We start from the raw sequence: 109,591 nt of genomic DNA, 5'->3' as shown, positions 1-109,591 counted from the left end.
GGAAGGCGGCGCCAAGGGCGGCGGCAAGGCCGATCCCCTGGTCCGCGAACGCGAGCAGATCGTCTTCACCGCGACCGAGCGCGAGCACTTCAGCCTGAACCGGCCGCACGAGCTCGCGCGGGTCGCCGCCGCGGCGAAGGCCGCGAGCGGCGCGGGCGCTACCGCCCCCTGACCTCGAAGGTCCCGGCCAGCTCGGCCTTCGAGTCGCCGCCGACCCAGACGTCGAACGCCGCCTCGTCCTGCACCCAGCCGCCGGTCACAGCGCTCCAGTAGCGCAGGTCGTCGGGCTTCAGGGTGAAGCGCAGGATGCGGGTTTCGCCGGGCTTCAAGCTGACGCGCTGGAAGCCCTTCAGTTCGCGCACCGGCCGCGCGGAGGTCCCCGACCGCTGGTGGATGTAGAGCTGGGCGACCTCGTCGCCGGCGCGCGCCCCGGCGTTGCTCAGCTCGACCGAGACGCCGACCGCCTCGCCGACTCGGTAGCTGGGCCGTTCGATGCGCAGGTTGGCGTACTTGAAGCTGGTGTAGCTGAGGCCATGGCCGAACGGCCAGGTCGGCGCGCTGGAGCCGGCCCAGTAGCGCTTGTCGGCGTCCTTCGGCGCATGGGAGATCAGCTGCGCGTAGGGGTTCGGGGCGTGCGCCGCGTCGCGGATCCAGGTGAACGGCAGCTTGCCGCCCGGATTGGCCTCGCCGAACAGCAAGTTGGCCGCCGCCTCGCCGCCGGCCGAGCCCGGATACCAGATGTCCAGGATCGCCGCGGCCTGGGTCTCCTTCAGGTTCAGCGGGCGGGCGCTCATCAGCAGCACCACCACCGGCTTGCCGGTGGCCACCACCGCGTCGAGCAGCTCCTGCTGGCGGCCCGGCAGGTCGAGCGAGGCGCGCGAGGCGGCCTCGCCAATCATGTCCTGGCCTTCGCCCAGCACCAGCACGGCGACGTCGGCGGCCTTCGCCAGCCCCACCGCACGCTGGATCTCCGCCGTCTCGTCGAGCGGCGCGCGCTTTTGCGGCGGGTCGAGCAGAGCCATGGGCGACGGGAAGGTCCGCGGCGGCATCCGCACGCCTTCCGAATAGTCCACCCGCACGGCCGGACCGAGCTTGGCCTTGAGGCCCGACAGCACCGAGGCCCCCTGCGGCTTGTTCTGCGGGAACACCCAGGGGCCGAGCGTGTCGCGGGCGGAGTCGGCCAGCGGCCCGATCACGGCGATCGACTTGATCCCCTTGCGGTCGAGCGGCAGCAGGCCGCCCTCGTTCTTCAACAGCACCGCCGAGCGCTCGGCGGCGACCCGCGCCAGCTGCAGGTGCGCCGGATCGTCGAGAACCGCCTCGGCCTTGGCCGGGTCGACGTAGGGGTTCTCGAATAGGCCCATGCGGATCTTGGCCTCGAGCACGCGGCGCACGGCGTCGTCGAGCTGGGCCTGGGTGATCTTCCCCTCGTTCAGCGATTGCACCAGCGTCGGCATCGCCGCCGGGGTCATCGGCGGCGACATCTCCAGGTCGATCCCGGCCTGCAGCGCGCGGACCGCGGCGTCGGCCTTGTCGACCGCCAGGCCCTGGGCGGCCAGCGACTGCACGCCGTTGGCGTCGCTGACGACGAAGCCCTTGAAGCCCCAGGTCTCGCGCAGCACCTTGGTCAGCAGCCAGTGGTTGCCGGCCGCCGGCACCCCGTTCAGCCCCATGTAGGCGGCCATGACGTTGCCGGCGCCGGCGTCCACCGCCGCCTTGAACGGCGGCAGGTAGACGTTCCACAGCTCGTTGTCGGAGAGGTTGACCTCGTCGTAGTCGCGGCCGCCGAGCGAGGCGCCATAGCCGGCGAAGTGCTTCGGCCCGGCGATGATCCGGTTCGGCGCGCCGATGTAGTCGCCCTGGAAGCCCTTCACCTGGGCCACGGCCATCGCCGAGCCGAGATAGGGATCCTCGCCCGGCCCTTCGACGATACGGCCCCAGCGCGGATCGCGGGCGATGTCGAGCATCGGGGCGAAGGCCCAGTGGACACCGACGGCGCGGGCCTCGGCCGCGGCGACCGCCTGACTCTGCTCGACCAGCTGCGGGTCCCAGGAGGCGGCCATGCCGAGCGGCACCGGGAAGATGGTGCGCAGGCCGTGGATCACGTCGAAGCCGAACAGCAGCGGGATCTTCAGCCGGGTCTGCTCGACGGCGATCTTCTGCAGCCGGTTGGCCTCCGCCGGATCGGTGACGAACAGCATTGCGCCCGCCTGTCCCTTGCCGAGCGCCTCGAGCGCCGGCTTGTTCGCCGGCGGCATCGGCTGCAGGTAGAAGAACTGGCTGAGCTGGCCGGCCTTCTCCTCCGGGGTCATCTGCGCGATCAGGGCGTCGGCCCGCGCGCGCACCGCCTCGTCGCTCATCGCCGCCCTCGCTTTCGCCGGCTCGCGCCCGGCCGCCGGCGCGCCCGCCAGGATCGACAGGCAGGAACCGGCCAGCAGCGCCTGAGCCAGCAAACGTTTGAAGCCGCGCATCGTCCCCTCGAATTTCTTCAGATACCGAAACATCCGCTCTCACTTTCCGACGAAGCTGTCCATGGCAGCGGCGGCGGGGACGAGCGAGCGCAGCGCTCGGCCACCTTAAGTTTGCGGCTTGACGAAAGCCGCCGGCGCGTACACCCGGCGGGGGAAGCTCGGAGGGCGGCGCGATGCACGACTATGGCGACGACATCTTCACGGAAACCGAGGACGTCGATCCCGACACCCTCGCCAATCTCGGCCCGCTGCGGCGGCTCGCCGGGATCTGGGAAGGCCGCCGGGGCGTCGATCTGAACCCCAAGGCCGAGGGGCCCGAGCGGCGCGAGTTCATCGAGCGCATCGAGATGCAGCCGATCGACCCGCAGTCGAACGGCCCGCAACTGCTCTACGGCCTGCGGTACCACGTGCACATCGTCGCCTCCGACGAGGAGACTACTTTCCACGACCAGGTCGGCTACTGGCTGTGGGAGCCGACGACCGGGCTGATCATGCAGTCGCTGACGATCCCGCGCGGCCAGACGGCGCTGGCCCGCGGCCAGGGCCGGGCCGACGACACGCAGATCGTCGTGCGCGCCGACCGCGGCGGGCCGGGCTACGGCATCTGCTCGACCGACTTCCTAGAGCTGGCGTTCCGCACGGACGCCTACGAGTTCACGGTGACCTTCAACGACGACGGCAGTTGGAGCTACGTCTCCGACACCATGCTGATGGTCCGCGGCCGCAGCGAGCCGTTCCGCCACCAGGACCGCAACACCCTGAGCAAGGTGGCGGAGCCGACGCCGAACCCGCTGGCGCGGATCGAGCTGCAGAAGGCCACGCTAAAGGAAGCCCACGGCATCGGCCGCGAGGCCTGAGCGAACTGAGCAAGAAAGGCGTCCCCCTCTCCCGCGTCGCGGGAGAGGAAGACGCTCCCGGCCTTCGCCGGGACGAGCGGGTTTTGGGGATTTGATTCCGCTCAGCCCGCGGCGGGGCGGAACTTGTAGAGCGTCCAGTCGGCGGAGGCGTCCTCGAAGACCACCTCCACCGGCATGCCGATGCGCACCGCCGCAGGATCGCAGTCGATCAGGTTGCTGATCACCCGCGGCCCCTCGTCCAGCTCGACGTGGGCGATCACATAGGGCGCGTCGGCCTGGTAGGCCGGCGTCGGGCCGCGGTGGATCACCGTGTAGGTGTAGACCGTCCCCTTGCCGCTGACCTGGGTCCAGCCGCAGCGGTCCGAACTGCAGGCCGGGCAGATCTCCTTCGGCACATGGCGCAGCGCGCCGCAGTCCTCGCAGGCCTGCACCCGGAATTCGTGGCGCTTCAGCGCCTCCCAGAACGGCTTGTGGAACGCCGGCATGTCGTCCGGCGGCAGGAACTTCTCGTTCAGGCTCATGCTCAATCCCTCGCGAGAACGGCGGCGAAGTGGTTCTGGAAGACCCCGCCCATGCCGTGGACGTAGCCCAGCTTGGCGTCGGCCACCTGGCGGGCGCCGGCGGTCCCGCGCAGCTGTTCGACCACCTCGATCAGGGTGAACAGGCCGCAGAGCCCGGCGTGGCTGCAGGACAGGAAGCCGCCGGCGGTGTTGGTCGGCAACCGGCCGTCGAACGCCAGCGCCCCGCCCTCGACGAAGGCGCCGCCCTCGCCCTTCGCGCAGAAGCCCGCGTCCTCCAGGCCGATCAGCACATTGATGGTGAAGTGGTCGGACATGCCCACCACGTCGATCTCGTCGCGGCCGACGCCGGCCCGCGCGAACGCCTGGTCGGCGGCGATCCCGCCGGCGAAGGTCGTCAGGCTCGGGGCCGAGCAGGGGTCGAGATAGCCGTGCGCCTGACCGTAGCCGACCAGCCGCACCCGCGGCCGGCTGCGGTCGAGCCGCTCCTCGGCCGCCACCACCACGCAGCCCGCGCCCTGGTTGACGATGCAGCTGTCCAGCAGCCGCAGCGGCTCGGCGATCAGCTTGGAGTTCAGCACGTCGTCGACGGTGATCTCGCCGCGCTTGCCCATGGCCGACAGCGGCTGCAGCACCGCGCCGCGGCGCTGGGCGACGGCGATCTCGGCCAGCTGGGCCGAGGTGGTGCCGTACTCGTGCATGTGCCGCTGGGCGATGACGGCGTAGTCGGCGACCCGCGTGGTGCCCCACAGCCATTCGTAGGGCGTGCCCAGCTTGGCCATCATGGCGATCGCCGCGTCACGGTCGCCGCCGACGTAGCCCTTGGCCTGGCCGGCGGCGACGGTGGGCACGATGACCACGTCGGCCAGCCCCTGCTCCACCGCCATCACCGCCAGGCCGACGCCCGCCGCGGAGGAGGCCGCGCCGACCGAGGTCACGCTGTGGAACCGCAACGGGCGGCCGACCAGGTCCGCCGTCACGCTGGCCGGCAGGGCGCTGCGCAGGCCGAGCCCCTCAGCCGCGTCGCCGATCAGCCCGTCGATGTCGGAGACCCTGAGCCCGGCGTCGGCGATCGCCGCCTTGACCACGTCCCAGTAGACGCGCTCCGCCGTCCGGTCGCTGAGATCGCCCTGCGGCGTCATCGCCACGCCGGCGATCACCGCGGTGCGGGCGCCAAACTTGCCGCTCATTCGCTCGTCCCGAAGCCTGGGGTCCCGGTCGTCCAGTTGCACCTGGCCGCCGTCGCCTCCTCCCGATTTGTCGGCTTCAGCAAACGAGGCCGCGGGCCGGGGATCAACCGAAATCGGCCGCCCCGGCGCCGGGATCGCCTGGGCGTACTACTGGACCTGCAGCGTCACCGGCCCGAGCAGGCCGGACGGCGTGAGCGGCGCGTCGGCCTTGTAGGTCGGCAGGGTGGTGTAGGTGAGCTTGGTCGCGCCTGGCTGGGCGTCGCCGACCAGCCGGTTGATCCAGCGGTTGGCCACCTTGACCTCCAGCGTGTTCTTGCCCGGCCGCACCGCCTTGGAGACGTCCACCCGATAGGGCGCCTTCCAGGCGTAGCCGACGTCCTGGCCGTTGACCGACACCTGGGCGATGTCGGCCGCCTGGCCGAGGTCGAGCATCAACGGCTGGCCCGGCTTCCAGCCCTTCGGCGCCTGGAAGCTCTGGCGATAGGTCGCCACGCCGGAGAAGTACTTCACCCCCGGGTCGGCGCTGTCGGTCCACGATTGCAGCCGGTCGAACTTCACCGAGGCGGGCGCGCCGCGCCCCGGCTGGAAGTCGACCGTCCACGGGCCGTCGAGCGTCGCCGCCGCGCGCCAGGCCGGCGGGGCGACGCTCGCCGATGGCGCCGCGGCCGGCTGGCGGAACACCACGAAGAAGGCGTCCTGCGGCAGCATCGCCAGCGGCACGACGGTCTCTGCGCCCTCGATGCGGTAGGACACCGGCTCGGCCCGGCCCGTGTCGGCGCGCCAGATCTCCGGCGTCTTGCCGCTGACCCGGAAGCGGGCTTCCAGCGCCTCGGGCCGGTCCTTGCGGTTGTTGAGGAAGTAGAGGTCGCCGTCCGCCAACTCCCGGTGGACGAAGAGCACGTTGGCGTCGGCCGCGCCGCTGAAGGCGAAATCGGGCGCCGCGCCGATCTGCGCCAGCGCCGCCTCGACGTCCTGACCGGCGATCACCTTGCCCTGGCCGACCTGGGTGACCGGCTGGCCGCTCCACAGCTTGCCGACCAGCGCCTGGAACTCGACCTTGTCGTCCTTGAGGCTGGGCGAGGCGGTGGGCGCGGCGCCGACAACGGTCGCCCCGCCCTCGACCAGCGCCGCCAGCCGCTTCAGCGTCGGCAAGGTCATCTTGCTGCTGGAGCCGCCCAGGTAGAGGACGCGGTAGCGCGCGCCGCCGTTCGACACCAGGTCGCCGCCCTCGGTCTTCAGCTGGGTGAGCAGCGCGTCGGATCCGACGAAGTCATAGGCGTAGCGCACCGGCGCGTCGGCCACCGGCTGGTCGCCGTAAAGCCCGGTGATCGGCGCTTCCTCGCCGTAGAAATAGCCGACGTCGGCGACGTTGCGGCCCTGCTGCAACAGGTAGCTGGAGCGGGCCATGTAATCGACCCAGGGCTTGGCCAGCTCGGCCCAGGAGTCGTGACGGTTGAAGTACTGGCCGAAGATGAACAGCGACAGGCCCGGGACCTTGTCGTCCAGCGGCTGGTGCACCGAGGTGTGGATCACCGGGCGGTTGATGCCGCTGGCGAACTCCAGGTCGATCGCCGGCTTCAGGTGCGACGGGGCGAAGGCCCACGGGGCCATGGCCGAGGTCAGCGACTCCGCCGCCGCGAGGTTCTGGCCGTAGATATGGGCGACCGACGAGGCGCCCTTCATGTCGGCGAGATAGGTGGCCCGGGGCCCCGACTTCTCGCTGTACATCCAGAACGCCGCCATCGGCACATCGGCGAACTTCCGCAAGGCCATGTCGTCGCCGAGCACCGGGCGATGATCCTCCAGCGCCTCGCCGTAGACCTTCAGGCCCTTCTCATGGGCGACGGCGGCGACCGTGCCGTAGTGTTCGCTCGCGTGCAGGTCGGCCAGGGTGCGGCGGAAGTCGTAGAGAAAGGCGTCGCTTTCCTTGCGCGACCCGACGACCACCCCGCTCAGCGCCGGCAGCCACGGCCGCGGGTCGTAGCCGCGCAGTTTCTGAAACTGCTCGATCAGCTTCGGAGTCCAGTTGGAGGGGCCGACCTCGGTGCTGTCGGTGAGGATGGCGCGCAGCCCCTTCTGGCCGAACAGCTCCGGCCCGGTCGTGTCGGCGTAGGTGCCGAGATAGGTCTCCATGTACCGGCGCACGGCCGCGCCGTCGTACTTGTCGACCTCCAGGCCGGTGGCCTCGGCGGTCGCCGGATGGTTGATGGTGCCGGTCAGCGAATAGCCGAGCCGCAGCACCATCCAGCGACCGGCGGGTGGGGCCCAGTCGAGCGTCCCGTCGGGGCGCAGCTTACCAGTGAGGTCGACGACCGCGTCCGGCGTCACGCCTTTCACGTCCGGACCGGCGTCCGCATCCAGCGCATAGTAGTCGGGAGCCACGGCGAAGCCGGCTTTCAGCTCCGCGGCGTTGACCCGCGGCTCGCCGCTCAGCCGCACCTCAGCGACCTGCACGGTCGTCGGCGACGGCATCTGCGGGAAGTTCATGGCCACGCCGGGCGGGGCGGCGGACAGTGCGTTCAAAATGGAGGCCTTGGCCGGCGGCTTCATGACCAGCCGGAACTTCGCGGCGGTCGCCGGCGCAAAGCTCACCGTCGTCGGCACGTTGCTCAGGGGCACGTCGGCGACCTTGCGCCAGCCCGCGCCGTCCTGCGCCTCCAGCGTCGCGTCGAGAGCCGGCCCGCCGAAGATCGCCTGCGCCGAGGGGATGTAGACGGTCGCCGACCGTACGGTCTGTTTCGCGCCGTAGTCGAGCACCAGCGCGGCAGGCTGATCGGCCAACTGCCGCTTCACCTGCACCACGGACTTGAGGTCGCCGTCGGAAAGCAATTTGGCGTCCAGCGTCTCGCCCTGCTCCACGCTGATCTGCGGCGCGGGCAGCGCGCGCATGTCCGGCAGGCGGTAGGCCACCACCGCGGCGTCGGCGGAGAACGCCGGCGCAGGCGGCGCCTTGTCCCCCATCATCGCGCCGACGCCCGCCAGCTTCGGCATGTCCTGGAACGGTCCGGTCGTCTGCGGCAACGGCGCGAGCTGGCCGGCGAAGCGGCGGCCGCCCTCGACGACCGTCTCGCTCCACACCAGCTTCTTCATGGCGTCCTGCGGCTTCACCCACGGCCCGCCGGTCTCGCTCCAGCCCGGCGAAGCGGCGATCGCCAGTTCGAGCCCCTTCTGATCGGCCAAGGTCGCGGCGTAGCGGAAAGCATCCTTCCACTCCGGCGTCATGTAGACCAGCCGCTTCTCGACCACCTGCGGCGTCCTCAGCTGGGCGTCGAAGTTCTGCAGGCCGCCGATGCCGACCCGCGACATCCACTCGATGTCCTTGGCGATGCCGTCCTTGGTGACGTTGCCGTTCATCCAGTGCCACCAGACCCGCGGCCGGGCGCTGTTCGGCGGGGTCTGGAAGCCGGCCTCCAGCGAGGACGCCGTCGCCGGCGCGGCCTGGCCGTGCGCGGCGGTCGCCAGCGCGGTGCTCGCCAGAAGCGCTGCAGCGAGCGCGGTCAGTCTGCGGCCGGTCATTCGTCCCTCCCGTTCTTATCGGGACAAGCTAGGCGGCGCTCACCTCCCGCGCAACTTCAATCATTCGCAATCCGAAACAATCGCGCTCACGCAGGGTGGACCAGGCGGCCCGCCACACCTCGGTCACGCCTCAGGTCAGGCGCAGCGTCGCCGCCCCGCTTTTGAGCCCCTCGGCCCGCGCCTCGATCCTGACGCGCCCAGGGCGACCTGCGCCGCGCACGATCAGCAGCGCCCGACCGTCCCAGGTCTTCGCCGCGGCCGACTGGAAGCTGCCGACCGCCAGCGGATTGGCGCTGCCGAACCCGGCGAGTTCGGCCGGTCCGGAGATCGAGAGCTGCACGGCTTGCTCCACGTCGGGGACCCGCCGCCCCTGCGCATCGACCACCTCGACGGCGACATAGGCGACGTCGCCACGGCCCGCGCCGCCGACGCCCTTGCCCTCCGGGACCAGGCGGATCGCCGCTGGCGCGCCTGCCGTGATCAGCCGCCGCCGGGCAAGCTCCCGGCCGCCCTGGAACGCCACCGCCTCCAGAGTTCCGGCCGCATAGGGGACCTTGAACTCGACATGCTTGAGGTCTGCGGCGGTGACCGGCTTGGCCTCCACGAGCTGGCCGTTGAGCCGCAGCTCGACCCGGTCGCCCGCGGTGTAGACCCGAACCGCCAGCGGCTTGCCGTCCTGGCCCGGCCAGCTCCAGCTCTGCCGCTCGTCGGACCAGCCCCACGGCCGCAGAACTTCGACCTTGCCCTCCGGCGGCGGCTTCTGCACGGCGATCTCCAGCGGGCTCAGCCCCCAGACCACGTCGCGCGCCAGCGAAGGCCCCTTGGCGTTGCCGATCAGGTCGAGGTCGCCGCAGCCGGCGACCACCCAGGGCCAGGCCCCGAGCGCCAGCCCCTTGGCGTCGGCGGCGTAGACCCCGCCGCCGAGCCCCGCCTCGCCGAGGTAGTCCATCGCCGTCCAGACGAAATCGCCGAGCAGCCAGGGCGAACGGTCGGTCAGCTCCCAGATGGCGAAGACGTCCTTCGGGAAGCTCTCCGAGCCGTAGATGATCCGGTTCGGGAAGCGCTGGTGGTCGCGCTCGTACTTCGCGAGCTTGTAGTTGTAGCCGACGACGTCGAGGAAGACGGCGCTGGCCTCGTCGGCCACCCCCGCCCGTCCCGGTCGCGCGGAAGTTTCGGACGGGATCACCTGGCGCCCCGGGAAGTCGTTGATCGCCGCGGTGACCGGCCGGGTCGGATCCAGCTTGTGGACCTCGTTGGCCAGCAGCCACTGCGCCTCGACCCCGGCCGGCAGGTTGCGCGCCGGAATCTCGTTGCCGATGCTCCACATGATGACGGAGGGGTGGTTGCGGGCGCTGAGCACCATCGCCGCCAGATCGCCGCGCCAGTGGTCCTCGAACGCCGTCGAATAGTCCTGCGGCAGCTTCGGCGCGCGCCAGGCGTCGAACGCCTCGGAGATCACCATCACCCCCTGCCGGTCGCAGGCCCGCAGGAAGGCCGGCGAGAACGGATTGTGCGAGGCGCGCAGGGCGTTGTAGCCGCGCGCCTTCAGCAGCCGGACCTTGCGTTCCTCCGCCGCGTCGAAGGCGCTCGCGCCCAAGAGGCCGTTGTCGTGGTGGATGCAGCCGCCGCGCAGCTTGGTCAGCGCGCCGTTGACGGTCATCCCGCGGACCGCGTCGAAGGCGATGACCCGCACGCCGAATTCGGTCTCGCTCCGGTCGACCACCGCCGACCCGCGGCGAAGCTCGGTCTCCAGGCGGTAGAGCGCCGGCGTGTCCGGCGACCAGAGCCGCGGGGTGGCCAGGGTGGTGGTCTGGCGGACCTGCGCCGCGGCCGGCGCGGAGCCTTCCCAGACCGTCCGCCCGGACGGGTCCTTGATGCGCGAGGCGAGCGTCAGACCGTCGCCGACGTCCTCCAGCGCGGTGTCGATCTCGATCGCGGCGCCGGCGTCGGTGACGCGACGGGTGACGACGCCGACGCCCCAGCGGGCGATCCGCGCCGGCTCCGCCAGCACGTCCAGCCAGACGCGGCGGTAGATGCCCGAGCCGGAGTACCAGCGGCTGTTCTTGCCGCGGTTCTGCACCCGCACGGCGAGGACATTGTCGCCGTCGGCCGCGAGGTGGGGCGTCAGGTCATAGGCGAAGGGCGTGTAGCCGTTCGGGTGGAAGCCAAGGTGCTGGCCGTTCAGCCAGACGTCGCTGGCCATGTAGACCCCGTCGAACCGCAGTTCGACGCGGCCGCCGGCCGGCGCGGCCAGCCGGAAGCGCTTGCGGTACCAGCCGTCGCCGCCGACCGCGAAGCCGGTCGCCGTCCCGCCCTCGGCCGCCTTGTCGAACGGTCCGACGATGGTCGCGTTGGGCTGCGGCGGCAGGTCCTCGATGCTCCAGTCGTGCGGCAGGTCGACCGTGCGCCAGCCGGCGTCGTCGACGCCGGGCGCCTCGAGACCGGCGCCCGCGCCACGGCGGAACTTCCAGCCGAGGTCGAACGCCTGGTTGCGGCCCAGCGTCAGCTCGGCGGTGTCGGCGGCGCGGGCGGCGAGCGGCGCGGCGATCAGGATCGCGGCGCCGGCGGCGGACGCCAGGATCTGCCGGCGATCGGGACGGAGGTCGAGCACCGGGCTCACAGCACTGGCCAGGCGCTGCGCGGCAGCCGCCGCAGATCCTCGTCGATGGCCTTCAGGGCCGGCGGCTGGACGACGCCATAGGCGACGAAACTCTCCACCGTGAAGTTGGTCAGGTAGGGCTTCGTGTGGGGCGCCTGGACCACCATCTTCATCATCGGCGCGTGCTTCAGCACCACCGCCCAAGCCTCGGGCGCGGTCATCAGCTCGGCCAGGGAAACCGCGTCCACCCTGAGTTCGAACGGCGCCGCGGCCGGCGGCTCGAACGCCGTCGCCGGCGGATAGGTGGGCGTTTCCATCGGTCACCTCGCAACCCGCACGCCCGACGGCGCGCCACTTCGAGATCCGTACTAACTCGCCTTCGCGAGCCAGAATAGTACCCTTCCGTACTTTTCCAGCTACCAGCTCGATCGGCCGTCGAGCAGGCTCCGCACCATGTGCTGCAGCCAGGCTCTGCGCGCGTCCGCGCCGACACTGCGGCCGCCCAGCACCACCGCGCTCGCCCAGCCGTTGAGGGTCATCAGGAACAGCTCCGCCGCCGCCTCGGGGTCGCGACATGGCGCGCCGTTGCGTGCGGCGAAGGCGCGGATCTGGCCGGCGATGTAGTCGGTCCCGCGCCGGACCCGGGCCTCGGCGATCTCGGCCAGCTCGGGAAAGCGCCCGGCTTCGCTGTAGAGCAGGCGATTGAGTTGGATGAACTCCGGCGTCATGGCGGCGCGCATCAGGATGTCGCCGTAGACCAGCAGCACTTCTTCCAGGGTGTCGCAGCCCTCGATCGGCGTGTGATGGACGCCGGTGTCCCAGCTCTCGATCTGCGCGGCGACGATCGCGCGGAACAGCGCGGCCTTGGACGGAAAGCGCGAATAGAGGGTGGTCTTCGAGGCGCGCGCCGCACGGGCGACCTCCGACATGCTGGTCGCGCCGTAGCCGTCGCGGAAGAACAGCTCGCGGCCGACCTGGATCAACCGCGCCTCGAGGCCGGCGAGATCCTCGGCCTTGGGGCGGCCGCGTGGGCGGCGCGGCTGGACGAGATCGCTGGGCGGGGACTTCACGGGCATGGTTCTGAGGCGGCAGCCTATAGTCGAGGCGCTCAGCCGGCGAGCGCGAAGGTCGCCGGCGTCCCGGTCGTCGCGGACGGGGCGATCCAGACCTCGAAGCTGCCGGGCTCGGCGGCGGTCGCCAGGTCGGCGCGGACGAAGGCCAGATCGCGCTCGCTGAGCACGAACTCGACGACCGCGCGCTGGCCGGGCGCCAGGTCGAGATGCTGCACGCCCTTCAGCGCCCGCACCGGCTGGACCAGGCTCGCCGCCTTGTCGTGGATGTAGAGCTGAACGACCTCGTGTTGCGCCCGCGACCCGGTGTTGGCGACGGTCGCGGTGACCTTGAGCGCCCCGCCCCGCGCCAGCTCCGGCGCGCCGACCTCGGTCGGCCCGTAAACCACGGTCGAGTAGCCCAGCCCGTGTCCGAACGGATAGAGCGCGGCGTTCGAGACCTCGCGGTAGCGCGCCTTGAACCTGCCGTCGTCCGGCGGCTCCGGCCGGCCGGTCGAACGGTGATTGTAGTAGAACGGCTGCTGTCCGGAGGCCTGCGGGAAGCTGACCGGCAGCCGGCCCTGGGGCGCATGGTCGCCGAACACCACGTCGGCGATGGCGTGGCCGGACTCCGAGCCGAGGAACCAGGTGCAGAGGATCGCCGGCGCATCCTTCACCGCGCCGGACAGCGCCAGCGCCCGGCCGTGCTTCAGCAACACCACGACCGGTTTGCCGACCGCAGCGACCGCTTCGGCCAGCGCCAGCTGCGGCGCGGGAATGCCGATGTCGACCCGCGAGGCGGCCTCGCCGGACATGTCCGCCGACTCGCCGAGATAGAGCACCACCACGTCGGCCGCCTGGGCCGCGGCGACGGCGGCCTCGATCCCGCCGGGCGTCGCGGCCTCGACCCCACAGCCCGGTACCACCGTCAGCCGCGCCTCCGGCCCCATCGCCGCGCGGAAGCCCTCCTCCAGGGTCACGGCGGCGGCGAAGTCGGGGACCACCATCCACGGCCCCAGCGCATCGAGGCGATCGGCGACGAACGGCCCGATCAGGGCGATCGCCTTGCCGGCTTTCGGCAGCGGCAGCAGGTCGGCGTCATTCTTCAGCAGCACCAGCGACTTGCGGCCGGCCTCGCGGGCCAGGGCGACGAACTCCGGCCGGCGCACGTCGGTGGCCGCGCGCGCCGGGTCCAGCGAGCGGTAGGGGTTGTCGAACAGGCCCAGCGCCTTCTTCACCCGGAACACCCGGCGTACCGCCTCGTCGACGACGCCCTGCGGCAGCCGGCCGGAGCGGGCGAGATCTGGGATGTGCTTGAGGTAGAGGCCGCTCTGCATGGCCATGTCGCAGCCGGCGCTCAGCGCCTTGAGCACCGCGTCCGGCTCGTCGGCGGCGAAGCCGTGGGCGATCAGCTCCTTCTCGGAGGTGAAGTCGGAGACGACCAGCCCCGGGAAGCCCCATTCGTCGCGCAGGATCTCGGTCAGCAGGTGGCGGTTGCCGGTCGCCGGCACGCCGGCCACCTCGTTGAAGGCCGACATGGTGGCGATCGCGCCGGCGTCGAACGCCGCCTTGAACGGCGGCAGGTGCACCTCGCGCAGCGTCGTCTCGGGGATGTCGACGGCGTTGTATTCCATCCCGCCCTGCACCGCGCCGTAGCCGGCGAAGTGCTTCGGGCAGGCGAGCAGGGAATCCTCCGCCCGCAGGTCCGACCCCTGGAAGCCGCGGACCCGCGCCGCGCCGAGCAGGCCGCCGAGCCAGGTGTCCTCGCCAGCGCCCTCCGCCACCCGGCCCCAGCGCTGGTCGCGGGCGACGTCGACCATCGGCGCGAAGGTCCATTGGACGCCCAGGGCGGTGGCCTCGACGGCCGTCGCCCGCGCCGTCCGGCGGCAGAGCTCTGGATCGAAGCTGGCGGCCTCGCCGAGCGGCACGGGATATGCGGTTCGCAGGCCGTGGATCACGTCGCCGGCGAAGATCAGCGGGATGCGGTGCGGCGACCGCTCCACCGCCACCTTCTGCATGGCCCGGCAGGCGTCGAGGTCGAAGACGTTGAAGTAGCCGCTGACCCGGCCGGCGGCGATGTTGCGCCGGACCTGCTCCGGCGTCGCGCCGGGCTCCGCGCCGGGATTGAGCCGCCGGCCGATGCCGAGGCCGGCGGTGAGCGTCAGTTGGCCGGCCTTGTCCGCCAGGCTCATCGCGCCGATCAGCGTCTCGATGAACGGGTCCGCCTGCATCGCCCGGTGCGCGGCCCGCGCCGGCGACGCCGCCGCCAAGGTCGCGACGGCGACAGAGGCTTGCAGGAAGCGCCGCCGGCTGGCGCCGGCGGCCATCGCGAAGGAGCCCGCGCGAAGGTTCATCGTGCGCGCCGTACCACGCCGGCGCGGACCTCTGCTATTCCGAAAGACGAACCAATCTCGCGCGAACCCCGGCGATCGTCAGGAGACCACGCGGCCGCCGTTGACGCCGATCGTCTGGCCGGTGACGTAGCTGCTGGCTTCGGACACCAGGAAGGCGCAGGCGTTGGCGATGTCCTCCGGCTCGCCGGTGTGGCGCACCGGGATCGACTTCACCAGGGCGTCCATCGACATCGGGAACTTCGCCCGGTTGGCCTCGGACATCACCGTGTTCATCACCGTGCCCGGCGGGATGTTGTTGACCGTGATCCCCAGCGGGCCGAGCTCCTGCGCCAGCGTGCGGGTCAGCGTGATCATCGCCCCCTTCGACGCCGAATAGGGGGCCATGCCGATCGCCCCGGTCTGGGCGCTGGAGGAGGAGATGTTGACGATGCGGCCCCACTTGGCCGCCTCCATGTCCGGCAGCACCACCTGGGTGACGATGAAGGTCCCCTTGAGGTTGATCTCGAGGATCCGATCCCACTGCGCGTCGGTGATCTCCTTGAACGGCGTGGTGTCGGTGATCCCGGCGTTGTTCACCAGCACCGTCACCGGACCGAACGCCTCGCGCAGCTTGGCGACCGCGGCGGTCACCTGCGCCCGGTCGGCGATCGAGGCCTGCAGGGCGAGCGCCTTGCCGCCGGCGGAGGCGATCTCGTCGACCACCTTCTGGCAGCCCTCGAGATTGATATCGAGCACGCCGACCGCGATCCCCTCGCTGGCCAGCCGGCGCGCGCACGCCCGCCCGATGCCCGCCGCCGCGCCCGTCACCAACGCAACCTTCGCCATGTTCGCTTCCTCCTGGTGGTGTTCGCCGGATCAGCGCCCGGCTTCTTGGATGATGTCGCCGCTCAGCTGGCCGCTTCCGCCTCCAGCCGCTTCGCCGCCAGCGCCCGCAGGTCGCTGGTCTTCACCTTGGCGCTGCCGGTCAGCTGCAGGTCGCCCTCGGCGAAGAACAGCACTCGGCGCGGGACCTTGTAGGAGGCGAGCTTCTCCTTGGCGAAGTCGCGCACCGCCGCCTCGTCGAGCGCAGCACCGTCCTGCGGCACGATGCAGGTGACCACCAGTTCGCCGAGGGTCTCGTGCGGCACGCCGACGGTCTGGGAGACCTTCACCCCAGCATGCTCCTGGATGACGCTGTCGATCTCCACCGGCGAGACGTTGGCCCCGCCGGTCTTGATGATGTCGTTCAGTCGGCCTTCCCAGAACAGCCGGCCCTGCTCGTCGACGTAGCCGCCGTCGCCGGTGCGGAAGTAGCCCTCGTCGTCCAGCGTCTCGTCGAGCGGCGTGCCGAGGTAGCCGAGCATCAGGGTCGGCCCCTTGATCGCTACCTCGCCGCGCGCGCCGCGCGGCGTGACGACCCCGGTCAGCGGATCGACGATCTTCAGGGTGTTGCCGGGCAAGGGCGGGCCGTGGCTGTCGCCGGCCTCCGCCCGCGAGGTGTTGGCTGGATAGCCGGTGCTGAGGGTGAAGGTCTCGGTGTTGCCGTAGGCGTGGCGCGGCTCGATCCAGGTCGTGCTCACCTCGGGCCGCCGGGCGATCGGGCCGTCGGCGTCGACGTACTTCAGCGCCGAGAGATCGACCTCGGCCCAGTTGCGGGCGTCTTCCAGCTGCGCCCACTGGTGCGGCCAGGCGAACAGGAAGCTGACCCGCTCGGCCGCCATCAGCGCCAGCGCCTCCTCCGGCTGGAAGGTCCGCTGCAACACCAGCGAACCGCCGGCGGCGAGCGTGCCGCCGACCACCATCGAGAAGTTGCCCGACCAGAAGAAGCCGTTCGCCGTCCAGGTGCGGACGCCCTCGCCCAGGCCCTGCTGGCGGCGCATGCGCCACAGCTGGATCGACACCCCGCGGTGGGCGCTGAGGATGCCCTTCGGCTTGTTGGTCGAGCCCGACGAGAAGAACAGCACCCCGGGGTCGGCCGGCGCGACCGTCGCCGCGCGCGCCTCGAGCTGCGTGCTCGACACCTCGGCGCCGCGGCGCAGGAAGTCCGCCCAGGTCTCGATCGCTCCCAGCGGCGCCTCGGCGTCGATCATCGCCAGGTGCTGCAGGAACGGGAACCGGGCCGAGGCGAGCCCGCCCGGCGCCGTCCCGGCGATCGCCGGGTCCAGGTCGCAGAGGATCTGGGCGAAGTCCTTCTTCAGCACCTGCCGCTCCAGCAGCAGCACCGAACAGGCCGAGCTGGCGACCAGATGCTCCAGCTCGTGCGGCGTCGAGAAGGTGCTGAGCGGGGATGCGACGCCGCCGGCCAGGGCCGTGCCGAACACCGAGGCCAGGAACTCCGCCCGGTTGGTCATCAGCACGCCGACCCGCTCGCCCTTGCCGAGGCCGCCGGCGACCAGCGCCTTGGCCACCTCGACCGAGCGGTCCCACAGCTGGGAGTAGGACCAGCGCTCCACCGTCCCGTCCGGACGGCGGTGCACCAGCGCCTCGCGCTCGGCGAAGCGCCCGGTGACCTCGCGCAGGAAGCCGGACAGGGTCAGCGACCCGAGCCCCGGCTCCTCCGACAACGGCGCCCCGCGGACGATCGACACCGCCGGGTCCGGAACGAACTGATGACCGCTCATCGAGGTAATCCTAGTAGGGCAGCTGGACTTCGTTCAGCGAGCTGACGACCGTCTTGCCGTCCTGGGTGGTCATCAGAACCTTGATCTGGACGACCGGGAAGCCCCAGTCGGACTTCTCGATCTTCTGCACGACCTCGCCCTCGATGAAGGTGACGTCGCCCTCGAAGGCCGGGCCGCGGAACTCCGACTTGGCGTGGCGCACCAGGCCGTCATGGCCGGCCCAGAAGGCCAGGTAGTCGGTGTTCCACGCCGCCATGGTCGCGCCGTACCCGTAGGCCCGATGCATGCCGATCTCGCTGGCCCGGCCGTCGTCGATGTGGCCGCGCGAGGGGCCGACGTAGAGGCCGTCGCGCAGGCGCGGGTCGATCATCGCGCCCTCTTCGTCGAAGCTGAAGCCTTCGATCCAGCCCATGTCCTGGTTGACCCAAGGGTTCTCCACGCCCTCCGGCGCGGTCCAGTAGAAGCTGCCCCAGATGTTGAAGATGAAGGCGCGGTATTCGGTGGTGAAGCTGGCGATCGAGTGCGGCCCGATCACCCGGCGCGGCAGCTTGTCGCCGACCTTGACCTCTTCCCAGTGCGGCGACTTGCCCTCGCGGTTGGACATGAACCAGTCGCGGCGGATCTGGTCGATCTCGGCCAGCTCGGCCGGCGTCCACTTTTTCGCCTCGCCGGCGGTCGAGGCGTAGATGCCGCGCTTCTCGGCCTCCTTGGCGAGGTAGCGGATCACCGTCGGGCAGGACTTGGCGATCAGGTCGCCGCGCTGGTTGCGGTGGATGGTGTCGCCGCGCTGGAACAGGGTCGGGCCGGCGAACTTGGTGTCGGAGACCTTGTAGCCGGTGAAGATCCGCTCCTGGAACAGCTGGTCGCCGGGCCGGATGTGGGTGCCGTACCACCACCATTCCTCGCCGCCGAAGATCATGTGCTGACCGTCGATGCGGCCGACGCAGGCCTGGTTGTTGCCGTGCCCGTAGTCGAGCGCCACCGCCATCGACTGCGGGGCGATGATGTCACCGAACTTGGTCTGGCTGGCGAAGCGCTGGTCCCAGTGCAGCGGATTGACGTAGTCGAGCGCCATCACCCAGCGGCGGATGTCGGTCTTGTTGCACGGCTCCCAGAGCTGGCCGCCGCCGACCTTCTGGCCGAGGCGCCATTCGACGTCGCTGAGGTCGAGCTGAGCCGTCGTGTCCGAATTCGCCATGCCGCGTCCTCCCGTCTTTTTTCAGCGACATGACTGGCGCGCCCGGCCCGGCGCCGGCTTGACGGATTTGGACAAACTGCGGCGGGTCACCTCCCCCGCGAAGCGGCGGGAGGGGACCACGGGCCGAGCGCAGCGAAGAGCGCGTGGTGGAGGGGGCAAGCCGGACCCCCGGCGTTTCAACCGCTGCAATTCGAGACGCTGGGAGGCCCTGCCGGCGGCCTGCCCCCTCCACCCCCCGCTCTTCGGCGGGCGGTCCCCCTCACCCCGCTTCGCGGGGGAGGTAGACGCGTCATCAGCCGGCGGGCGCGCGCCGCCGGCGGCCTTGCGACCGCAGCTGGGTCGGCGATGCGGCGAGCCAACGATTGCAGGTCCGGGTCATCACCGACTGCTCGGAAAAGCCGAGCCGCTCGGAGATGTGCGCGAAGTCCAGCTCGGTGTCCTGCAGGTAGTAGAGCATCAGGTCGCGGCGGACCTCGTCCTTGATCCGCTGGAACGAGGCCCCCTCCTCCTTCAGCCGGCGGTGCATGGTCCGGGCGTGCAGGTTGAGCTCGGCGGCGATGCGCTCGTTGCCGCAGTCCTCGGCGCCCAGGAACTGCATGATCACCCCCCGCACCAGGGCGCTCAACGGCGGCCGGCGGCCCTGGAACTCCGCGTCGATGAAGGCCGTGGCCATGGCGTAGACGCGGGAGTCCGGATTGACGATCGGCGCCGCCAGGTCGCGCTCGGAATAGACCACCCCGTCCTCGTTCTGCCCGAAGCAGACCTCGCAGCCGAAATAGCGCCGGTAGGTCTTCAGCGGCGACACCGGCTGGTGGCGGAAGTGCACCCGGCGCACCCGCGCCTGCCCGCCGGTGATCTCCATCGCCGCCAGGTGGCCGAGCAGCAGGATCTGCTCCATCGCCTGGCTCTTGTTCGGCAGGCCGTCGAGCAGGATGTCGTGGCCGGAGAAGACGGCCTTCTCGTGCGGCAGCCGCTTCTGCCAGATCCGCGCCGCCAGGCTGTGGGCCTGGGTGTGCTTGCTGACGTAGTCGAGCGCCTCGCCGAAGGTCTGCGAGTTCTTCATCACCAGCCCCAGCGGGCCGAACATCCGGCCGCTCTGCAGGGTCGCCAGCCGCAGGCCGAAGTCGGGACAATCGAGCTTCGCCGCGGCGAGCTCGATCAGCTGGACCAGCTGCCGGTAGGTGGCCGACGCGCGCCCGCGCGAAAGGTTTTCGGTGTCGATCCCGGCTTGCCGGATCAGCAGCATCGGCTCGCCGCCGAGCTGCTCCACCAGGTCGGGGAAGAACCGCAGGATCCGCGCGTGCACCACGTCGAACACTTCGGCGGTGACAGGCTGCTGATCCATTGGCGCCTTCGGCCTCACCCGGTCCTCCCGCGGCGTCATTTCATCGCGGCGCGGCTCACTGCAGCCGTCGTGTGAAGGAGCCCTTTTGTCCGAATTGGTCAAGCGGCGCGCCGGACCCGGCGCTTAATCTTTGGCCAATCGATCAAGCTGCCCGCCTCAGGCGCTCTGTTCGCATGCCCGCTGCTTCGCGCGCGTCGGACATCGGCTTGATCGGGTGAAAAACCAGACAAGAGGGCGGAAATGGACGCGATCTCGGAGGAACTGAAGAGCCTTCTCGACCGCGAGAAGATCCGCGATTGCATCGCCCGCCTGGCGCGCGGCGAGGACCGCCGCGACGCCGCGGCGATCACCGCCGCCTACTGGCCGGACTCCACCACCGACTACGGCGTGTTCGCCGGCTCGTTCGACGAGTACCTGGCCTGGGTGGTGCCCGGCGCGGACGCCATCAAGGACACCCAGCACGTCCTCGGCCAGAGCGTGATCGAGCTGCAGGGCGACGCCGCGCTGGTCGAGACCCACGTCAACTCCTACCACCGCATCGACATGGGCGCCGGCGACCGCGACACCCTGATCGGCGGCCGCTACCTCGACCGGTTCGAGAAGCGGAACGGCGAGTGGCGGATCGCCCAGCGCACCATGCTCTACGACTGGTACCAGGACTTCGGCGCCGCGATCGACTGGTCGCAGGGCGTAATGGGCCTGCCGTTCAGCGCCGAGCACTTCTCCGGCCGGGCGAACGGCGACTACAGCGAGACCTTCTTCGGCAAGCGCGCGTAAGGAGCCGTCGGCCCTCCCTCGCCTGAGGCAGGTCGACATATTTCCCGACGCCGCGGGGCGCTATAACGCCCCATAATCATGCCGATCGCGCCAAAGGCGGCGCAGCGACGACGAGTTCTTGGAGCGACTATGACGTGCCATCCGACCGACACCCCGCCGCGGGAAGAGATCAACATCGCCGAACTGCGGGCCAAGTACCTCCAGGAGCGTGACAAGCGCCTGACCAAGAAGGGTCAGAACCAGTACGAGCACCTGACCAGCGACCTGGCGGCCGACTACGAGCACGACCCCTACACGCCGATCACCCCGCGCGATCCGATCGCCGAAGACCTCGAGGTCGCCATCCTCGGCGGCGGCTGGACCGGCGTGCTGGCCGGCTACCACCTGACCAAGATGGGGATCACCGACTTCCGGAACATCGACCACGCCGGCGACTTCGGCGGCGTCTGGTACTGGAACCGCTACCCGGGCCTGCAGTGCGACAACGACGCCTACTGCTACCTGCCGCTGCTCGAAGAGACCGGCTTCATGCCGTCGAAGAAGTTCTCCGACGGCTACGAGATCCACGACTACTTCAAGATCATCGCCAACAAGTTCGACCTCTACCGCGGCGCGCTGTTCCACACCCTGGTCACCGGCCTGCGCTGGGACGCCGAGATCCAGCGCTGGCGCGTGTCGACCAACCGCGGCGACGAGCTGCGCGCGCGGCACGTGATCATGGCCGGCGGCGTGATGAACATGCCGAAGCTGCCGGGCATCCCCGGCATCCACAGCTTCAAGGGCGAGATGTTCCACACCGCCCGCTGGGACCACGAGTACACCGGCGGCAGCTGGCGCAATCCGGTGCTCGACAAGCTGGGCGACAAGACGGTGGCCATCGTCGGCACCGGCGCGACCTCGGTGCAGGCGGTCCCCTTCCTCGCCAAGTACGCCAAGCAGGTCTACGTGCTGCAGCGCACGCCGTCGAACATCGACGAGCGCTCCAACCCGCCGACCGATCCGGAATGGGTCGCGTCGCTGAAGCCCGGCTGGCAGGCCGAGCGGATGGCGAACTTCCATCGCGGCGCGCAGGAAGCCTTCCATCCCGGCGATCCCGACCTGGTGTGCGACATCTGGACCGAGATCAGCCGCAACCTCGCCGCCGAACTGGACGAAGAGGGCTGGCCGCAGCTCAGCCCCGAGGAGTTCGTCGCCCGCCGCGAGATGGTCGACTACCAGGTGATGGAGCGGATGCGCCGCCGCGTCGACGCGACGGTGAAGGACAAGGCGACCGCCGAGGCGCTGAAGCCGTGGTTCCGCTTCATGTGCAAGCGACCGCTGTCGAACAACGACTACTACCCGGCCTTCAACCAGCCCAACGTGAAGCTGATCGACGTGTCGGCGACCCAGGGCGTCGAGGCCCTGACCGAGAAGGGCTTCATCGCCGACGGCGTCGAGTACCCGGTCGACTGCATGATCTTCGCCTCGGGCTTCGAGGTGACCAGCGACCTGGAGCGCCGCTGGGGCATTCCGGTGGTCGAAGGCCGTGAGGGCGTCTCGATCTACGATCACTGGCGCAACGGCCCGCTGACCTTCCACGGGGTGACCACCCACGGCTTCCCGAACATGTTCTACACGGGCTACGTCCAGGGCGGGGCCAACTCGACGACCACCGAACAGTTCGGCCGGCAGTGCGAGCACATCGCCTACATCGTCAGCGAAGCCCGCAAGCGCGGCGCGGTCGCGGTCGAGCCCACCCAGGCGGCGATGGACGCCTATGTCGCCCACATGCGCGAGAACGAGTTCGACACCGCCCAATTCCTCGGCGAGTGCACGCCCGGCTACTTCAACAACGACGGCGAAGCGAAGCCGAAGTGGGCGCTGTTCCGCGGCTACCTGCCGGGCTGGAACGGCTTCATGAAAATGCTCAGTGACTGGCGCGCCAAGGGCGACCTCGCCGGCCTGACGCTGACCGAGGCCAAGGCCTCCCACAAAGCGGAGCTGGTGTAGGCGGGATGGCGGGGAAGCTCGAAGGCAAGGTCGCCGTCGTCACCGGCGCGAGCCGCGGCATCGGCAAGGGCATCGCCCTGGCGCTCGGCGCGCAAGGCGCCACGGTCTACGTCACCGGCCGTACGGTCACCCCGGGCAGCTATCCGCTGCCCGGCACCGTCGGCGAGACGGCGGCCGAGATCGATAAGCGCGGCGGCAAGGGCGTCGCCGTGGCCGTCGATCACGCCGACGACGCGCAGGTGGCGGCGCTGTTCGACCAGGTGAAGCGCGAGCGCGGTCGGCTCGACATCCTGGTCAACAACGCCTTCGCGCTTCCCGAAGACCTGACCGAGCCGGGCTCCTTCTGGGAGAAGCCGCTGTCGAACTGGCAGATGGTCGACGTCGGCGTCCGCTCGAACTTCACCGCCGCCTGGCACGCGGCGCAGATCATGGTGCCGCAGAAGTCCGGCCTGATCGTCGCCATCTCCGGCTATGTCGGGGTGACCTACACCTACGGGGTGGTGTTCGGGACCTGCAAGTCGGCGGTCGACCGGATGGCGCGCGACATGGCCATCGAGCTGGAGCCGCACAACATCGCCTCGCTGTCGCTGTGGCAGGGGCTAACCTTCACCGAACGGGCCCACCGCAACCTGGCGCGGAACCCGGAGATGAAGGCCAAGACCGTCACCAACCCGCTGGTCGGCTGCTCGCCCGAGCATCCCGGCCTGGTGATCGCCGCCCTAGCGACCGACCCGGAGGTGATGAAGCGCTCCGGCGGCACCTTCATCACCGCCGAGGTGGCGCAGGACTACGGCATCGTCGACATCGACGGGAAGGTCATCCCGTCGCTGCGCGAACAGCGCGGCGCGCCGATCTGGAAGCCGATCTCGCAGGAGCCGGGCCGTGGACGCTGAGCGCGCCGCCCGCCTCGACGCGCTGCTCGACCGGCAGGACATCGTCGACTGCCTGACGCGGTTTTCCCGCGGCATGGACCGGTTCGACCGCGAGGTCTTCCTGTCGGCCTTCCACGACGACGCGACCATGGCCGCCGGGCCGTTCGTCGGCAGCCCGGCCGACTGCTACGCCTGGGCCTCGGCGATGCACGAGCTGGGCCAGGTCGCGACCCACCACAACCTGCTGAACGTCACCGTCGAGATCGACGGGGACACCGCCCACACCGAGACCTACTACCTGTTCGTCGGCCGCAACCGCGACGAGTCGAACTGGATCGCCGGCGGCCGCTACATCGACCGGCTGGAGAAGCGCGACGGGGCCTGGAAGATCGCGCTCAGGACCAACGCCATCGAGTGGTCGGGCATGGTCCCGACCATGCCGATCCCGTTCGCCGACGTGCCCGACATCTTCGGCAACGGCGCGCCGGCGCGCAGCACGGACGACCCGTCCTACCAGCGGCCGCTGGTCAACCGCCGCGCGCCGCACGACCCGAGCAAGGCCTAAGACCAACCCTTAAGAACAGACGGAGGAGCGCATGGGCGCGCTGACGGGCAAGGTGGCCGTGGTGACGGGCGCCAGCCGCGGCATCGGCCGCGGCATCGCGCTGGCGCTGGCTGACGAAGGCGCTGTCGTCTACGTCACCGGCCGCACGGTGACGCCGGGCGCCTCTCCCCTGCCCGGCACCGTCGGCGAGACCGCCGCCGAGGTCGACAAGCGCGGCGGCAAGGGCGTCGCCGTGCAGGTCGACCACGCCGACGACGCCCAGGTCGCCGCCCTGTTCGAACAGGTGAAGCGCGAGCAGGGCCGGCTCGACCTGCTGGTCAACAACGCCATCGCCATTCCCGCCTCGATGACCGACCGCGTCCCGTTCTGGGAGAAGCCGATCGCCAACTGGGAGATGGTCGACGTCGGCCTGCGCTCGAACTTCACCGCCGCCTGGCACGCCGCGCAGATCATGGTCCCGCAGGGCTCGGGGCTGATGGTCGCCCTCTCCGGCTATGTCGGGGTGACCTACACCTACGACGTGATCTTCGGGACGGTGAAGAGCGCCACCGACCGGATGGCGCGCGACATGGCCATCGAGCTGAAAGCCCACAACATCGCCTCGCTGTCGCTGTGGCAGGGCTTCACCTACACCGAGCGGGCGCAGGAGAACCTGAAGACGGTTCCCGGCATGGCCTCGCAGCTGAACAGCGCGGTGGGCTCGTCGGTCGAGTTCCCCGGCCGGGTGATCGCCGCCCTGGCGCAGGACCCGCAGATCATGCGCCGCAGCGGCGGCACCTTCATCAACGCCGAGCTGGCCCAGGAGTACGGCGTCACCGACGTCGACGGCCGGACCATCCCCTCGCTGCGCGCCGAACGCGGCGCGCCGATCTGGGACCCGGTCTGAGGGTGCTCCGACCTTCCCCACCGCTCACCCCGGCGAAGGCCGGGGCCCAGGTGAAACCCACGACGCGCTCAGGCTGGATCTGGATACCGGCCTTCGCCGGTACGAGCGGAAATGGGGTCCGCCCCCGAAACAACCACAACTGATGAGGAACGCGCCGTGACGGAACGCAGATTCGACGGCCGGGTGGCGGTGATCACCGGGGCCGGCCGCGGCCTGGGGCGTGAGTACGCCCTGTTGCTGGCCGCCAAGGGCGCCAAGGTGGTGGTCAACGATCCCGGTGGCGCGATGAGCGGCGACGGCGGCGACGCGGGCCCCGCCGAGACCGTGGTGGCGGAGATCAAGGCCGCCGGCGGCGAGGCCGTCGCCTGCCTGGAGTCGGTGGCGACGCCCGAGGGCGGCCGGGCGATCGTCCAGGCGGCGATGGACCACTACGGCCGGCTCGACGTGCTGATCCACAATGCCGGCAACGTCCGCTACGGCGCGCTCGACGCGATCCCCGACGAGGACTTCAAGGCGGTCGTCGACGTCCACCTGATGGGCGCCTTCCACGTGGTGCGGCCGGCCTTCCCGATCATGACCCAGGCCGGCTACGGCCGGGTGGTGCTGACCGGCTCGATCGGCGGCCTTTACGGCACCAGCAACGTCGTCAACTACGGTGTGTCGAAGGCCGGGATGATCGGCCTGAACAACGTCATCGCCATCGAGGGCGCGCCGAAGGGGGTGAAGAGCAACATCATCCTACCGGGCGCGGTGACCCGCATGGCCGAGGGCCTGGACATCACCCAGTACCCGCCGATGGGCCCGGACCTGGTCGCCCCGGTGGTCGGCTGGCTGGCCCACGAAAGCTGCTCGATCAGCGGCGAGATGCTGGTCTCGATGGCCGGCCGCGTCGCCCGCGCGCTGATCGCCGAGACCCCCGGCGTGTTCCGCCCGTCCTGGTCGATCGACGACGTCGCCAACGAGATCGACGCCATCCGCGACCCCAAGGACCTGTGGCTGCTACCGCCGATCGACGCCTATTTCGAGCACATGACGCGCAGCTTCGAGATGGCGCGGAAGGGCGGCGCCGGGCGATAAGCCTGGCCGGCGCCGGACGCCGGCGGCAGCGCTGGTTGCGGACCGTCTCGGCCGGCGGGCGCGCGACTACCGCTGCATCTGTATCAGCTGCTCCATCGGCATCATGTTGTGGTTCAGGTGGTTCATGATCCAGATGGATCCGGCGACGATCAGGAACACCACGAGGATTCCGAAGGCGAGCGCCAGCACATTGTTGGTGTTGTCTGGGCCCGTGGTGACGTGAAGGAAGAAGACCAGGTGCACGCCCATCTGGGCGATGGCCAGCACGATCAAGGCCACGGGTATGGCCGGCTCATAGATCAGGTGCGAGCCCGCCAAGAGGAAGGCGGCCACCGTGAGCACGACGGAGAAACCCAGGCCCAGGTTTGAATTGCGAACCCAGTGGCCTGCGCTCTCCTCCGGCTCGTCGCCGGGCGCGTGGTCCTCCCGATGATTGAGCTCGCCGCTGTAGAGGTGCGGGTCATACTCGAGGCCGCTCATGTCAGGCTCCCCATCAGATAGACGATGGTGAAGACGCCGATCCAGACGATGTCCAGCGCATGCCAGAACAGGTTGAAGCAGATCAGCCTGTGTACGATCTCCCGGCGGAAGCCCTTCACCTGGACCTGGGCCATCATCGTCGCGAGCCAGAGCCCGGCCACGGTGACGTGCAGGCCGTGCAGACCGACCAGCCCGAAGAAGGCGCTGAGGAAAGCGCTGCGCTGCGGCGTGGCCCCTCGTTCGGCGAGAGAGATGAACTCCTGGAGCTCCATGGCCACGAAGGCCAGACCGAGCAGGCCCGTGAGGAGCAGGAAGACCTGCGTCCACAGCCGGCTCTTCGCGTTGGTGGCCGCAAAGGAAAGGCCGCAGGTGTAGCTCGACAGCAGAAGCGCGCCGGTCTGCAGCGCCACCCGCGGCATCTCGACGATCTGCGCCGCCGTCGGCCCGCCGGCGGTCGCCTCTTGCAGCACCGCGTAGGCCGCAAAGAAGCAGGCGAACATCACGATGTCGCTGAGCAGGAAGATCCAGAAGCCGTAGCCCACAATGATCCGCTTGCTCGCGGGACCGGTCACGCCATGACCCGCGCCCAGGACCGGACCTTCGGGGCCATGGCCGCGATGGCCCAGCCGATGCGGGTCTTCGCGAACGCGACGGAGCGTTTCGAGGGAGGCGGGGAACTCGCTCACGGCGCCGACGCCTCCTGCTGAGCAAGCCGTACCAGGAAGGCTTCGCGCGCCTCCCGCCGGGCCCGGTCGACGCGCGCCACTTCCTCCACGGGAACATGGAATTCGTGGACGTCACGCCAGGCGAACACGACAAACCCGGCAAAGGCGGCCGCCAGGCCGAGGCCCGCCAGCCACCAGATCTGCCAGATGAGCGCAAAGCCGGTCACACTGGCGAAGAAGGCGGTGTAGAAGCCGACGGGGCTGTTCACCGGCATCTCGATCGGCTCGTATTTCGGCTCCGGCGACAGCTGCTGGGTCTCCATGGCGCGCAGCTTGATCCCCCAGTAGGCCTCCTCGCCCTCGACGTTCGGCATGACGGCGTAGTTGAAGGAGGGCGCCGGCGACGGCGTCGCCCACTCCAGCGAACGCCCGTCCCAGGGGTCACCGGTCACATCGCGCAGTTCGTCGCGCTTGATGATGCTCACGACGAGCATCATGACCTGGCAGATGACGCTCACCACCAGCACCCCGGTGCCGACCAGCGAGAGCTCCAGCATCGGCCGCCACTCCTCGATGTTCACATGCTGGAGCCTGCGGGTCATGCCCTGCATCCCGAGTAGGTAGAGCGGCGTGAAGGTGATCCAGAAGCCGAAGAAGGCGAACCAGAACGCCGCCTTGCCCCAGCCTTCGTGCAGGCGGAAGCCGAAGGCCTTCGGGAACCAGTAATCGAGGCCGGCGAACAGCGCGAACACCACGCCGCCTACGATCACGTTATGGAAGTGCGCGACGAGGAACATGGAGTTGTGGACGATGAAGTCGGCTGGCGGCACGGCGAGCAGCACGCCGGTCATGCCGCCGATGACGAAGGTGAAGATGAAACCCAGCGACCACAGCATGGGCACCGTGAAGCGCACCCGGCCGCCGTACATCGTGAAGATCCAGTTGTAGATCTTCACCCCGGTGCCCACGGCGATGATGCTGGTGGAGATGCCGAAGGCGGTGTTCACGGCCGGCCCCGAGCCCATCGTGAAGAAGTGGTGCAGCCACGTCATCATCGACACGATGCAGATGAAGAGCGTGGCCGCGACCATCGAGCGGTAGCCGAACAGCGGCTTGCCCGAAAAGGTCGAGAAGACCTCGGAGAAAATGCCGAAGGCGGGCAGGACGAGGATATAGACCTCGGGGTGGCCCCAGGCCCAGATCAGGTTCATGAACATCATCGGGTTTCCGCCCGCGGTGTTCGTGAAGAAGTGAAACCCGAAATATCGATCCAGGCTGAGCATGGCCAGCGTCGCCGTCAATATCGGGAAGACCGCGACAATGATGAGACTGGACGACATAACCGTCCAACAGAACATCGGCATGCGCAGATAGCTCATGCCGGGACATCTCATCTTCAACACCGTCGTGACGAAATTTATCCCGGTCATCAGCGTGCCAATTCCGGATATCTGCACGGCCCATAAGTAGTAATCGACGCCGACGCCCGGCGAGTAGGCGGCCTCGCTGAGTGGCGGGTACGGCAGCCAGCCGGTGCGGGCGAACTCTCCGACAAACAATGAGATGTTGACCAGCAGCGCCCCGGAGGCGGTCAGCCAGAAGCTGACCGAGTTGAGCGTCGGAAAGGCCACGTCGCGCACGCCCAACTGGAGCGGCGTCACGAAGTTCATGAAGCCGATCACCAGCGGCATGGCCGCAAAGAAGATCATGATCGTCCCGTGGGCCGAGAAGATCTGATTGAAGTGCTCGACCGGCAGGTAGCCTTCGGCGTTGATGGCGACCGCCTGCTGGCTGCGCATCATGATGGCGTCGGCGAAGCCACGGACCAACATCACGGAGCCCAAGAGGCAGTACATGATGCCGATGCGCTTGTGGTCGACCGAGGTGATCCATTCGCGCCAGAGGTAGGGCCACCAGCCCTTGACCGTCACCAGTCCGAGCACGCCCAGGATGACGAGGATCAGCACCAGAGAGGTGAGCAGCGGAATGGGCTCGTCGAAGGGAATGGCCGACCAGCTGAGCTTGCCGAACATGGGTCAGCGCCTCCCGCCTGAAACCTCGCGCGCCGCATGCGGCGAAGGTTCCGGCTCAGGTCCGGGGCCCGGCGCGATCTTCTGAGCCGCGATCGCGTGGAACAGTTGCGGATCGACGGCGCGATAGGTGAAGGGCGTCACCTTATGGCTCTGCCGAGACAGGCCGGCATAGGCCGCCGAGTCCAGCAGGGGACCAGCGCTTTGCACCGTCTGCGCCCAGGCCGCGAACTCGGCGGGCGCGACGCTTCTGACCTGGAACTGCATGTCCGAGAAGCCGTCGCCGCTGAAATGGGCCGACTGGCCAAACAGCACCGCGGGCCGGTCCGCCTGCAGGTTGAGCTGCGACACCATGCCGGGCATGGCGTAGATCATCGAGCCCAGCCGCGGGACAAAGAAGACGTTGAAGACGCTCGACGAGGTGATCGAGAAGTGCACCGGCACGCCCGCCGGCACGACGAGCTGATTAACGGTGGCGATGCCGTGCTGCGGGTAGATGAACAGCCACTTCCAGTCGAGCGCAACGACCTGCACCTCTAGTGGAGGCGTCTTCGACGGCAGGGGTTTGAATGGATCGAGCCTGTAGGACCCGATCCAGATCACCCCGCCAATGAACATGATGGTCAGGATCGGGATCGACCAGACGATCGCCTCGATCCGCCCGGAATAGGACCAGTACGGCAGGTATTCCGCCTTGGTGTTGGACGCGCGATAGCGCCAGGCCACCCAGAAGGCGAGCAGGATCGTCGGGATGACGATCACCAGCATGATCAGCAGGGCGTCGATGAAGATCTGGCTGTCGTCGGCCCCCACCGGCCCCACGGGATCCAGGATGCTGCCCGCGCAGCCCGAGAGCGCAAGGACAGACAGGCCAGTCCCGATCCCGCGCGCCCCCATCAGGGCCGCCCCTTGCGTCAGCATCTGAGGCATGCGCGCGAGCCCCCGAGGATTGGGCGCTCAACACCTCGGCCGCAAAGAAAGTTCCTCGCGCAGTCTTGCCGACCCGGCTGACGAGCGCGGCGAGACCCGCGCCCATATCCGCTGAACACTCAGCTTGATATGCGCGCGGGCCGCCCTCGCGGTCGCCAGGAGCGACCGCCTCCGCCGGAGGCGGAGCTGCTCAGTGGAATACGCTTAGAGAAATGCTGCAGCGCAACCGGAACGCCGGTCAACTGAGCCGTACTGTCTGAAGTCGCCCTGTCTCGGCGTCGTCACTTCAAGAGTACGTAGCCTGAACTTGCGAGCAGGCCGATCAGGGCGCTCAAGCCGAACAACCATCCGGCTTGGTCAATCAGATTGTAGGCTATGCGGTTCATCATGGACTCCTTTGACATTTGCTCGTCACGGGCGCCGCGTGTTCACGGTCGCCAAGCAAAGCTTCAGCCATTGGGCTGAAGTCAGGAATCCTCCCGCCGCCAATCTATGCTGCAGCGCAGCGGGCGCAATGACGCGCATGCGAAAACCAGCAGCTGTGGCAATCCTGCATCTCGGCGTGGCGCTCCGGCGGCGGTCTTCGCTCGGCGGCCGAGGGAGCTTCGCTGGTGGGCCCGGCAGGACTCGAACCTGCAACCAGACCGTTATGAGCGGCCGGCTCTAACCATTGAGCTACAGGCCCCAGCAGCGAAGAAGCTCGCCGGGTTACCATCTCCTGCAGGCGCCTTAAAGCTCCCGTTCAGCTTGGGTTTGCGAGCTTCCGCGAAACGAGCACGGCTCGAGGGAGACAACTATGAAGATGTGGATGCGCGCGGCCGCGATGGGCCTGGTTCTGGGCGCGGCCGCCGCGCCGATGGCCCTGGCCCAGACGGCGCCGGCCGGCGCGGGCGACGCGGTGTTCCGGGCGACGACGCTCAACGTCGCGGCCTATGGCGAGACCAAGATCGCGCCGGACATGGCGACCATCAATCTCGGCGTGATGACCGAGGCGGCGACCGCGCAGGAGGCGATGGCGGCCAACGCCGCGCGGATGAACCAGGTGATGGCGGCGCTGAAGAAGGGCGGGATCGCCGCGAAGGACATCCAGACCTCGCAGCTGAGCCTCGAGCCGCAATACCACTACGAGCAGAACCAGCCGCCGCGGCTGACCGGCTACCGCGCCACCAACCAGGTCACGGTGACGGTGCGCGATCTGACCAAGCTGGGCCAGGCGGTGGACGCCGTGGTCTCGGCCGGGGCCAACCAGGTGGGCGGCATCAACTTCGGCCTGGTCGACCCGACCGCGGCCGAGAACGCCGCGCGCGAGCAGGCGGTGAAGGCGCTGGCGGCCAAGGCCGACCTCTACGCCCGGGCCACCGGCCACCGGGTCCTGCGGCTGGTCACCCTGAGCGAAGGCGGCTCGTTCAGCCCGCCGCCGCCCGTGCCGATGATGGCGATGTCGGCGCGCTACAAGGAGGCCGACACCGCGGTGTCGCCGGGCGAGGTGAAGGTGCGGGTAGACGTCAGCGGGGTTTACGAGCTGACGCGCTGAAACGTGCGAGGCGGGCGCGGGCGCTAGACCCTGTCCCGCCTGACTTGAGACAAGTCAGGCGGGATAAACAGGGTCGTCGCCTTTGAGTGAGAGCCCTTCTCATCCACTCGCGTTGATTCAACGCGAGTGGGAAGGGCTCTAGAAGCCCGCGTCCTGCAGCGCGCCCTCGACCTTTTCGGCCATGATCCGGCCCGGCAGGGCGCGCTGGCCCTCCATCACCGCGGCGTAGACCAGCTTGTGGCCGGCGATCGGGCCAGCGGCCCAGCCGACGCCGCGCGAGCCGTCGGGGGCGCTGTCGCAACTCAGGGTGCGCGGCTGGCCGTCCTTGGCGGTGGCCTTCAGCAGGTCGCCGACGGTGCGGACGGTCGGCGCGTCGCAAGCCGGCAAGGTCCGCGCGCAGGTGGTGTGGGTGTTGTAGCGCCAGACCACCTCGCCTGAGCCCTGGCGGCCGATCAGCATGCAGGTCTGGGGATCGCCGATCGCGCCGGAGACGTAGCTGTCGAGCTTTTCGGCGTCGACGCCCTTGGGCAGATGCGAGCCGCAGCCGGCCAGCGCTAGCACCACCAGCGCCAGCGCGGCGGGCGCACGGCGCATCAGGCGGCCTTCTTGATCTCGTTGTCGTCGTCTAGCAGGACGACGGTCGGGGCGTAGTTGCGGGCCTCTTCGGCCGGCAGCATGCCGTAGGTGACGACGATCACCTTGTCGCCCTTTTGCACCAGCCGCGCCGCGGCGCCGTTGACGCCGATGACGCGCGAACCGCGCGGGGCTTCGATGGCGTAGGTCGTGAACCGCGCGCCCGTGGTGATGTTCAGAACGTCGACCTGCTCGTGCGGCAGGATGCCGGAGGCGTCGAGCAGCGCGCGGTCAATAGCGATGGAACCTTCGTACTCAAGATCCGCTTGAGTGACCGTCGCACGATGCAACTTGGCCTTCATCAGCGTCACGAACATACGTCAAACGTCCTTTCCTCGCGCGCGGGCGCAGGGCGAGCCGCTAGGCCCCCATACTGGAGCCGGACGGGCATATAGGCATGAAAAGGCGAAGGATCAATGCCGCGGTGCGGCATGATTTGACGCAGGAAACGTGTGCGGGTGCGAACAAATTGTCGCGCAACCAACGCGCCCCCGCCCGGTTTGATCCGTCGTTCCGACGCCCGTACGGCTACGAGGGAGACGCCTGATGAGCCCGCAACATCCCGAACACTCCGGCGAAGCTATCACCATCATGAAGGTGCACCCGGTTCTCGACACCGGGATCGTGGTGACCTGTCGCGCCCAGGAGGTCAGCGGCAAGCTGCCGGACCAGTACTCGGCCTATTACGACAACCTCTCCCCGCCGCTGGCGTGGACCAATGTGCCGGACGTCAAGACCTGGGCGGTGATCGTCGAGGACCCCGACGCGCCGCGCGAGAAGCCGTTCGTCCACTGGATGCTCTGGGACGTGCACGGCGAGGTGACCGCCCTGCCCGAAGGCCTGCCCAACGCCGAGTTCCTGGCCACCCCGCAGGGCGGCATCCAGGGGCGCAACGACATGGGCGGCTACGGCTGGTTCGGCCCGCGGCCGCCGGCCGGGCACGGCCTGCACCGCTACTACTTCCAGGTGTTCGCGCTCGACGACTTCCTGGCGATGGGGCCGGACACGCCGCTGCATGACCTGCTGAACGCGCTGAAGGGACACACCATCGCTCAGGGCGAGATGATGGCCACCTACGAGGCGCCCAGCGCCCACTAGCCCACTAGCCCACTAGCCGGCTAGGCCGTCAGCGCTGGGTCGGCGGCACGCAGAGCGGACGGCCTTCGAAGGTCGCGCCGACCAGGGTGTCCTGGCTGCGCAGCAACTGGTTGCGCGCCTTGGCCACCGCGAGGCTCTCGCCCGGCGGGGCGACGCCTGGCGGGCAGATCGAGGCCGCGACCTGCCGCCCGCCGCCCGAACACAGGCAGATGTCCTCGCGGGTCTCCAGCCGACTGGCCTGGCCGTGGCAGTCGGCTGGACGCAAGGCGCCGTTCACGTCGACGCAGACCTTGGTCTGCGCAGCGCTCTCCGGCTGGGCGTAGGCGGCGCCGGCGCAGAGCGCCAGGACCGCGCCGGCGAGAAGAGATCGCAGCATGTTCCTCACTCCTGGCCCCTCGTCGGGTAGGTTAACCCCGCCCGGCGTTCGGTTCACCACGCTTGCTCGCCTGGGCTTAACCGCGTCCGCCGCATGCTGGATCCGACTTCTGGACGCGAGGGCCGCATGGATCCGCTCAGCACCGCCCACTACGGCATGATGTCGGCCCAAGGCCGCGTGGCGAAATCGGCCGAGCGGGTCGCCGGCTGGCCGGCCGACGCCGACGTCGACCTCGCCGCCGAGACCGTGGCGCTGATCCAGGCCAGGACCGAGTTCGCCGCCAACGCCCGGGTCGCCGCCTTCGCCGACGAGACCTGGCGAGCGCTGCTGGACGTGCAGGCGAAGTAGGAACGCCCCCTCCGTCTCGGCGCGTTCCGCGCCGATCCACCTCCCCCGCTTCGCAGGGGAGGAGCGGGTCTTGAAGGAGGAGCGGACCGCTGCTCCCCCGTCTGCGGGGGAGCTGTCAGCGAAGCTGACTGAGGGGGCGTTTTGACGCGGCGCTTTGACTTCGCCCTCCGCCCCCGTTAGCGGCTTGCGGCCATGGCCCTGCACACCCTGTTCCCCACTCCGATCTACGAGGCGAGCCTGGCGGGCGACCGCGGCTTTGCGGCCTTCCTCGCCGAGCTGGAGGACGGCTGCCGGATGCTGGCGGCCGAGGACCGCGCCGGACGCGCCTGGTGCAAGGCCAACAACTACGGCGGCTACACCTCCTACGCCTCGCTGAACGACCTACCGCAGCGGGTCAGCGTCTTCGAGCAGTTGCGCAAGAAGCTCGACCGCCACGCCGCGGCCTTCGCCGAGGAGCTGCAGTACGAACTGGGCGGCGGCCGGCTGCGGCTCGACAGCCTGTGGGTCAACATCCTCAAGCCCGGCGCGACCCACACCAGCCACATCCACCCGCACAGCGTGCTGTCGGGCACGGTCTATGTGACCATCCCGCCGGGCGCGAGCGCGCTGAAGTTCGAAGATCCGCGGCTGCCGATGATGATGGCCGCCCCGCCGCGGCGCGCCGACGCCGACGAGAGCCGCAAGGCCTTCGTCTACCTCAAGCCCGAGCCCGGCACGGTGCTGCTGTGGGAGAGTTGGCTGCGCCACGAGGTGCCGGTCAACACCGCCAAGGCCGAGCGCATCTCGGTCAGCTTCAACTACGGCTGGCGGTAGGGGACTGCCGCAGCGCCGGCCCTCGGCGTATGCTCCACCGTAATGGCTGAAGACGCCGACCCCGGTTTCGCGCCGCTGACCGCCCGCGCCGTGCTGCTGGGCGAGCGGATCGACACGGCCGGGCTGGAGCGGCGCGACGTCCTGTCGACGACGCCGCTGGCCTTCAAGGTCGGTGGCGCCGGCGGCCTGGCGATCGTGTTCCGATACGGCGTCGTGGTGCTGATCGGGCTCGACACCCTGGCCGAGGACGAGGTGATCCGCGGCGTCGGCCCGCGGGTGATCGATCCGTTTGCGCTGCATGAAGAAGAAGCGGTGCAGCTGGCGCCGCTCGACGGCCGCGACGAGCGCGCCGAGCTCGATGGCACGGTGCACATCGCCGACCTGTCGCTGGAGCGGCTGCTCTGCGTCGCCGACGCCCTGGCCAAGAGCGCGGCCCTGGCGCACGACGAGCGGCAGGTCGCCGAGGTGCTCGACCGCATCGAGCCCTGGGCCCGCACGCTGGCCGAGCGCGGCCGGCAACCGGCCAGCCGGCGCACCACCCTGCAGATGCTCGGCGAAGGGCTGCTGGTCCAGCACCGGGTGGCCGGCCGGGTGGCGGTCAGCGAGAAGCCGGACCTCTTGTGGGACCGGCCCGACCTTGAGCGGCTCTACGCGCGGCTGGAGGACGAGTATGAGTTGCACGAGCGCGCCGAGATCCTCGACCGCAAGCTCAACCTGATCGGCCAGACCGCCCGGCTGATCACCGACCTGATGGACACCGAGCGCGCTCTGCGGCTGGAGGTGATCATCGTGGCGCTGATCGCGTTCGAGATCCTGTTCAGCCTAGGCCAGCTGGCCTGGCGGATCGCTCACTGAGGCACGTCGCCCGGCGTCGGCGCGGTGCGGACGCCGCGAATGAGGTCCTGGTCGCGCTGGCGGCGGTCGTCCAGGTCGCCGCGGCTGGCGCAGACCCGCTTGCTGAAGCGGGTGCCGAGCGGAGTCTGGTCCCAGCAGACCACGTCGTCGCGCGAGGTCTTCTTGCCGGCCGCGCTCGGAGGCTCCTCGGCGGCCTCCGCCTTGGCGGGCGTCGCCGGCGGTCCGGCCTCGGTCGATGGGGTTTCCGGCGAAGCGGTGGCGAGCATCACCGCGGCGATAAGGCTGAGCATCGAAGCGTCCTGCGTCCGAGACCACGCCGCAGCCTGCGTCAGAGAACCAAGTTCGTCCAGACCTAGGAGCCGGCGACGACGATCTTCACCTTGTCGCCCGGCCGCAGCGGATCGCCCGGCTGCAGGCCGTTGATCGCCTGGAACCGCTCGGCGGCATGGTCCTCGACCGCCATGCGCGCGACCAGCGCGGCCTGGGTGTCGCCGGGCCGCACCGTCACCACGCGGATCCGCTTCGGCCGCGCCTCGGCGCGCTCGGCCGCCGACAACCGGCGGAAGGAGTCGATCAGCGGGTCGAAGGCCGGCGCCTGGCCGGCCGGGGCCAGGGTCACGAAGTGGAAGTTCTCGCGGCCGACCGCAAAGACCGCCACGCCGACGTCGACGTGGCCGCTGTTGCTGCGCGCCTGGGCCGGCAGCAGCACCGCGTCGATGCCGTTGATGCGCGTGCGCTGCGCCTGGCCGGCCTGCGCCGGGGCCTGGCCGACCACCTTGCGCAGCACCGCGTAGGCCTCGTCGGTCGGGTCGGCGCTGTCGCTGACCGGGCCGGCGAACTGGGCCGCCAGCCGGTTCGGCCCGCGGATGCTCACCGCGCTCGGGCTGTTGGCCAGCACGAAGCCCTCCGGCGCGGTGAAGGCGATGTTCAGCCCCGGGTGCAGGAACTTGCGGCCGCGCACGAAGCCCTGGGCCGGGTCGTCGCCGTAGATCAGCCCGTCGACCTGGGCGAGGTAGGGGTCGGGCGCGCCCAGCGCCGGCGGCGGTCCGCTGCGCCGCGCCGCGGCCAGCGCCCGGGCGATCCGGTCGCCGGTCAGCGGGTGGGTGCGCGACCATACCGGCGTGGCCTCGGCGCTGGCGTTGCTCGCCTGGGCCTCGACCTGGTCGCTGGCCTGCAACGCGGCCAGCATGTCGACCAGGCCGTAGGGACTGTAGCCGGCGCTGGCGAGATAGCCGGCCGACAGGGTGTCGGACTCGTACTCCTGGTCGCGCGAATAGCTGAGCACGGTCAACTGGCCGACCTGGTTGGCGATCTGGCCGATCGCGCCTGAGCCGGTCACCGCGCCGAGGATCGCCGCACCGATGCCGGTGATCGCCGTGCGGGTCTGGCGGCGGCCGGCGTGGTTGGCCGCGACGTGGCCGACCTCGTGGCCGAGCACCGCGGCGAGTTCGCCCTCGCTGCGGATCAGCGCCAGCAGGCCGCGGGTGATGTAGATGTCGCAGCCGGGCGGCGCGGCGAAGGCGTTCACCACGTCGGTGTCGATCACGCTGAAGGTGCAGCGCCCGCCCTGCCCCGCAGCCCCGGCCATCCGTTCGCCGACCTTGCTGACATAGGCCGCCATCGGGCCGTCGTAGCGGCCGCCGTAGGCCTGCAGGATCTCGGCCCGGCGCTGGGCGGCGCCCTGGTCGGGCTTGCCCTGGGCCGCGGCCCCGCCGGCGGTCGCCAGGGTGACGGCCGCCAGGGCGGCGGCGAGGAGACGGGAGGGTCGGCGGGTCATCACTTCACAAGCTTACGCGTAAGGGCTGAGGAGGTTTCGCCACCCCACGCCGTCATGGCCCGGCTCGTCCGGGCCATCCAGCCCGAGGCGCCTGCCACGGCTGTTGCGAAACGGCCTTGGGATGGGTCGCCCGGACGAGCCGGGCGATGACGAAGGAAAAGGGCGCGCCTCATCCGCCCTCGCGCCAGCGCAGCACCAGGTTGGGACCTTCGAAGTGGAAGGAGTCGAGCCGGCTCAGGAAGCTCATGCCGAGCAGCGAGATGCTCAGCGGGGCCTGGTTCACCGCCAGCTTGAAGTCGATCAGGGCGATCGGCCCGACCTCGAAGCGCTCGGCGACGGCCGGGGCGGCATAGCCCACGCCGTTGGCGGTCTCCGTCGCCCGGACATAGGCGAGTTCGTCCAGCGGCAGGCCGATCCGCCGGGCGTCGTCGGGGCTGAGCACGGTGTCCGAGGCGCCGGTGTCGACCAGGAACCGGACCCGCTGGCCGTTCACCTTGGCCACGACGATGTAGTGCCCGGACTCGTCGCGCGGGATGATCAGTTCGCCGGGCTCGGTCGTCACCGGATCACCGGCGCTGAAGGCCAGCTTCAGCCGGCGCGGCGCCTCGCTCAGCTCCGCGCGATAGGCGAAGCCCAGCGCCAGCAGGCCGACGATCGCCGCCCAGATCGCCGCATAGCGCAGGTGTTCGGGGCGCAGGATCCGGCCGGAGCGGAACAGGCCGGCGGTGACCAGCAGCACCAGCCCTATGGAATAGCCGACCCGGGCCCAGTCGTCCGGCGTGCGCACCGCCTCCGGAAACGCCCGCGCCAGCCCCAGCACCAGGCCGACCAGGCCGAGGATGAGAATCAGCCACAAGCCGAGCCGCGGCGGCGGACCGCGCCGCGGGCGCTGAGCATTCCAAGGACCACCGCCATGCGTCATCCGGCGGGAGGATAGGCGGCGGCGGTGTGCGGGCCAAGGCACCGCGCAACGCCCCCTCCGTCTCGCGCCTGACGGCGCGATCCACCTCCCCCGCTGCGCGGTGGAGGATCTGGGCCGAAGATGCTCCACCTTTTACTTGTCATCCCGGAATGCGCGGAGCGCATGTCCGGGATCCATGAACGCTGCGGCGGACGGCGGAGCGCCGCGATCGCCACGATTTCCTTCCGCCGTGTTCTTGGGTCCCCGTCTTTCGCTTCACGAAAACCGGGATGACAGGGTGGAACCCCAACGAAAAAGCCCCGCCGGTGGGCGGGGCTTCTCCTTAGTCTCAGCTGTCGAGGAAGCTGCGGAGCTTCCGGCTGCGGCTCGGGTGCTTGAGCTTGCGCAGCGCCTTGGCTTCGATCTGGCGGATCCGTTCGCGGGTGACCGAGAACTGCTGGCCGACCTCTTCCAGGGTGTGGTCGGTGTTCATGCCGATGCCGAAGCGCATCCGCAGAACCCGCTCTTCCCGCGGGGTCAGCGAGGCCAGCACGCGGGTGGTGGTCTCGCGCAGGTTCGACTGGATCGCCGCGTCGATCGGCAGCACCGCATTCTTGTCCTCGATGAAGTCGCCGAGGTGGCTGTCCTCTTCGTCGCCGATCGGCGTCTCGAGGCTGATCGGCTCCTTGGCGATCTTCAGCACCTTGCGCACCTTCTCGAGCGGCATGGCGAGCTTTTCGGCCAGTTCTTCCGGCGTCGGCTCGCGGCCGATCTCGTGCAGCATCTGGCGCGAGGTGCGGACGATCTTGTTGATCGTCTCGATCATGTGCACCGGGATGCGGATGGTGCGGGCCTGGTCGGCGATCGAGCGGGTGATCGCCTGCCGGATCCACCAGGTCGCGTAGGTCGAGAACTTGTAGCCACGGCGGTACTCGAACTTATCGACCGCCTTCATCAGGCCGATGTTGCCCTCCTGGATCAGGTCCAGGAACTGCAGGCCGCGGTTGGTGTACTTCTTGGCGATCGAGATCACGAGGCGCAGGTTGGCCTCGACCATTTCCTTCTTCGCCTGCCGGGCCTCGCGCTCGCCCTTCTGGACGGTCTGGACGATGCGGCGGTAGTCGTCGATCGGCACGCCGGTTTCTTGCGCCAGCGCGGCGATCTCAAAGCGAATGTCGCCGATCTGGCCGGCGTCGTTCTCGACGAACTTGGTCCAGCGGATGCCGAGCGGCTTGACCTGATCGCCCCAGTTCGGACGCATCTCCGAACCGAAGTAGGCCTTCAGGAACTCGGTGCGGCTGATGCCGTAGCTGTCGGCCAGGCGCAGCAGCCGGCCTTCCAGGCCCATCAGGCGCTTGTTGATGGCATAGAGCTGCTCGACCAGCGCCTCGATGCGGTTGTTGTTCAGCTTCAGCGTCTTGAGGTGCTGAACGATGGTCTGGGTCGCGGTCTCGTAGGCCTTGCGGTCGGCCGCGGAGAGGTCCTCGCCCTTCAGCTTGGCGCCGACCAGCTTTTCCTGCAGCTGGCGGAAGCTCTCGAACTCGCCGGCGATGGAGTCGAGGGTGGCCATGACGCCTTCGCGCAGCTCGGCTTCCATCGCGCTGATGGTCGGGCCGGCGCCGTCGTCGAAGTCGTCCTCGTTCTCGCCTTCGCCCTCGGCGGCGGGCTCAGCCTCGGCTTCGGCTTCCACCGGCGGGGCCTCGGCCGGAATTTCCGCGCCCTGGTTCTGGCCGCCATAGGTCTGCTCGAGGTCGATCACCTCGCGCAGCAGGATGCGGCCGGAGCCGAGCTCCTCGCGCCAGACCATGATCGCTTCGAAGGTCAGCGCGCTCTCGCACAGCCCGCGAATCATCGTGTCGCGGCCGGCTTCGATGCGCTTGGCGATGGCGATTTCGCCCTCGCGTGACAGCAGCTCCACCGAGCCCATCTCGCGCAGGTACATGCGGACCGGGTCGTCGGTGCGGTCGTAGGCCGGCTCCTTGGTGGTCTCGACCACCGCCGTCTCTTCGCGAACCGCGACCTCGCTCCCTTCGGCGTCCTCTTCCGCCTCGACGACGTTGACGCCCATCTCGGACAGCATCGCGAGCGTGTCTTCGATGGCCTCGGAGGTGACTTCCTCGGAGGGGAGCACCTTGTTAAGTTCGTCCATCGTGACGTAGCCGCGGGCTTTCGCCTGCTTGATGAACTTCTTGACCGCGGCGTCCGTCAGGTCGAGCAGCGGACCATCGCTACCCGTGGTTTCCGGCGTTTCCGCTTCGGCCGTGTTTGTGCTCATCGAATTCTCCGAAATCGGCTCACGCACCCTATGCAAGGCGCGGGCCGAAAAATGGTGCGTCGCAAGCGACTCGCGAGGTCCCGCGACCTTACGACCCGTCTTCCGTCCAAATCGTTCCCGTTCTGATCGCGCGTTTCAGTGAGTCACGTTCCGTCTTGAGACGCTCGAACGTCGCCATCTGCTCCCGCCCGCTCAGGTTGCCCTTTGCGGCGAAGAGGGCGTCATCCAGCGCCGCCGCTCTCGAGAGAGCAGCATAGCCACGCGACCACTGGGATCTCCGCGCATCGAGGGAGACATCATCTTTGAGCATGGGCGCGCCCGAGTTCGCAGCGGCCCGTTCGATGTCTGTCAACAGCGCGCTAAATCCGCACGAGGCCAGATGGCGTCGTAGGGACGCTGTGTCAAGATGGTCAGCTTCCAGTCGAAGCCGAATGATTTCCTTCACCATTTCGCCCAGTGAAGGTTCGCCGAAGCCCTTGGCGGTGAAACTGTCCTCCAAATGGTCGTCCAGCACGGTGGGTTCGGCGACCGCCACCAGGGCCAGCGCCGCCGGCGCCGCGCCCAGGGTCTTCGCGAGGCGTTTTGCCGCAGCCACCCCCTCCGGCGTCGAGCCGAGCGGCGCTTGCGGCGCGCCGCGCCACTTGCCGCCGCCGCCTGAGCGCGCGCCCTCGCGGCCGCGAAAGGCCTCGCCGCCGCCGCGCTGCGGCCGGGCGGCGGCGAACTGGGCGTCCAGGCGCTGCAGCAGGTCGTCGCGATAGGCCTGTTGCAGATCCTTGTCGGCGATCAGCCCGGCGGCGGTGCGCAGGCGCGCCTTCAGCCCGGCCCGCCGCTCGGGCGTGTCGAGCGGCTCCAGGTCCCGCTCGCGGATGAACAGCGCCTCGGCGAAGGGGGTCGTCTGGCCGAGCTGGGACTTCAGCGCCGCGGGCCCCTGCTCGCGCAGCACCTCGTCGGGATCCTTGCCGCCCTCGACGATGGCGAACTTGAAGCTCTTGCCGGGCTTCAGCAGCGGCAGCGCCCGGTCCATCGTCCGGGCCGCGGCCTGGCGGCCGGCGCGGTCGCCGTCGAAGCACAGCGTCGGCTCCGGATGGTGCCGCCAGAGCATCTCCATCTGCTCCTCGGTCAGCGCCGTGCCCATCGGGGCGACCGCCGGCACGCCCGCCCGGTGGCAGGCGATCACGTCCATGTAGCCCTCGACCACCGCCACCGGCGGGTTCTCGCCGGTCGGCGCGGCGGCCAGCATCTTGCGGGTCTCGGCCAGGCCGTAGAGCTGGTGGCCCTTGTGGAAGATCGCCGTCTCCGGGCCGTTCAGATATTTCGCCCGGGCCTGCGGATCCATCGCCCGGCCGCCGAACGAGATCACCCGGCCGCGGCTGTCGGTGATCGGAAAGATGATGCGGTCGCGGAACCGGTCGTAGGGCTGGCCGCCGTCCTCCGGGGCGATCAGCAGTCCAGCGTCGACCAGCGCCGGCGGCCGCGCGCCCTTGGCCACCAGATAGTCCTTAAGCGCCGTGCGCCCGGGCGGCGAGAACCCCAGGTGGAAGCGCGCCCACTCGCTTTCCGGCAGGCCGCGGCGCTCGAGGTAGGCGCGGGCCTCGCGGCCGGCGGGACGGCGCAGCTCGCCCTCGAACCACTGGGCGGCCAGCTCCAGCCAGTCCGTGAGGCCCTGACGCTTCTTCTCCTGCTCGGCGGCGCGCGGGTCGGCGGCCGGCAGCTGCAACCCGGCCTCGCCGGCCAGCCGCTCGACGGCCTCCGAGAAGGACAGCCGCTCGGTTTCCTGCAGGAAGGTGATCAGGTCGCCGGACTTGCCGGAGGAGAAGTCGAAGAACTGCCCCTTGTCGTCGTTGACGTAGAAGGACGGCGTCTTTTCCTTGGTGAAAGGCGACAGGCCGACGTACTCGCGCCCCTGCTTGCGCAGCTTCACCGTCTTGCCGATCACGTCGGAGGGACGCAGGCGCGACTTGATCTCGTCGAGGAACCGTTCGTCAAAACGCACGGTCGATACGCCGCCTCCACCCCGCTCAAGGCCATTCTGCCCGAGCGCCCGATTCGCTCTTAGCGGCCTGTGAGGTCCGCGCCAATCACGCGCAGGGCCGCATGGCCGCAGGTTCGGAGCCTAGCCGGCGGCGACGTGACCTAGCTTCTCGGGGTTGCGGACGATGTAGATCGCCGAGATCCGGCCTTCGTCGTCCAGCTCCAGCGCAATCGTCTGCGGGCCGTCGTCGAGCTCGAGCACCACGCCGGGCAGGCCGTTGATCCGCGCCAGCCGGCAGCCCTTGGTCCGCGCCATGGCAGGTCCGTTCCGCCAGGCGACGCTCTGGAAGAAATGGATGATGTCGTCACTGCCGGCCAGCACGCGCAGCGCCGCGACCCGCTTGCCGCCGCCGTCCGAGACCAACACCGCGTCCTGCGCCAGCATCGCCGACAGCGCGCTGGCGTCGCCGCTCGACGAGGCGGTCAGGAAGGCGATCGCCAGCCGTTCGGCCTGGGCGCGGTCGACCGCAAACCGCGGCCGCCCCTCGCGCACATGGGCCTTGGCCCGGGCGGCGAGCTGGCGCACCGCCGGCTCGCTGCGCCCCAGCGCCTGGGCGATCGCCGCATAGTCCTCGTCGAAGGCCTCGCGCAGCAGGAACACCGCGCGCTCGAGCGGCGAGAGCCGCTCCAGCGCCAGCAGGAAGGCGACCGAGACGTCCTCCGCCCGCTCGACCGGGTCCTCGACCATCGGCTCGATCAGCGGCTCGGGCAGCCAGGGTCCCTTGTAGGCGGCGCGCTCGGCCTTCGCCGCCCGCAGCCGGTCGAGGCAGAGCCGGGTCGTCACCCGCACCAGCCAGGCGGCCGGATCGACGACCTCGGCGCCCGCGCGGGTCCAGCGCAGCCAGGCGTCCTGCACCACGTCTTCCGCCTCGCTGATCGAGCCGAGCATGCGGTAGGCGAGCCGCTGCAGCCGCCCGCGCTCTCGTTCGAACTCCGCTGTGCGCGTCGTGTCCATCGCCCCGACCCTACGCCGCGAGCAGTGGATAGGCGACCGGGGCGGCGACCCCGTCCACCACCACCTTGGAGCAGGTCTGGCCGTAGCCCAGCGCATACTTCAGCGTCGGATACATCCGCGCGGTGGTGATCTGCAGCGCGATGGCGGCCAGCCCCGCCTCGCCCCAGCGCGCGACGATCTGGTCGCGCAGCGGGTCGGCGGCGGCCATGTCGCGCGCCAGGCTGGCCCGGGCGAAGCGCCAGGCCAGCGCCGCGGCCTCGCCCATCCCGGCCTCGTCGCCGGCCAGGATCGCGCGCAGCACCGGCGGCGAGACGCCGGCCGCGGCGGCCATGTCGGCGGAGATCTGCACGCAGGGCCCGCAGTCCTCGGCCAGGGTGCCGACGATCCCGGCCGCGCCCAGCGCCTCGGCCGGCGCGGCCTTGCGGTCGACCACGCCGGCGATCCGCATGAAGTTCAGGTAGCTGCGCGGCGAGGCGCGAACGAGCGCGCGCATGTAGCTGGCGTCGTAGCCCCAGCTTCGCTCGAAACGGTCGATCGTGCGCAGGAGGATAGCTTTCAGCACGGATGGGCTCCTTGGGTTTGACGAGGCGTCAGGGCGGCGGACGCCAGCCCCAGGGTGATCAGCGCGACCAGATGGACGCCGACGAAGTCGCGGACTGTGTCCTGCAGCGGCTGGGCGCCGCAGACGGCGTCGAAGACGTGGATCGCGGCGTGCAGCGTCAGGAAGGCCGCGGCGGCGAACAGCGCCGGACGGGCTTCGCGCGGACGCCAGGCGAAGGCGGCCAGGCCGCCGGCGGCGACCAGGTAGGCCGCGCCGACGTCGCGGACGAAGTGGGCGTTGAACGGCCCCGTGGCGGTCACGCCCGGAACCGAATCGTACCAGGCGAGCGGCGCCAGGAGTAGGAAGAGCGCGTTCGCCCCTAGAAACAGCCCCAGGGCCGCGGCGATTATCCGAACCATCCGGTTCCTCCGATCCATCGAAGCCCAGGACGGATCGGCCCGCAGATTTGTGACATGACGCCGCCCGGCGCCGGCATGCATTGACCCGGCCGACGCCGTTCATTACCTACGCGGCCGTTTGTGCGGCGGGCGGGGGTTCACCTCGACCCGCCTTTTTGCAACCGTCCATCGAAACAGGAGCCCACCTATGAGCCGAGATCTGTTGCCCGGCGTCACCGGCGTGCTCGCCTTGGCCGATGGGACGATCCTCCAGGGGATCGGCGTCGGCGCCGTCGGCGAGGCGGTAGGCGAGGTCTGCTTCAACACCGCGATGACCGGCTACCAGGAGATCCTGACGGACCCCTCCTACATGGCCCAGATCGTGGCCTTCACCTTCCCGCACGTCGGCAACGTCGGGACCAACCTGGAAGACCTCGAGCAGATGTCGGGCGCGGCCGAGACCGCCGCCCGCGGCGCGATCTTCCGTGACGTCCCGACCCAACCGGCCAACTATCGCGCCGATTCCGACCTCGCGACCTGGATGACCCGCCGCGGCGTGGTCGGCCTGGCCGGCGTCGACACCCGGGCGCTGACCCGGCGGATCCGCGAGAAGGGCATGCCGCACGGCGTGATCGCCCATTCGCCGGACGGGACCTTCGACCTGGAAGCCCTGGTCGAGAAGGCGCGGGTCTGGAACGGGCTGGTCGGCCTCGACCTCGCCAAGGACGCCTCCTGCCTGCAGCCGTTCGTCTATGACGAGGGCCTGTGGGAATGGAACGAAGGCTACGCCAAGCCCGCCGAGCAGCCGAAGTACGAGGTCGTGGTTCTCGACTTCGGCGTGAAGCGCAACATCCTGCGGGCGCTGACCTCGGTCGGAGCGCGGGTCACGGTGGTGCCCGGCAAGAGCTCGGCCGAAGAAGTGCTGGCGCGCAAGCCCGACGGGGTGCTGCTGTCCAACGGCCCGGGCGACCCGGCCGCGACCGGCGAGTACGCGGTGCCCGAGATCAAGAAGCTGGTGGAAAGCGGCGTGCCGGTGTTCGGCATCTGCCTCGGCCACCAGATGCTGTCGCTGGCGCTGGGCGCCAAGACCGCCAAGATGGAGCAGGGCCACCACGGGGCGAACCACCCGGTGAAGGACCTGACCACCGGCAAGGTCGAGATCGTCTCGATGAACCACGGCTTCACCGTCGACCGCGACAGTCTGCCTGAGCCGGTGGTCGAGACCCACGTCTCGCTGTTCGACGGCACCAACGCCGGCATCGCCCTGAAGGACCGCCCGGTGTTCTCGGTCCAGCACCACCCGGAAGCCTCGCCGGGCCCGACGGACAGCCTCTACCTGTTCGAACGCTTCGCGGGCTTCATGGACGGCTCGAAGAAGAGCTGAACCACGAAAGACACGAAAGACACGAAAGTTCAGAGCGCGAAGCGCTCAATGTGGACACGCGGCGTTGCGCCAAAATTGACGAGAAGTCCTAGGCGCAACCCGCTCGCCCGCAGATAGTTGATGGTTTGGGCTTTATGCTCAGGCGCTATCGCACGCGCAGCTTTCAGCTCGACGATGATCGTGTCGTAGCAGACAAAATCCGGCGTATATGTTTGCCGGAGCGCACGCCCTTTGCACTGCAATTCAAGCGGCTTGAGCGCGCGGAACGGCACTCCGCGCGCTCCGAACTCCAGCGCTAGACACTCCTGGTAAACAGCCTCCAGGAAGCCTGAGCCCATCGTCCGATACACCTCGAACACGGTGCCTTGGATGAGATACGCTCATCCGCGTACACAAGGCTTTCGTGTCTTTCGTGCTTTTCGTGGTTCACCTTCGGCAAGCTACACCACGGCGCACCCTGGAACAATTCAGGAACACCACCCAGGCGTCACTGCCGCCAGCGGCCGGGAGGTCCGGCCGCTGCGCTTCTTTGCACTGACAGATAGATCGCCTAGGCGGCGTGCTTCTTGGGGCGGCGGGCGGCGCGCTTGGCTTGGGTGGCGGCCATCCGGGCTGCGCGGCGTTCAGCGGCCGCGTCTTCCAGCGGACCGATCAGTTCGCTGGCCTGGGCCTTCTGCTTCTCATCGCCGTCGGTTTCCAGCCGGCGCGCGTTCGCCAGCAGGTTCATCACCTCTTCGTCGCTCAGGTGGGGAATTTTCTCGATCAGACTCACAACGCGCCTCCACACCGCGGCGCACGTGAGGTGCGCGCCGCACTCCGTGAAAATATGGTTGAACGAAGTTTTGGTTGCGGTGAGCCCAAGCTTTTTTTGCCCGCCGAGCGGCCGGCGGGAAATTCAACCACCCCGATCGGCGGTGAATTCGCAGGCCCGCGGCCGACCTTTCCGCGGCCGAGGCGGCGCCGGGCTGCCGGAGGCCGAGTCCCGCCCTATCCACTTGCCGTTGCGGATCTTGCGCCACGCCGTGAATACTTTGCCCGCGACTTCGCGATACACGACGTCGAACATGGTGAATGCGGCGGCGGCCGCCCGCAGCACCAATCCCGACCTGAAAACTTCGGCCCCTGCGGCCCAAAGGCGCCTTGCGCACGAAGGGGCGAGGCTCTAATTCGGCGCCTTAACCTGCATGGCTGAACGTTGACCGGCGCGCGGATCGCGCGGCCGCCCTTGCGCGCGAGAAGAAATGCCCAAACGCACCGACATCTCCTCGATCCTGATCATCGGCGCTGGCCCGATCGTCATCGGTCAGGCGTGCGAGTTCGACTACTCCGGCGTCCAGGCCTGTAAGGCGCTGCGCGCCGAGGGCTACCGGATCGTGCTGGTCAATTCGAACCCGGCGACGATCATGACCGATCCGAACGTCGCCGACGCCACCTACATCGAGCCGATCACTCCGGAGATGGTCGAGAAGATCATCGCCAAGGAGCGGCCCGACGCCCTGCTGCCGACCATGGGCGGCCAGACCGCGCTCAACACCGCGCTCGCGCTCGAGCAGATGGGCGTGCTCGAGAAGTACGGCGTCGAGATGATCGGCGCCCGCGCCGACGTCATCGACAAGGCCGAAGACCGCCAGAAATTCCGTGACGCCATGGACGCCATCGGGCTGGAAAGCCCGAAGTCCAAGGCCGCCCACACGATGGAAGAGGCCCTCGAGGGCCTGGAGCAGGTCGGCCTGCCGGCGATCATCCGCCCGTCGTTCACGCTCGCCGGCACCGGCGGCGGCATCGCCTACAACGTCGAAGAGTTCCGCGAGATCGTCGAGCGCGGCCTCGACCTGTCCCCCACCACCGAGGTCCTCATCGAGGAGAGCGTGCTGGGCTGGAAGGAGTTCGAGATGGAGGTCGTCCGCGACAAGGCGGACAACTGCATCATCATCTGCTCGATCGAGAACATCGATCCGATGGGCGTCCACACCGGCGACTCGATCACCGTCGCCCCGGCGCTGACGCTGACCGACAAGGAATACCAGCGCATGCGCGCGGCCTCGATCGCCGTGCTGCGCGAGATCGGCGTCGAGACCGGCGGCTCCAACGTGCAGTTCGCGGTCAACCCGGCCGACGGGCGCATGGTCGTCATCGAGATGAACCCGCGGGTGTCGCGCTCCTCGGCGCTGGCGTCGAAGGCCACCGGCTTCCCGATCGCCAAGGTCGCCGCGCGCCTGGCGGTCGGCTACACGCTCGACGAGCTGATGAACGACATCACCGGCGCGACGCCGGCCTCGTTCGAGCCGAGCATCGACTACGTCGTCACCAAGATCCCGCGCTTCGCCTTCGAGAAGTACCCGGGCGCGGAGCCGCTGCTGACCACCTCGATGAAGTCGGTGGGCGAGGTCATGGCGATCGGCCGCACCTTCGCCGAGAGCCTGCAGAAGGCGCTGCGCGGCCTGGAGACCGGCCTCGCCGGCCTCGACGAGATCGCCATCGAAGGCGCCGACGATCCGGAAACCGGCCACGCCGCGATCCTGCGCGCGCTGGGCACGCCGACGCCCGACCGGCTGCGGGTGATCGCCCAGGCCTTCCGCGCCGGCCTGACCTGCGACGAGATCCAGGCGGCCTGTTCCTATGAGCCGTGGTTCCTGCGCCAGATCGAGCAGCTGGTGACGGAGGAGGCCGGCATCGTCGCGAACGGCCTGCCGTCCCAGGCCATCGAGTTCCGCCGGCTGAAGGCCCAGGGCTTCTCCGACGCCCGGCTGGCCAAGCTGACCCACACCACCGAGGCCGAGGTGCGCGAGCAGCGCCGGGCGCTCGGCGTGCGGCCGGTGTACAAGCGCATCGACACCTGCGCCGGCGAGTTCCGCGCCGACACGCCGTACATGTACTCGACCTACGAGACCGGCGCGCTGGGCCAGATCCCCGACTGCGAGAGCGAGCCGTCCGACGCCAAGAAGGCGATCATCCTGGGCGGCGGGCCGAACCGGATCGGCCAGGGCATCGAGTTCGACTACTGCTGCTGCCACGCGGCCTTCGCGCTCGACGAGATCGGCGTCGAGTCGATCATGGTGAACTGTAATCCCGAGACGGTTTCGACGGACTACGACACCTCCGACCGCCTGTACTTCGAGCCGCTGACGGCCGAGGACGTGCTGGAGCTGATCGAGGTCGAGCGCTCGCGCGGCACGCTGCACGGCGTCATCGTCCAGTTCGGCGGCCAGACCCCGCTGAAGCTGGCCAAGCCGCTGGAAGACGCCGGCATCCCGATCCTCGGCACCACGCCGGACGCGATCGACCTGGCCGAGGACCGCGAGCGCTTCCAGCAGCTGCTGCACAAGCTGAAGATCGCCCAGCCGATCAACGCCATCGCCCGCTCGCGCGACGAGGCCTTCGAAGGCGCGCACAAGGTCGGCTACCCGGTGGTGATCCGTCCCTCCTACGTGCTGGGCGGCCGCGCCATGGAGATCGTCCGCGACGACGAGCAGCTCGACCGCTACATCCGCACCGCCGTGCAGGTGTCCGGCGACAGCCCCGTCCTGATCGACCAGTACCTGTCGCGCGCCACCGAGGTGGACGTCGACGCGATCTGCGACGGCGACAGCGTCTTCGTCGCCGGCGTCATGGAGCACATCGAGGAGGCCGGCGTGCACTCCGGCGACAGCGCCTGCTCGATGCCGCCCTTCTCGCTGAAGCCCGAGACCATCGCCGAGCTGAAGAAGCAGACCGAGGCCATGGCCCGGGCGCTGAACGTGCGCGGCCTGATGAACGTGCAGTTCGCGATCGAGGAGCCGCACTCCGAGACCCCGCGGATCTTCGTGCTGGAGGTCAATCCGCGCGCCAGCCGCACGGTGCCGTTCGTCGCCAAGACCATCGGCCGGCCGCTGGCCGCGATCGCCGCCAAGGTGATGGCCGGCGAGAAGCTGGCGAGCTTCGACCTGACCGAGACGCCCTACGACCACATCGCGGTCAAGGAAGCGGTCTTCCCGTTCGCCCGCTTCGCCGGCGTCGACACCGTGCTCGGCCCGGAAATGCGCTCGACCGGCGAGGTCATGGGCCTGGACTGGGTGCGCCCGGGCGAAACGCTCGCGCCGGCCTTCGCCCGCGCCTTCGCCAAGAGCCAACTCGGCGGCGGGACGATCCTGCCGCAGGAAGGCTGCGTCTTCGTCTCGGTGCGCGACGCCGACAAGCCGTGGATCCTGGAGCCGGTGCGGCTGCTCGCCGCCCAGGGCTTCCGCATCCTGGCGACCAGCGGCACCGCCAGCTACCTGGCCGGCGAACAGATCCCGGTCGTGACGGTGAAGAAGGTGCTGGAGGGTCGGCCGCACATCGTCGACGCGATCAAGAACGGCGAGGTCCAGCTGGTCTTCAACACCACCGAGGGCAAGCAGTCGCTGGTCGACTCCTTCGAGATCCGCCGCACGGCGCTGATGGCGAAGATCCCCTACTTCACGACCGCCGCCGGCGCGCTCGCCGCCGCCCAGGCGATCGTCGTCACCGCCCAGGCGCCGCTCGAAGTCCGGCCGCTGCAGAGCTACTCCTAAGCGCCGTCAACGGCCCGGGCGCGCCTCCCCAGGAAGCGCGCCCGGGTTGAATCCCGGCCAGTTCGACGCGAGCGTCAAAACTCTACGTTGACCAATGTTATTTCGGGGCGCACGCTCCCCTCATCGTCCGGCCTGCTGCCGGCGTGTGAGGACGCCCCGGCGGCGTTTTTGTGAGTACCGTCGAGACGGTCCAAGCGACGCCTGTCGCAGTCCGGCGAAGGGACTTCGGTCCTTTTGTCAGGGGATTGTGAGGACGTTGTATGTCGACCGAACATGACGTTGAGCATCATCATCACCATCGTAACCGCCATGTGGCGCGGCGGCTCGAAAACGTGATTGGGGTCCTGATGGTCATCGCCATCGCCGTCCTGGCGATCGGCCTGATCTATGGGATCGTGCAGACGGGCTCGGCGCCGCCCGAATATCTGCGCTAACCGCCTTCGGCCAGCAGCCGCGCCAGCACCAGGTCGTCATAGACGCCCTCGCCAACGCGGAACTTGCGGACGCCCGCCTGGGTGAAGCCTTGGCGGGCGTAGAAGGCGATAGCGCGGGTGTTCGCGGAAAAGACGCCGAGCAGCAGCCGGCGCGCGCCTGACGCGCGCGCATCGGCCGCGACCGTCTCCATCAATCGTGCGCCATGCCCTTGGCCGTGCAGACGGCTGAGCAGGTAAAAGCGCTTGAGCTCCAGATCGTCGGCGGCCAGCGCCACCGGCAGGTCGGCGGCGGCCACCACGGCGTAGCCGACCGGCGCGCGGCCGTGCGTGGTTTCGGCGATCCAGACCTGGCTGACGCCGTCGGCGAGCCAGCCGGCGTAGCGCGCCGCGGCGTGCTCGTGCGCGCAGTGGGCCAGGATGTTCTCCCGCTCCAGCTGGCCGGCGTAGGTCTCGAGGAAGGTCGCCTGCCCGACCAGGGCCAGCGCCGCCGCGTCGTCCGGACCGGCGCGACGGATCTCGACGTCCATGGGGCCTCCTCTCACGATAACGCCCCTCCGTCTCGCGCCTTGCGGCGCGATCCACCTCCCCCGCTCCGCGGTGGAGGATCTGGGCCGTAGATGCTCCACCGCTTTAGCGGGGAGCTGTCGGCGAAGCCGACTGAGGGGGCGTTGCTGCGTCTCCCCTACCACGACGTCGCAGTCGACGCCGCCGCCGGTCTGCAGTAACGACCGCGCCATGACCGCCACACTGAACGTGATCTTCGGGCCTTCGGGCGCCGGCAAGACCACCTACGCCAACGCCTTCGCCCGCCGCGAGCGCGCCGTCGCCTTCAACCTCGACGAATGGATGGCCGGCCTGTTCGGCCCCGACATTCCGCAGCAGGTCGAATATCCCTGGCTGGTCGAGCGGGTCGGCCGCTGCGAGGCGCAGATCTGGTCGACCGCCGCGGCGGTGATGGCCAGCGGCACCTCGGTGATCATCGACCTGGGGCTGATGCGCAAGGCCGACCGCGACCGGATCCGCGAGATCGCCGAGGCCGTCGATCTGCCTCTCCAGTGGCATTATGTGACTGCGCCGCAGGCAGTTCGCCGCGCGCGTGTCGCCGAACGCACCCAGGTGCACGGCAAGTCTTTCGCCCTGCAGGTGACCCCGGACATGTTCGAGTTCGTCGAGGGCGTGTTCGAGGCGCCGGACGAAGACGAGCTGAAGGGGGCGGTGGTCAGCGAGAGCGAATAGTGGGAACCTTCCGCAGCATTGGCGCGCTCCACGCGATTACGCCGCGCTGACGTGCGGAGTACCCAAGCTAAGCTACACCCTTGAGTTTTGCGGCGCACAATTCTAATGTCTTCCCCCCTGTCGCCAGCGCCCGCGGCCGGTAGCTGAACTTCTCAACTAGGGCGAACTCGAGTCATCACCTCTATGGAAAAAGTCCCGATGACCGCCGAGGGCTATCAAGCTCTCGACGATGAGCTGAGGCGTTTGAAGACCATCGAGCGACCCGCGGTGATCGCCGCGATCGCCGAGGCGCGTTCGCACGGCGATCTTTCGGAGAACGCCGAATATCACGCGGCGAAGGAGCGCCAGGGCTGGATCGAGGGCCAGATCGCCGATTTCGAAGACAAAATGGCGCGCGCCCAGGTGATCGACGTCTCCAAGCTGTCGGGCAGCCAGGTGAAGTTCGGCGCGACGGTGTCGCTGGTCGACGAGGACACCGAGGAAGAGGCTCGCTACCAGATCGTCGGCGAGCACGAGGCCGACGTGAAGCGCGGCAAGGTCTCGATCACCTCGCCGGTCGCCCGCGCGATCATCGGCAAGGAGAGCGGCGACGTGGTCGAGGTCAACACCCCCGGCGGCGTCAAAGCCTACGAGATTCTCAAGGTCGAATGGATCTGAGCCCGGCCTGAGCGGCGTTCGCGTCGCTCAGCCGACGGCGCCAGCGCGCCGAAATCGATATTGCAGCGATTAGCCGACGGCGCGCCCCGAAGCCGCCGCGATTGCAGTGGATGGGCGGAGCATGTCTGGACCGCGTATCCTGTTCGTCGTCGACGCCGGCCCCCGCGTCGGCGGCGGCCACGTCATGCGCTCGCTGACGCTGGCGGGGGCCCTCGGCGCGCAAGGCGCCACCTGCACCTTCATGGGCCCGCCGGCGGTGAGCAGCCTGCTTGACGCCTTCGCCCCGGGCGCGACGCGGCTCGCCGCGGCCTCGACCGAACCCCGCGACCTGGCCGCCGCGATCGGCGCCGAACAGTTCGACGCGGTGGTCTTCGACCATTACGGCCTGTCGTCGCGCGACCACCGGGCGATGGGCCAGGGCCGGCCGGTGCTGGTCATCGACGACCTCGCCGACCGGCCGCTCGGGGCCGACATCATCGTCGACTCCGGCCCGGCGCGGACGGCCGAGGACTACGACGGCCTGGTGCCGGAGAAGGCGCGCCTGCTGCTGGGGCCCAACTTCGCCCCGGTGCGGCCGGAGTTCGCCGCCCTGCGCGAGACCGCGCTCGCCTGGCGCGGCGAGCCGGTGCAGCGGATCCTGGTCTCCATGGGCCTGACCGACATCGACGGGGTGACCGCGCGGATCGTCGAACGGCTGCGGCTGCGGGTCGGCGAGGCCGGGCTCGACGTCGTCCTCGGCGCCGGCTCGCCGACCCTGGCCGGCCTGACCAAGGTCGCGCGCCGCGACCAGCGCCTGGCCATTCACGTCGACACGCCGCACATGGCCCGGCTGACCGCCGAGGCCGACATCGCCGTTGGCGGGGCCGGCTCCTCGACCTGGGAGCGCTGCACGCTCGGCCTGCCGGCGCTGCAGGTGATCCTGGCCGACAATCAGCGGGCTGCGGCCGAGGCGGTGGCGACGCGCGGCGCGGCGCTGGTGGTCGACCTCAACGCCGCCGACTTCGACGCCCAGTTCGACCGGGCGCTGACCCGGCTGATGGTCGATGCGGAGCTGCGTCGCAGCCTGGCGGCCCGGAGTTCGGAGCTGTGCGACGGCCAGGGCGCGGCGCGGACCGCGACGGCCTTCCTGCAGCTGATCCGCGACGCCGAGTAGGCCGCCTACAGCGGTCCGGCCAGCGAGCCGTTGACGGCGTCGATCCCGGCGCTGCGCGCCTCGCCGCGGGCGATCCGATAAACCAGCGAGATCCGCTCCTGCTCCGCCGCTTCGCCGGGCACGCCGCTCAGCGTGCAGCCGTGCCACAGCGCCGCGGCTCCCGCCTCGCCGGCCAGCGCGCGCTCGGTGACGTACATCTCGCCGTGCGCGCCGTTGCGGTAGCGCCAGCTGTCGGGGCCGGTCCGCTTCAGGTCATGCGGGAATTCCGAGACGCCCAGCCGATGACTGCCCTCCAGCACGTGCGGCGGCGCGTCGGCTTCGCCGGTCGAATGCAGCTGGACGTGCAGCGTGACCACCTCGGCGTCGCCGGCGGGGTCCTGGGCGAACGGCAGGCCGTCGCAATAGCTGAGGTCGCGCAGCTCCGGCCGGATGTAGGCGGCGAGGTCGCCGACCGGCGCTCCGTGCGCGCGGCGGCGGATCCATTCGGGAATGCGGCGGCGCGGCAGCGCGCAGACCAGCCGCCGCTCGAGCACCCGGTAGTCCGGGCCCAGCAGGCTCCACAGCGCCTCGACGACCTGCGGCGCGCGCTCGACGAAGCTCAGCTTGGCGTCCAGCCGCTCGAGCAGGCTCGCGCCGTCGCCCGCGACCGGCGATGCGGCGGCGTGCTCGGCTTCATTGAGGAACAGGCTCTCGTCGAAGCGCCGCAGGGCGCGGACCTCCGCCAGCAGCGCGGCGCAGGCCCTGGGGTCCAGCCGCTCCTCGAAGAGGTGCAACCCCTTGCCGGCAAGGTCGGTAACCACAGCCTCCGACAAGCTCCAGGGGGCGTAGTCGGTCTTGGCCAAGGCGCTCATGTCGGATGCTCCGGACAGCGACCGCATGAGCAAAGCAGACTCGTGTTAATCCGGGCTTACGCGAAACGCCGCAGCCGCTGCGGTGGCGAGCGCGGCTCAGTGCAACGCGGCGTAGGTGCCGTCGGGAATCCGTTTCGGATCCTCGTCCTGGCGCGCCCGCATTCCCGCCGCCATGCCGAGCGCCACGCCCGCGCCGAGGCTCGCCAGCGCGCTGGCGGCGAGCAGCCGCAGACCGAACCCCAACGCCAGGCCGACGCCGAGCGCCGCGCCCATGCCGGCTGCGACGCCGAGCCGCTTTGCTTGCTCGTCCATTCGCACTGCTCCAGAATCTTCCCTACATTACGGCCATGTCTCTCAACCGTTCCGAACCCCGCTCCGTCCGTTGCCTCATCGTGGGCTCCGGCCCCGCCGGCTACACCGCCGCAATCTACGCCGCGCGCGCCTTGCTGAAGCCCGTGCTGATCCAGGGCATCCAGCCCGGCGGCCAGCTGACCATCACCACCGACGTGGAGAACTATCCCGGCTTCGCCGACGTCATCCAGGGTCCCTGGCTGATGGAGCAGATGCAGGCCCAGGCCGAACACGTCGGCACCGAGATCGTCACCGACATCGTCGTCGAGGCCGACCTGTCCGCCCGGCCGTTCAGGCTGACCTGCGACAGCGGCCAGGTGTGGCTGGCCGAGACCCTGATTATCGCCACCGGCGCCCAGGCCAAGTGGCTCGGCATCGAGTCCGAGCAGAAGTTCCAGGGCTTCGGCGTCTCGGCCTGCGCGACCTGCGACGGCTTCTTTTACCGCGGCAAGGAGGTCGTGGTGGTCGGCGGCGGCAACACCGCCGTCGAGGAGGCGCTGTTCCTCACCAACTTCGCCAGCAAGGTGACCCTGGTGCACCGCCGCGACGAGCTGCGGGCCGAAAAGATCCTGCAGGAGCGGCTGCTGCACCACGAGAAGATCGCGACCGTCTGGGACAGCGCCATCGACGAGGTGCTTGGCGGCCAGGACCCGATGGGGGTCACCGGGGTGCGGCTGAAAAACATCAAGACCGGCGAAACCAGCACCATCCCCTGCGACGGCGTGTTCATCGCCATCGGCCACGCGCCGGCCTCGCAGCTGTTCAAGGGCCAGCTGGAGATGGACTCCTCCGGCTATCTGAAGGTGCAGCCCGGCACGGCGTCGACCGCCATCCAGGGGGTCTACGCCGCCGGCGACGTGACCGACGACGTCTATCGCCAGGCGGTGACCGCCGCCGGCATGGGCTGCATGGCCGCGCTGGAAGCGGTGCGCTTCCTCGCCGAGGAGGACCACGTCAAGGCGCACCATCCGATCAGTCACGCCGAGGCGCAGAAGATCGGCACCTGGTAAGCGCTGCCATACGCCAAACTTCCGCCCTCTCCGCTCGGCACGGAAGGCGCCCTCCGCCCGTCATAGAGGGCGCCAAGGCGTGCCGAGTGTGATGAGAGACAGCGAGCGCTACCTGGCCCACGCAGAGACCGTCATGCGCATGGCGGCCCGCGCCGACAGTCCCGCTGAGCGGGACGTCTACCTGACCATCGCCGAAGGCTGGCGCAAGCTCGCCGCCGAGGTGCAGCGCCACGAGTCCGCGCCGGAGCCGCGCAGCTTCAAGCCGGAGGGCTGAGCCCCACTCTCCGCTCGTCCCCGCGAAAGCGGGGATCCAGGCGTTTTTCCAAGCGCGGGCGTCAAGCGAACCACGAAAGACACGAAAAACACGAAAGGTCCGACCGACGACGCCGTAGCGCGTGCGGTTCGAGCTGAGCCGCTTTTCGTGCCTTTCGTGGTTCAAAAAACCTGGGTCCCCGCTTCTCGCGGGGAAGAGCGGCCTTTTTGATCAGCCCGGCGCATTGGCGGCGGTCGGCTGGGCCTGGGCGCCGGCGCTTTCGGCGTCGAGCCGCTGCTCGACCCCGGCCAGGCTGTCGTTGATGCGCTTGATCTCTTCCGGGCTCGCCTTGCGGCGAACCGGCTGCAGCACGCCCTGAATGCGGGTGCGCACGCCGCCGGGAGCGGCCGCGTCGGCGACGGTGTAGGTGCGGGTCTCGCCAGCGACGCTCAGCGTCACCTTCCGCTCCGCCGGGGTCTCGCCGCCGCGCAGCACCGCAGGCGTCAGCACCGCCTCGCCGCCGGCGTAGCGGCCGGTGAAGGCCGGAGGCTCGCCCCACGTCCCGGTCCAGCGATAGAAGATGTGCTGGCCGACCTGGGTCATCTTCACCAGCTCCGGCGCCCAGTACGGAGCGACGTAGGCTGCGTGATAGTGGGTCGCCGAGCCGACCTCCTTGTCGACGAAGCCGCCCAGCGCCCGGCGGGCGACGCCCTGCGCCTGGGCCCACAGCGCCGGCTCCGGCCGCCAGCGCAGCGAGCCGTTGCAGGTGAAAGTGAACTGGCAGCCGGTGGGCAGCGCCGCGCCCTGGTAGACGACGCCGCAGACCGACTTCGGATAGGCCGGGTGGCGCACGCGGTTCAGCACCACCTGGGCGACCGCCTGCTGGCCCTTCAGCGGCTCCCGGGCCGCCTCGTAGTAGACCGCCTGGCTGAGGCACTCCAAGGCGCGGGCGCGGTCGCCGGACGGGCCCTTGATGACGAACGGCCGCATCGGCCGGATCGGCCCGACCGCGAACGGCCGCAGGGCGTTGATCTGCTCGGCGGTCTGCGCCGCGGCCGGATCCACCGTCGTCACCGGCGGGCCTGCGCGCGGCGCGGACGGGGCCGTCGTGACCTTGCGGTCGACGGCCATGTAGGCCTTGCCCCCCGGCGTGCAGGAGCCGGCCAGCGCCAGCGCCGCGCCGAGCGTCGCCAGGCGTCCGAGGCTGCTGATCGCTGCACGACGTGCTATCGGGAAGGTCAGGGTCAGGGCGCGGACCTCGGAGGGGCGGGGTCGGCGCATGTGCCAGAGGCCCGCGGCGGCGGTGGGACGCGATATCGGCGAAAAGGTGAAGAAGCTCGACCGCAGGGGGCGGCCGGGCGTCCTCGGCGTCGCGGCTTATGTGATTGGTCTTGCGCCGGGGACAACCCGCGCTATATGTGACGGGTCGGTTATGCTCGGGTTGAGCATAATGGGCCGCCGAGGGCGTGTTCCGAGGCGTCTTTTTTAGGCCGGTGAAATGCTCAAATTGAGCATAAGGAGGACGCCATGGCCGCTGACGGGTTCACGTTCGAATTCACCCCTCAGGTCGAGGCCGCGACGGCTGCTTCCTGGGAGAAGGTGAAACGACACATCACCCCCATGGAATGGCGCCTGCAGGCTCCGCTGATCGCCGAGATCAATCGGCTGAAGCGTGAGAAGGACGCCGTCATCCTCGCGCACAACTACATGACGCCGGAAATCTTCCACGGCGTCGGCGACTACGTCGGCGACAGCCTGGGGCTGGCCAAGGAAGCCGCCAAGTCGAGCGCCCGGACCATCGTCCAGGCCGGCGTGCACTTCATGGCCGAAACCTCGAAGATCCTGTCGCCGGAAAAGCGCGTCCTGATCCCCGACCTGCAGGCCGGCTGCTCGCTCGCCTCGGCGATCACCGGCGCCGACGTGCGGCTGATCAAGCAGCGCTATCCGGGCCTGCCGGTGGTCACCTACGTCAACACCACCGCCGACGTGAAGGCCGAGACCGACATCTGCTGCACCAGCGCCAACGCCGTGCAGGTGGTCGAGGAAGCCGCGCGCCAGTGGGGCGTCGACCGGGTCATCCTGATCCCCGACGAGTTCCTCGCCCGCAACGTCGCGCGCCAGACCGACATCGGCATCATCGCCTGGAAGGGCCGCTGCGAGGTGCACGAGCGCTTCACCGCCGCCGACATCCTCGAGCTGAAGGCCGCCTACCCCGCCGCCGAGATCCTGGCCCACCCGGAGTGCCCGGCCGAAGTGCTGGAAGTGTCCGACTTCGCCGGCTCGACCGCGGCGATGAACGACTACGTGATCCAGCGGAAGCCGAAGCAGGTGGTGCTGATCACCGAATGCTCGATGGCCGACAACGTCGCCGCCGACGCCGTCGACACCGAGTTCGTGCGGCCGTGCAACCTGTGCCCGCACATGAAGCGGATCACCCTGGAGAACATCTACCAGGCGCTGCTGCACGACCAGTACGAGGTCACCGTCGACCCGGCGATCAGCGACCGCGCCCGCCTCGCGGTGCAGCGCATGGTCGACCTGCCGCCGCCGGCGATCCCGGCGCGCTACGACCTGGTCAAGGCGCGGCACCACGTGGACGTGGAGCTGATCTGATGCGCCGGCTCCGCCACGACGGCGTCGTGGTGGTGGGCGCGGGCCTCGCCGGGCTCACGGCCGCGCTCGCGACCGCCCCCGCCAAGGCGCTCGTGCTCACCGGCGCACCGCTCAACCAGGGCTGCTCCTCGGCCTGGGCGCAGGGCGGGCTCGCCGCGGCGCTGGCCGACGACGACACGCCGGACCTGCACGCCGCCGACACCGTCGCCGCCGGCGCCGGCCTGGTCGACGAGGCCATGGCGCAGCTGCTCGCCGCCGAAGGCCCCGCCGCCGTCCGCGCGCTCGCCGCGCTCGGCGCGCCGTTCGACCGCACCGCCGAAGGCGGCTTCGCCCAGAGCCTGGAAGCCGCCCACAGCCGCGCCCGGGTGGCCCGCGTGAAGGGCGATCAGGCCGGCCGCGAGATCATGAACGCGGTGACCGTCGCCGCCATGGCCGCGCGCCACGTCGAGGTGCGCACCGGCGCCCGGCTGCGCGGGCTGCTTCAGGACGTTGACGGCCGCGTGCGCGGCGTCGTCGCCGAGATCGCCGGCGAGCTGGTCGAGATCACCGCCCGCGCCGTGGTGCTGGCGACCGGCGGCGTCGGCGGCCTGTACGCCGAGACCACCACCCCGGCCGAGCTGGTCGGCGACGGCCTGGGCCTGGCGGCCATGGCCGGGGCGCTGATCGGCGACCCGGAGTTCGTCCAGTTCCACCCGACCGCCATCGACATCGGCCGCGACCCGGCCCCGCTGGCCACCGAGGCGCTGCGCGGCGAAGGCGCGGTGCTGGTCAACGCGCAGGGCGAGCGGTTCATGGGCCGCTATCACGAGAAGGCCGAGCTGGCGCCCAGAGACGTGGTGGCCCGCGCCATCCACGCCGAGCGCACCGCCGGCCGCGGCGCCTTCCTCGACGCCCGCGCGGCGGTCGGCGCCCACTTCCCCGACGAGTTCCCCGGGGTGTTCGCCGCCTGCCTCGGCGGCGGGGTCGATCCGCGGGTGCAGCCGATCCCGGTCGCGCCGGCCTGCCACTACCACATGGGCGGGATCGTCACTGACGCCGACGGCCGCACCACCCTGGCCGGCCTGTTCGCCGCCGGCGAGTGCGCCTCGACCGGGGTGCACGGCGCCAACCGGCTGGCCTCCAACTCGCTGCTCGAAGCCGCGGTGTTCGGCGCCCGTGCCGGCCGCGCCGCCGCCGCCGAAGCCGATCCCGGCACGCCGCCGCAGCGCTCGGCCGTCGCCCCTGCCCTGCCCGCCGAGGCGCTGCAGCGGCTGCGCAAGCTGATGAGCGCGCGCGCCGGCGTGGTGCGCGACGCCGCCGGCCTGACCAGCCTGCTGCTGGCGATCGAGGCGCTGGAACATAATCACGGCCGCAGCGTCGCCCTGGTCGCCGCCCGGCTGGTCGCCGCCTGCGCGCTGGCCCGCACCGAGAGCCGCGGCGGCCACTTCCGCGCCGACGCCGCGGCCCAGGCCGCGCCGCGCCGCACCTTCGTGACCCTGGCCGAAGTCGACGCCCCGGTGGGCGCGCTGCGGTTCGCCGCCGAATGATCGAACCCATCCCCGACACCCTGATCGCGCCGATCGTGCGCGGCGCCCTGGCCGAAGACCTCGGTCGCGCCGGCGACGTCACGGCCCAGGCCTGCATCCCCGCCGACGCCCGGCTCGCCGCGGTGTTCGCCACCCGCAAGCCGGGGGTGATCTCCGGCCTCGCCTGCGCCCGGTTGGCGCTGGCCGAGCTCGATCCGAGCGGCGTGTTCGAACCGCTGGTCGCCGACGGCGCCCATGTTGCGGCCGGCGCGCCGCTGGCCCGGATCGAAGCCAACGCCCGGGCCGTGCTGTCGGCCGAGCGCACCGGCCTGAACCTGCTCGGCCGGCTGTCCGGCATCGCCACCCTGACCAACGCCTATGTGCGGGCGGTCGAAGGGACCGGCGCGCGCATCGTCGACACCCGCAAGACCACGCCGGGCCTGCGGGCGCTGGAGAAGTACGCGGTGCGCTGCGGCGGCGGGGTCAACCACCGCTTCGGCCTCGACGACGCCATCCTGATCAAGGACAACCACGTCGCCGCCTGCGGTTCGGTCGGCGAGGCGGTGCGCCGCGCCAAGGCCTTCGCCGGCCACCTGATGAAGGTCGAGGTCGAGATCGACCGCCTCGACCAGCTCGACGAGGCGCTGGAGCCCGGCCCCGACGTCGTCATGCTCGACAACTTCAGCCTCGCCGACCTGCGCGAGGCGGTCCGCCGGGCCCGCGGCCGCGCCGTGCTGGAGGCCTCCGGCGGGGTCAACCTCGAGACCGTGCGGGCCATCGCCGAGACCGGGGTCGACGTGATCAGCGTCGGCGCCCTGACCCACTCGGTCGGCGTGCTCGACATCGGCCTGGACGCGATCTGAGCCGCTGGCCGACGGCCGCCGGCACGACCTCGGCCGTCGGAACCGAGCCAGCGCGGTCGGGTTCCACCTCCTCACAAGGAGACGAACCATGGCTTCCAAGGCTCCTCCGATCCCGCCGGAACAGCGCGCCTATGCGGGCCAAAAGCCCGACATCAAGGGCGGGCGCATCGACCGCCGCGAACTGAAGACCGGCGACCAGTCGCACGAGCGCGGCGACGCAGACGTCAACGCCCGCGAACAGGGCCGCCAGGGGAACATCTGGCAGAACACCCATAACCAGGGCTACCAGCAGGATCGCTGACATGCCGGACAAGCACCCCAACACCCATCGCTGGGGCGGGCCGGGCTCGAGCCACGAGGACCGCAGCAAGCCCGAACCGCCGCCGGTCGAAACCCGCGCGCCCGGCGAGCCGACCAACACCCCCTACAGCCACGTCTCCGGCGGCGGCGGCGAACGCGACCGCCGCCACGGCCACGACCCGCTTGAGAAGCGGAACTTCCAGGAGAACAGCGCCGAACGCCGCAAGCCGTAAGCGCCCCAGATGCTCCCCCCGGGGGGAGCTGTCCCGCAGGGACTGAGGGGGTTGCAGGCCGCGAAGTTCGTGGGTTTCAACCCCCTCCGGCGCTTCGCGCCACTTCCCCCTGGAGGGGAGGACCTTGCGCCTACGCCATCTGCGCCAGCCGCGCCGCGGCCTGCGCCACCTGCGCCCGCCGCCGGTCGGCCAGCGGTCCCATCTTGGCGTGATAGGCCGCCAGCACCTCCGGCGGGGCCAGCTCCGGCCGGCCGGCCTCGAACGGCGGCGCCGGGGCGTACTCCAGACCGAGCTGGACAGCCTGGGCGACGGTCTCCCCGGCTAGCTCGGCCAGCAGGCTGAAGGCGAAGTCGATGCCCGCCGTCACCCCGCCGCCGGTGATCAGGTTCCCGTCGCGCACCACCCGGCCCTCATCGGCGATCGCGCCGAACGCCGCCAGGTGCTCACGCCAGGCCCAGTGGCAGGCGGCGCGCCGGCCCTGCAGCAGCCCCGCCGCGCCGAGGATCAGCGAGCCGGTGCAGACCGAGGTCAGATAGCGCGCTTGGCGGCCAAGCCGGTGGATCTCGGCGAGGAAGGCCTCGTCCAGCGCCGCCTCGGTGGCGGTGACGCCGCCGGGGACCAGCAGCACGTCGCAGCGCGCCACCTGCGCCAGGTCGGCGAGGTTGGTGAAGGTCAGCCCCTCGGCCTCGATGTCGCGGCCGCCGAGCGAGGCGACGGTCATCCGGGCGTTGGGCGTGCGGCTCAGCACCTGGTGCGGCCCGGTGAAGTCCAGGTGGGTGACCCCGGGATAGAGGGCGATGACGATCTCAAGCATGGACGCCTCCGTGATTTGACGGCGGCAGGGTGGCAGGCCTAGCGTTTGGCGGAAACGACATAGAATCCTCGGATTCAGCCATGCGCCGACTGGGCCTCGTCATCTTCCCGGGCTTCCAGATCCTCGACGCCACCGGCCCGCTCGCGGCGTTCGAGATCGCCCACCTCTACGCTCGGCGCACCGCCTATGAGGTGCGGCTGCTCGCCGAGACCGCGGGGCCGGTGCCCAGCTCCTGCGGCGTCGCCCTGACGGCCGAGGCGCTGGACGACGCCGCCTACGACACCCTGATGATCTCCGGCGGCGACGGCGCCCGGGCGCGCGACGCCCTGCAGGGCGTGACCCTCTGGCTGCAGCGGCAGGCGGCGCAGACCCGGCGGATCACCAGCGTCTGCTCGGGCGCCTTCCTGCTGGCCGAGGCGGGACTGCTCGACGGCCGGCGCTGCACCACCCACTGGGGCCGCACCGACCAGTTCGCCCGGCTCTACCCCCAGGCGCGGCTGGAGCCGGACCGGATCTACGTCCGCGACGGCCCGGTCTGGACCTCGGCCGGGATCACCGCCGGCATCGACCTGGCGCTGGCGTTGATCGAGGAGGACCTCGGCGAGGCGATCGCCCGCAGCACGGCGCGGCAGTTGGTCGTCCACCACCGGCGCGCCGGCGGCCAGTCGCAGTTCTCCGAACTGCTCGCGGTCGGCGGGGTCAACGGCCGCTTCGGCCCGCTGCTCGACTGGGCCCGCGAACGGCTGGGCGAGCCGCTCAGCGTCGAACGGCTGGCGGATCAGGCGGCGATGAGCCCGCGCAACTTCGCCCGCGCCTTCGTCGCCGAGACCGGCGTCACCCCGGCCAAGGCGGTGGAGCGGCTGCGGCTGGAGGCGGCCCGCCAGCGGGTGGAGGCCAGCCGCGAGCCGATCGACCAGGTGGCGGAGGCGGTCGGCTTCGGCGATCCGGAACGCATGCGCCGGGCCTTCCTGCGCGCCTTCGGCCAACCGCCGCAGGCGCTGCGCCGGGCGGCGCGGATCTGAGGCTAGGACGCCGCCGCGGCGCCGCGGCTGGGCGCGGGGTCGGCCTTGGCGATCGGCGCCGTCGCGGCGGCCGGCGGCAGGTCGAGACGCGGCGCGGCCTTCACCTCCGGCCTGGCCTCGCGGCGGGGCTCCGGCAGCGGCCCGGCGGCGATCGGCGCGTCGGCGTCGTTCGCCGGCGCGAGCACCGCCGAGGCCAGCCGCAGCTCGACCGGCTGCACCGTCGAGGTGCTGGCGAACACCGCCTCGGCCGGGGCCCGCGGGGCCGCCCGGCGCGCGCCGCTCGGATTGAAGCGGTAGAAGACGTGCAGCCCCACCTGGGCGGTGCGCAGCATCTGCGAGCCCCAGGCCGGCGCGACCTCGGTGGTGTGGAAGTGGGTCGCCCCGCCGACGTCGCGCAGCACCGCGCCGGACAGCGCGCGGGCGGCGACCTTGCGGGCGCGCTCCCAGGCGGTGTTCTCGACCACCCGCTCGGCGCGGCCGTCGCAGGCGAAGGAGAACTGGCAGCCGTGGCGGCGGTTGGCCCCCTGGTAGACGACGCCGCAGATGGTGCTGGGGAACTTCGGGTTCTTCACCCGGTTCATGATCACTGTGGCGACGGCCTGCTGGCCGCGGGAGCTTTCCCCGCGGGCCTCGAAATAGACCGCCTGGGTCAGGCATTCGAGTTCGCGCGCCCGGCTCGGCTTGGCCTCGGCGACCCGCGCGACGACGCTCTCGGCCACGCTGGCCGGCTGCACCGTGGCGGCGACCGACGGCGCGGCCAGCGCCAGGGTCAACGCCGCAGCGTCGGGCCCGGGGCGCAGGGTGGCCGCGGTGGCGGCGATGTGTTCAGCGCGGCTGTGGTCGAGCACGGCGCGGCCCAGACCGGCGCCCAGGTAAAGGGCGCCCAGGGCGAGGCCGACGCCCGAGCCGATGAAGGCAGCGCTGATCAACGCGCGCCAATCGGCCCGCGTCTGCAATCCAGATTTCAAAACTAACGCGTCCTGATCCGCGAGGGCGTAGCTGCCCTCCGACAATTGTCGCCGCGAACGCCCCTGCCCATGCTGGCAGCGCTCGCCGGCTGGCCTACCCGGGACTCGGTGGGGTAGGCGACGGCAAATGGTGAATGACTTATGAAGCCTCCGGTGAAGCTTGGCAAGCGGTTTGTGCAATGCACCTTCAGATCAGGCTGAAATGAGGCAGGTGTGCCCCTTTGATCCACTCGCGCTGTTTCGTCGCAAGTCCCGCGCCAACTCTCCGAACATCCGCCAATTTATCAAATGAGCATCCATTACTTGGGAATGCTTTATTCGCGCCCGAGGCGAGCTGAGCCGCCCGGAACTGCGCAGGTCAAAAGCTTCAGCGGAACCAGGGTTGGCGACCGGCGGTTGGCGCGGGGCGCCCTGGCCGGCCGGGTCGACAGAATCAACCGAGCTCCCCCACCCGCTCATCCCGGCGAAGGCCGGGACCCAGATTCAGTCGCTGAAAATCGATGGATGCGCGCCGCGCCGCTCGCGGCCACCGCCGAGCCCGCCATCTCGATCCCGGCCTTCGCCGGGATGAGCGGGTGGGGAGGCTCAGCGGAACGGCACGCCAATCAATTCCGGGAGTTGGTCGTAGAGATCGACCCAGTCGGGATTGCGCTCCTCGATCAACCGCAACTTCCAGGACCGCCGCCATTCCTTGATGCGGCGCTCGTGCTGGAAGGCCCCTGCGCGGGTTTCGTGCGGCGCGAACCAGACGAGCATGTGCACGCCGTACTTGGCCGTGAAGCCGTCGCGCAGCTTCTCCCGGTGCTCATGGACCCGCTTGAAGAGGTTGTCCGTCGAGCCGGTGTAGAGCGTGCCGTTGCGGCGGCTCGCGACGATGTAGGTGTAGAACATCGCCCCCTCCTGACGGCGACGCTAGCAGCGGGAGCGGCGGATGCAAAAACTCCCGCTCGTCCCGGCGAAGGCCGGGACCCAGGTCCGGCCGCAACGGATTGATGGACGAGCGCCGCGCCTCTCGCGCCCACCGCTGAGCCCGCCTCTGGATCCCGGCCTTCGCCGGGATGAGCGGATGGGGCCCCTAGCGTCGCCGGCTCGCGCGCCCTACCTTGCCGTTCATGGCTCGTTCTTCCGGAAAATCCGCTGGCGGCGGCGTCGCGGACATGTCGGCGGCGTTCGACTACGACGAAAACACCATGCCGCTGCTGTGGAAGCCGCACCGCCCGGCGCGGCCGGCCAAGTCGGAGGGCGGCCAGACCTTCAAGCTGGTCAGCGACTACGCCCCGGCCGGCGACCAGCCGACGGCGATCGCCGAGCTGGTCGCCGGGCTCGAACAGCGCGAGCACGACCAGGTGCTGCTCGGCGTCACCGGCTCCGGCAAGACCTTCACCATGGCCAAGGTGATCGAGCAGACCCAGCGGCCGGCGCTGATCCTGGCGCCGAACAAGACCCTCGCCGCCCAGCTCTATTCCGAGTTCAAGAGCTTCTTCCCGGACAACGCGGTCGAGTTCTTCGTCTCCTACTACGACTATTATCAACCTGAGGCGTACGTCCCCAGGACCGACACCTACATCGAAAAAGACTCGAGCATTAACGAGCAGATCGACCGCATGCGCCACTCGGCGACCCGGGCGATCCTCGAGCGAGACGACGTCATCGTCGTCGCCTCGGTCAGCTGCATCTACGGCATCGGCTCGGTCGAGACCTATACGGCGATGACCTTCCAGCTGACCCCCGGCGAGCGGATCGACGAGAAGAAGCTGCTCGGCGACCTCGTGGCGCTGCAATACAAGCGCAACGACCAGGCCTTCGAGCGCGGCACGTTCCGCCGGCGCGGCGACACCATCGAGATCTTCCCCGCCCACTACGAGGACCGCGCCTGGCGCATCTCGCTGTTCGGCGACGAGATCGAGACGATCAGCGAATTCGACCCGCTGACCGGCAAGAAGACCGCCGACCTGAAGGGCGTGAAGATCTACGCCAACAGCCACTATGTGACGCCGCGGCCGACGCTCCGCCAGGCGATCAACCAGATCAAGGCCGAGCTGCGCGAGCGGCTCGACTGGCTGGTCGCCGAGGGCAAGCTGCTGGAGGCGCAGCGGCTGGAGCAGCGCACCACCTTCGACATCGAGATGATGGACGCCACCGGCTCCTGCGCCGGGATCGAGAACTATTCGCGCTACCTGACCGGCCGCCGGCCCGGCGAGCCGCCGCCGACCTTCTTCGAATACATCCCCGAGAACGCCCTGCTGTTCGTCGACGAGAGCCACCAGACGGTGCCGCAGATCGGCGGCATGTACCGCGGCGACTACCGGCGCAAGTTCACCCTCGCCGAGTACGGCTTCCGCCTGCCGTCGGCGATGGACAACCGCCCGATGAAGTTCGAGGAGTGGGACGCGATGCGGCCGGACACGGTGCACGTCTCGGCCACCCCCGGCCCGTGGGAGATGGAGCGCTCAGGCGGCGTGTTCGCCGAGCAGGTGATCCGCCCGACCGGGCTGATCGACCCGCCGGTCGAGGTCAAGCCGGTGGTCAAGGACGGCTTCAGCCAGGTCGACGACGTCATCGACCAGGCCCGCCAGGCGGCCGCCCGCGGCTATCGCAGCCTGGTCACCGTGCTGACCAAGAAGATGGCCGAGGACCTCACCGAGTACATGCACGAGCAGGGCCTGCGCGTGCGCTACATGCACTCCGACGTCGACACCCTGGAGCGGATCGAGATCATCCGCGACCTGCGGCTGGGCGCGTTCGACATCCTGGTCGGCATCAACCTGCTGCGCGAGGGCCTCGACATCCCCGAGTGCGGCCTGGTCGCCATCCTCGACGCCGACAAGGAAGGCTTCCTGCGCTCGGAGACCTCGCTGATCCAGACCATCGGCCGGGCGGCGCGCAACGTCGACGGCCGGGTGATCCTCTACGCCGACCGGATCACCGGCTCGATGGAGCGGGCGATGGCCGAGACCCAGCGCCGGCGCGAGAAGCAGGAGGCCTACAACCTCGCGCACGGCATCACCCCGGAGAGCGTCAAGAGCCAGATCAAGGACATCCTCGCCAGCCCCTACGAAAAGGACCGCGTCACCGTGCCGGTCGGGGTGGCGGAAGGCGGGGCGACGCCGTTCGTCGGCGACAACTTCAAGGCCACGCTCAAGGACCTCGAGACCCGGATGCGCGCGGCCGCCGCCAACCTCGAGTTCGAGGAGGCCGCCCGGCTGCGCGACGAGGTCAAGCGGCTGAAGCTGCTCGACCTGGAGTTCGCCGCCGACGCCCTGGCCGGCGACGGCGAGGCCCCCGACCGCGAAGGGGTCAAGCGGGTGAAGGCCGAGGTGCGGGCGGAGAAGGCCGAGGCGTTCCGCAAGGGCCGGCGCAAGTAGGGGCGGCGGACAGAGAATGCGGAACTGGCCGAAAGGTGGCGTGGGCGCGGTTTGTTCCAGCGCCTAGTCCAGGTATGCTCCGAATCGCAATCGGAGCTCAGATGCCGCACTTATTCAGCATCCACCCTGGATACTGCGAGCGAATATTCGCAGGATCCAAGACTGTTGAGCTGAGGCGTCGCTTTTCGCTTAAGACCGCAATCCCGTCGCTAATGCTCATCTACGAGACCGCGCCGGTAAAGGCCGTCACCGGTTGGTGCACGATCGATCGTGTCGAAGAGCTCCCGCTGAAGGAATTATGGCACTGCGCGAAGCATTGCGGCGAAATCCCTCACAAGGCATTTCAAGCCTACTTCAAGGGATGCAAAACAGGCTTCGCTTTGCACCTCACCCTGCCTCAAAAGCTTGCAAAGCCGATCCTTATAGGCGAAATGGCTACAAGCTGCGGAATGCGCCCGCCGCAATCTTACCGCGTCTTGAGCAACGAAGATCTGCTTCGGCTTATTGGAGTTCAGGCTGCCCAGATACCTCCTCGACACGAACATCCTCATACCGATAGAGGATCCGAGGCAGACCCCAGTAAGCTATGCCGAACTGCTGCGTGAGTTGCAGGCGAATAATCACGCCATCTATGCACACGAGGCCTCCGCCGCCGACCTTCGCCGAGATCGCGACGTCCACCGCAGAGCCGTCTCGCTCTCCAAGCTTCGGAAGTACAATTCCGTAAAAAAGAGCTGGAGAACACGCGGAGATCTTGCGCGAGCGTTTGGCGAAATCAGAAACGATAACGACGAATGCGATTGCCACATGCTGGCATCCCTGTCGGATGGCGTAGTTGATTTTTTGGTCACCGAAGATTCCGGGCTACACACGAGAGCCAGAAGGCACGGCCTCGCAGATCGCCTGCTGTATGTTCGCCAAACTATAGATCAAATAACTGACGCATACGCACGAACAGATTACATACTTAGATCAATACAGAGGCGATACTGCTACGAACTCGACCCCAACGATCCTATTTTTGACAGCCTTGAGCGCGATTACGCCCCATTCCGCACCTGGTGGAGGGATATTTGCTGCCAGAAGCACCGGGAATGCTGGACCGTTTCCGACTCTGAAAATATCGCCGGACTTTGCGTCTTCAAAGACGAAAGTCGCAACGAGGCACCGCAATGCGTCTCTGGAAAACGCATATTAAAATTATGCACATTCAAGGTGTCAGAATCTTACCGCGGAGGTCGGCTAGGCGAACAACTACTTCGCCAGGCAATGTGCTTTGGATTTGATGCAGGATTTGACTCGATATATCTTACGGCTTTTCCGAAGCAACAGGCCTTAAGAGAACTTCTTAGAAGGTATGGCTTCAGACGCGTCGGCGAAAACAACGATGGCGAACTAATATACGCGAAAACTTGGACTCGCGCCTTGGCTCTGAACGCCCATCGCCTGACGCAAGTTCGCCGCGCTTACCCCGCATTCCCCACCACATTCTCAGCAGGCATCATCGTTCCGGTGCGAGCCGCCTACCACGACCGATTGTTCCCCGAAGCCCGCAGCCGCCTCCCAAACGTGCCTGGCGAACTGTTTACTGGAGCTTGGTCACAAGGAAGCGCCGACCGGTCGAGCCCGTCGAACAGCATATCCAAGGCATACCTATCTCACGCCCGCCTAAATACCGTAGAGCCAGGGTCCTTAGTTTGCTTCTACAGAACCCAAGACAATGAATTTGGCGTTCCGAGCAGCTTGATCGCGATTGGCGTCGCCGAAAGTTACGTCGAAGCAAAAGGACTATCTGAGGCTATCGAAATAGTTTCAAAGCGATCAGTTTACAGCAATAGGGAAATCGAAGAACTAACGCTGCGCGGACCTCTAAAAATATTGAACTTCCTGTTCTATGGATACCTATCTACGCCGCTATCACTAAGCGACCTGATGGATATTGGCGCGCTCCAGGGCACTCCACAATCCTTTGTGAGAATTCCACCGAGCGCGATCCCAAAAATTCACAAGAAGATCGGCGCTACGCTTGTGTCTGCCTAGAATATACTTCGCACCTACGATGACGCGAGACAGGCTTCCCCCGGACCGACACTTCACTCGCAGCCCACCCCATCGCCGTCCCGATCAAGCCGGGGGCTGTATCCTCGATCGCCACGTCGCACCGGGGCGGCGCCTGCAGCTCGCGCCTCGCTACAGTTTGCAAACACGCTCACGCGGGAACTGACGCCCCGACGGACCCGAGCTTCCGGCACCGCTTCGAACTTCCGCGGTTGCGCCTGCGCCGCTCGCTTAGGAGGCGCAGCGAACTCTGCCGCTAGGTAGCGGCTGGACACCCAGCACGACGTGTTTGGCCGGGCAACCCGAGCCCAATCTCCGCTTCGCTCGACTACGATGACAGCTTGTCCGCTCGTGAAGCGATGTGCGACGGGCGCCGTGGCGTCAGGGTTTTCGCGACAGCGAAGCGCGCTGGCCGTTACATACAGCCTGTCCTGTACTGTGGGCGCCGTGCCCTCATTCGCTGGGAGCGCGTCTTGGCCCGGCTGACGCACCCCGCCTCGCTGCTGCGTCAGAAAAGCGATCAGGGCAGCTATGCCCAGCACGCCAAGCCCCACCCAACGCCCGCAGTTGAGCCTCTGCGCTTCGGCCTCCAAGGGAGGCCGTTCCAGGTGACCTTGCTTATCGAGGAGGTTCTGCCGCGCGACATAATTCAGGCCCGTGCCCGGAATGCTAACTGAAGTCTGCGCCATTCCTCGAGAGTTCACGCTGAGACGCGCGCCTCGAACTCCAAGCGACAGTCCTGCGGTTGCGCCGCGTTGCGCCCACGAGAGATTCAGTCGGATCCCAGGCACAATCCTAACGCTCTTGCGAAAGCTGAAGCCCATGGCCTGCTCTTGTGCCGCTTCGGCGGCTGAACTGCGGAGGATTTGGGAAGAACGCCTTGCGCACTATTTCGTGCCGGGGCGGTACGGTGCCAGGCCGGATCAGAGCCGCTCCCGCATCGACGTCACTCGCCCCCTACCCCGGCTCCCCCGCCCGCTCGGCGCCAGCCCCAGCCCGCTCCGCGGCGCCGGACGGCTCCTGCCGCACGTAGTTCAGGCAGCCCTGCAGGAAGGCCGGCGTCCGCCCCTCCGCGGCGCGGCAGTAGCGGTTCAGGCGGATGCGGTTCTGCTGCGCCCAGCGGTAGCCCTCGGCCCGCTCGTTGGCGTCATAGGTCTCGACAGCGCGCGCGTAGTCCTGGCGCTGCTGCACCCAGGCCTCATGCACGGTGGGCGGCTTGGCGGCGCGCGGGCCTTGGTCGGCGTCGCGGCGACCGGGGCCGAGATGAGCTGCGGCTGCGGCGCGACGGGATCCGGGGACATGATACCCTTCTGCCGCCCGCCGCCCGCCGCCCGCCGCGATGTTTCCATTTTGTTCACGCTCGTGCTAGGCGTCCGGAATGGCTCGCTTTGCCCGCGTCATCGCCCCCGGTCTGCCGCATCACGTGACCCAGCGGGGCAATCGGCGCGCACCGATCTTCTTCGAGGACGGCGACCAGGAGATTTATCGCGACCTGCTGGCGGAACAGGCGCGGCGGCGCGGGGTCGAGGCCTGGGCCTAGCCCAACCACGTCCATCTGATCCTCACCCCATCCGACGCGGTGGGGCTTGGCCTGGCGATTGGGGAGGCGCACAGGCGCTACACCCGTCAACGCGCGCGGCGCTGGAGCGGACAACTGTTCCAGAACTGCTTCGCCTCGGTCGTGATGGACGAGGCCCATCTGCTGGCCGCAGCGCGCTACCTTGCTTTGAACCCGGTCCGCGCGCGCTTGGTCGGCCACCCGGACGACTGGCCGTGGTCGAGCGCGCGCCCATCTGGCGGGTCGCGACGACCAAGTCGTCACCGTCGCCCCCCTGCTGGAGCGGATCGGCGACTTCGCCAGCTTCTTCGAAAGCGCGGAGGACGGCGCGACGGCGACGGCTCTGCGCACCGCTGAGACCACCGGCCGTCCGCTCGGGAGCACCGATTGATCGCGGACCTCGAACAGCGCCTCGGCCGCAAGGTCGCCCGGGGTCGCCCGCGGCCGGCGCCTAAACCGGGCGGCTGGCGATCTGCGGGGATAGGTATGCTGTCCCCGCGTTCGGTGATCCTCAGAGGACCTGGCGCAACTAACCGACGAATATCTCAGCGCGATGGTATGCTAGGTAGCGTTGTTGATCGGGCGCGAAGGTGTCCGTCTTCCAGATGCTTGGTGCTTCTTCGAAGCCGAAGCGATCGACAGTAAGCTGGTCAAAGCCAAGCCTCCGCAAGTCGTGCTTGTCGACACGCTTTGAGACCATCACACCGGCGTCCTCGCCGAAGGTGATGAAGCCCCGATCGAAAAGCAAATCGGCGTCTGGCGTGAGCAGCAAGCCGTTCATTCCGTCGAGCCTTTCAGCGGCGGTCCCGCAAAGCCGCCAGGGCTTGATATGACTTGCGATGAGGAACATTGGGTTTGTGACCCCAGTGAGCCGGCATCGGCTCTCGACCCCCTCCACGTTCTTGCGGAACGCGCCCTGTCCGCGACGCGCGTTGATCAAGGCCTGCCTGACGGTATCGTCGAGTGATCGGTCGCTTGAGATGCGCCGCTCTACTTGGTCTTCGAGGATCTCGTTGACGATCTCGAAGGTGAGGCTGTTTGCCCCCCCGATTGCGGCAGCGCGGCGGTCGAATGTCGCCCTGTCGGTAATGATCTCAAACACCGATCGGTCCACCTCTGCGAGGTAGGCCTTCTGGTTGCCATTCCCCGTTTCGGCTCGAATGGGAGAATGGCGTTTGGGTAGCCGCGGTGCCAACTGATCCAGCAGGTCCTTGGGCCGAACCGCGGGCCTCAGCGGCGCCCAGTAGACCGGTAAAAGCCATCCCTCCTCGCTCCAGTTCGCACCTGTCCGGCCAAACTCCGCCGGCTTAGGCGCGGTGAACGCGAACTCGGTCACGCGGCCAACAAACCGTATCTCTCCTGCGATATAAGACAGGATCAGATCGCCTGAGGTACTGGCCGTCGACTTCCTGTCGGCCCGTTTGCTTATGATTGACCCACCAGAAGCGCGGCATTTCGGTAAAGCCTAGCTTGCGCGGGGCCGAACGCCAATCGGCACGCGTCGCTCGCGCTAGCGCGGATCGCATGTCCCCTCGCCCAATGCCGCCAAGGATCCACGTGGCAATCCGTCTCCCCTCGACAAACCCGCCAAATCGTTCACCCTTCGTTCGCCGATGACCGCCTCGGCCCCACCCGCTCCCGAAGCCGACGACCAGGCCCCCGCCCCTCGCGCGCTGATCGAGCGGCAGCTGTGGGTGTTGGGGCGGCTGGCCGAGGCCGGGCTCAACGTCGCGCTGGCGATCGAGCGGCAGGCGACGGCGGCGGCCCCGCCGCACGCGGCCGAAGCGCCGGAGGCGGCCGAGCCGCCCGCAACCCCCGCGCCAGGACCGGTCGTCCAGGGCGACGTCGCGCTGGCCTATGCGCGCGCCTCGCGGGCGGTGCGGCTGACCGTCGCCCTGCAGGCCAGGCTGATCAAGGACCTGCAGGCGCTGGACGAGGCCGCCGTCCGGCTGCGGCGCGGCGAGCAGGTCGAGGCCGAACGCGAGCGGCAGACCCTGGAGACCGCGCGCAAGGCGCGGGTCGAGCGGATCGTCGAGCGGGTGATCCGCGCCGAACTCAGCGACGAGGACGAGGTCGACCGGCTGGCCGAGGCGGCCTGGGAACGGCTCGATCACGACGAGATCTACGGCGACCTGCTGGCCCAACCGGTCGGGGAGATCATCGCCCGGGTGTGCCGCGACCTCGGCCTTTCGCCCGACTGGAGCCGGCTGGCCGAAGAGGCCTGGGCCCGGGAGGAGATCGACAGCGGCGCCTTGGGCTCACCCTTCCTGGCGCTGAGCTGGCCGGAGCCGTCCCAGACTCGCCCCGACCGCGCGGCGGCCGCTGACCCGCCTGTGGCGGCGCCCCAGGCTGCATCGCCCTGAGCGCCAACCGCTTGCCGGGAAATTCAGCGACACACTACCCAACTGCGCCCTCGCCACCGCTGACGCGCGCCGGTCATCGGCGGGCTGCAGACCTGCGCCCGCCCGCCGGCCTACCCCGGCTCCCCCGCCCGCTCCGCGCCCGCCCCGGCCCGCTCCGCGGCGCCGCCGCCTTCCGCGCGCGCGTGGCTCAGACACCCCTGCAGGAACGCCGGGGTGCGGCCGGCGGCGGCGCGGCAGTAGCGGGCGAGGCGGATGCGGTTGGCTTGCGCCCAGCGGCGGCCTTCGGCGCGTTCGTTGGCCTCGTAGGTCTCGACGGCGCGCTCGTAGTCCTGGCGCTGCTGCTCCCAGGCCTGCTGCGGGGTGGGGGCGGCGGCGGCCTCAGTGCGCGGCGGCTTGGCGGCGCGCGGGGCGCGCGGCTTGGGGGTCTTGGCGGCGACCGGGGCCGAGGCCTGGATCAGCTGCGGGGCCGGGAGCACCAGCAGCGGCGGCGCGGCCGCAGCGGCCTGCGCCTCGGCCTCGACACGGGCGGCGGCCCCGCCCAGGTCAGAATCGGCGACGCCGTAGGCCTGGCCGCTGGTGATCGGGCTTTCCTGAATGTGGCTGACGATCGCCCCGAAGCTGAGGCCGAGCGCGACCAGGCCGGCGAGGCCGAGCAGCGACGACGGCGGCCGCCAGCCGCCGCTGCGTCGCAGGGTCGGCTGGCTGCGGAAGCTGTGCCTGGACATGGTCTAAGCTCGATACGGCTGCACATTAAGGAATCGGCTGAGCACGGCGCAGGTTCCGGGCCGGCATGCGGCGCCGCGGCAGGTGCGGCCGCGCTGCAACACCTCGGGGCCTCCCCGCCGCCGCGCGCAAACAAGCTTCACGGTTGCAGAGGCGCCGACGCTCGCACTATGGCTGCGTGGGGATTGGGGGAAACATGTCCAAAAAGCTTATCGTCGGCGGCGCGGCCGCGATCGTCGCGCTGCTGCTCGGCTGGTATTTCGCCTCGCCGCTCTATGCGGTGCACAGCCTGAAGGCGGCGGCGACCCGCGGCGACGCCGTACGGCTGGAGCAGCTGGTGGACTTCCCGGCGGTGCGCGAGGGCCTGAAGAGCCAGCTCAACGCCATGCTGATGCAGTCCATCCAGTCGGACCCGGAGCTGAAGGACAATCCGTTCGCCGGCATGGCGGCGCTGGTGGTGCCGGCGCTGGTCGAGCGCAGCGTCGAAGCCTTCATCACGCCGGACGCGATCTCCAGCATGATCGTCGAGGGCCGGACCGGTCGCCAGGCGCCGGCCGCCGCGCCGCCGGCCGCCGCCGCTCAACCGGGCCCGCAGCCCGCTGCGCCCGCAGCGACGACCTCGCCGGCGCCCGCCGAGCCGAAACGTCCGCAGCTCAGCTACGGCTACCGCGACCTCGACACCTTCGTGGTCGCCAGCCAGTCGCGCGAGGACGCCGGCGGCCGGATCGACTTCGTGCTCCACAGGCAGGGCCTGTTCGGCTGGCGGCTGACGCGGATCCACCTGCCGCAGGACGCCATCGCGTTCGGTGGCGACGGCGCGCGCGCGGTGACGCCGCTCACCGCCTTCCCCACCGCCGCCGCTCACGGCTAAGCTCCGGTCGCACGCCGGCGTTCGGCGAAAGACGCTCAAGGGGGAGAAACGTCATGCCCGAGCCGCTCGCGGCCTACTGGATCCTGCTGGTCGGGGCCTTGATGCCCTACCCGCTGGTCATCATGGCCAAGGTCGGGCCGACCTATGACAACGCCGACCCGCGCAACCCGGCGGCGCTGACCACGGCCCGGCGGCGCAACGCCTTCGGGGCGCACGCCAACTGTCTGGAGGCGCTGCCGCTGTTCGCCGCGGCGGTGCTGCTGGCCGGCTTCCGCCATGCGCCGGCGCCGACCGTCGACCTGCTGGCGTTCGTCTGGCTGCTCTGCCGGCTGAGCTATGTGGCCTGCTACCTGTCGGGCCGGGCCTCGCTGCGCAGCATGATCTGGCTGGGCGCGACCGCGGCGGCCATCGCCATTTTCGTCCTGGCGGTCGTCCAGGGGACCGGGGCCTAGGCCCCGCTGAGGGCGGTCGCCGGCCACGCCGGCGACCGGCGCGTCACTCGCCGTCGGCGGCCTTCGCCACCACCAGCTTGCTCTCCGTCACGCCGCCCTCTTGGATCGGCACGCCGAGGAAGGTCATCGCGCCGTCGGCGAAGGTGATGTCGGTCACCGCGAGCGCCGGATCGCGCTTCAGCAGGCTGGCGTCACCGAGCGTGAGACGCAGCGTCATGTCGCCCCGCGCGCAGCCCGCGACCTCGGCCTTCTCGATCTGCGTGCGAAAGCTCGCCGCGGGGGAACCGCGGCGGACAGGCTTGGAGGGGCTTTTCATCGGACATCCTAACTGAGCCCCGGCGCGAACCGCGGCGCGGCTCTCTCTGCGGTGACTCGCGCGGCCGGCGACGGCGGCGTTCGCGGGAGAATAGCCCACATCATCCCGGGCGGCGCAGGTTTCGAACGTCGCAGGCGCTCTTAAGCGTCCCGCCGCGGTCCGAACGGTCGGCGACGCCGATCAAATGCGCCAGGAAGGCGCGCCCGAGCTGAGCCGGACGCGCCTTCCCGACGTGCGGCCTTAGTTGCCCAGGCCGAACAGCTTGTTGACGCCGCCCAGCATGGCGCCGGCCGCGTCGCGGCCGCGCAGGGTCGCGCCGCCGAAGGTGTAGCGGGCGCCGACCTGGAAGACGTTGGCTTCCACGTCCGCGTCGCCGTCGACGCGCTGATAGCCGGCGAACAGCGAGTACGGGGTGCTGGCGAACTGGTATTCGCCCTCGACGCCGAAGGTCCAGTTGTCGGCGTCGACCGGGCCGGCGTCGACGTTGACGTAGCCGATCGAGCCGCTCAGGCGGATGTTCTCGGCGAAGTAGTGGCGCAGTTCGCCGCGCACCGCCCACAGGTCGGCGTCGACGTCATCGATCTGGCCGTAGCCGACTTGGCCGTACAGCACGGTCGAGGCGGCGAGGTCGGCTTGCGCTTCGGCGCCGACGCCCCACAGGGTGTCGTCGTCCGTGGTCGAGAAGCCGGCGAAGCCGCCGACCAGCGCGCCGCCGAGGTCGCCGTTCAGGTGGCCGGTGGCCGACCAGACCGCGTCCATGTCGTCGCTGTCGGTGAACGAGCCGTCGACCTGGGCGCCCAGGCCGCCGAGCTTGAAGGCCGCGGCGCCTTCGAGCTGGAAGGCGTCGGCGTCGTAGTCGAAGCCGGCGACTTCGCCGTCGGTGTAGGCGTAGTTGACCCCGGCGTGGCCGACGACTTGGGCTTGCGCCGAGGCGGCGCCGAACAGGGCGGCGGTCGCGACAGTGGCGATCAGGAAGGTACGCATGGAATTCCCCTACTCAACTTATGAGAGGGCGCGCCCCTAGTTCTATCGTGCCGTGTCTGGCAACAGTGAAGCTCGTTTTCTGGGCGCCGCGGCGCCCCGACTGTTGTTTTGACGCCACGTAAGGCCCGGCTTTGGGCTTAGGGTTACCGGCGGATTAATCCTTTCGGAGACCGTCGGCATGTCAGACTTCCTCGTCGCCGAGGCGGCGATCCGCCAGTTGCACGCGCACATCGTCGACGCCGTCTGGCGCAAGGACGCCGAGGCGTTCGGCGACTGCTTCACCGAGACCGCCGAGTGGCGGCTGGCCGGCATGGTGCTGCACGGCCGCGGCGAGATCACCGCGGGGTTCGCCCGGCTGATCGGCAACTGCGAGCGGGTGATGATGACCTTCCGCACGCCGATCCTGACCGTCGGCGACGGCGTGGCCGAGGGGCGGACCTATGTCACCGAGCAGAACGCCTTCAAGGACGGCAAGCCGGGCTCGACGATCGGGACCTATTGGGAGCGGTTCGAGGACCAGGGCGACCGCTGGCGCTGCGCCTGGCGGCTGTTCCAGCTGCACTACATCGGCCCGCCGGACCTGACCGGGACCTTCTTCGACCAGCCCGACTACGGCCCGCCGCCCGGCTTCCCGCCGGCGGACGCGACGGCGGCGAACCTCTCGGGCCGGGGGTTCCAGAGCCCGCCGGCGTGAGCGGACGCCAGACTAACCCGTCATCCCGGACGGCCTGAAAGGCCGATCCGGGACCCAGGGGCCCCGCGCGCCGCCCTGGGTCCCGGCTCTCCGCTTCGCTACGGCCGGGATGACGCGTGAGAGTGAAGGCGCGCCTCAATCCACGGTGTTGAACTGCGGGTGGATTTCTTTCCAGCGGACGTACCAGTCGCGGCCTTCGGCGACCATCTCGTCGGCTTCGGTGAAGCAGCGCTCCCAGGCCGCCTGCATCGCCTGTTCGAGCTTCGGCAGCACCGTCGTGTCGAAGCCTTCGCGCTCGACCTGCTCGGCCAGGGCGACCGCGCCGGCGCGGCGCAGCAGGGACGGCAGCCGGTCGCGGATCGCCGCCAGCGCCCATTGCAGCATCGGCCCGTTGGCGTCCGGGTCGTAGCCCCAGACCACGTTATGCTGCAGGTCGTTGAGGATGTAGTGGTAGTGCGGCCCGTGCTGGAAGTTGTCGAACCGCACATACTCCAGCGCGCGGTCGGCGCTGAAGATGTGCAGGCTGGCGCCGCGCTCGCCGACCACGCCCTTGCTGTCGCCCAGCACCCGGGCCTCGATGGCGAAGGTCACCGGCCCGGCCTCGAACCAGGCGGCGTTGTGGTGCATCACCGGCAGCAGCATGAACTTGTGGTGCTGGCCGCGGACGACCTGGACGGTCTTCTCCGGCTTCTGGGCCGCAGTGGCTTCGGACATGGCGCTTCCTCCGATCGGTCTTGTTGTTGAAACGACGACGGGCCCGCTCGGGCGCCGCGCTCAGTCGAACCCGTAGAGCCGCGCCGCGCGGCCGCCGACGATCTCGCGGACGTCCGCCTCCGGCACCCCGGCGAAGTCGCGGTCGATGATCGCGTGCGAGTGCGGGAAGGTGGTCTCGGAGTGCGGATAGTCCGACGACCACATGATGTTCCGCCCGCCCGGCAGGTCGCGCATCAGGATCCCCGCGCGGTCCTGGATGAACGAGCCGAACACGTTGCGGTCCCAGTAGAAGCTCGGCGTCTCAGCCAGCTGGCTGCCGGTCCAGAAGCGCTGCCGCTCCCAGGTGCGGTCCATGTACTCCGCCGCCCAGGCGAACCAGCCGACCCCGCTCTCCACGGTGGCGAAGCGCAGCTTCGGGAAGCGGTCGAAGACGCAGCCGAAGATCAGGATGCCGATCGGCTCGGCCATCGCCAGCTTGCTCATCGGCATGTCCGGCAAGAAGTGCTCCTTGTTGCCGAACCGCGGCACCCGGCCGCCAAGGTGCACCGTCACCGTCATGTCGAGGTCCTGGACCTCGGCCCAGAAGCGGTCGAACTCGGCGTGGGCGTAGGAACGCCCGCCGCTCGGGTCGCCGGTCAGCGCCGCGACCTGTCCGGTGGCCAGCGCCTCGACCCGGGCCACCGTGCTGACGCCGTCCTTGGCCTGCGGGAAGGCCGGGATGTTGACCGTGCGGTGGCCGAGCTGGGCGGCCTGGCGCAGCAGCCCCAGCGTCTCGTCGAGGTCGCGCATCGGCAGGTAGGCGACGCCGGCCAGCCGCTTGCGGTCGACGCCGCAGAAGTCCCAGAGCCAGCGGTTGTAGGCCTCGAAGCTGGCGATGTAGAGCTCGCTGTCGGTGGTCCCGAGCGGCCCGCCGCCGAACAGCACGGCCGCGTCGATGCCGTCGGCGTCCATGTCAGCCAGCCGCTGTTCCGGCCGCCAGACCTCGCGCATCTGCGCGCGGCGGGCGAACTCCTTGTACTCGGTGAAGGCCTTGCCGGCGGTGTTGTTGACCATCCGCAGCGGCCGGCGCTTGCCCTCGAACACCACCCAGTCGTGGTCCTCGCCGGCCTCGATATAGGGCGCCCGCTCGCGCAGGTGCGCCGGCAGATAGTCACGCCACATCTCGTGCGGCGGATCGAGGTGGGAATCGGCGTCGACCACCCGCCGTCGGGTCTTGGCCGCCGCCCCAGCAGGCTCCAGCGCTTGGTCCAGGGCCATCTCGCGTCCTCCCACCGGTCCAGCTCGTTGTTCGTGATTACGAACAATCTATCGCTATTGCGAGGACCGTCAAGCCGCGACAACTGAAAGAGCCCGTCATCCCGGACGGCCCAAGGGGCCGGCGCTCCGCTTCGCTCCGGCCGGGATGACGGAAAGGACTATGCGTCCGCCGGGGCCGGGAAGGTGTTGAGGTCCTCGGCCCGGAAGTAGGCCTCGGCGGTCGTCGCCGGGGCGTCCGGCTCGCCGATCAGCCGGGCGAACTTCTGGCCCTCGTAGGCCGCCGTCGCCAGCGGCCGCACGGCCAGGGCGTCGCCGATCGTGAACAGCTGGGCGACCTTGCCCTCCAGGGCGACGGCGAGGTCGTCGACCGGCTCGCGACCGGTCACCAGCACCACCGCGTCGACCGCCTCCAGCACCGAGGCCCGCCCGGTGGCGACCTCGAACACCGCCACCTCGCGCGGTCCGATCGCCCGCACCCAGGTCGATGGGACGAAGCGGACGCCGGCCTCCAGGAGCCGCTTGACCACCAACTCGGATTCGAAGGCGTCCTGCACCCGCGCCGAATAGGGCGCAAAGCCGGACGACAGGTACAGCACCTCGCAGCCGTCGACCGCCAGCAACTCGGCGAGCCCCAGACTGGCGTGGGTCCCCTCCCCGTCGAGCAGCACCACCCGACCTTTCGGCCGCGCCCCGCCCAGCAGGATGTCCTCGGGCCGCAGCACGTGCGGCAGGTCGGCGCCGGCGATGTCCTGGTCGATCAGGGCGCTGCGGCCGCCCGGGCTGAACCGCGCGCCGGTGGCGACGATCACCGCGTCGGGCAAGAGCGCCAGCACCGTCTCTGGCGTCGCCGCCTCCCCGAGCCGCACCGTCACCCCTAGCCGGTCGAGCTCGCGCGCCCACCAGCCGACCGCCTTGGCGTAGAATTCGCGCCCCGGAAGGTCGGCCCAGAGCTTCAGCGCCCCGCCGAGTTCGCCGCGCGCCTCGAGCAGCGTCACCTGACAACCGCGCAGGGCGGCCACGCGCGCCGCCTCCAGCCCGCCCGGTCCACCGCCGACCACCACCACGGTTGAGGACTTGGCGGCCGGGGTGAAGCTGTCGAGCCCCCAGCGGCGCTCGCGATAGCTGGCCGGGTTGATCGAACAGCCCTGCGCCCCGTCGCCCATCGAGGCGAGGCACCAGTTGCAGGCGATGCAGGTGCGCCCGAGCGCCTCGGTCCCGTCGCGGGCGAGTTGGACGAACCGCGGCTCGGCGATCAGCTGCCGGGTGGAGCCGACGAGGTCGCAGATCCCGGCCCCGATCGCCGCCTCGGCCTGGCCCATCTCGGTGATCCGCCCGAGCACGCTGAGCACCGGCACGTCGCCGGCCGCGCCGCGCACCGCCTCGACATAGGGACGGTAGACCTGCTCGGCCACGAACACCGTCGGCATGCCGTAGTAGAGCTGGTTCGGCTCGACGGCGACGTCGAGGTCGACGAAGTCGAGCAGCCCGCGGCCGCAGACCGCGCTCAGCACCTCGCGCGCTTGGCCGGTGTCGTAGCCGCCGGGCAGCAGCTCGTCGCAGTTGAAGCGCATGCCGACGGCCATCGCCGGGCCGGCCGCCTCGCGGGCGATCTCCAGCGTCTCGACCAGCAGCCGCAGCCGATTGTCGAAACTGCCGCCGTATTCGTCGGTGCGGCGGTTGAAATAGGGCGACAGGAACTGCTCCAGCAGGCCGCCGTGCGAGGCGTGCAACTCGACCCCGTCGAAGCCGGCGGCGCGCAGGTTGCCGACCGACTGGCGCCAGACCTCGCCCATCCGGGCGATCTCCTCGCGGCCGATCGCGTGGGTCGAGGAGGTGCGCCCGCCGAAGGCGTATTGCGAGGCCGAGGGGCCGAGCGCCGGGGCTGGCACGCCCAGCGGCTCCCAGTGGCCGTTCGCCCCCCACCAGTACCAGAGCTGGGCGAAGATCTTGCCGCCGGCCGCATGCACCGCGTCGGCCAGGGCGCGGAAAGCCGCGACGTTCTCCGGCGGATAGGGGCAGGGCTGGTAGTGCCGCCCGCGGTCGTGGACCGTGCAGCTGAGGATCACCAGCCCGCAGCCGCCGTCGCGCACCCGCTCGACGGCGTAGGCGACCAGGTCGTTGGACGGCTTGGTCCCGACCGTCAGCGCCACCCCGTGCGGCGAGAAATAGTAGCGGTTGGAAAGCTCGACCGGCCCGAGCCGGATCGGGCTGAACACCTGCGGATAACGCGGATGCATGCGGCGTGTCCTCCCGTGGACGGTGCGCCGGCCGGCTCTGAAGGCCGGCTCGACGGGAGGAGTATGGGCGCCGATGGCGCAGCCGCGCTAGCGGCCCGGACGGATCAGCTCCAGACCGCCCCGGCCCCGGCCGCCTCGCCCGGGTAGCGCAGCGTCGCGACACGTTCCTTGATCCGCCAGCCGTCGTCGGTGCGCACCACCCAGTCGTCGTTGTCGCCGCCGGCGAAGCCGCCGGTCCCGGGGATCGGCACCAGCCACTTCATCTTGACCAGCACCCGGCCGTCCTCCTCGCGCACCCAGCAGTTGGTCATGTGATGCGCCGCCGGATGCGGCGGCTTGCCCAGCGCGAAGAAGGCCTTGATCGCCTCCATGCCTTCGCACAGCGGCCCGCCGGACGGCCGGCCGTCGAACCGGGCGTCGTCGGTGAACACCAGCGGAAAGCGGCTCTGGTCGGGCGCGTCGACCACGTGGTGGCACAGCGCCTCGAGCTGATAGATGTCGACGATATCCCGGGTGTCCAAGGTCGTTCCTCCCCGCTCTCGCAGCGTCTTGTCGAGGAGCGTACGGCGGTCACGCTAGCGCGGCCAGCCCCGGCCAACCGGCGCTCCGGGGGCGGAACCCCTCCTGCCCTGACTTGTTCTCGGCGAGGGAGGACGAGATCATGGACTATCGCTTTGTAACGCTGAATTCCGCGGGCGAGGCGGGCCACGCCGAAGACTGGTCATGCGCGTCGGACGTGGAGGCGATCGAACGGGCGTCGCACAGCGTGCCGTCCTTCGGCGGGGAGCTCTGGCGCGGCGACCAGCGGATCAGCGTGTTCGCCGGGCCGCTCAGCCACACCCGTCCCAATCCGCGATCAACCACCGCGCGGGCCTGATGCTCAGGGTCCGGGGACCACGAACTCAGGCGCCGGGGCGGCGGTCTCCATCTTGAAGCGGATCTGCCAGCGCACGCCTTCCGGGGCGAAGGTCAGGGCCGCTTCGCCCGCCAGCTCCCGCGCCAGGCTGCGCTGCAGCAGCCGCGAGCCGAACCCCGGGCGGTCCGGCGGGACCACCGGCGGGCCGCCCTGTTCGGCCCAGGACAGGACCAGTTCGTCGTCCTCCTGACGGCTCCAGTGGATCGTCACCCGCCCGTCCGGACCGGACAGCGCCCCGTACTTCACCGCGTTGGTGGCGAGCTCGTGCAGCGCCATGCTGAAGCCGAGCGCCTGCTGCGGGGTCAGCCAGACCGGCGGGCCTGAGCGGCTGATCTGCGGGCGCTGGCGGCTCTCGAACGGCGCCATGGCGGAAGCGACGACATCGGGCAGCAGGGCGCCGTGCCAGCTTTCCGCGTTCAGCAGATCGTGCGCTGCGGCCAGCGCCAGCAGCCGCGCCTCGAAGGACGCCCGGGCGCTCGGCAGGTCAGGCGCTGCGCGCAGCGTCTGAGCGGCGATCGATTGCACGGTCGCCAGCGTGTTCTTCACCCGGTGGTTCAGCTCGTTGATCAGCATGCGCTGACGCTGCTCGGCGCGGCGGCGCTCGGTGACGTCGTCGAACACCCCGACCACCCGCTGGATCCGCCCGTCCGGCCCGAGCATGCGGTCGCTGACGCTGACGACGTTGCGGACGGCGCCGTCGGGTCGGCGGATCCGGTACTCGAGTTCGTTGCGCTTGCGCCGGCTCGCATCGGCCGCCGCCGCCTCGCCCGCGACCCGCGCCAGATCGCGGCTGTCGATCCGCTGGGTCAGGTCGGCGATCGTCAGGGGCTCATCGGCCTCGAACCCGTAGATCTCGCGGGCGCGCGCGTCGAGCGTCGCCGCCCCGGTCTCCTGCACCATTTCAAAGGCGCCCAGCCGGGCGACGGCGATCGCCGCGGTCAGCCTACGATTGCTCTCTGCGATCGCGGTCTGGGCGCGCACATTTTCGGTGACGTCGAACCCCTCGAGGAAGATGCCGACGATCTCGCCGCTGGGGCCGGTCACCGGCTCGAGCACCAGGTCCAGAAAGCGCTCGGTCCTGGGGCCCCCGGTCCAGGTGGAGATCATCCCCCGCGAGGCGCGGGCGATGTAACGCTGCTCGGTCGCCCACACCTGGTCGAGGATTTCCGGAAAACCCTGGTCGGCGATGTCGGCGAACGCCTCGCGGATCGGCCTGCCGACGGCGTCGCGGTCGCCGAACAGCCGCTTGTGGGCGTCGTTGACGAACTCGAAGACATGGTCCGGTCCGCTGAGCAGGCAGATGAAGCCCGGGGCCTGCTGGAAGATGCTCCGCAGCCGCTCGATCTCCAGCGCGGCCTTGCGCTCGGCCAGCACCCGCGAAGTGGTCTCGACGACGATGGTCAGCACCCCGACCGGAACGCCGGCGTCGTCCGTCACCGGCGAGCAGTCGATGTTGAGCCAGAACTGCTCGGGTCGCCCGGCGCGGTTCAGCGTGACCGGCAGGTCGTGCAGCGTCACGCTCTGTCCGGCCAGTCCCGCCCGGATCGCCCGGTCGCTGAGGTCGGCGACCGCCGAGGTCTCGCGGGCCTTGGAGCCCAGCGTCCGCGGATGCCCTTGCCCGAGCAGCGCGGCGTAGGCGTCGTTGTAGAGGGTGACGCCGTCCTCGCCCCACAGCAGCGCCATCGGAGCCGGCGAGTGCAGCACGATCGCGGTCGCGACCTTCAGGCTCTGCGGCCAAGCCGCCAGCGGGCCGAGCGGCGTCGAGGCCCAGTCGTAGGCCGCGATCAACGCGCCGGCCGCACCGCCGCCGCGCAGGAAGGCCGCCTCGCTCGCGAACTCGTCCGACTTCGCCATCGACATCAACACGTCAGGCGCCAGCAAAGGCGCCATCGGCCTACGCCTGCAACCAACGAGGACGCGAGTACGGGCCGGTGCGCTCGCCGAGTCAGCCCGTCAGGGGACGCTCAAGCCGCGGTGCGGAAGACCGGTAGCTTCCAGGTTCCCCTCTGAGACCATCCCGCGGCGGTTCGTCAGGCGGCGTGACTCAGGGCGAACATGCGGCAGTGCTCGAGGTAGGCGCGCTCATGAATGCCCAACAGGTCGACGACGCACGACCACAGCCAGCTGGGCGCATCGAGCTCAGCGGAACGGGCGCGACCGAGCTCGGCTTTCCAACTCGCCCGCCCATCGGCGCCCATCTGGCGGCCATGGGCCTTGCCGACGACCCCGGCGAGGTAGGCCGCCAGCGCCATGGCCTTGGCCGGGGTCAGGCGATCGATCTCCAGCTTCAGGTCCTGCGGCATCAGCTCGCGCAGGACGACGGCCTTATCGAGCAGCCGGGTGGCGATCATCCGCTCGCCCAGATTGGGGGACAAGGCCTTGGCGCCGGTGACGACACGCACGGCGTTGTCGCGCGGCATGCTGGCCTTCGCGGCACTTGGCGCGGCCGCCGCCACGCTCTCCTTCAGATCCACCAGGCAGAGCGTCGCCGACGAGCCCTGGCCGATGCGGATCATCGCCGCAAACCTCAGCCGGCCGAGGGAGTTGCAGCCCTTCATCCAGTAGGCCGCGTCCACCATCGCAACCGGATCGCCGCTGTCGCGCGATTGCAGCCGGGTGAGCAGGGCCCGGACGGCGTCCTGCTCCAACAGGCCGCCGAGCGCGCCGCGCTCCTCGGCCGTGAGCGCCCAGAACTTCTTGCCCAACGGAACCATGGGTTTGACCGTATCGAGCCGTTCGGCCGCGAGGTGGCGCCAGCGCCGGCGGACGGAGCGGTTGAGCAGGCCGTGAATCGCGTCAGGCCGGAGCGCCTTTTCCCCCTCGGCGTCGAACTCGCCGTCCATGGCCGTCTCGTAGCCGGCCATCAGGTGTTCGAGAACGCCCGCGGTCGTGACGCCGGGAAGGTCCGAGCCGCGCGCGGCGGAGACGAGGGAGAGGCCCAGGCGGATCAGGTCGTGGGCGGGATTGCCGATGACCGTCTGGTCGAGATCGCGGATCTGAAACGCCACCCGCCCCTTGTTGTCGGCCAGCGGGCCGAGGTTTCCAACGTGGCAGTCGCCGCAGATCCAGACCGGCGGCCCTTCCGGGATCGCCCCCGGGCGGGCGTCGAGCCATTCGTAGAACTTCACTGTGCTGCCGCGCGCATAGGCGTGGGCCGAGCGGGCCATCTTCAGGTTGCGGGAATCTCGCAGTCGATCGGCCCGCTCGTCCGGGCCGACCATGGCCGCGCGCTTGGTCTTGGTCTCGAACACGAGGAACCTCCGTGCCGACACGGAAAAGGCGACCGGATCGCCGGCCGCCTCACCTGCAAGAATGCGGAAATCTAGACCGCCGGCGCCTGACCGATGGCGGTGGCTTCCAGGGTCGGGGCCTTCGGCGTCGGCAAGCCTCCGGACTTGTAGCTGGCGGTCAACTGCTGCTTCTCCGCGGCCATCGTCGCGCCGAGCGCGTCCATGTCGAGGCCGGCCTTGCGAGCCTGGCTGAACATGCCGTCGACCCGCTTTTCTTCCTCCTCGACGTGGTGGGCGATCTGCTCGGAAAGCACCTTCACCTTGGCGTCGTAGAAGGCGTCATCTGGGCCGCCCGCTTCGATCTCGGCGACCAGCACCTTGGCGCCGTCATGCTCGACATAGGCTTCCTTCAGCAGATCTTCCTCCACGTGGCCTTCGCAGGCTGGGTAGAAGACGTCTTCTTCGAGCTTGGTGTGGACGGTCAGCTCCAGGCAGATCTGTTCGGCCAGGACCTTCTTCTTGCCGTCGCCCTTGGCGGCTTCGAACTTGGCGAACAAATCTTCCACCTTGCGGTGATCAGCCTTCAGCAATGCAACGGCGTCGAGTCTCTCAGGGGTAGCCATAAACCATCTCCTTGGGGTGCAGACGGAAGGGCTCGCTGCAGGGATGGTTCCGAATTTGTTCACGTTGCGAGACGTTCGCGCATAACCGCTGGCGCTCGAGGAGGCGTCTCCTTTGGGCGTTCCAGCCTCCGCGCCCGGGCTCGAATTCTGGCCGGACGCATCAAGCGTTGGTGGCATGCTCAGGATGCAGCTATCGTCGTGCACTGCGTTCTACGATGCAGGCATGCTGGTGAGAGCGGATGGCTGATCGCGACGAAATGGTCCGACGGCAACGGGCGCTCGCCGGGTTCGGCGAGGCCGCGCTGCGCAGCAACGACGTGCAGGAGATCCTCACGGAGGCCTGCCGCCTGGTGGCGGAGGCGCTGAACGTCAATTTCGCCAAGGTGCTGGAGTTAGATCCCGCGACCAACGAAGCCTTGGTCCGCGCCGGCTACGGCTGGGGGGCGAGCGTGGTCGGCAAGGTGCGCCTGCCGCTCGGCGAGCGGTCCTCGGAAACCCACGCGCTCAACACCGCCGAACCGCTGATCACTCAGGACATCGCCACCGAGCGGAGGTTCGAGTTTCCCGACTTCATGCGGGAGCACGGCGTGGTGGCGCTGGTGAACGTGCCGATCTTCGTCCCCGGCGGCGAGCCCTATGGCCTGCTGCAGGTGGATTCGCGCGAGCCGCGCGACTTCGACGAAGAGGACATCGCCTTCCTCACGACCTATGCGACCATCCTCGGCCCGGTGATCGATCGACTGCACAAGGTCAGCGATCTCAGGGCGGCGCGCGATCGCAACGCGATGCTGCTCCGTGAACTGCAGCACCGCGTCAAGAACGACCTGGCGGCCGTCCAGAGCATTATCCGGCTGCGGTCCAAGGGCGCGTCCGCCGAGGTGCGGGACGAACTGCGGATCATGAGCGAGCGGATCGAGACGCTGCGCCTGGTGCAGGAGCAGCTCTATTCCCGCGAGGATGTCGATCGCGTGGCGCTGCGGCCCTACGTCCAGCAGCTGCTCGAGAACCTCAGCGCCTTGCACCGCGGCGCGGGGGGGCCCGTGGAGCTGGAGATCGATGTCGCCGAACTCGACGTCTCGCCGCGCGTCGCCGGCGCCGTGGGCCTGATCCTGAACGAGTTCACCACGAACAGTTTCAAGTATGGCTTCAAGGGCCCGGGCGGACGGCTGACGGTCAGCTTGGCGCCGTCCTCCGACGACACGGCGGCGCTTCGGATCGCCGACAATGGCGTCGGTTTCGCAACGGAACCGTCAGGACTTCGCCGCGGGACCGGCATGACCCTGATCGAGGGCTTGGCCCGGCAATTGGGCGGCCAGGCGAACTGGTCGTCGGAAGCCGGCGTGCGGCTCGACGTGGAGTTCCGGCTCGGCGACGGGGAAGCCGGAAGCTAGCGGCGTCACACGACCCAGGGTCAGCACCTGGCGCTTCACCGCCCTTACCAGTGGTGGCCACCGCCCTCAGCCGTCCGACGGCGCCAGCACCGCCTGCACCTTCACCCGCGCCACGCCGTCGTTGACCATCCCCAGCCGGGCCGCGGCCTGGCGCGAGAGGTCGAGGATGCGGCCGTGGGCGTAGGGGCCGCGGTCGTTGACCTCGACGTGGACCCAGTGGCCGGTCTCGGTGTTGGTGACCCGGGCGATCGTGCCCAACGGCAGGGTGCGGTGGGCGGCGGTCATGTCGTTGGGGTCGAAGCGTTCGCCGCTGGCGGTGCGGCGGCCGGCGAAGGCTCGGCCGTACCAGGAGGCGAAGCCGACCTGGGCGCGGCCCAACCGCGGCTGGGGCTTGGGCTTCGGCGGCGTCGGCGGGGCCTGGGCGGCGATCGGCGGCGGGGGCGGCGGCTGTTCGCGCTTGCAGCCGGCCAGCGTCGCCAGCGCCAGGACCGGGGCGAGGCGCGCGGCCCATACGGCGGGCGAGGCGCGCCCGGAGGCCGAGAACAGTACGCGACGCAGCAGATCCAGGGACATGACGGCGTCCCTCCCGTCGCGCCGGGAGCCGCCATCACCTCGCCCGGCCCGGGCACGTAGGCGCAAGACGACCAAGCGGGCCAAAAAGTTCCCGGCCAAGCCGCCCTGGGGCTACATCGTCAGGGCGACGCGGCCCTCGATCCGGCCGGCGCGCAGGTCGTCCAGCACCGCGTTGACGTCTGCGAGCGGGCGGGCGGCGACGTTCGCCTTCACCTTGCCGTCGACAGCGAAGGCGATCGCCTCGGCGAGGTCGCGGCGGGTGCCGACGATCGAGCCGCGGACGGTCACCCGCTTCAGCACGATGTCGAAGATCGGCGCCGGGAACTCGCCCGGCGGCAGGCCGACCAGGGCGACCGTGCCGCGCCGGCGGGCGCAGTCGATGGCCTGGCGGAAGGCGGGCGGCGAGACCGCGGTGACCAGCACGCCGTGCGCACCGCCGCCGGTCTCGCGCACGACCGCCTCGACAGTTCCGGGGTCGCGCGCGTCGAACGCCAGGTCGGCGCCGAGGCTGCGGGCGAACTTGAGCTTGGCCTCGCCGACGTCGAGGGCGATGACGTTCATCCCCATCGCCTTGGCGTACTGCACGGCGACGTGGCCGAGGCCGCCGACGCCGGAGATCATCACCCATTCGCCGGGCCGGGCCTCGGTCTCCTTGAGCCCCTTGTAGACCGTCACCCCGGCGCAGAGTATCGGGGCCATCGCCACGAAGTCGACCTGCTGCGGCAACCGGCCGACGAACGGCGCGCTGGCGATGACATATTCCGCATAGCCGCCGTCCACCGCGTAGCCGGTGTTGTGTTGGCGCTCACACAGCGTCTCCCAGCCGGTCTCGCAGTATTCGCAGGCCCGGCAGGCGTCGTGCAGCCAGGGCACGCCGACCGCGTCACCCTCGCGCAGGTCGGCGACGCCGGGCCCCAGCGCAGCGACCGTCCCGACGCCCTCGTGGCCGGGGATCAGCGGCAGCTTCGGCTTGACCGGCCAGTCGCCGTCGATCGCGTGCAGGTCGGTGTGGCAGACGCCGCTGGCGGCGATCTTCACCAGCACCTCGCCCGGGCCCGGGGTCGGGATCGGCACCTCTTCCAAGGTCAGCGGGGATTTGAACGTGCGGGCGACCGCAGCCTTCATGAGCGCCATCGGGCTCGCTCCTGGATCGGGACGAAAGCTTTCGAGCCGGCTTCTAGGCCTTTCGCCGCCGCCCGGAACTCCGGTGGAACCCTGGATGGTCGGCGCGCGTCATCCGGCCATGCGGGTGTTCCTGGACTTCGAGGCCTCGTCGCTCGGACCCGACAGCTATCCGATCGAGGTCGGCTGGGCGGGCGAGGACGGGTCGCTGGAGAGCTGGCTGATCCGCCCGGCGCCGGACTGGACCGACTGGGATCCGACCGCCGAGGCGTTGCACGGCCTGAGCCGCGAGCGGCTGCTGGCCGCCGGCCAGCCGCTCGAGGCGGTGGCGCGCCGGGCGCTGGAGGCGCTCAGCGACCACGAGGTCTACGTCAGCGCGCCCTCCTGGGACGGCAAGTGGATGAGCGTGCTGCTGCGTGCCGCCGGCCTGCCGCGCCATGCGCTGCGGCTGAAGGACGTCGACGAGGCGGCCCGCGCCGCGGTCGCCGAGGCGCTGCCGGGCCGGCCCGACGACGAGCTGGCGATGCTGGCGACAGTGTTCCTGGCGGCGGCGCGGCGGCGGCTGGCGGACGAGCCGCCGAAGCATCGCGCCCTGGCCGACGCGCAGGCCGAACTGGCGATCTGGCGCGAGGTCCGCCGGCTGGCGCTGGCCGCGGCCGCAGGCGGCTAGTCCGCGTGCACCTGGACCAGTTCGCCGGGCCGCGGCTGGGCCGGCTTCATCAGCAGCAACAGCGGCAGCATGGCGACGCTGGCCATGAACATCCAGCCGAAGGCGGCGTCATAGCCGATCATCGAGGCCTGGCGGGTGATCTCGCCGTTCAGCGCCGCCAGCGCCTCGCCGGAGCCTTCGAACATCGGCGGCAGGGCGTAGCCGATCACCGGGTTGGAGGGGGCGATGTGGCCGGCCAGCGCCTCGTGGGCCAAGGCGCTCTGGCGGATCTGGAAGGCGCTGGCCAGGCCGATACCGATGCTGCCGCCGAGGTTGCGCAGCATGCCCGACAGCACCGCGGCCTCGGTGCGCAGGTGACCGCCGAGGGTGGCGAAGCTGAGCACCGCCATCGGGTTGAACATCAGCCCCTGGCCGAAGCCCTGAATGAAGCCGGTGACCTTGATCGGCGTGGCGGTCATGGCCAGGTCGAAGTGGCCCATGTGCCAGAGCGCCAGGCTGTTGAGCAGGGCGCCGACCAGCATGGTGCGCCGGGGGCCCAGGCGGGCCGCCATCCCCGGCACCACGGCCATGGCGACCACCGCGCCGACGCCGCGCGGCACCGTGGTCCAGCCGGCCTGCAGGGCGGTGTAGCCCATCAGGTGCTGCATGAAGAGCGGCATCAGAGCGATCGAACCGAACAGCACCGCCGAGAGCAGCACGCTGAACACCAGGCAGGAGGAGAAGTTGCGGTCGCGGAACAGCTCGCGGGCGAAGAACGGGTGCTCGGCGGTCAGCGTCTGCATGACGAAGACGTAGAGGCCGCAGCCGACGATGATCGCGTAGGTCCAGATCTCACGGCTCTGGAACCAGTCCTGGCCATGGCCGCGGTCGACCATCAGCTGCAGCGAGGCGGTGAACAGCACCAGCGCGGTGAAGCCCAGGAAGTCGAACGGCCGCTGCAGGCCGCCGGCGTCGCGCGGCAGGAACAGGTAGACGCCGACGAAGCCGACCACGCCGAGCGGCACATTGATGTAGAAGCACCAGCGCCAGGAGTAGGACTCGGTCAGCCAGCCGCCGAGGGTGGGCCCCAGGATCGGCGCGGCCATCACCACCGCGCTCCACACCGCCATCACCTGGGCGGTCAGCCGCCGCGGCCACAGGTCGAGCAGCGTCGCCTGGGAGATCGGCATCATCGAGGCCCCGGCGAAGCCCTGCAGCAGCCGGAACACCACCATCTCCGGCAGGCTGGTGGCGATGCCGCAGAGCAGCGACATGGCCACGAAGCTGACCACAGAGATCAGGAACAGCCGCTTGCGGCCGATCTTCATCGACAGCCAGCCGGACAGCGGCGTCATGATTGCGGTGGCGACGATGTAGGAGGTCAGCACCCAGGTCATCTGTTCCTGGGACGCCGACAGCGACCCCTGCATGTGCGGCAGGGCGACGTTGGCGATCGTCATGTCGATCGTCACCATCAGGGTGGCCAGCATCAGGCCGCCCGTCGCGATGACCCGCGACACTGTACTCTCGGTGGCGCTCATGGATCGCCGGTCCTCCCCGGCGCGACGCTAGACGGCGCGGGCCGGCTTGGCGAGGCGGCGGGGTACGAAGCCGCCGCGGCGATGGGGGCTAGCGTCCCGGCGAATGAGATGCTCCCCCTCTGGGGGAGCTGTCGCGGAGCGACTGAGGGGGTGTCCGCCCAGACCCCGATGGAGACCGCCTAACCCGAGCTTCTGAGCGGAAGCCCCCTCCGGCCCTTCGGGCCACCTCCCCCTGAGGGGGAGGATCTGGGGCCTCCGAGCCGCCGCGCTCCCGCTAAGACGTTGACCTAACGGAAGCTTTCAGCGCCCGGGCGATACGGCCTGCGGGCCATTGCCTCGCCTTGCCGCCTGGGAGCAAATGACCGCCCGACCCGGCCGCCCGAGAGCCGGAGGGAACGATTACAGGCCGCAGGGAGGGCCCGAAATGACCACCTACACCGACAAGGCCGCAGCGATGGCCGCCGGCGGCAACGCCCGCACCGTGCTGGAATACAGCGAGGTGATGAAGCGGCTGGTCGACCAGGCCAAACAGCCCGGCTTCACCGTCGACAGCTGGGCGCCGCTGGCGGCGATGGTCGACGTCGAGAACTTCGTCCGCGTCGGCTGCTTCAAGGAGGTGGTCGACTGGAACCAGTACACGACCATCCTGACACAGTGGGCCACCAGCTCCGAGTGGGAGTGCAGCTTCAAGCGGGTGACCGAGGACGCCGGCCGAGTGTTCCTCGAGCTCGAGGAGCGCAGCAAGGTCGGCGACAACAAGGACGTGGTGAATTCGCTGACCGTCTACGAGTTCAACGCCGCCGGAAAGCTGCGCCACCTGGACATCTATCTGCAGCGGGCGATGGACCAGACCTCGACCGGCGGCTGGGAAAGCGCGGGCGCCGAAGCGATGGCCTAGGGCTTTACGCTTCCAATCCGTCATCCCGGCCGGAGCGGAGCGGAGAGCCGGGACCCAGGGGCCGTGCGCACCGCCCCTGGGTCCCGGATCGCGCTGACGCGCGTCCGGGATGATGGCATGGACGGCGCCGCCGAAGCCCCGCCGGGCGCCGCGAGGGTCAAGTGCGCGTTCTTGCGCCGCCCTAGGCGACGGCCGTTAAATGCCGGCCGCTCACCCCACGCCCGCCGCCCGCCCGCGGCGCACGAAACGACGACTCGGCCTGGCCGAGGGAGGACACGATGAACGACGTCAGCAGGTATCCGGGCGAGTCCTCGACGACGCCGGTGGTCATCCCGGTCGAGGCCTACACCTCGCAGGAATACGCCCGCGCCGAGGCCGAGAAGCTCTGGGGCAAGGTCTGGCAGGTCGCCTGCCGCGTCGAGGAGCTGCCGAAGGTCGGCGACTACGTCACCTACGACATCCTCGACGAGTCGATCATCGTCGTGCGCACCGCCAAGGACAGGATCCAGGCCTTCTACAACGTCTGCCTGCACCGCGGCCGGCGGCTGACGGAAGGCTGCGGCCACACTGCCCAGTTCTACTGCCGCTTCCACGGCTGGCGCTGGGACCTGAACGGCGAGAACGCCTTCGTGCTCGACCGTGAGGACTGGGGCGCGTCGTTCACGCCCGAGAACCTGCGGATGAAGCAGGTCCAGGTCGACACCTGGGGCGGCTGGGTGTGGATCAACATGGATCCGGACTGCGAGCCGCTGCTCGACTACCTGAAGCCGGCCTCGCCGCTGCTCGAGCCGTTCGAGCTGGAGCGGATGCGCTTCCGCTGGCGGCAGTGGCTGTACTTCCCGTGCAACTGGAAGACCGCCATCGAGGCGTTCAACGAGAGCTACCACCTCGACGCCACCCACCCGCAGCGGACCAAGTGGGGCACCACCAAGAACTGGAGCAAGGCCGGCGGCAAGCACACCTGGCACGGCATGGGCCAGCCGCGCGGCGGCGCGGCGCGGACCGAAGGCGGCCTCGCCGGCGCGGTGCGCACCCAGGCGGGCCAGGACCCGCGGGTCGTCGCCGCCGAGCAGATCATCTCGATCTACGAGACGGTCAACGCCACCACCACCCAGACCTTCGTCGAGGTCGCCGCGAAGCTGACCGAGGAACTGCCGCCGGAGGCCACGCCCGCCGAGGTCGGCATGCACCTGATGAAGCGGGCCAAGGGGATCGACGAGGCGCGCGGCGTGGCCTGGCCGGACCTGCCGCCCGGCTACATGGGCCAGGTCGGCCACGACTGGCATCTGTTCCCCAACACCGTGATCCTGCCGTCGCTGACCACCGCGCTGTGCTACCGCGCGCGGCCGAACGGCGACGACCCGAACAGCTGCATCTTCGAGGTCTATGTGCTCGAGCGCTTCCCCGAGGGGCAGGAGCCGAAGACCGAGTGGGTCTACGAACCCGACCCGACCGAGGAGAAGTGGCGGCTGATCCTGTCGCAGGACTTCCAGAACATGCCGAAGGTGCAGCAGGGCATGAAGTCCCGCGGCTTCCCCGGCCCGCGCCCCAGCCCCGAGCAGGAGCTGGCGATCATCCACTTCCACAAGATGCTGGCCGAATACATGGGAACCGGCGCGCCCGAGCCGTTCTGAGCCCCCATCTCCGTCATCCCGGCCGTAGCCAGCAGAGAGCCGGGCCTTGCAGGCCGTCCGGGATGGCGAATTTAGAACCGCCTCCGCGACCACCTGACCGCCCCGCCCCCGCGTGCGCCCCGGCGACGGCCGTGTTAACCGGCGGTTGCAAGCTGGAGTGGGGTGCGGGGTGCTGACGTCGACGATCGTCCGGGCGAGTTCGCTCGAGCCGCAGGCCTTGCCGGCCGGCGTGCAGGTCCGCGCCATCCGCGAGCACCTCGATGAACGCGGAAGCTTCCGCGAGATCTGGCGGCAGAGCTGGTCGGACCAGCCGCCGGCGGTGCAGTGGAACCTGGTCCGTTCCGAGCCGAACGTGCTGCGCGGCGTGCACGCCCATATCCGCCACGTCGACTACCTGACCATGGCCGCCGGCGAGATGATCCTCGGCCTGCACGACCCGCGGCGCGGCTCGCCGAGCTTCGGCCGCTCGCTGCTGCTTCGGCTCGAGGCGGACGATCCGCACCTCGTGGTGGTGCCGCCCGGCGTCTGTCACGGCTTCTACTTCCCGCAGGCGGCGACCCACATCTACGGCGTCACTGAGGCCTGGAACGGCTCCGACGAGTTCGGCTGCGCCTGGGACGCGCCGGCGCTCAATCTCGTCTGGCCGTGCGACGCCCCGGTGCTGTCGGAGCGCGACCAGCACGCCGGCTCCTATGCCGAGCTCTGTGCGGTCCTGACCGAGCACGACGCCGCATGACGCCGCGCATCGGCCTGATCGGATGCGGCCGCTGGGGCCGGTTGATCCTCCGCGACCTGCTGAAGCTGGGCTGCGAAGTCGAGGTGACCTGCCGCAGCGAGGCGACCGCCGCCTTCGCCCGCGGTTCCGGCGCGCGCGCCGCCGGAACCGCGCTGCCCGAACCGGCGGCGGTCGACGCCTATGTGGTCGCCACGCCGGCCGCGACCCACGCCGCGGTGCTGGGGACGATCGTCGCGGCCGGCAAGCCGATCTTCGTCGAGAAGCCGATGACCACCGACTCCGGCAGCGCCCAGCGGCTCGCCGCACTCGCCCCCGAGCGGCTGTTCGTGATGGACAAGTGGCGCCACCACCCGGGCGTCGAGGCGATGCGGCAGGAGGTGGCGGCGGGCAAGCTGGGCCGCGTCCTCGCGATCCGCGCCTCGCGCTGGCAGTGGTCGAGCCCACACCGCGACGTCACCCCGCTGTGGGTGCTGACGCCGCACGACCTGGCGATCACCCTGCATGTGCTGGGCCGGCTGCCGCCGCTGGCGCAGGCCTTCGCCGTGGTCCCGGGCCGCCCGGAACTGGGCTTCGTGGCGGTGCTCCAGGACGCCGAGACCCAGGTGATCGTCGAGGCCGGCATCGTCGAGACCGGCCACCGCCGGCGCTGCCTGGTGGTCGGCCAGCTCGGAACGCTGGAACTGACCGACGCCTATGACGCCGGCCTGCAGGTGCGCCGCGGCGCGCCGGGCGAGCCGGCCGCCGAGGCCCTGGTCCTGCCGATCTCGACCGAGATGCCGCTGGAGGCCGAGTTGCGGGCCTTCCTGGCCCACCTCCGCGGCGAAGGCCCGCCGCCCTGCTCCAGCGCCGCCGACGGCGCGCTGGTCGTCGCGCGGCTGGCGGAGATCGAAGCCGCGCTCGGCCTGCCGCCGTCCGTCGCATGAGCCCGCCGCTGTTCACCGTGCTGCTGCCGGTCTACCGGCCGCCGGACCTGCTGCCGTTCGCGGTGCGCTCGGTGCTGGCGCAGAGCTGTGCTTCGCTGGAGCTGTTCATCGTCTGCGACGGCGCGCCGGCCACGACCGTCGAGACGGCCCAGGCCTTCGCCGCCGCCGATCCGCGCGTGCGGGTGTTCGCCCATCCGAAGGGCGAGCGGAACGGCGAGGCCTGGCGGCATCTGGCGCTGCAGCAGGCGTCGGGCCGCTACGTCTGCCAGATTGCCGACGACGACCTGTGGTTCGACGACCACCTGACCGAGGCCGAACAGCTGATGGCCACCGCCGATTTCGGCAACCTGCTCGGCGTGCAGATGCGCCCGGACGGGACGGCCTATCTGCAACTGGCCGATCTGGGACATCCGGCGGTGCGGGCGAACATGCAGCACAGCGCCTACAACTTCTTCGGCCCGACCTGCGCGGCCTATCGGCTGGCGACCTACCGCGCGCTGCCGGTCGGCTGGTCCCCGGCGCCCCAGGGCGTCTGGAGCGACCTCTTCATGTGGCGGAAGTTCCTGGCGCAGCCGGGCGTGCGCTTCGCCACCCGGCCGGTCGCGACCAGCCTCGGCTTCCCGAATGTGCTGCGGGCCGCCTTCAGCCTGGAGCAGCGCCAGGCGGAGATCGCGGCGCACGTCGAGCGGCTCAGCCAGCCGGCGTTTCGCGACGAGGTGTGGCGCGCGGCCCTGCTCGACTATGGCGCCATGGCGCTCCGCTGGCGTCAGCAGCGCACCTTCCTGGCGCACCGCAACGACGCCGCCGAGGCGCGCATCGCCGAGCTGAGCGCCGCCCTGGCCCGGCTCACCGCGAACCTGGCGGACCCGGGAAACCCTGGCGGTTAACCCTGTCCGTTAACGCCATACCGTGGCGCCGAATCACCACCTTCGCCTTGCGAGCGAACTCTGGCGCCGTTCATGCCAGAGACAGGGAACCTGAGCTGTACTTGTCCGTAGATGGAACAGCAGGGCTTGTTGGCATTTGATGCGGTCCATCGGGGACCGCGGCCGCACAAAAGAACCTGGGTTGGGGATTTGAGGTATTATCGCATGTCACCGTCTCTGAGCGTTGTCGCCGACAACGACATGAAAGCCGCTGCCGCCGCCTCGCCGAAGAGCGAAACCGTCGCGCAACGTGTGCGCCGCCTGCAGTCGGAAGCCCGACAGCTGGCCAAGGACCACATCAAGGCGCTGAGCGCGGCGATGGTCGAGGTCGAGACCCTGGCGGCCGAAATCGCCGAGGGCGGCGACGCCTATCCGCCGGGCGTGCGCGACATCGCGCGGCGTCTGGTCGAGGACGTCGAAGCGCGCGTCCAAACCCTGGATGCGATCGTCGCCCGCACCGCCTGACGGCCGCGCGCGCGTTAATGAAGGTTACTACGTCTGCTGAGCGGCGCCTGGCGCTAAGGGCCCTCCGTTAACCACGGAGACCCGGCCAGGCGCCCGGCGGGGCTTTCCCGATCAGGGACAGCCGCCCGTCCCGGCCTGACACACGCCTTCCGGAGCGCGGTCGAGCGGTTTTCATGCTTTGCGTCGACGATGCGCTGATCCCCCGCGTCGTTCCGACGAGCCCGTCGCTCGGCCGCGCCGATTCACTGTTTTTCTTCACCCTGATCGCGCGCACCCTCTCCGGTCATCCCCGCGAAAGCGGGGACCCAGGTTTTTTAGGGTCGCCCGCGTCTCCAGCGGAAAAGCCTGGATCCCCGCGTTCGCGGGGACGAGCGGGCGAAGGTGACTACCCCACCAGATCGCGGAACTCGTGGCTGCGGCGCAGCCAGGCCGAGGCATAGCCGCAGATCGGGATGATCCTCAGGTTCTGCGCGCGGGCGTCGGCGGCGAGCGCGGCCATCAGCCTTCCGGCAGCGCCGGAGCCGCGCAACGGCGGCGGCGCATAGACATAGTCGAGATAGAGCTGGTCGCCCTGCCGCCGGTAGTCGGCGTAGGACGTGTGCCCCTCCTCGTCCATCTCGTAGCGGGACTGGTCGCGGTTGTTGCGCAGGTCGCCCATCACGCCTCCTTCTGCACTGACGCTATCGCCGAAACGCGCGCGACGGCAGGCGGATTGATCCCGGCCGGCGTCGGCGCGAAGCTCGCCCGCACAAAATGGGAGGCCCGGTCACATGCGCAAAGCCCAGATCCTCGCCCTCGCCGGGCTCGCCGCCGCCCTGGTCGCCTGCGACCGCAAGCCGGAGACCGCGCCGCCCAAGCTGCCGGCGCCGCCGAACTCCGGTCCCGCCGCCAGCGTCGCGCCGCCGGTCCTGCCGACCGCCCTGCCCGACCGCGCGCCCGGCCTCTGGGAGCAGAAGGTGTCGAGCGACGGGGTGACCCAGGCCAGCCAGCTGTGCCTCGACCGGGCGGTGGCCGAGCGGTTCACCGTCTGGGGCCAGAACGCCGGCCGCAAGGGCTGCACCCCGGCCAAGGTCACCACCCGCGCCGGCGGCGGCTTCGACTTCACCACCGACTGCGACCTGGGCGAGAACGGCAAGAGCTCGACCGTGGGCGCGGTCACCGGCGACCTCGCCCGGGCCTACAAGGTCAGCGCCCAGCACACCGTCACCGGCGCGAAGGCGCCGCAGATGAACGGCCGCCACGCGATGACACTGGACGCGGTCTGGAAGGGCCCCTGCCCGTCCGGCATGGTCCCCGGCGACGTGCGGCTGCCCGGCGGCGTGAAGCTCAACATGCTGAAAATTCCGCACGGCTGATGTCGGCGCCGTGCGGCCTCGCTCGTCCTTAGGGCGCCAACCCAGACAGACCTTCCGAGGAGATACCCATGGCCACCCCCGTCGACATCAAGCCGGAGAACGACCGCGAGCTGGTGATCGCCCGCAAGATCGCCGCCTCGCCGGACAAGCTGTTCCGCTGCTGGACCGACCCGGAGCTGATCCCCCAGTGGTTCTGCCCCAAGCCCTGGCGCGCCGAGGTCGTGAAGATGGACGTGCGCCCGGGCGGCGTCAGCCAGACCATCTTCCACGGCCCCGACGGCGAGTCCTTCCCCAACAACGGCCTCTACCTGGAGGTCGTGCCGAACCAGAAGCTGGTGTTCACCGACGCTTTCACCGAGGGCTGGCGGACCACCGAAAACCCGATGTTCACTGGCGAGATCACCTTCGAGGACGCCGGCGACGGCACGACCCTCTACATCGCCCGCGCCCGCCACTGGACCCGCGAGAGCGTCGAGCAGCACGAGAAGATGGGCTTCCACGAAGGCTGGGGCGTCTGCGCCGAGCAGATGGAAGCCCTGGCGAAGACGCTGTAGCTCGCCCTTAGCTGTCATCCCGGTTTCGCGGAGCGAAGACCGGGATCCATGAACACGGCGTCGCAGGACCTCATAGACCGCGGAGCCAATCCCGCATCCCTGTGTTCTTGGATCCCGGACAAGCGCTCCGCGCTTTCCGGGATAACACCCATGGTTGCTAGTCCGCGTTCCGCACGGTGCCGGCGATGAAGCCGCCGCCAAGCACGCGGGTCGGGGCTTCCGGGGCGTAGAGCACGCAGGCCTGGCCGGGGGCGACGCCTTCTTCGGCGCCGTCGAACTGCAGGCCCGGCTGGCCGTCGACAAGCGCCAGTCGCCCGGCGACCGGCTCGCGGGTCGAGCGGACCCGGGCCAGCACCGGCCGCGCGGCGTCGCAGGCCGCCTCGATCGAGGCCCCTTCGCCGATCCAGTTGCTCTCCTTCAGCGTCAGCGCCTGGGTGAGCAGGGCCTCGCGGGGGCCGACGACCACCTGCCGGCGGTCGGCGTCGATCTTCACCACGAACAGCGGGTCGCCGACGGCGACGTTCAGCCCCCGCCGCTGGCCGATCGTGTAGCGGGTGACGCCGTGGTGCCGGCCGAGCGTGCGGCCGTCGAGGTGGACGATGTCGCCGGGCTCGGCGCCCTGCGGCCGCAGCCGGTCGATGACCGTGGTGTAGCGGCCTTCCGGCACGAAGCAGATGTCCTGGCTGTCCGGCTTGTCGGCGACCGACAGGCCGAGCTCGCCGGCGGCGGCGCGCACCGCCGGCTTCGGCAGGCCGCCCAGCGGGAAGCGCAGGAAATCCAGCTGCTCGCTGGTGGTGGCGAACAGGAAATAACTCTGGTCGCGCGCCGGATCGGCCGCGCGGTGCAGCTCCGGCCCGGCCGGCCCGACCTCGCGGCGCACGTAGTGGCCGGTGGCCATCGCCTCGGCGCCGAGCTCGCGGGCGGTGTCCAAGAGGTCGCGGAACTTGACCGTCTGGTTGCAGCGCACGCAGGGGATCGGCGTCTCGCCGCGCAGATAGGCGTCGGCGAAGTCTTCCATCACCTGCTGGCGGAAGCGGCTTTCGTAGTCGAGCACATAGTGCGGGATGCCGATCGCGTCGGCCGCCACGCGGGCGTCGTGGATGTCCTGACCGGCGCAGCAGGCGCCCTTCTTCTGGATCGCCGCGCCGTGGTCATAGAGCTGCAGGGTGACGCCGACCACGTCGTAGCCGGCCTTGGCCAGCAGCGCCGCGGTCACCGTGGAGTCCACGCCGCCGGACATCGCCGCGACGATGCGGGTCCCCGCCGGCAGGCGCACGGCCTCGCGCGCGGCGGCGATCAGGCCGTCGGGAGCGTCGCGCAGGAGGGCGGAGGCGGTCGTCATCGCGCCTATTTAGCGGCGAGGGCGGGGCTTTGCGAGGGGAGTGCGTCAGATCCTCCCCCTCTCAGGGGGAGGTGGCCCGGAGGGCCGGAGGGGGTTGAAGGCCGCGGTTGGGGGTTCCCCCCCCTCACCCGCTCCGCGGGAGCTCCCCCTATCCTGAGCGCCTTACGCCGGCAGGATGCTGAGCAGCGACGAGCCCTGCAGGGTCTGGAAGACGTGGGCGGCGGCCTGCACGGCGACCTGCGCCATCTGCAGCTGGGTGGCGGCCTGGCCCATGTCGGCGTCGACGATGTCGCCGATCATGCCGGCGATGGTGACGTCCTGGGCGTCGACGAAGTCCTTGCTGGTGTCGAGCCGCTTCTGGATCAGGCCGTTGGCCGCGGTCATGGTCGTCAGGTCCGAGCGGATCGTGTCCCAGTCGTCCAGCTGCTGCTGGATCCAGGTCTGCTGGTCGACGGTCAGCTTGCCCTCGAACGGTCCGACCGGCGAGTTCTGCAGGGCGTGCAGGGCGGTCATCATGGCCGTGCCGACGTTCGAGGCCAGCACGCCGGTCTCCACGGTGGTGGAGTCGTCCAGCTTGTTCTGGATCTTGTAGTCGTCGTTGTGGAAGAAGCTGGAGACGTCCACCGGCGGCGCGGGCGGCGCCGGATCGGTGAGTTCGTCGAGCGAGCTGACCGACACCGGCTTGGTGTCGACCTGGCCGCCGGCGAACAGGTACTTGCCGTTGTAGCGGGCGTTCATGCCCTCGACCGCCGTCGCCATCTGCGCCTTGATGTTGGTCATCATGGTCTCGGAGCTGCCGGTGGCGAGCGCGTTGGCCAGCGCCTCGCGGACCGAGGCCGCCGCGTCGGTGATCTGGTTGAGCGCCACGTCCTGGCTGGACAGCCGGTCGGAGATCACCCGGTTCTGGTCCTGGTAGGTCTTCAGCCGCGCCTTCACCGTGTTCATCGCCGTCAGCGTGTCGGCGGTGGTGGAGAAGGCCTTCAGGTCGGACCCCTTGCGCTGGGTCGCCACCTGATTGCCAAAATGCATCTGGCTCTGCTGGGCCCGGTTCAGGTTGGCCAGCACGGTCGAATAGTTGCCCGAGGTCGAGACGCGGTTCACCAGCGGTTCTCCGTCAGATCATGTTCGTCAGCACGTCGAACAACTCCTTGGCGGCCTGGATCATCCGCGCGGAGGCGTTGAACGCCTGCTGATAGGTGGTGAGATTCACCAGTTCTTCGTCGAGGTTGACGCCTTCGACCGACTGCCGACGCGCGTCGGCCTCGGTCCTCACCGCGTCGGCCGCGTCGGCGCGGCTCTGGGCGTCGGCGGCCTTGCGGGCGATCGAGCCCGAGAACTCCGAGGCGTAGCGCGACAGCGTCATCGTCAGCGTGCTCTGCCCGCCGGACGCGCCGAAGCTGGTGTTGACGTCGCCGGCGTTAGCCAGCGCCAGCGCCCCGCGCGCATCGCCGGCACGCAGCGCCGGGGCGCCGGCGGCGACGTCCAGGTCGAGGTGGGCGAAGGCGAGCTTGCTCGCGTTGCCGGTGATCGCCGTGTCCAGCTTGTACTGGGTGGCGCGCGACGACCGCTCGCCGGCGCCGACGCCGAACAGTTGGCTGAACGACGGCCCGCCGGCCCCGCGCGTGGCGCTGTCGCGCAGCATCGACAGGCTGGCGTTGGCCGGCGGCGTGCCGGCGAAGCTCAGCCGGCCCTGGCTGTCGAGGTTGAACGCACCGTACAGGCCGACGCCGTTGCTGGTGTTGTTCAGCGCGCTGACCAGATCGGCCATGGTCCCGCCGGCCGGAATGGTCACCGTCACGTCGCGGATCGGCTTTCCGTCCGGCTGCGAGACCCGCATGGTGATGGTGTCGCCCGGCGTGAAGCCGTGCGCGTCGCTGAGCTTCAGGCCGGTGTCGTAGGTGCCGAGGCCGGTGGTGCGGATCAGGTCGTTCAGGCCGAAGAAGTGCGAGAACTGCCGGCCGGCCTTCTGCGAGGTGCCCTCGTCGATCGCCACGCCCAGTCCGCCGGACGCGTTGATGCTGAGCGCGCCGTTGGTGAAGCTGGCGCTGCCCATGCCGCCGAGCGCCGCGGTCAGGTCGGTGTCGAAGCTGGCCGCGGAGAAGGCGCTCGCCGGCCCGCCGTTGACGCTCAGGGTCATCGCGTCGAAGTCGATCGTCACCCGGTGCTGGATGACGCCGGAGGGGTCGGTCAGCGCCACGGTCGACTGACCGGTGAAGCCGCTCACCGCGCTCTCCAGGTCGAGCCCGGTGTTGCGCCCGTTCAGGCTCGCCGGCGCCGGCACGGCGCTCGAGGCGTTGTGCGCCGCGTTCAGCTGGGCCACCGCCCGCTCGACGAACTCGCCGAGCTGATCGCTCATCTGCGGCAGGGTGGTGTTGCGCAGCTCGAGCAGCCCGCGCACTTCGCCGCCGTCGAGCTGCAGCGGCTGGGCCGCGCCGCCGTTCGGCGAGACCGCGGTGATGTAGCCGGGCACGCCGGGGCTCGAGTTGTAGGTGAGCGTCACCGAGCTGTCGCCGGCGAGCAGCAGGCCGTCCGGCGAGCGGATGTCGACCCCGCCGCCGGCGTGCGGCGAGACCCGCACGCCGATCAGGCCGGCGAGCTGGTCGACCAGCTGGGCCTGGATGTTCTCGGCGCCCGAGGCGTCCTGTTCGATCAGCTTGGCGCGGACGATGTCGGAGTTCAGCGCGGTGATGCGCGTCAAGAGGTCGTTGGCCTGGGACACGTCGGCGAAGATCCGCGTGTCCATGGTGTCGTTCAGCGACGTCAGCTGGGCGTTGATCCGCTGGGAGTCGTTGAGGAAGTCCTGGACGTTGGAGATCGCCTGGCTGCGCAGCAGCGCCGAGGCCGGGTCATTGGCCGCGGCGGTGAAGCCGGAGAAGATCGTGTCCAGCCGGTTGAAGTAAAAGTTGTCGCTCGCCGGGTCGCCGTACATCCCCTGGATCGTGTCCATATATTGGGAGTAGGCGCCCCAGCGGCTGGACTCGCCGGCCGCCATCTGGCTGGCCAGGGTCAGGTACTGGTCGGTGATCCGCTTGGTGCCGGCGACCTGGACGCCCATGCCCTGGCCGGCGACCACCAGCGGCCGCTGGTCGAGGGTCTTGCGGACGTACCCGGGCGTGTTGACGTTGGCGATGTTGTCAGAGACCGCGCGCAGGCCCATCTGCGCGGCGTTCAGGCCGGAAGTCGCGGTGCGGAGCGTGGCGTTCAAAGACATCGGTTACCCCTGCGCCCGGCAAACGCTGCGCGCCCGGTAAGAAACTGCCGGGACGTTTCGGCGCCCGCACGGCGCCCGCAATTCGCAATTCTTCAGCGTTTTCAAGGCTGACCCTTTCAGGCTCGGCAGAGCCCAACAGGGTTAACGCAAGAGCGGCGCCAGAGCCGGAATGGCCCGATCGGCCCGGCAGGGAACGCCACAGCGGGGCCCGGACAGCCCGGCAATTTTCGACGCAGCGCCCCGCCGCCGCCAGACCGATCGTCGAGAAAATCTAGATAAATCAGCCATCTGCGGTTTGGCCCGAAGGTTGCTCCGGTCATTGGGAACCCCCAGCGCAGCACGCGCCCCCTCGCCAATCGAGACGTCCTTCGTGTCCGCGTCCGTCAGCAACATCACCGCTTCTGTTCCCGGCGCCGCCGCACCCGGCGCCGGCGCGTCGGCCGCGTCCGGCGGCGCGGTCGCGGGCTTCGAGGCGATGATGAACGCCTTCTTCGCCTCGACCGACGCGATGCTGGACGCCGGCGCCCAGGCGTCGCTCGGCGCGGGGACGTCGGCGGTCGCACCGCTGGCGACCGCGCCGGTGGACGCGGCGACGACCTTGCTGATCGACCCGACGCAACTGGCCCTTGACGCCGGCCTGCCGGCCGTCGCGCCGGCGCACCTTGCGGCCCAGCCGACCCTGGTGAACCCGCCGGAGCTGGCGCAACAGCCGGCCGCCGCCGCGCCGACGACCCTGCCGCCAGCCGCGCCGCCGCTCCTTGCGGATCCGACGGACCTCGTCGCCGGGGCTGAGCCCTCGGACGAAGCGCCGGTCGTCGCCGACGAGGCGGAAGCCGCTACGGACGCCGCCGTCCCCGGCGACCTGGCCACGATGCTGGCGCTGCTGACGCCGCCGCCCGCGCCGCAGCCGATCGCGACCACCACGGCCGCGCCCGTGGAAAGCGGCGGATCATCGGCCGGCGCGCCCGTCGCCGCCGAGCCGCTCGCCCTGCCCGTCGCTCCCGGCGAACCGGCCGCCGAACCCCTCCCGGCGACGGTGGACGCGTCTGAAGCGCCGCCGGCGCCGCGCCCTCGCCAAGGCCGCGACCGACGCCGCCGCGCCCGCCCCGCAAGCGGCGTCCACGACGCCCACGGTCCCCGCGGCGAAGCCGCAGCCCGTCCGGCCGAGCCGCCGCCGGCGGCCCGTCGCCCAGCCGGTCGTCGCGACGCCGGCCGCCGCGCCGGCCGCCGCGCCGCCGGCCGCGCCCGCGCCCATCACCGACAAGCCGGCCAAGCCCGCGCGCGCCAGCCGCGAGACGAGCGCCGCCGAACCGGCCCTGACCGGCCCCGCCGCGCGCGCCGCCCAGGCCCCGACCTCCGGTCCGGCGCAGGTCGCGCCGCAGACGGCGAGCGCCGGCCAGCCGGACCTGACCAAGGACACGGCCGTCGGCGCAGCCGGCCCCGCCGAGCTCGACTTGGCCAAGGCGGCGCCGGCCCACGACGACCACGCCCAGGTCGCCGACGCCGCGCCCGCCCTGGCCGCGCCGGCGACCAGCGCCGCGAGCGCGCCGCCCGCCGCGGTGCGCGGCGCGCCGGAGACCGTCGCCAACCTGGCGGCGCAGATCGTCAAGAAGCTCGGCGCGCGCACCACCCACTTCGACGTCCAGTTGGACCCGATGGGCCTCGGCCGGGTGAACGTCCGGGTCGAGATCAACGCCGACGGCCGGGTCAGCGCGGCCATGTCGTTCGACAACCCGCAGGCCGCCGCCGAGCTGCGCTCGCGGGCCAACGAGCTGCAGCGGGCGCTGGCGCAGTCGGGCTTCGACCTCTCCGGCGGCCTGTCGTTCGACGTGGCCCAGGACCAGGGCGGCTCCTACCCGGGCCAGCAGTTCCAGGACGGCGACAATTCCGGCGGCCAGGCCTTCCGCGGCCGCGCTTTCGCCGCAGCCCTGGAGCATGCGGGCGACGCCGCCCAATCCGCGCTGACCAGCGCGCTCCATTCCCGTCGCCTGACGCCGTCCGGCGTCGACGTGCGCATCTGAAGGATCACCCGATGACCGTCAGCGCGACCTCACCCATTAACCAAACTTCGTCGACGCAGGGCTCGACCTCGGCCGGCCGCACCCGCCTGGCCGAGAACTTCGACATGTTCCTGACGCTGCTGACCACGCAGCTGAAGAACCAGGATCCGACCGCGCCGATGGATTCCAACCAGTTCATGGCGCAGCTGGTGCAGATGACCTCGGTCGAGCAGCAGATCGCCGGCAACGAGCTGCTCACCCAACTGGTCGCCAACACCGGCACCAACCTCGGCAGCGTCGTCAGCCTGATCGGCAAGGAAGTCCGCGCCGAGACCGACGAGGCGCGGCTGTCCAACGGCGAGGCGAAGTGGGGCTACAACCTGCCGGTCGCCGCCGCCGACGTGAAGATCGAGGTGCTGGACGCCCAGGGCATTCCGGTCCGCACCATCGCCGCCGGCGAGGCCGACCGTAAGGCCGGCGACCACAGCTTCGTCTGGGACGGCAAGAGCGACAGCGGCGCCAAGCAGCCTGACGGCCCCTACACCCTGCGGGTCACCGCCAAGGACTCCAGCAACGAGACGGTGACGAGCAGCGTCTTCGTCCAGGGCGTGGTCACCGGGGTGCAGCAGGAAGGCGGCCTCGGCCTGATCACCGTCAACGGCGGCAAGGTGCCGCTGAGCGCGGTGAGCGACATCAAGCTCGTCGAGGCTCCCACCGAGCCCGACGACACCGACACCTCCGGCTCCGGCGACGACAGCGCCACGGACCCGGACCCCACCAATCCAGCCGACCAAACGTCGGCTTAAGCGGCCTGAAATCGGGCCGGGCGCAAGTGCAGGACGCCAGCGCTGCGGTCATCGAAGGAAAGATGAAGCAATGAGCATCAACTCAGCCATGCTGGCCGGCGTCTCGGGGTTGGTCGCCAACTCCTCGGCGCTCGCCTCGATCTCCGACAACATCGCCAACGTCAACACGGTCGCCTACAAGCGCAACCAGACGAACTTCTCCAGCGTGGTGACCGCCCAGGCCGTGCCGGGCCACTACTCCGCCGGCGGCGTGCAGGCGCTGACGCGCCAGCTGGTGAGCACCCAGGGGCTGATCCAGACCGCCAACTCGGCGACCGACATCGCCATCAACGGCGACGGCTTCTTCGTCGTCACCACCAAGGGCATGGGCCTGACCAACTCCGACCAGCGGCTGTTCACCCGCTCGGGCTCGTTCAGCGTCGACGCCAACGGCTACCTGGTCAACGACTCCAAGCTCTACCTGCAGGGCTGGCCGGTGGTGAACGACATCGTCGACGCCGACCCGTCCGACCTGACCGCCATGCAGCCGATCAACGTCAAGGCGCTCGGCACCGCCGTCGCCGCGACCAGCGTCGTGGAGCTGAACGCCAACCTTTACAACAGCCAGGCGATCTCGGGCGCGGAGGCGGCCTACGATCCGGCCGGCGACCCGACCACGACCATGGCGCAGTACGCCGACGACGTCGCCAACGGCGTCTCGCCAACCGGCACCAAGCCCGACTTCACCATGGAGATGACCATCACCGACTCCGCCGGCGGCACCCACAAGGTGGCCCTGGCGATGCTGAAGTCGGATGTCCCGAACGAGTGGCACGCCGAGGTCTACGCCATCCCGGCCAGCGACGTGGACAGCGGCGGCGCGCCGGGCCTGATCAAGAGCGGCAAGATCATGTTCACCTCTGAGGGCAAGTTCGATCCGGCCAGCAGCGCCGACTTCTTCGCCTCCGCCGCCCCCTCTCTGAAGCCGACCTTCCAGCTCGGCAACTCGGCCACGGGTACGGCGCCGAAGTGGGCGACCAACCTCGGCCTCGGCGACCAGTCGATCACCCTCGACCTCAGCAAGGTCGAGCAATCGGCGGGTTCCAACCAGCTGAAGTCGGTGAACTCCGATGGCGCCGGTCCCGGCAACGTCATCGCCGTGCAGGTCGACGAGGAAGGCTTCGTCTCGGCGATCTTCGACAACAAGCAGGTCCGCAAGATCGCCAAGATCGGTCTGGCCACCTTCCCCAACCCGGACGGCCTGAAGCCGTCGAGCGGCAACACCTACTCCTCGGCGATCGCCGCCGGCGTGATGGTCGCCAAGGCCCCGGGCGCCGCGGGCTCCGGCAAGATCTCGCCCTCGAGCCTCGAGGCCTCGACGGTGGACCTGTCGCAGGAGTTCACCGGCCTGATCACGACGCAGAAGGCCTACTCCGCCTCCTCCAAGATCATCACCACCGCGGACCAGATGCTGGATGAGCTCATCCAGATGAAGCGATAACGCCGGTCGCGGTAAACCTTAACGACTTGCGACACCTAGAGTATGTGCCATTTCAGTACACGGGGGAGGCGCTGATTAGATGTTTCTTTACTTTCGGGATTCAGCGGCCGTTAGGGGCTGCGTCGTATCGTTCCTGCCAACAACGATGATGGTGGGAAAGACGTAGAGCCATGTTGCAACAACAGCAGACGCGCACGAACACCCGCGGCGAGGCCTATGTGATCGGTCCGACCGGCGCGCCGCTCACGCTGAAGGATCTGCCGCCGCCGAACACCGGCCGCTGGGTCATCCGCCGCAAGGCGGAGGTCGTGGCCGCGGTCCGCGGCGGGCTGATCTCGCTCGACGACGCGCTGGCGCGCTATTCGCTGACCTCGGAGGAGTTCACCACCTGGCAGCGGTCGATCGATCGCCACGGCCTGGCGGGGCTCCGCACCACACGGCTGCAACAATACCGCTGAGCCCCCGTTCCCCCCGGGAGCTCTCGCAAACATCGGCCGCGCCCTTAGGGCGCGGCCTTTTTCTTTGGCCCCCGCCTGTCATCCCGGAAAGGCGCGCCAGCGCCTTGTCCAGGCCCCATGAACACTGGAGATCGAGTAGGTCCGCGGCGTCGCCGCCGAGCATGCGCCGGCCGCGCCGTGTTCTTGGGTCCCGGTCTTCGCTGCGCGAAACCGGGATGACAGGCCGGTGCGGAGGCTACGGCGCTTCGCGCGCCATCTCGCCGATCTTGCGCACGTTCACGGTGATCCGCTCACGTTCGCCAGGGCGGCGCTCAACCAGCAGCCGGGCCACCTGGGCGTCGTCGTGGAAGACGTAGCCCTTGATCGCGTCGAGGATCGCCTTGGCGAGGTTGTCGAGGTCGAGCCACGGCGGGTCGCCGATGTACTCCATGTGGATCTCGACGGCGAACTCGCCCCAACCGGGCCGCGCGCCGCGCCATTCCTTGCG

The 109,591-nt window shown here is 69.8% G+C and carries 108 protein-coding genes and 1 tRNA gene (2 of these 109 only partly in view); 49 read left to right on the top strand and 60 right to left on the bottom strand.

Translation table 11 applies throughout. The features are described 5' to 3' along the window. Positions 1 to 172: the 3' end of a hypothetical protein gene (locus ACSQ14_RS05170; protein WP_436010409.1), read on the top strand. The gene continues 626 nt to the left of window position 1, outside the view; 172 of the gene's 798 nt are visible here — the last part of the coding sequence; its start codon lies off the left edge, out of view; its stop codon occupies positions 170 to 172. Here ACSQ14_RS05170 and ACSQ14_RS05165 read toward each other — a convergent pair. Beyond that, a complete protein-coding gene (locus ACSQ14_RS05165) occupies positions 159 to 2,504 on the bottom strand; it encodes a glycoside hydrolase family 3 N-terminal domain-containing protein (protein ID WP_436010407.1) in 2,346 nt (781 codons plus the stop codon). The two genes, ACSQ14_RS05170 and ACSQ14_RS05165, sit on opposite strands and share 14 nt — an antisense overlap. A 140-nt stretch (positions 2,505 to 2,644) precedes the next feature. Here ACSQ14_RS05165 and ACSQ14_RS05160 point away from each other — a divergent pair, with 140 nt between their 5' ends. After that, positions 2,645 to 3,328, top strand: coding sequence for an FABP family protein (locus ACSQ14_RS05160; protein ID WP_436010405.1), 684 nt, complete (start codon positions 2,645 to 2,647; stop codon positions 3,326 to 3,328). Positions 3,329 to 3,429: 101 nt separating this feature from the next. Here the strand turns inward: ACSQ14_RS05160 and ACSQ14_RS05155 are convergent, their stop codons facing one another. From ACSQ14_RS05155 to ACSQ14_RS05105, 11 genes are all read right to left on the bottom strand, one after another. Continuing rightward, entirely contained in the window at positions 3,430 to 3,849 is a 420-nt protein-coding gene (locus ACSQ14_RS05155) for a Zn-ribbon domain-containing OB-fold protein (RefSeq protein ID WP_436010403.1), read from the bottom strand. Between the two features lie 2 nt (positions 3,850 to 3,851). Next, on the bottom strand, positions 3,852 to 5,036 hold the full coding sequence (locus tag ACSQ14_RS05150) for a thiolase C-terminal domain-containing protein (protein ID WP_436010401.1): 1,185 nt from the start codon (positions 5,034 to 5,036) through the stop codon (positions 3,852 to 3,854). A 147-nt stretch (positions 5,037 to 5,183) separates the two neighbouring features. Continuing rightward, a complete protein-coding gene (locus tag ACSQ14_RS05145; RefSeq protein WP_436010399.1) occupies positions 5,184 to 8,552 on the bottom strand; it encodes a glycosyl hydrolase in 3,369 nt (1,122 codons plus the stop codon). Between the two features lie 130 nt (positions 8,553 to 8,682). Then, positions 8,683 to 11,163 (bottom strand): sugar-binding domain-containing protein, encoded by a 2,481-nt coding sequence (locus tag ACSQ14_RS05140; protein ID WP_436010397.1) that lies wholly within the window; start codon positions 11,161 to 11,163, stop codon positions 8,683 to 8,685. Positions 11,164 to 11,168: 5 nt separating this feature from the next. Continuing rightward, positions 11,169 to 11,468, bottom strand: coding sequence for a hypothetical protein (locus ACSQ14_RS05135; protein ID WP_436010395.1), 300 nt, complete (start codon positions 11,466 to 11,468; stop codon positions 11,169 to 11,171). A gap of 99 nt (positions 11,469 to 11,567) precedes the next feature. Then, a complete protein-coding gene (locus ACSQ14_RS05130) occupies positions 11,568 to 12,221 on the bottom strand; it encodes a TetR/AcrR family transcriptional regulator (RefSeq protein WP_436010393.1) in 654 nt (217 codons plus the stop codon). 38 nt (positions 12,222 to 12,259) lie between these two features. Then, a complete protein-coding gene (gene bglX, locus ACSQ14_RS05125; protein WP_436010391.1) occupies positions 12,260 to 14,554 on the bottom strand; it encodes a beta-glucosidase BglX in 2,295 nt (764 codons plus the stop codon). 78 nt (positions 14,555 to 14,632) lie between these two features. After that, entirely contained in the window at positions 14,633 to 15,379 is a 747-nt protein-coding gene (locus ACSQ14_RS05120) for an SDR family NAD(P)-dependent oxidoreductase (protein WP_436010389.1), read from the bottom strand. Positions 15,380 to 15,441: 62 nt separating this feature from the next. Next, entirely contained in the window at positions 15,442 to 17,154 is a 1,713-nt protein-coding gene (locus ACSQ14_RS05115) for a class I adenylate-forming enzyme family protein (RefSeq protein WP_436010387.1), read from the bottom strand. 10 nt (positions 17,155 to 17,164) lie between these two features. Beyond that, positions 17,165 to 18,352, bottom strand: coding sequence for an FAS1-like dehydratase domain-containing protein (locus ACSQ14_RS05110; protein ID WP_436010385.1), 1,188 nt, complete (start codon positions 18,350 to 18,352; stop codon positions 17,165 to 17,167). Between the two features lie 292 nt (positions 18,353 to 18,644). Next, positions 18,645 to 19,697 (bottom strand): AraC family transcriptional regulator ligand-binding domain-containing protein, encoded by a 1,053-nt coding sequence (locus tag ACSQ14_RS05105; protein WP_436010383.1) that lies wholly within the window; start codon positions 19,695 to 19,697, stop codon positions 18,645 to 18,647. A gap of 240 nt (positions 19,698 to 19,937) precedes the next feature. On the opposite strand from ACSQ14_RS05105, the gene ACSQ14_RS05100 reads away from it, so the two are divergent. The 6 genes from ACSQ14_RS05100 to ACSQ14_RS05075 all read left to right on the top strand — a co-directional run bounded on the left by ACSQ14_RS05100 (position 19,938) and on the right by ACSQ14_RS05075 (position 25,863). Continuing rightward, the gene (locus ACSQ14_RS05100) at positions 19,938 to 20,474 is read left to right on the top strand and encodes a nuclear transport factor 2 family protein (RefSeq protein WP_436010381.1); all 537 of its coding nucleotides are present in this window, start codon (positions 19,938 to 19,940) and stop codon (positions 20,472 to 20,474) included. Positions 20,475 to 20,603: 129 nt separating this feature from the next. Further along, positions 20,604 to 22,463, top strand: coding sequence for a flavin-containing monooxygenase (locus ACSQ14_RS05095; protein ID WP_436010379.1), 1,860 nt, complete (start codon positions 20,604 to 20,606; stop codon positions 22,461 to 22,463). Positions 22,464 to 22,468: 5 nt separating this feature from the next. After that, complete coding sequence (locus tag ACSQ14_RS05090; RefSeq protein WP_436010377.1) at positions 22,469 to 23,356, top strand: SDR family NAD(P)-dependent oxidoreductase; 888 nt, start codon at positions 22,469 to 22,471, stop codon at positions 23,354 to 23,356. Next, positions 23,346 to 23,900 (top strand): nuclear transport factor 2 family protein, encoded by a 555-nt coding sequence (locus ACSQ14_RS05085; protein ID WP_436010375.1) that lies wholly within the window; start codon positions 23,346 to 23,348, stop codon positions 23,898 to 23,900. The genes ACSQ14_RS05090 and ACSQ14_RS05085 overlap by 11 nt, the downstream gene beginning before the upstream one ends. A gap of 31 nt (positions 23,901 to 23,931) precedes the next feature. Then, positions 23,932 to 24,786: an SDR family NAD(P)-dependent oxidoreductase gene (locus tag ACSQ14_RS05080; RefSeq protein WP_436010373.1), complete on the top strand. Its 855-nt coding sequence runs from the start codon at positions 23,932 to 23,934 to the stop codon at positions 24,784 to 24,786. A 156-nt stretch (positions 24,787 to 24,942) separates the two neighbouring features. Beyond that, positions 24,943 to 25,863: an SDR family NAD(P)-dependent oxidoreductase gene (locus ACSQ14_RS05075; RefSeq protein WP_436010371.1), complete on the top strand. Its 921-nt coding sequence runs from the start codon at positions 24,943 to 24,945 to the stop codon at positions 25,861 to 25,863. A 66-nt stretch (positions 25,864 to 25,929) separates the two neighbouring features. Here the strand turns inward: ACSQ14_RS05075 and cyoD are convergent, their stop codons facing one another. The 5 genes from cyoD to ACSQ14_RS05050 form a co-directional block, all read right to left on the bottom strand. Continuing rightward, complete coding sequence (cyoD, locus tag ACSQ14_RS05070; protein ID WP_436010369.1) at positions 25,930 to 26,343, bottom strand: cytochrome o ubiquinol oxidase subunit IV; 414 nt, start codon at positions 26,341 to 26,343, stop codon at positions 25,930 to 25,932. Continuing rightward, positions 26,340 to 27,029: a cytochrome c oxidase subunit 3 gene (locus ACSQ14_RS05065; RefSeq protein ID WP_436010367.1), complete on the bottom strand. Its 690-nt coding sequence runs from the start codon at positions 27,027 to 27,029 to the stop codon at positions 26,340 to 26,342. The genes cyoD and ACSQ14_RS05065 overlap by 4 nt, the downstream gene beginning before the upstream one ends. After that, positions 27,026 to 29,041, bottom strand: a complete 2,016-nt coding sequence (locus tag ACSQ14_RS05060; RefSeq protein ID WP_436010365.1) for a cbb3-type cytochrome c oxidase subunit I — start codon at positions 29,039 to 29,041, stop codon at positions 27,026 to 27,028. The genes ACSQ14_RS05065 and ACSQ14_RS05060 overlap by 4 nt, the downstream gene beginning before the upstream one ends. 3 nt (positions 29,042 to 29,044) lie before the next feature. Further along, complete coding sequence (gene cyoA / locus ACSQ14_RS05055; protein ID WP_436010363.1) at positions 29,045 to 29,968, bottom strand: ubiquinol oxidase subunit II; 924 nt, start codon at positions 29,966 to 29,968, stop codon at positions 29,045 to 29,047. A 609-nt stretch (positions 29,969 to 30,577) separates the two neighbouring features. Further along, positions 30,578 to 30,653 (bottom strand) — tRNA-Ile (locus ACSQ14_RS05050). 111 nt (positions 30,654 to 30,764) lie between these two features. On the opposite strand from ACSQ14_RS05050, the gene ACSQ14_RS05045 reads away from it, so the two are divergent. Continuing rightward, a complete protein-coding gene (locus ACSQ14_RS05045) occupies positions 30,765 to 31,502 on the top strand; it encodes an SIMPL domain-containing protein (RefSeq protein WP_436010361.1) in 738 nt (245 codons plus the stop codon). A 138-nt stretch (positions 31,503 to 31,640) separates the two neighbouring features. Here the strand turns inward: ACSQ14_RS05045 and ACSQ14_RS05040 are convergent, their stop codons facing one another. Both ACSQ14_RS05040 and panD read right to left on the bottom strand, forming a co-directional pair. After that, a complete protein-coding gene (locus ACSQ14_RS05040) occupies positions 31,641 to 32,096 on the bottom strand; it encodes a hypothetical protein (protein ID WP_436010359.1) in 456 nt (151 codons plus the stop codon). Beyond that, positions 32,096 to 32,452: an aspartate 1-decarboxylase gene (gene panD, locus ACSQ14_RS05035; RefSeq protein WP_436010357.1), complete on the bottom strand. Its 357-nt coding sequence runs from the start codon at positions 32,450 to 32,452 to the stop codon at positions 32,096 to 32,098. Before panD ends, ACSQ14_RS05040 begins: the two co-directional genes overlap by 1 nt. A 229-nt stretch (positions 32,453 to 32,681) precedes the next feature. On the opposite strand from panD, the gene ACSQ14_RS05030 reads away from it, so the two are divergent. Next, positions 32,682 to 33,233 carry a YbhB/YbcL family Raf kinase inhibitor-like protein gene (locus tag ACSQ14_RS05030; protein WP_436010355.1) on the top strand — a complete coding sequence of 184 codons (552 nt, stop codon included), beginning with the start codon at positions 32,682 to 32,684 and terminating at the stop codon, positions 33,231 to 33,233. A gap of 28 nt (positions 33,234 to 33,261) precedes the next feature. On the opposite strand, the gene ACSQ14_RS05025 is transcribed toward ACSQ14_RS05030, so the two are convergent. Next, a complete protein-coding gene (locus ACSQ14_RS05025; protein ID WP_436010353.1) occupies positions 33,262 to 33,609 on the bottom strand; it encodes a hypothetical protein in 348 nt (115 codons plus the stop codon). Between the two features lie 126 nt (positions 33,610 to 33,735). On the opposite strand from ACSQ14_RS05025, the gene ACSQ14_RS05020 reads away from it, so the two are divergent. The 3 genes from ACSQ14_RS05020 to ACSQ14_RS05010 all read left to right on the top strand — a co-directional run bounded on the left by ACSQ14_RS05020 (position 33,736) and on the right by ACSQ14_RS05010 (position 35,625). After that, positions 33,736 to 33,957: a flagellar hook protein FlgE gene (locus ACSQ14_RS05020; RefSeq protein WP_436010351.1), complete on the top strand. Its 222-nt coding sequence runs from the start codon at positions 33,736 to 33,738 to the stop codon at positions 33,955 to 33,957. Between the two features lie 192 nt (positions 33,958 to 34,149). Further along, on the top strand, positions 34,150 to 34,770 hold the full coding sequence (locus ACSQ14_RS05015) for a TIGR02466 family protein (RefSeq protein WP_436010349.1): 621 nt from the start codon (positions 34,150 to 34,152) through the stop codon (positions 34,768 to 34,770). Positions 34,771 to 34,812: 42 nt separating this feature from the next. Beyond that, complete coding sequence (locus ACSQ14_RS05010; protein WP_436010347.1) at positions 34,813 to 35,625, top strand: RMD1 family protein; 813 nt, start codon at positions 34,813 to 34,815, stop codon at positions 35,623 to 35,625. Here the strand turns inward: ACSQ14_RS05010 and ACSQ14_RS05005 are convergent. The 8 genes from ACSQ14_RS05005 to ACSQ14_RS04970 form a co-directional block, all read right to left on the bottom strand. Continuing rightward, positions 35,619 to 35,915: a hypothetical protein gene (locus ACSQ14_RS05005; protein WP_436010345.1), complete on the bottom strand. Its 297-nt coding sequence runs from the start codon at positions 35,913 to 35,915 to the stop codon at positions 35,619 to 35,621. The genes ACSQ14_RS05010 and ACSQ14_RS05005 overlap by 7 nt on opposite strands. A 62-nt stretch (positions 35,916 to 35,977) precedes the next feature. Further along, positions 35,978 to 37,402, bottom strand: coding sequence for a M48 family metalloprotease (locus ACSQ14_RS05000; RefSeq protein WP_436010343.1), 1,425 nt, complete (start codon positions 37,400 to 37,402; stop codon positions 35,978 to 35,980). Positions 37,403 to 37,571: 169 nt separating this feature from the next. Further along, on the bottom strand, positions 37,572 to 38,258 hold the full coding sequence (locus ACSQ14_RS04995; RefSeq protein WP_436010341.1) for a retropepsin-like aspartic protease family protein: 687 nt from the start codon (positions 38,256 to 38,258) through the stop codon (positions 37,572 to 37,574). A 394-nt stretch (positions 38,259 to 38,652) separates the two neighbouring features. Next, on the bottom strand, positions 38,653 to 40,578 hold the full coding sequence (gene rpoD, locus ACSQ14_RS04990) for an RNA polymerase sigma factor RpoD (RefSeq protein WP_436010339.1): 1,926 nt from the start codon (positions 40,576 to 40,578) through the stop codon (positions 38,653 to 38,655). Positions 40,579 to 40,666: 88 nt separating this feature from the next. Then, positions 40,667 to 42,571, bottom strand: coding sequence for a DNA primase (gene dnaG, locus ACSQ14_RS04985; RefSeq protein WP_436010337.1), 1,905 nt, complete (start codon positions 42,569 to 42,571; stop codon positions 40,667 to 40,669). 120 nt (positions 42,572 to 42,691) lie between these two features. Then, positions 42,692 to 43,564, bottom strand: a complete 873-nt coding sequence (gene sigJ / locus ACSQ14_RS04980) for an RNA polymerase sigma factor SigJ (RefSeq protein WP_436010335.1) — start codon at positions 43,562 to 43,564, stop codon at positions 42,692 to 42,694. 10 nt (positions 43,565 to 43,574) lie between these two features. Continuing rightward, entirely contained in the window at positions 43,575 to 44,126 is a 552-nt protein-coding gene (locus ACSQ14_RS04975; protein ID WP_436010333.1) for a hypothetical protein, read from the bottom strand. After that, a complete protein-coding gene (locus tag ACSQ14_RS04970; protein WP_436010331.1) occupies positions 44,120 to 44,524 on the bottom strand; it encodes a hypothetical protein in 405 nt (134 codons plus the stop codon). The genes ACSQ14_RS04975 and ACSQ14_RS04970 overlap by 7 nt, the downstream gene beginning before the upstream one ends. 187 nt (positions 44,525 to 44,711) lie before the next feature. Here ACSQ14_RS04970 and carA point away from each other — a divergent pair, with 187 nt between their 5' ends. Further along, complete coding sequence (carA, locus tag ACSQ14_RS04965; protein ID WP_436010329.1) at positions 44,712 to 45,887, top strand: glutamine-hydrolyzing carbamoyl-phosphate synthase small subunit; 1,176 nt, start codon at positions 44,712 to 44,714, stop codon at positions 45,885 to 45,887. Between the two features lie 29 nt (positions 45,888 to 45,916). Here carA and ACSQ14_RS04960 read toward each other — a convergent pair whose 3' ends face one another. Together ACSQ14_RS04960 and ACSQ14_RS04955 are read right to left on the bottom strand one after the other, a co-directional pair. Next, on the bottom strand, positions 45,917 to 46,258 hold the full coding sequence (locus tag ACSQ14_RS04960) for a GxxExxY protein (RefSeq protein WP_436015361.1): 342 nt from the start codon (positions 46,256 to 46,258) through the stop codon (positions 45,917 to 45,919). Positions 46,259 to 46,437: 179 nt separating this feature from the next. Further along, complete coding sequence (locus ACSQ14_RS04955) at positions 46,438 to 46,659, bottom strand: hypothetical protein (RefSeq protein WP_436010327.1); 222 nt, start codon at positions 46,657 to 46,659, stop codon at positions 46,438 to 46,440. A 469-nt stretch (positions 46,660 to 47,128) separates the two neighbouring features. Between ACSQ14_RS04955 and carB the strand changes: the two genes are divergently transcribed. Together carB and ACSQ14_RS04945 are read left to right on the top strand one after the other, a co-directional pair. Further along, entirely contained in the window at positions 47,129 to 50,416 is a 3,288-nt protein-coding gene (gene carB / locus ACSQ14_RS04950) for a carbamoyl-phosphate synthase large subunit (RefSeq protein ID WP_436010325.1), read from the top strand. Between the two features lie 260 nt (positions 50,417 to 50,676). Next, on the top strand, positions 50,677 to 50,850 hold the full coding sequence (locus tag ACSQ14_RS04945) for a hypothetical protein (protein ID WP_436010323.1): 174 nt from the start codon (positions 50,677 to 50,679) through the stop codon (positions 50,848 to 50,850). On the opposite strand, the gene ACSQ14_RS04940 is transcribed toward ACSQ14_RS04945, so the two are convergent. Continuing rightward, entirely contained in the window at positions 50,847 to 51,377 is a 531-nt protein-coding gene (locus ACSQ14_RS04940; RefSeq protein WP_436010321.1) for an N-acetyltransferase family protein, read from the bottom strand. The two genes, ACSQ14_RS04945 and ACSQ14_RS04940, sit on opposite strands and share 4 nt — an antisense overlap. Before the next feature lie 208 nt (positions 51,378 to 51,585). Between ACSQ14_RS04940 and ACSQ14_RS04935 the strand changes: the two genes are divergently transcribed. From ACSQ14_RS04935 to pseG, 3 genes are all read left to right on the top strand, one after another. After that, positions 51,586 to 52,086, top strand: coding sequence for an AAA family ATPase (locus ACSQ14_RS04935; protein ID WP_436010319.1), 501 nt, complete (start codon positions 51,586 to 51,588; stop codon positions 52,084 to 52,086). Positions 52,087 to 52,269: 183 nt separating this feature from the next. Then, a complete protein-coding gene (gene greA, locus ACSQ14_RS04930; RefSeq protein WP_436010317.1) occupies positions 52,270 to 52,743 on the top strand; it encodes a transcription elongation factor GreA in 474 nt (157 codons plus the stop codon). 121 nt (positions 52,744 to 52,864) lie between these two features. After that, the gene (gene pseG, locus ACSQ14_RS04925; protein ID WP_436010315.1) at positions 52,865 to 53,896 is read left to right on the top strand and encodes a UDP-2,4-diacetamido-2,4,6-trideoxy-beta-L-altropyranose hydrolase; all 1,032 of its coding nucleotides are present in this window, start codon (positions 52,865 to 52,867) and stop codon (positions 53,894 to 53,896) included. Between the two features lie 5 nt (positions 53,897 to 53,901). Here the strand turns inward: pseG and ACSQ14_RS04920 are convergent, their stop codons facing one another. Together ACSQ14_RS04920 and ACSQ14_RS04915 are read right to left on the bottom strand one after the other, a co-directional pair. Next, entirely contained in the window at positions 53,902 to 54,747 is an 846-nt protein-coding gene (locus tag ACSQ14_RS04920) for a hypothetical protein (protein WP_436010313.1), read from the bottom strand. 96 nt (positions 54,748 to 54,843) lie between these two features. Next, complete coding sequence (locus tag ACSQ14_RS04915) at positions 54,844 to 55,059, bottom strand: hypothetical protein (RefSeq protein WP_436010311.1); 216 nt, start codon at positions 55,057 to 55,059, stop codon at positions 54,844 to 54,846. Positions 55,060 to 55,094: 35 nt separating this feature from the next. Here ACSQ14_RS04915 and trxB point away from each other — a divergent pair, with 35 nt between their 5' ends. Beyond that, positions 55,095 to 56,108 (top strand): thioredoxin-disulfide reductase, encoded by a 1,014-nt coding sequence (trxB, locus tag ACSQ14_RS04910; RefSeq protein WP_436010309.1) that lies wholly within the window; start codon positions 55,095 to 55,097, stop codon positions 56,106 to 56,108. 91 nt (positions 56,109 to 56,199) lie between these two features. Then, positions 56,200 to 56,382 carry a hypothetical protein gene (locus ACSQ14_RS04905; RefSeq protein WP_436010307.1) on the top strand — a complete coding sequence of 61 codons (183 nt, stop codon included), beginning with the start codon at positions 56,200 to 56,202 and terminating at the stop codon, positions 56,380 to 56,382. Between the two features lie 210 nt (positions 56,383 to 56,592). Here the strand turns inward: ACSQ14_RS04905 and ACSQ14_RS04900 are convergent, their stop codons facing one another. Then, positions 56,593 to 57,642 (bottom strand): cell wall hydrolase, encoded by a 1,050-nt coding sequence (locus ACSQ14_RS04900; protein WP_436010305.1) that lies wholly within the window; start codon positions 57,640 to 57,642, stop codon positions 56,593 to 56,595. A gap of 246 nt (positions 57,643 to 57,888) precedes the next feature. Between ACSQ14_RS04900 and nadA the strand changes: the two genes are divergently transcribed. The 5 genes from nadA (at position 57,889) to ACSQ14_RS04875 (ending at position 61,875) form a co-directional block, all read left to right on the top strand. Further along, positions 57,889 to 58,974 (top strand): quinolinate synthase NadA, encoded by a 1,086-nt coding sequence (gene nadA / locus ACSQ14_RS04895; RefSeq protein ID WP_436010303.1) that lies wholly within the window; start codon positions 57,889 to 57,891, stop codon positions 58,972 to 58,974. Continuing rightward, positions 58,974 to 60,500, top strand: coding sequence for an L-aspartate oxidase (locus ACSQ14_RS04890; RefSeq protein WP_436010301.1), 1,527 nt, complete (start codon positions 58,974 to 58,976; stop codon positions 60,498 to 60,500). The genes nadA and ACSQ14_RS04890 overlap by 1 nt, the downstream gene beginning before the upstream one ends. Next, entirely contained in the window at positions 60,497 to 61,342 is an 846-nt protein-coding gene (nadC, locus tag ACSQ14_RS04885; RefSeq protein ID WP_436010299.1) for a carboxylating nicotinate-nucleotide diphosphorylase, read from the top strand. Before ACSQ14_RS04890 ends, nadC begins: the two co-directional genes overlap by 4 nt. 88 nt (positions 61,343 to 61,430) lie before the next feature. Beyond that, positions 61,431 to 61,643, top strand: coding sequence for a hypothetical protein (locus ACSQ14_RS04880; protein ID WP_436010297.1), 213 nt, complete (start codon positions 61,431 to 61,433; stop codon positions 61,641 to 61,643). A 1-nt stretch (position 61,644) separates the two neighbouring features. Continuing rightward, complete coding sequence (locus tag ACSQ14_RS04875; RefSeq protein WP_436010295.1) at positions 61,645 to 61,875, top strand: hypothetical protein; 231 nt, start codon at positions 61,645 to 61,647, stop codon at positions 61,873 to 61,875. Between the two features lie 130 nt (positions 61,876 to 62,005). Here the strand turns inward: ACSQ14_RS04875 and ACSQ14_RS04870 are convergent, their stop codons facing one another. Next, positions 62,006 to 62,689 (bottom strand): DJ-1/PfpI family protein, encoded by a 684-nt coding sequence (locus tag ACSQ14_RS04870; protein ID WP_436010293.1) that lies wholly within the window; start codon positions 62,687 to 62,689, stop codon positions 62,006 to 62,008. Between the two features lie 80 nt (positions 62,690 to 62,769). On the opposite strand from ACSQ14_RS04870, the gene ACSQ14_RS04865 reads away from it, so the two are divergent. Next, complete coding sequence (locus ACSQ14_RS04865; RefSeq protein ID WP_436010291.1) at positions 62,770 to 63,711, top strand: GlxA family transcriptional regulator; 942 nt, start codon at positions 62,770 to 62,772, stop codon at positions 63,709 to 63,711. A gap of 2 nt (positions 63,712 to 63,713) precedes the next feature. Here the strand turns inward: ACSQ14_RS04865 and ACSQ14_RS04860 are convergent, their stop codons facing one another. Together ACSQ14_RS04860 and ACSQ14_RS04855 are read right to left on the bottom strand one after the other, a co-directional pair. After that, positions 63,714 to 64,640 carry a cell wall hydrolase gene (locus ACSQ14_RS04860; RefSeq protein ID WP_436010289.1) on the bottom strand — a complete coding sequence of 309 codons (927 nt, stop codon included), beginning with the start codon at positions 64,638 to 64,640 and terminating at the stop codon, positions 63,714 to 63,716. Positions 64,641 to 65,264: 624 nt separating this feature from the next. Then, positions 65,265 to 65,570: a GIY-YIG nuclease family protein gene (locus tag ACSQ14_RS04855; RefSeq protein WP_436010287.1), complete on the bottom strand. Its 306-nt coding sequence runs from the start codon at positions 65,568 to 65,570 to the stop codon at positions 65,265 to 65,267. A gap of 221 nt (positions 65,571 to 65,791) precedes the next feature. Here ACSQ14_RS04855 and uvrB point away from each other — a divergent pair, with 221 nt between their 5' ends. Then, positions 65,792 to 68,044, top strand: a complete 2,253-nt coding sequence (uvrB, locus tag ACSQ14_RS04850) for an excinuclease ABC subunit UvrB (protein ID WP_436010285.1) — start codon at positions 65,792 to 65,794, stop codon at positions 68,042 to 68,044. A 504-nt stretch (positions 68,045 to 68,548) separates the two neighbouring features. Continuing rightward, entirely contained in the window at positions 68,549 to 70,084 is a 1,536-nt protein-coding gene (locus ACSQ14_RS04845; protein WP_436010283.1) for a GNAT family N-acetyltransferase, read from the top strand. A 53-nt stretch (positions 70,085 to 70,137) separates the two neighbouring features. Here ACSQ14_RS04845 and ACSQ14_RS04840 read toward each other — a convergent pair whose 3' ends face one another. Then, positions 70,138 to 70,926: a DUF4236 domain-containing protein gene (locus tag ACSQ14_RS04840; protein WP_436010281.1), complete on the bottom strand. Its 789-nt coding sequence runs from the start codon at positions 70,924 to 70,926 to the stop codon at positions 70,138 to 70,140. Positions 70,927 to 71,059: 133 nt separating this feature from the next. Continuing rightward, positions 71,060 to 71,293 carry a hypothetical protein gene (locus ACSQ14_RS04835; protein WP_436010279.1) on the bottom strand — a complete coding sequence of 78 codons (234 nt, stop codon included), beginning with the start codon at positions 71,291 to 71,293 and terminating at the stop codon, positions 71,060 to 71,062. Positions 71,294 to 71,480: 187 nt separating this feature from the next. On the opposite strand from ACSQ14_RS04835, the gene ACSQ14_RS04830 reads away from it, so the two are divergent. After that, positions 71,481 to 71,642 (top strand): hypothetical protein, encoded by a 162-nt coding sequence (locus ACSQ14_RS04830; protein WP_436010277.1) that lies wholly within the window; start codon positions 71,481 to 71,483, stop codon positions 71,640 to 71,642. A gap of 547 nt (positions 71,643 to 72,189) precedes the next feature. Here the strand turns inward: ACSQ14_RS04830 and ACSQ14_RS04825 are convergent. Then, the gene (locus tag ACSQ14_RS04825) at positions 72,190 to 72,996 is read right to left on the bottom strand and encodes an HNH endonuclease (RefSeq protein WP_436010275.1); all 807 of its coding nucleotides are present in this window, start codon (positions 72,994 to 72,996) and stop codon (positions 72,190 to 72,192) included. Positions 72,997 to 73,273: 277 nt separating this feature from the next. Here ACSQ14_RS04825 and ACSQ14_RS04820 point away from each other — a divergent pair, with 277 nt between their 5' ends. Beyond that, positions 73,274 to 74,023 carry a hypothetical protein gene (locus ACSQ14_RS04820; protein ID WP_436010273.1) on the top strand — a complete coding sequence of 250 codons (750 nt, stop codon included), beginning with the start codon at positions 73,274 to 73,276 and terminating at the stop codon, positions 74,021 to 74,023. Positions 74,024 to 74,133: 110 nt separating this feature from the next. On the opposite strand, the gene ACSQ14_RS04815 is transcribed toward ACSQ14_RS04820, so the two are convergent. Next, positions 74,134 to 74,748, bottom strand: a complete 615-nt coding sequence (locus ACSQ14_RS04815; RefSeq protein ID WP_436010271.1) for a hypothetical protein — start codon at positions 74,746 to 74,748, stop codon at positions 74,134 to 74,136. A gap of 194 nt (positions 74,749 to 74,942) precedes the next feature. Here ACSQ14_RS04815 and ACSQ14_RS04810 point away from each other — a divergent pair, with 194 nt between their 5' ends. After that, positions 74,943 to 75,617: a DUF2939 domain-containing protein gene (locus tag ACSQ14_RS04810; protein WP_436010269.1), complete on the top strand. Its 675-nt coding sequence runs from the start codon at positions 74,943 to 74,945 to the stop codon at positions 75,615 to 75,617. Positions 75,618 to 75,670: 53 nt separating this feature from the next. Then, positions 75,671 to 76,069, top strand: coding sequence for an MAPEG family protein (locus tag ACSQ14_RS04805; protein WP_436010267.1), 399 nt, complete (start codon positions 75,671 to 75,673; stop codon positions 76,067 to 76,069). A 43-nt stretch (positions 76,070 to 76,112) separates the two neighbouring features. Here the strand turns inward: ACSQ14_RS04805 and ACSQ14_RS04800 are convergent, their stop codons facing one another. Then, positions 76,113 to 76,385, bottom strand: coding sequence for a hypothetical protein (locus tag ACSQ14_RS04800; RefSeq protein ID WP_436010265.1), 273 nt, complete (start codon positions 76,383 to 76,385; stop codon positions 76,113 to 76,115). 240 nt (positions 76,386 to 76,625) lie between these two features. Next, entirely contained in the window at positions 76,626 to 77,369 is a 744-nt protein-coding gene (locus ACSQ14_RS04795) for a hypothetical protein (protein ID WP_436010263.1), read from the bottom strand. A 178-nt stretch (positions 77,370 to 77,547) separates the two neighbouring features. On the opposite strand from ACSQ14_RS04795, the gene ACSQ14_RS04790 reads away from it, so the two are divergent. Further along, positions 77,548 to 78,063, top strand: coding sequence for a YybH family protein (locus ACSQ14_RS04790; RefSeq protein WP_436010261.1), 516 nt, complete (start codon positions 77,548 to 77,550; stop codon positions 78,061 to 78,063). Between the two features lie 135 nt (positions 78,064 to 78,198). Here the strand turns inward: ACSQ14_RS04790 and ACSQ14_RS04785 are convergent, their stop codons facing one another. The 4 genes from ACSQ14_RS04785 to ACSQ14_RS04770 form a co-directional block, all read right to left on the bottom strand. Beyond that, positions 78,199 to 78,777: a DUF7700 domain-containing protein gene (locus ACSQ14_RS04785; protein ID WP_436010259.1), complete on the bottom strand. Its 579-nt coding sequence runs from the start codon at positions 78,775 to 78,777 to the stop codon at positions 78,199 to 78,201. Between the two features lie 60 nt (positions 78,778 to 78,837). Then, positions 78,838 to 80,034, bottom strand: coding sequence for an amidohydrolase family protein (locus tag ACSQ14_RS04780; RefSeq protein WP_436010257.1), 1,197 nt, complete (start codon positions 80,032 to 80,034; stop codon positions 78,838 to 78,840). A 158-nt stretch (positions 80,035 to 80,192) separates the two neighbouring features. Further along, positions 80,193 to 82,271, bottom strand: coding sequence for an FAD-dependent oxidoreductase (locus ACSQ14_RS04775; protein ID WP_436010255.1), 2,079 nt, complete (start codon positions 82,269 to 82,271; stop codon positions 80,193 to 80,195). A 104-nt stretch (positions 82,272 to 82,375) separates the two neighbouring features. After that, positions 82,376 to 82,792, bottom strand: coding sequence for a nuclear transport factor 2 family protein (locus ACSQ14_RS04770; RefSeq protein WP_436010253.1), 417 nt, complete (start codon positions 82,790 to 82,792; stop codon positions 82,376 to 82,378). A 140-nt stretch (positions 82,793 to 82,932) separates the two neighbouring features. Between ACSQ14_RS04770 and ACSQ14_RS04765 the strand changes: the two genes are divergently transcribed. Beyond that, positions 82,933 to 83,148 carry a hypothetical protein gene (locus ACSQ14_RS04765; RefSeq protein ID WP_436010251.1) on the top strand — a complete coding sequence of 72 codons (216 nt, stop codon included), beginning with the start codon at positions 82,933 to 82,935 and terminating at the stop codon, positions 83,146 to 83,148. A gap of 3 nt (positions 83,149 to 83,151) precedes the next feature. Here ACSQ14_RS04765 and ACSQ14_RS04760 read toward each other — a convergent pair whose 3' ends face one another. The 3 genes from ACSQ14_RS04760 to ACSQ14_RS04750 form a co-directional block, all read right to left on the bottom strand. After that, positions 83,152 to 85,077, bottom strand: coding sequence for an HWE histidine kinase domain-containing protein (locus tag ACSQ14_RS04760; protein WP_436010249.1), 1,926 nt, complete (start codon positions 85,075 to 85,077; stop codon positions 83,152 to 83,154). A gap of 140 nt (positions 85,078 to 85,217) precedes the next feature. Next, positions 85,218 to 86,438 carry a DUF2252 family protein gene (locus ACSQ14_RS04755; RefSeq protein ID WP_436010247.1) on the bottom strand — a complete coding sequence of 407 codons (1,221 nt, stop codon included), beginning with the start codon at positions 86,436 to 86,438 and terminating at the stop codon, positions 85,218 to 85,220. Positions 86,439 to 86,509: 71 nt separating this feature from the next. Further along, positions 86,510 to 87,040: a hemerythrin domain-containing protein gene (locus ACSQ14_RS04750; protein ID WP_436010245.1), complete on the bottom strand. Its 531-nt coding sequence runs from the start codon at positions 87,038 to 87,040 to the stop codon at positions 86,510 to 86,512. A 239-nt stretch (positions 87,041 to 87,279) separates the two neighbouring features. On the opposite strand from ACSQ14_RS04750, the gene ACSQ14_RS04745 reads away from it, so the two are divergent. Next, on the top strand, positions 87,280 to 88,431 hold the full coding sequence (locus ACSQ14_RS04745; RefSeq protein WP_436010243.1) for a sensor histidine kinase: 1,152 nt from the start codon (positions 87,280 to 87,282) through the stop codon (positions 88,429 to 88,431). Positions 88,432 to 88,497: 66 nt separating this feature from the next. Here ACSQ14_RS04745 and ACSQ14_RS04740 read toward each other — a convergent pair whose 3' ends face one another. Both ACSQ14_RS04740 and ACSQ14_RS04735 read right to left on the bottom strand, forming a co-directional pair. Beyond that, positions 88,498 to 89,004 (bottom strand): septal ring lytic transglycosylase RlpA family protein, encoded by a 507-nt coding sequence (locus ACSQ14_RS04740; RefSeq protein WP_436010241.1) that lies wholly within the window; start codon positions 89,002 to 89,004, stop codon positions 88,498 to 88,500. Positions 89,005 to 89,115: 111 nt separating this feature from the next. After that, complete coding sequence (locus ACSQ14_RS04735) at positions 89,116 to 90,138, bottom strand: zinc-dependent alcohol dehydrogenase (RefSeq protein ID WP_436010239.1); 1,023 nt, start codon at positions 90,136 to 90,138, stop codon at positions 89,116 to 89,118. An 85-nt stretch (positions 90,139 to 90,223) separates the two neighbouring features. Between ACSQ14_RS04735 and ACSQ14_RS04730 the strand changes: the two genes are divergently transcribed. After that, positions 90,224 to 90,796 (top strand): 3'-5' exonuclease, encoded by a 573-nt coding sequence (locus tag ACSQ14_RS04730; RefSeq protein WP_436010237.1) that lies wholly within the window; start codon positions 90,224 to 90,226, stop codon positions 90,794 to 90,796. Here ACSQ14_RS04730 and ACSQ14_RS04725 read toward each other — a convergent pair. Beyond that, positions 90,793 to 92,316: a DHA2 family efflux MFS transporter permease subunit gene (locus ACSQ14_RS04725; protein ID WP_436010235.1), complete on the bottom strand. Its 1,524-nt coding sequence runs from the start codon at positions 92,314 to 92,316 to the stop codon at positions 90,793 to 90,795. The genes ACSQ14_RS04730 and ACSQ14_RS04725 overlap by 4 nt on opposite strands. Before the next feature lie 424 nt (positions 92,317 to 92,740). Between ACSQ14_RS04725 and ACSQ14_RS04720 the strand changes: the two genes are divergently transcribed. The 6 genes from ACSQ14_RS04720 to ACSQ14_RS04695 all read left to right on the top strand — a co-directional run bounded on the left by ACSQ14_RS04720 (position 92,741) and on the right by ACSQ14_RS04695 (position 97,898). Further along, positions 92,741 to 93,214 carry a hypothetical protein gene (locus tag ACSQ14_RS04720; protein ID WP_436010233.1) on the top strand — a complete coding sequence of 158 codons (474 nt, stop codon included), beginning with the start codon at positions 92,741 to 92,743 and terminating at the stop codon, positions 93,212 to 93,214. A gap of 278 nt (positions 93,215 to 93,492) precedes the next feature. Then, on the top strand, positions 93,493 to 94,848 hold the full coding sequence (locus ACSQ14_RS04715; protein WP_436010231.1) for an aromatic ring-hydroxylating oxygenase subunit alpha: 1,356 nt from the start codon (positions 93,493 to 93,495) through the stop codon (positions 94,846 to 94,848). Between the two features lie 169 nt (positions 94,849 to 95,017). Then, entirely contained in the window at positions 95,018 to 95,584 is a 567-nt protein-coding gene (locus ACSQ14_RS04710) for a dTDP-4-dehydrorhamnose 3,5-epimerase family protein (RefSeq protein ID WP_436010229.1), read from the top strand. Further along, positions 95,581 to 96,507, top strand: coding sequence for a Gfo/Idh/MocA family protein (locus ACSQ14_RS04705; RefSeq protein ID WP_436010227.1), 927 nt, complete (start codon positions 95,581 to 95,583; stop codon positions 96,505 to 96,507). The genes ACSQ14_RS04710 and ACSQ14_RS04705 overlap by 4 nt, the downstream gene beginning before the upstream one ends. Then, positions 96,504 to 97,394 carry a glycosyltransferase family 2 protein gene (locus tag ACSQ14_RS04700; RefSeq protein ID WP_436010225.1) on the top strand — a complete coding sequence of 297 codons (891 nt, stop codon included), beginning with the start codon at positions 96,504 to 96,506 and terminating at the stop codon, positions 97,392 to 97,394. Before ACSQ14_RS04705 ends, ACSQ14_RS04700 begins: the two co-directional genes overlap by 4 nt. 240 nt (positions 97,395 to 97,634) lie before the next feature. Continuing rightward, complete coding sequence (locus ACSQ14_RS04695; RefSeq protein WP_436010223.1) at positions 97,635 to 97,898, top strand: hypothetical protein; 264 nt, start codon at positions 97,635 to 97,637, stop codon at positions 97,896 to 97,898. Positions 97,899 to 98,283: 385 nt separating this feature from the next. On the opposite strand, the gene ACSQ14_RS04690 is transcribed toward ACSQ14_RS04695, so the two are convergent. Then, positions 98,284 to 98,556, bottom strand: coding sequence for a GNAT family N-acetyltransferase (locus ACSQ14_RS04690; RefSeq protein WP_436010221.1), 273 nt, complete (start codon positions 98,554 to 98,556; stop codon positions 98,284 to 98,286). Between the two features lie 112 nt (positions 98,557 to 98,668). On the opposite strand from ACSQ14_RS04690, the gene ACSQ14_RS04685 reads away from it, so the two are divergent. Both ACSQ14_RS04685 and ACSQ14_RS04680 read left to right on the top strand, forming a co-directional pair. Further along, positions 98,669 to 99,253: a DUF3617 domain-containing protein gene (locus ACSQ14_RS04685; protein ID WP_436010219.1), complete on the top strand. Its 585-nt coding sequence runs from the start codon at positions 98,669 to 98,671 to the stop codon at positions 99,251 to 99,253. Positions 99,254 to 99,321: 68 nt separating this feature from the next. Further along, entirely contained in the window at positions 99,322 to 99,807 is a 486-nt protein-coding gene (locus ACSQ14_RS04680; RefSeq protein WP_436010217.1) for an SRPBCC family protein, read from the top strand. Between the two features lie 157 nt (positions 99,808 to 99,964). Here the strand turns inward: ACSQ14_RS04680 and mnmA are convergent, their stop codons facing one another. From mnmA to ACSQ14_RS04655, 5 genes are all read right to left on the bottom strand, one after another. After that, the gene (mnmA, locus tag ACSQ14_RS04675) at positions 99,965 to 101,149 is read right to left on the bottom strand and encodes a tRNA 2-thiouridine(34) synthase MnmA (protein ID WP_436010215.1); all 1,185 of its coding nucleotides are present in this window, start codon (positions 101,147 to 101,149) and stop codon (positions 99,965 to 99,967) included. A 162-nt stretch (positions 101,150 to 101,311) separates the two neighbouring features. Beyond that, on the bottom strand, positions 101,312 to 102,250 hold the full coding sequence (locus tag ACSQ14_RS04670; protein WP_436010213.1) for a flagellin: 939 nt from the start codon (positions 102,248 to 102,250) through the stop codon (positions 101,312 to 101,314). 13 nt (positions 102,251 to 102,263) lie between these two features. Next, a complete protein-coding gene (gene flgK, locus ACSQ14_RS04665; protein WP_436010211.1) occupies positions 102,264 to 104,360 on the bottom strand; it encodes a flagellar hook-associated protein FlgK in 2,097 nt (698 codons plus the stop codon). Between the two features lie 141 nt (positions 104,361 to 104,501). After that, the gene (locus ACSQ14_RS04660) at positions 104,502 to 105,284 is read right to left on the bottom strand and encodes a hypothetical protein (protein WP_436010209.1); all 783 of its coding nucleotides are present in this window, start codon (positions 105,282 to 105,284) and stop codon (positions 104,502 to 104,504) included. 25 nt (positions 105,285 to 105,309) lie between these two features. Continuing rightward, the gene (locus tag ACSQ14_RS04655) at positions 105,310 to 105,780 is read right to left on the bottom strand and encodes a hypothetical protein (protein ID WP_436010207.1); all 471 of its coding nucleotides are present in this window, start codon (positions 105,778 to 105,780) and stop codon (positions 105,310 to 105,312) included. Between the two features lie 34 nt (positions 105,781 to 105,814). Here ACSQ14_RS04655 and ACSQ14_RS04650 point away from each other — a divergent pair, with 34 nt between their 5' ends. From ACSQ14_RS04650 to sciP, 4 genes are all read left to right on the top strand, one after another. Then, positions 105,815 to 106,381, top strand: coding sequence for a flagellar hook-length control protein FliK (locus ACSQ14_RS04650; RefSeq protein ID WP_436010205.1), 567 nt, complete (start codon positions 105,815 to 105,817; stop codon positions 106,379 to 106,381). Positions 106,382 to 106,392: 11 nt separating this feature from the next. Continuing rightward, positions 106,393 to 107,166, top strand: coding sequence for a flagellar hook assembly protein FlgD (locus ACSQ14_RS04645; RefSeq protein WP_436010203.1), 774 nt, complete (start codon positions 106,393 to 106,395; stop codon positions 107,164 to 107,166). Positions 107,167 to 107,236: 70 nt separating this feature from the next. Continuing rightward, the gene (locus ACSQ14_RS04640) at positions 107,237 to 108,646 is read left to right on the top strand and encodes a flagellar hook-basal body complex protein (protein WP_436010201.1); all 1,410 of its coding nucleotides are present in this window, start codon (positions 107,237 to 107,239) and stop codon (positions 108,644 to 108,646) included. A 170-nt stretch (positions 108,647 to 108,816) separates the two neighbouring features. Next, a complete protein-coding gene (sciP, locus tag ACSQ14_RS04635) occupies positions 108,817 to 109,104 on the top strand; it encodes a CtrA inhibitor SciP (protein ID WP_436010199.1) in 288 nt (95 codons plus the stop codon). 235 nt (positions 109,105 to 109,339) lie between these two features. Here the strand turns inward: sciP and ACSQ14_RS04630 are convergent, their stop codons facing one another. After that, positions 109,340 to 109,591: the 3' portion of a RusA family crossover junction endodeoxyribonuclease gene (locus ACSQ14_RS04630; protein ID WP_436010197.1), read on the bottom strand. Its footprint extends 126 nt past the window's final position; the window shows 252 of its 378 coding nt (coding positions 127–378); the start codon falls outside the window, past its right edge; it ends in the stop codon at positions 109,340 to 109,342.

The sequence above is a fragment of the Phenylobacterium sp. LjRoot219 genome, assembly GCF_964252995.1.
GTDB lineage: Bacteria > Pseudomonadota > Alphaproteobacteria > Caulobacterales > Caulobacteraceae > Phenylobacterium.
The sequence above is the reverse complement of the archived record's forward strand: the minus strand, read 5'-3'. Positions and strand labels throughout refer to the sequence as shown.

What these genes read in the sequence shown, in the direction of transcription:
- trxB (WP_436010309.1), top strand. Translation starts at nt 55,095, where the DNA reads ATGTCTCTCAACCGTTCCGAACCCCGCTCCGTCCGTTGCCTCATCGTG.
- ACSQ14_RS05115 (WP_436010387.1), bottom strand. Translation starts at nt 17,154, where the DNA reads ATGAGCGGTCATCAGTTCGTTCCGGACCCGGCGGTGTCGATCGTCCGC.
- ACSQ14_RS04870 (WP_436010293.1), bottom strand. Translation starts at nt 62,689, where the DNA reads ATGCTTGAGATCGTCATCGCCCTCTATCCCGGGGTCACCCACCTGGAC.
- ACSQ14_RS04765 (WP_436010251.1), top strand. Translation starts at nt 82,933, where the DNA reads ATGGACTATCGCTTTGTAACGCTGAATTCCGCGGGCGAGGCGGGCCAC.
- ACSQ14_RS04810 (WP_436010269.1), top strand. Translation starts at nt 74,943, where the DNA reads ATGTCCAAAAAGCTTATCGTCGGCGGCGCGGCCGCGATCGTCGCGCTG.
- ACSQ14_RS04855 (WP_436010287.1), bottom strand. Translation starts at nt 65,570, where the DNA reads ATGTTCTACACCTACATCGTCGCGAGCCGCCGCAACGGCACGCTCTAC.
- ACSQ14_RS05010 (WP_436010347.1), top strand. Translation starts at nt 34,813, where the DNA reads ATGGCTGAAGACGCCGACCCCGGTTTCGCGCCGCTGACCGCCCGCGCC.
- ACSQ14_RS05090 (WP_436010377.1), top strand. Translation starts at nt 22,469, where the DNA reads ATGGCGGGGAAGCTCGAAGGCAAGGTCGCCGTCGTCACCGGCGCGAGC.
- nadA (WP_436010303.1), top strand. Translation starts at nt 57,889, where the DNA reads ATGGCCGCTGACGGGTTCACGTTCGAATTCACCCCTCAGGTCGAGGCC.
- ACSQ14_RS04875 (WP_436010295.1), top strand. Translation starts at nt 61,645, where the DNA reads ATGCCGGACAAGCACCCCAACACCCATCGCTGGGGCGGGCCGGGCTCG.
- ACSQ14_RS04905 (WP_436010307.1), top strand. Translation starts at nt 56,200, where the DNA reads ATGAGAGACAGCGAGCGCTACCTGGCCCACGCAGAGACCGTCATGCGC.
- flgK (WP_436010211.1), bottom strand. Translation starts at nt 104,360, where the DNA reads ATGTCTTTGAACGCCACGCTCCGCACCGCGACTTCCGGCCTGAACGCC.
- ACSQ14_RS04715 (WP_436010231.1), top strand. Translation starts at nt 93,493, where the DNA reads ATGAACGACGTCAGCAGGTATCCGGGCGAGTCCTCGACGACGCCGGTG.
- ACSQ14_RS05150 (WP_436010401.1), bottom strand. Translation starts at nt 5,036, where the DNA reads ATGAGCGGCAAGTTTGGCGCCCGCACCGCGGTGATCGCCGGCGTGGCG.
- ACSQ14_RS04705 (WP_436010227.1), top strand. Translation starts at nt 95,581, where the DNA reads ATGACGCCGCGCATCGGCCTGATCGGATGCGGCCGCTGGGGCCGGTTG.
- ACSQ14_RS04920 (WP_436010313.1), bottom strand. Translation starts at nt 54,747, where the DNA reads ATGAGCGCCTTGGCCAAGACCGACTACGCCCCCTGGAGCTTGTCGGAG.
- ACSQ14_RS05095 (WP_436010379.1), top strand. Translation starts at nt 20,604, where the DNA reads ATGACGTGCCATCCGACCGACACCCCGCCGCGGGAAGAGATCAACATC.
- ACSQ14_RS04790 (WP_436010261.1), top strand. Translation starts at nt 77,548, where the DNA reads ATGTCAGACTTCCTCGTCGCCGAGGCGGCGATCCGCCAGTTGCACGCG.
- ACSQ14_RS05100 (WP_436010381.1), top strand. Translation starts at nt 19,938, where the DNA reads ATGGACGCGATCTCGGAGGAACTGAAGAGCCTTCTCGACCGCGAGAAG.
- ACSQ14_RS04815 (WP_436010271.1), bottom strand. Translation starts at nt 74,748, where the DNA reads ATGTCCAGGCACAGCTTCCGCAGCCAGCCGACCCTGCGACGCAGCGGC.
- ACSQ14_RS04700 (WP_436010225.1), top strand. Translation starts at nt 96,504, where the DNA reads ATGAGCCCGCCGCTGTTCACCGTGCTGCTGCCGGTCTACCGGCCGCCG.
- ACSQ14_RS04745 (WP_436010243.1), top strand. Translation starts at nt 87,280, where the DNA reads ATGGCTGATCGCGACGAAATGGTCCGACGGCAACGGGCGCTCGCCGGG.
- ACSQ14_RS05005 (WP_436010345.1), bottom strand. Translation starts at nt 35,915, where the DNA reads ATGCTCAGCCTTATCGCCGCGGTGATGCTCGCCACCGCTTCGCCGGAA.
- ACSQ14_RS05135 (WP_436010395.1), bottom strand. Translation starts at nt 11,468, where the DNA reads ATGGAAACGCCCACCTATCCGCCGGCGACGGCGTTCGAGCCGCCGGCC.
- ACSQ14_RS04865 (WP_436010291.1), top strand. Translation starts at nt 62,770, where the DNA reads ATGCGCCGACTGGGCCTCGTCATCTTCCCGGGCTTCCAGATCCTCGAC.
- ACSQ14_RS04840 (WP_436010281.1), bottom strand. Translation starts at nt 70,926, where the DNA reads ATGGGCTTCAGCTTTCGCAAGAGCGTTAGGATTGTGCCTGGGATCCGA.
- greA (WP_436010317.1), top strand. Translation starts at nt 52,270, where the DNA reads ATGGAAAAAGTCCCGATGACCGCCGAGGGCTATCAAGCTCTCGACGAT.
- uvrB (WP_436010285.1), top strand. Translation starts at nt 65,792, where the DNA reads ATGGCTCGTTCTTCCGGAAAATCCGCTGGCGGCGGCGTCGCGGACATG.
- ACSQ14_RS04695 (WP_436010223.1), top strand. Translation starts at nt 97,635, where the DNA reads ATGAAAGCCGCTGCCGCCGCCTCGCCGAAGAGCGAAACCGTCGCGCAA.
- ACSQ14_RS04890 (WP_436010301.1), top strand. Translation starts at nt 58,974, where the DNA reads ATGCGCCGGCTCCGCCACGACGGCGTCGTGGTGGTGGGCGCGGGCCTC.
- ACSQ14_RS04760 (WP_436010249.1), bottom strand. Translation starts at nt 85,077, where the DNA reads ATGGCGCCTTTGCTGGCGCCTGACGTGTTGATGTCGATGGCGAAGTCG.
- ACSQ14_RS05145 (WP_436010399.1), bottom strand. Translation starts at nt 8,552, where the DNA reads ATGACCGGCCGCAGACTGACCGCGCTCGCTGCAGCGCTTCTGGCGAGC.
- ACSQ14_RS04690 (WP_436010221.1), bottom strand. Translation starts at nt 98,556, where the DNA reads ATGGGCGACCTGCGCAACAACCGCGACCAGTCCCGCTACGAGATGGAC.
- cyoA (WP_436010363.1), bottom strand. Translation starts at nt 29,968, where the DNA reads ATGCCTCAGATGCTGACGCAAGGGGCGGCCCTGATGGGGGCGCGCGGG.
- ACSQ14_RS05165 (WP_436010407.1), bottom strand. Translation starts at nt 2,504, where the DNA reads ATGTTTCGGTATCTGAAGAAATTCGAGGGGACGATGCGCGGCTTCAAA.
- ACSQ14_RS04820 (WP_436010273.1), top strand. Translation starts at nt 73,274, where the DNA reads ATGACCGCCTCGGCCCCACCCGCTCCCGAAGCCGACGACCAGGCCCCC.
- ACSQ14_RS04730 (WP_436010237.1), top strand. Translation starts at nt 90,224, where the DNA reads ATGGTCGGCGCGCGTCATCCGGCCATGCGGGTGTTCCTGGACTTCGAG.
- ACSQ14_RS04800 (WP_436010265.1), bottom strand. Translation starts at nt 76,385, where the DNA reads ATGAAAAGCCCCTCCAAGCCTGTCCGCCGCGGTTCCCCCGCGGCGAGC.
- nadC (WP_436010299.1), top strand. Translation starts at nt 60,497, where the DNA reads ATGATCGAACCCATCCCCGACACCCTGATCGCGCCGATCGTGCGCGGC.
- ACSQ14_RS04970 (WP_436010331.1), bottom strand. Translation starts at nt 44,524, where the DNA reads ATGGTTCGGATAATCGCCGCGGCCCTGGGGCTGTTTCTAGGGGCGAAC.
- sigJ (WP_436010335.1), bottom strand. Translation starts at nt 43,564, where the DNA reads ATGGACACGACGCGCACAGCGGAGTTCGAACGAGAGCGCGGGCGGCTG.
- ACSQ14_RS04725 (WP_436010235.1), bottom strand. Translation starts at nt 92,316, where the DNA reads ATGAGCGCCACCGAGAGTACAGTGTCGCGGGTCATCGCGACGGGCGGC.
- ACSQ14_RS04900 (WP_436010305.1), bottom strand. Translation starts at nt 57,642, where the DNA reads ATGCGCCGACCCCGCCCCTCCGAGGTCCGCGCCCTGACCCTGACCTTC.
- ACSQ14_RS05040 (WP_436010359.1), bottom strand. Translation starts at nt 32,096, where the DNA reads ATGCGCCGTGCGCCCGCCGCGCTGGCGCTGGTGGTGCTAGCGCTGGCC.
- mnmA (WP_436010215.1), bottom strand. Translation starts at nt 101,149, where the DNA reads ATGACGACCGCCTCCGCCCTCCTGCGCGACGCTCCCGACGGCCTGATC.
- ACSQ14_RS05110 (WP_436010385.1), bottom strand. Translation starts at nt 18,352, where the DNA reads ATGGCGAATTCGGACACGACGGCTCAGCTCGACCTCAGCGACGTCGAA.
- cyoD (WP_436010369.1), bottom strand. Translation starts at nt 26,343, where the DNA reads ATGAGCGGCCTCGAGTATGACCCGCACCTCTACAGCGGCGAGCTCAAT.
- ACSQ14_RS04785 (WP_436010259.1), bottom strand. Translation starts at nt 78,777, where the DNA reads ATGTCCGAAGCCACTGCGGCCCAGAAGCCGGAGAAGACCGTCCAGGTC.
- ACSQ14_RS04645 (WP_436010203.1), top strand. Translation starts at nt 106,393, where the DNA reads ATGACCGTCAGCGCGACCTCACCCATTAACCAAACTTCGTCGACGCAG.
- rpoD (WP_436010339.1), bottom strand. Translation starts at nt 40,578, where the DNA reads ATGAGCACAAACACGGCCGAAGCGGAAACGCCGGAAACCACGGGTAGC.
- ACSQ14_RS04775 (WP_436010255.1), bottom strand. Translation starts at nt 82,271, where the DNA reads ATGCATCCGCGTTATCCGCAGGTGTTCAGCCCGATCCGGCTCGGGCCG.
- ACSQ14_RS05105 (WP_436010383.1), bottom strand. Translation starts at nt 19,697, where the DNA reads ATGGATCAGCAGCCTGTCACCGCCGAAGTGTTCGACGTGGTGCACGCG.
- ACSQ14_RS05155 (WP_436010403.1), bottom strand. Translation starts at nt 3,849, where the DNA reads ATGAGCCTGAACGAGAAGTTCCTGCCGCCGGACGACATGCCGGCGTTC.
- ACSQ14_RS04780 (WP_436010257.1), bottom strand. Translation starts at nt 80,034, where the DNA reads ATGGCCCTGGACCAAGCGCTGGAGCCTGCTGGGGCGGCGGCCAAGACC.
- panD (WP_436010357.1), bottom strand. Translation starts at nt 32,452, where the DNA reads ATGTTCGTGACGCTGATGAAGGCCAAGTTGCATCGTGCGACGGTCACT.
- carB (WP_436010325.1), top strand. Translation starts at nt 47,129, where the DNA reads ATGCCCAAACGCACCGACATCTCCTCGATCCTGATCATCGGCGCTGGC.
- ACSQ14_RS05120 (WP_436010389.1), bottom strand. Translation starts at nt 15,379, where the DNA reads ATGGCGAAGGTTGCGTTGGTGACGGGCGCGGCGGCGGGCATCGGGCGG.
- ACSQ14_RS04640 (WP_436010201.1), top strand. Translation starts at nt 107,237, where the DNA reads ATGAGCATCAACTCAGCCATGCTGGCCGGCGTCTCGGGGTTGGTCGCC.
- ACSQ14_RS04740 (WP_436010241.1), bottom strand. Translation starts at nt 89,004, where the DNA reads ATGTCCCTGGATCTGCTGCGTCGCGTACTGTTCTCGGCCTCCGGGCGC.
- carA (WP_436010329.1), top strand. Translation starts at nt 44,712, where the DNA reads ATGAGCCGAGATCTGTTGCCCGGCGTCACCGGCGTGCTCGCCTTGGCC.
- ACSQ14_RS05000 (WP_436010343.1), bottom strand. Translation starts at nt 37,402, where the DNA reads ATGACCCGCCGACCCTCCCGTCTCCTCGCCGCCGCCCTGGCGGCCGTC.
- ACSQ14_RS04830 (WP_436010277.1), top strand. Translation starts at nt 71,481, where the DNA reads ATGGCTCGCTTTGCCCGCGTCATCGCCCCCGGTCTGCCGCATCACGTG.
- bglX (WP_436010391.1), bottom strand. Translation starts at nt 14,554, where the DNA reads ATGAACCTTCGCGCGGGCTCCTTCGCGATGGCCGCCGGCGCCAGCCGG.
- ACSQ14_RS04680 (WP_436010217.1), top strand. Translation starts at nt 99,322, where the DNA reads ATGGCCACCCCCGTCGACATCAAGCCGGAGAACGACCGCGAGCTGGTG.
- pseG (WP_436010315.1), top strand. Translation starts at nt 52,865, where the DNA reads ATGTCTGGACCGCGTATCCTGTTCGTCGTCGACGCCGGCCCCCGCGTC.
- sciP (WP_436010199.1), top strand. Translation starts at nt 108,817, where the DNA reads ATGTTGCAACAACAGCAGACGCGCACGAACACCCGCGGCGAGGCCTAT.
- ACSQ14_RS04935 (WP_436010319.1), top strand. Translation starts at nt 51,586, where the DNA reads ATGACCGCCACACTGAACGTGATCTTCGGGCCTTCGGGCGCCGGCAAG.
- ACSQ14_RS05045 (WP_436010361.1), top strand. Translation starts at nt 30,765, where the DNA reads ATGAAGATGTGGATGCGCGCGGCCGCGATGGGCCTGGTTCTGGGCGCG.
- ACSQ14_RS05060 (WP_436010365.1), bottom strand. Translation starts at nt 29,041, where the DNA reads ATGTTCGGCAAGCTCAGCTGGTCGGCCATTCCCTTCGACGAGCCCATT.
- ACSQ14_RS04750 (WP_436010245.1), bottom strand. Translation starts at nt 87,040, where the DNA reads ATGGCTACCCCTGAGAGACTCGACGCCGTTGCATTGCTGAAGGCTGAT.
- ACSQ14_RS05030 (WP_436010355.1), top strand. Translation starts at nt 32,682, where the DNA reads ATGAGCCCGCAACATCCCGAACACTCCGGCGAAGCTATCACCATCATG.
- ACSQ14_RS04915 (WP_436010311.1), bottom strand. Translation starts at nt 55,059, where the DNA reads ATGGACGAGCAAGCAAAGCGGCTCGGCGTCGCAGCCGGCATGGGCGCG.
- ACSQ14_RS05080 (WP_436010373.1), top strand. Translation starts at nt 23,932, where the DNA reads ATGGGCGCGCTGACGGGCAAGGTGGCCGTGGTGACGGGCGCCAGCCGC.
- ACSQ14_RS04795 (WP_436010263.1), bottom strand. Translation starts at nt 77,369, where the DNA reads ATGCGTACCTTCCTGATCGCCACTGTCGCGACCGCCGCCCTGTTCGGC.
- ACSQ14_RS04940 (WP_436010321.1), bottom strand. Translation starts at nt 51,377, where the DNA reads ATGGACGTCGAGATCCGTCGCGCCGGTCCGGACGACGCGGCGGCGCTG.
- ACSQ14_RS04945 (WP_436010323.1), top strand. Translation starts at nt 50,677, where the DNA reads ATGTCGACCGAACATGACGTTGAGCATCATCATCACCATCGTAACCGC.
- ACSQ14_RS05020 (WP_436010351.1), top strand. Translation starts at nt 33,736, where the DNA reads ATGGATCCGCTCAGCACCGCCCACTACGGCATGATGTCGGCCCAAGGC.
- ACSQ14_RS05160 (WP_436010405.1), top strand. Translation starts at nt 2,645, where the DNA reads ATGCACGACTATGGCGACGACATCTTCACGGAAACCGAGGACGTCGAT.
- ACSQ14_RS04805 (WP_436010267.1), top strand. Translation starts at nt 75,671, where the DNA reads ATGCCCGAGCCGCTCGCGGCCTACTGGATCCTGCTGGTCGGGGCCTTG.
- ACSQ14_RS05025 (WP_436010353.1), bottom strand. Translation starts at nt 33,609, where the DNA reads ATGCTGCGATCTCTTCTCGCCGGCGCGGTCCTGGCGCTCTGCGCCGGC.
- ACSQ14_RS04735 (WP_436010239.1), bottom strand. Translation starts at nt 90,138, where the DNA reads ATGGCGCTCATGAAGGCTGCGGTCGCCCGCACGTTCAAATCCCCGCTG.
- ACSQ14_RS04880 (WP_436010297.1), top strand. Translation starts at nt 61,431, where the DNA reads ATGGCTTCCAAGGCTCCTCCGATCCCGCCGGAACAGCGCGCCTATGCG.
- ACSQ14_RS05015 (WP_436010349.1), top strand. Translation starts at nt 34,150, where the DNA reads ATGGCCCTGCACACCCTGTTCCCCACTCCGATCTACGAGGCGAGCCTG.
- ACSQ14_RS04685 (WP_436010219.1), top strand. Translation starts at nt 98,669, where the DNA reads ATGCGCAAAGCCCAGATCCTCGCCCTCGCCGGGCTCGCCGCCGCCCTG.
- ACSQ14_RS04720 (WP_436010233.1), top strand. Translation starts at nt 92,741, where the DNA reads ATGACCACCTACACCGACAAGGCCGCAGCGATGGCCGCCGGCGGCAAC.